At 37.6% G+C, this 115,343-nt stretch carries 126 protein-coding genes and 1 pseudogene; 42 read left to right on the top strand and 85 right to left on the bottom strand.

Annotated elements, in window-relative coordinates:
* Positions 1-171: 171 nt before the first annotated feature.
* Entirely contained in the window at positions 172-333 is a 162-nt protein-coding gene (locus BLP77_RS15810; protein WP_176752996.1) for a hypothetical protein, read from the top strand.
* Positions 334-764: 431 nt separating this feature from the next.
* Here the strand turns inward: BLP77_RS15810 and BLP77_RS07690 are convergent, their stop codons facing one another.
* Positions 765-950, bottom strand: coding sequence for a DUF3888 domain-containing protein (locus BLP77_RS07690; RefSeq protein ID WP_093856545.1), 186 nt, complete (start codon positions 948-950; stop codon positions 765-767).
* Positions 947-1,138, bottom strand: coding sequence for a hypothetical protein (locus BLP77_RS07685; RefSeq protein WP_093856544.1), 192 nt, complete (start codon positions 1,136-1,138; stop codon positions 947-949). The genes BLP77_RS07690 and BLP77_RS07685 overlap by 4 nt, the downstream gene beginning before the upstream one ends.
* A 112-nt stretch (positions 1,139-1,250) precedes the next feature.
* On the opposite strand from BLP77_RS07685, the gene BLP77_RS07680 reads away from it, so the two are divergent.
* Positions 1,251-1,643, top strand: a complete 393-nt coding sequence (locus BLP77_RS07680; RefSeq protein WP_093856543.1) for a GNAT family N-acetyltransferase — start codon at positions 1,251-1,253, stop codon at positions 1,641-1,643.
* 99 nt (positions 1,644-1,742) lie between these two features.
* Complete coding sequence (locus BLP77_RS07675) at positions 1,743-2,123, top strand: hypothetical protein (protein ID WP_093856542.1); 381 nt, start codon at positions 1,743-1,745, stop codon at positions 2,121-2,123.
* Between the two features lie 114 nt (positions 2,124-2,237).
* Here BLP77_RS07675 and BLP77_RS07670 read toward each other — a convergent pair whose 3' ends face one another.
* The 7 genes from BLP77_RS07670 to mntA all read right to left on the bottom strand — a co-directional run bounded on the left by BLP77_RS07670 (position 2,238) and on the right by mntA (position 11,508).
* Positions 2,238-5,309 carry an AAA family ATPase gene (locus tag BLP77_RS07670; RefSeq protein WP_425427838.1) on the bottom strand — a complete coding sequence of 1,024 codons (3,072 nt, stop codon included), beginning with the start codon at positions 5,307-5,309 and terminating at the stop codon, positions 2,238-2,240.
* A 38-nt stretch (positions 5,310-5,347) separates the two neighbouring features.
* Entirely contained in the window at positions 5,348-6,517 is a 1,170-nt protein-coding gene (locus BLP77_RS07665) for an exonuclease SbcCD subunit D (RefSeq protein WP_093856540.1), read from the bottom strand.
* A gap of 136 nt (positions 6,518-6,653) precedes the next feature.
* Positions 6,654-8,885: a TRAP transporter permease gene (locus BLP77_RS07660; RefSeq protein WP_093856539.1), complete on the bottom strand. Its 2,232-nt coding sequence runs from the start codon at positions 8,883-8,885 to the stop codon at positions 6,654-6,656.
* Between the two features lie 69 nt (positions 8,886-8,954).
* Positions 8,955-9,527, bottom strand: a complete 573-nt coding sequence (locus tag BLP77_RS07655; protein ID WP_093856538.1) for a DUF1850 domain-containing protein — start codon at positions 9,525-9,527, stop codon at positions 8,955-8,957.
* Positions 9,517-10,485, bottom strand: a complete 969-nt coding sequence (locus BLP77_RS07650) for a TAXI family TRAP transporter solute-binding subunit (protein ID WP_093856537.1) — start codon at positions 10,483-10,485, stop codon at positions 9,517-9,519. The genes BLP77_RS07655 and BLP77_RS07650 overlap by 11 nt, the downstream gene beginning before the upstream one ends.
* Before the next feature lie 224 nt (positions 10,486-10,709).
* Positions 10,710-11,114, bottom strand: coding sequence for a type VII toxin-antitoxin system HepT family RNase toxin (gene hepT, locus BLP77_RS07645; RefSeq protein WP_093856536.1), 405 nt, complete (start codon positions 11,112-11,114; stop codon positions 10,710-10,712).
* Entirely contained in the window at positions 11,104-11,508 is a 405-nt protein-coding gene (mntA, locus tag BLP77_RS07640) for a type VII toxin-antitoxin system MntA family adenylyltransferase antitoxin (RefSeq protein WP_093856535.1), read from the bottom strand. Before mntA ends, hepT begins: the two co-directional genes overlap by 11 nt.
* 306 nt (positions 11,509-11,814) lie before the next feature.
* Here mntA and abc-f point away from each other — a divergent pair, with 306 nt between their 5' ends.
* On the top strand, positions 11,815-13,422 hold the full coding sequence (gene abc-f / locus BLP77_RS07635) for a ribosomal protection-like ABC-F family protein (RefSeq protein ID WP_093856534.1): 1,608 nt from the start codon (positions 11,815-11,817) through the stop codon (positions 13,420-13,422).
* 169 nt (positions 13,423-13,591) lie between these two features.
* A complete protein-coding gene (locus BLP77_RS07630; protein ID WP_093856533.1) occupies positions 13,592-13,786 on the top strand; it encodes a hypothetical protein in 195 nt (64 codons plus the stop codon).
* 41 nt (positions 13,787-13,827) lie between these two features.
* Here BLP77_RS07630 and BLP77_RS07625 read toward each other — a convergent pair whose 3' ends face one another.
* A complete protein-coding gene (locus BLP77_RS07625) occupies positions 13,828-14,520 on the bottom strand; it encodes a hypothetical protein (protein WP_093856532.1) in 693 nt (230 codons plus the stop codon).
* Between the two features lie 122 nt (positions 14,521-14,642).
* Positions 14,643-16,490 carry a sensor domain-containing diguanylate cyclase gene (locus tag BLP77_RS07620; protein ID WP_176752995.1) on the bottom strand — a complete coding sequence of 616 codons (1,848 nt, stop codon included), beginning with the start codon at positions 16,488-16,490 and terminating at the stop codon, positions 14,643-14,645.
* Between the two features lie 144 nt (positions 16,491-16,634).
* Here BLP77_RS07620 and BLP77_RS07615 point away from each other — a divergent pair, with 144 nt between their 5' ends.
* Positions 16,635-17,234, top strand: a complete 600-nt coding sequence (locus BLP77_RS07615) for a restriction endonuclease (protein ID WP_245686827.1) — start codon at positions 16,635-16,637, stop codon at positions 17,232-17,234.
* Here BLP77_RS07615 and BLP77_RS15620 read toward each other — a convergent pair.
* From BLP77_RS15620 to BLP77_RS07595, 5 genes are all read right to left on the bottom strand, one after another.
* Positions 17,164-17,445 carry a type II toxin-antitoxin system RelE/ParE family toxin gene (locus tag BLP77_RS15620; RefSeq protein ID WP_176752994.1) on the bottom strand — a complete coding sequence of 94 codons (282 nt, stop codon included), beginning with the start codon at positions 17,443-17,445 and terminating at the stop codon, positions 17,164-17,166. The two genes, BLP77_RS07615 and BLP77_RS15620, sit on opposite strands and share 71 nt — an antisense overlap.
* Complete coding sequence (locus BLP77_RS07610) at positions 17,442-17,705, bottom strand: type II toxin-antitoxin system Phd/YefM family antitoxin (protein WP_093856529.1); 264 nt, start codon at positions 17,703-17,705, stop codon at positions 17,442-17,444. The genes BLP77_RS15620 and BLP77_RS07610 overlap by 4 nt, the downstream gene beginning before the upstream one ends.
* A gap of 123 nt (positions 17,706-17,828) precedes the next feature.
* Positions 17,829-18,206, bottom strand: a complete 378-nt coding sequence (locus BLP77_RS07605) for a hypothetical protein (protein WP_093856528.1) — start codon at positions 18,204-18,206, stop codon at positions 17,829-17,831.
* A 98-nt stretch (positions 18,207-18,304) separates the two neighbouring features.
* The gene (locus tag BLP77_RS07600) at positions 18,305-18,964 is read right to left on the bottom strand and encodes an SIMPL domain-containing protein (protein WP_176752993.1); all 660 of its coding nucleotides are present in this window, start codon (positions 18,962-18,964) and stop codon (positions 18,305-18,307) included.
* A 144-nt stretch (positions 18,965-19,108) separates the two neighbouring features.
* Positions 19,109-19,960 carry a hypothetical protein gene (locus BLP77_RS07595; RefSeq protein ID WP_147034611.1) on the bottom strand — a complete coding sequence of 284 codons (852 nt, stop codon included), beginning with the start codon at positions 19,958-19,960 and terminating at the stop codon, positions 19,109-19,111.
* A 317-nt stretch (positions 19,961-20,277) separates the two neighbouring features.
* On the opposite strand from BLP77_RS07595, the gene BLP77_RS07590 reads away from it, so the two are divergent.
* Entirely contained in the window at positions 20,278-20,748 is a 471-nt protein-coding gene (locus BLP77_RS07590; protein ID WP_093856525.1) for a GNAT family N-acetyltransferase, read from the top strand.
* Between the two features lie 26 nt (positions 20,749-20,774).
* Here the strand turns inward: BLP77_RS07590 and BLP77_RS07585 are convergent, their stop codons facing one another.
* A complete protein-coding gene (locus BLP77_RS07585) occupies positions 20,775-21,173 on the bottom strand; it encodes an HIT family protein (protein ID WP_093856524.1) in 399 nt (132 codons plus the stop codon).
* Between the two features lie 134 nt (positions 21,174-21,307).
* Here BLP77_RS07585 and BLP77_RS07580 point away from each other — a divergent pair, with 134 nt between their 5' ends.
* Positions 21,308-22,312 (top strand): 3-oxoacyl-[acyl-carrier-protein] synthase III C-terminal domain-containing protein, encoded by a 1,005-nt coding sequence (locus BLP77_RS07580; RefSeq protein ID WP_093856523.1) that lies wholly within the window; start codon positions 21,308-21,310, stop codon positions 22,310-22,312.
* Between the two features lie 80 nt (positions 22,313-22,392).
* On the opposite strand, the gene BLP77_RS07575 is transcribed toward BLP77_RS07580, so the two are convergent.
* The 3 genes from BLP77_RS07575 to BLP77_RS07565 all read right to left on the bottom strand — a co-directional run bounded on the left by BLP77_RS07575 (position 22,393) and on the right by BLP77_RS07565 (position 24,185).
* Complete coding sequence (locus tag BLP77_RS07575) at positions 22,393-22,755, bottom strand: hypothetical protein (RefSeq protein ID WP_093856522.1); 363 nt, start codon at positions 22,753-22,755, stop codon at positions 22,393-22,395.
* Positions 22,756-22,903: 148 nt separating this feature from the next.
* Positions 22,904-23,572 carry an HAD family hydrolase gene (locus BLP77_RS07570; protein WP_093856521.1) on the bottom strand — a complete coding sequence of 223 codons (669 nt, stop codon included), beginning with the start codon at positions 23,570-23,572 and terminating at the stop codon, positions 22,904-22,906.
* A gap of 124 nt (positions 23,573-23,696) precedes the next feature.
* Positions 23,697-24,185, bottom strand: a complete 489-nt coding sequence (locus tag BLP77_RS07565) for a hypothetical protein (protein WP_093856520.1) — start codon at positions 24,183-24,185, stop codon at positions 23,697-23,699.
* Positions 24,186-24,302: 117 nt separating this feature from the next.
* On the opposite strand from BLP77_RS07565, the gene BLP77_RS07560 reads away from it, so the two are divergent.
* Entirely contained in the window at positions 24,303-24,515 is a 213-nt protein-coding gene (locus BLP77_RS07560) for a hypothetical protein (RefSeq protein ID WP_093856519.1), read from the top strand.
* 114 nt (positions 24,516-24,629) lie between these two features.
* Here the strand turns inward: BLP77_RS07560 and BLP77_RS07555 are convergent, their stop codons facing one another.
* Together BLP77_RS07555 and BLP77_RS07550 are read right to left on the bottom strand one after the other, a co-directional pair.
* The gene (locus tag BLP77_RS07555) at positions 24,630-25,187 is read right to left on the bottom strand and encodes a DUF4352 domain-containing protein (RefSeq protein WP_093856518.1); all 558 of its coding nucleotides are present in this window, start codon (positions 25,185-25,187) and stop codon (positions 24,630-24,632) included.
* Between the two features lie 131 nt (positions 25,188-25,318).
* On the bottom strand, positions 25,319-25,618 hold the full coding sequence (locus BLP77_RS07550; RefSeq protein WP_093856517.1) for a hypothetical protein: 300 nt from the start codon (positions 25,616-25,618) through the stop codon (positions 25,319-25,321).
* Between the two features lie 538 nt (positions 25,619-26,156).
* On the opposite strand from BLP77_RS07550, the gene BLP77_RS07545 reads away from it, so the two are divergent.
* Positions 26,157-26,381: a hypothetical protein gene (locus tag BLP77_RS07545; RefSeq protein ID WP_093856516.1), complete on the top strand. Its 225-nt coding sequence runs from the start codon at positions 26,157-26,159 to the stop codon at positions 26,379-26,381.
* 29 nt (positions 26,382-26,410) lie between these two features.
* Here the strand turns inward: BLP77_RS07545 and BLP77_RS07540 are convergent, their stop codons facing one another.
* The gene (locus tag BLP77_RS07540) at positions 26,411-26,788 is read right to left on the bottom strand and encodes a hypothetical protein (RefSeq protein ID WP_143001410.1); all 378 of its coding nucleotides are present in this window, start codon (positions 26,786-26,788) and stop codon (positions 26,411-26,413) included.
* Between the two features lie 258 nt (positions 26,789-27,046).
* Between BLP77_RS07540 and BLP77_RS07535 the strand changes: the two genes are divergently transcribed.
* The gene (locus BLP77_RS07535) at positions 27,047-27,613 is read left to right on the top strand and encodes a hypothetical protein (RefSeq protein ID WP_093856514.1); all 567 of its coding nucleotides are present in this window, start codon (positions 27,047-27,049) and stop codon (positions 27,611-27,613) included.
* A gap of 403 nt (positions 27,614-28,016) precedes the next feature.
* Here the strand turns inward: BLP77_RS07535 and BLP77_RS07530 are convergent, their stop codons facing one another.
* Positions 28,017-28,529, bottom strand: a complete 513-nt coding sequence (locus BLP77_RS07530) for a GNAT family N-acetyltransferase (RefSeq protein ID WP_093856726.1) — start codon at positions 28,527-28,529, stop codon at positions 28,017-28,019.
* 141 nt (positions 28,530-28,670) lie between these two features.
* Here BLP77_RS07530 and BLP77_RS07525 point away from each other — a divergent pair, with 141 nt between their 5' ends.
* Complete coding sequence (locus BLP77_RS07525) at positions 28,671-28,979, top strand: TIGR04104 family putative zinc finger protein (RefSeq protein ID WP_093856513.1); 309 nt, start codon at positions 28,671-28,673, stop codon at positions 28,977-28,979.
* Positions 28,980-29,220: 241 nt separating this feature from the next.
* On the opposite strand, the gene BLP77_RS07520 is transcribed toward BLP77_RS07525, so the two are convergent.
* The gene (locus tag BLP77_RS07520; protein ID WP_093856512.1) at positions 29,221-29,430 is read right to left on the bottom strand and encodes a hypothetical protein; all 210 of its coding nucleotides are present in this window, start codon (positions 29,428-29,430) and stop codon (positions 29,221-29,223) included.
* A 73-nt stretch (positions 29,431-29,503) separates the two neighbouring features.
* Entirely contained in the window at positions 29,504-29,899 is a 396-nt protein-coding gene (locus BLP77_RS07515; protein ID WP_093856511.1) for a VOC family protein, read from the bottom strand.
* Positions 29,900-30,034: 135 nt separating this feature from the next.
* Here BLP77_RS07515 and BLP77_RS07510 point away from each other — a divergent pair, with 135 nt between their 5' ends.
* Positions 30,035-30,760, top strand: coding sequence for an EcsC family protein (locus tag BLP77_RS07510; RefSeq protein WP_093856510.1), 726 nt, complete (start codon positions 30,035-30,037; stop codon positions 30,758-30,760).
* Between the two features lie 26 nt (positions 30,761-30,786).
* Here the strand turns inward: BLP77_RS07510 and BLP77_RS07505 are convergent, their stop codons facing one another.
* The gene (locus tag BLP77_RS07505; protein WP_093856509.1) at positions 30,787-31,764 is read right to left on the bottom strand and encodes a hypothetical protein; all 978 of its coding nucleotides are present in this window, start codon (positions 31,762-31,764) and stop codon (positions 30,787-30,789) included.
* A 12-nt stretch (positions 31,765-31,776) separates the two neighbouring features.
* Positions 31,777-32,496 (bottom strand): RNA polymerase sigma factor, encoded by a 720-nt coding sequence (locus tag BLP77_RS07500; RefSeq protein WP_093856508.1) that lies wholly within the window; start codon positions 32,494-32,496, stop codon positions 31,777-31,779.
* Between the two features lie 141 nt (positions 32,497-32,637).
* On the opposite strand from BLP77_RS07500, the gene BLP77_RS07495 reads away from it, so the two are divergent.
* Together BLP77_RS07495 and BLP77_RS07490 are read left to right on the top strand one after the other, a co-directional pair.
* On the top strand, positions 32,638-33,102 hold the full coding sequence (locus tag BLP77_RS07495) for a DUF2269 family protein (RefSeq protein WP_093856507.1): 465 nt from the start codon (positions 32,638-32,640) through the stop codon (positions 33,100-33,102).
* A 112-nt stretch (positions 33,103-33,214) separates the two neighbouring features.
* Complete coding sequence (locus BLP77_RS07490) at positions 33,215-34,537, top strand: YjiH family protein (protein WP_245686826.1); 1,323 nt, start codon at positions 33,215-33,217, stop codon at positions 34,535-34,537.
* On the opposite strand, the gene BLP77_RS07485 is transcribed toward BLP77_RS07490, so the two are convergent.
* From BLP77_RS07485 to BLP77_RS07450, 9 genes and pseudogenes are all read right to left on the bottom strand, one after another.
* Positions 34,506-34,790, bottom strand: coding sequence for a hypothetical protein (locus BLP77_RS07485; protein WP_093856505.1), 285 nt, complete (start codon positions 34,788-34,790; stop codon positions 34,506-34,508). The two genes, BLP77_RS07490 and BLP77_RS07485, sit on opposite strands and share 32 nt — an antisense overlap.
* Positions 34,791-34,881: 91 nt before the next feature.
* Positions 34,882-36,246, bottom strand: a complete 1,365-nt coding sequence (locus BLP77_RS07480; protein WP_245686825.1) for an MDR family MFS transporter — start codon at positions 36,244-36,246, stop codon at positions 34,882-34,884.
* A 339-nt stretch (positions 36,247-36,585) separates the two neighbouring features.
* Positions 36,586-37,566 (bottom strand): C45 family autoproteolytic acyltransferase/hydrolase, encoded by a 981-nt coding sequence (locus BLP77_RS07475; RefSeq protein ID WP_093856503.1) that lies wholly within the window; start codon positions 37,564-37,566, stop codon positions 36,586-36,588.
* 52 nt (positions 37,567-37,618) lie between these two features.
* Positions 37,619-38,448 (bottom strand): annotated as a pseudogene (locus BLP77_RS07470) (VanW family protein).
* 732 nt (positions 38,449-39,180) lie between these two features.
* Positions 39,181-39,504 carry a nucleoside deaminase gene (locus BLP77_RS07465; RefSeq protein ID WP_245686824.1) on the bottom strand — a complete coding sequence of 108 codons (324 nt, stop codon included), beginning with the start codon at positions 39,502-39,504 and terminating at the stop codon, positions 39,181-39,183.
* 148 nt (positions 39,505-39,652) lie between these two features.
* On the bottom strand, positions 39,653-39,925 hold the full coding sequence (locus BLP77_RS07460; protein ID WP_093856502.1) for a GNAT family N-acetyltransferase: 273 nt from the start codon (positions 39,923-39,925) through the stop codon (positions 39,653-39,655).
* 31 nt (positions 39,926-39,956) lie between these two features.
* Positions 39,957-40,106, bottom strand: a complete 150-nt coding sequence (locus BLP77_RS15805) for a hypothetical protein (RefSeq protein WP_176752992.1) — start codon at positions 40,104-40,106, stop codon at positions 39,957-39,959.
* A 91-nt stretch (positions 40,107-40,197) separates the two neighbouring features.
* Positions 40,198-40,791 (bottom strand): hypothetical protein, encoded by a 594-nt coding sequence (locus BLP77_RS07455; RefSeq protein ID WP_093856501.1) that lies wholly within the window; start codon positions 40,789-40,791, stop codon positions 40,198-40,200.
* A gap of 23 nt (positions 40,792-40,814) precedes the next feature.
* Complete coding sequence (locus BLP77_RS07450) at positions 40,815-41,669, bottom strand: hypothetical protein (RefSeq protein WP_093856500.1); 855 nt, start codon at positions 41,667-41,669, stop codon at positions 40,815-40,817.
* Positions 41,670-42,143: 474 nt separating this feature from the next.
* Between BLP77_RS07450 and BLP77_RS07445 the strand changes: the two genes are divergently transcribed.
* Positions 42,144-42,623 (top strand): hypothetical protein, encoded by a 480-nt coding sequence (locus tag BLP77_RS07445; RefSeq protein ID WP_093856499.1) that lies wholly within the window; start codon positions 42,144-42,146, stop codon positions 42,621-42,623.
* A 167-nt stretch (positions 42,624-42,790) separates the two neighbouring features.
* Here the strand turns inward: BLP77_RS07445 and BLP77_RS07440 are convergent, their stop codons facing one another.
* The 6 genes from BLP77_RS07440 to BLP77_RS07415 are packed head-to-tail and all read right to left on the bottom strand — an operon-like array spanning position 42,791 to position 47,373.
* Entirely contained in the window at positions 42,791-43,027 is a 237-nt protein-coding gene (locus BLP77_RS07440; RefSeq protein ID WP_093856498.1) for a hypothetical protein, read from the bottom strand.
* Between the two features lie 20 nt (positions 43,028-43,047).
* A complete protein-coding gene (locus BLP77_RS07435) occupies positions 43,048-43,437 on the bottom strand; it encodes a DUF4181 domain-containing protein (protein WP_093856497.1) in 390 nt (129 codons plus the stop codon).
* 11 nt (positions 43,438-43,448) lie between these two features.
* On the bottom strand, positions 43,449-44,306 hold the full coding sequence (locus BLP77_RS07430; RefSeq protein ID WP_093856496.1) for an aminoglycoside 6-adenylyltransferase: 858 nt from the start codon (positions 44,304-44,306) through the stop codon (positions 43,449-43,451).
* Complete coding sequence (locus tag BLP77_RS07425) at positions 44,296-45,861, bottom strand: YndJ family protein (RefSeq protein WP_176752991.1); 1,566 nt, start codon at positions 45,859-45,861, stop codon at positions 44,296-44,298. Before BLP77_RS07425 ends, BLP77_RS07430 begins: the two co-directional genes overlap by 11 nt.
* Positions 45,845-46,447, bottom strand: a complete 603-nt coding sequence (locus tag BLP77_RS07420; protein WP_093856494.1) for a DUF4166 domain-containing protein — start codon at positions 46,445-46,447, stop codon at positions 45,845-45,847. Before BLP77_RS07420 ends, BLP77_RS07425 begins: the two co-directional genes overlap by 17 nt.
* Positions 46,448-46,467: 20 nt before the next feature.
* Entirely contained in the window at positions 46,468-47,373 is a 906-nt protein-coding gene (locus BLP77_RS07415) for a DoxX-like family protein (protein WP_093856493.1), read from the bottom strand.
* A 102-nt stretch (positions 47,374-47,475) separates the two neighbouring features.
* On the opposite strand from BLP77_RS07415, the gene BLP77_RS07410 reads away from it, so the two are divergent.
* Entirely contained in the window at positions 47,476-48,492 is a 1,017-nt protein-coding gene (locus tag BLP77_RS07410) for a DUF2804 domain-containing protein (RefSeq protein WP_093856492.1), read from the top strand.
* Here the strand turns inward: BLP77_RS07410 and BLP77_RS07405 are convergent.
* The 4 genes from BLP77_RS07405 to BLP77_RS07390 form a co-directional block, all read right to left on the bottom strand.
* Positions 48,477-48,953, bottom strand: a complete 477-nt coding sequence (locus tag BLP77_RS07405) for a hypothetical protein (RefSeq protein WP_093856491.1) — start codon at positions 48,951-48,953, stop codon at positions 48,477-48,479. The two genes, BLP77_RS07410 and BLP77_RS07405, sit on opposite strands and share 16 nt — an antisense overlap.
* 27 nt (positions 48,954-48,980) lie before the next feature.
* On the bottom strand, positions 48,981-49,604 hold the full coding sequence (locus BLP77_RS07400; protein ID WP_093856490.1) for a hypothetical protein: 624 nt from the start codon (positions 49,602-49,604) through the stop codon (positions 48,981-48,983).
* Positions 49,586-50,431, bottom strand: coding sequence for a hypothetical protein (locus BLP77_RS07395; RefSeq protein ID WP_093856489.1), 846 nt, complete (start codon positions 50,429-50,431; stop codon positions 49,586-49,588). The genes BLP77_RS07400 and BLP77_RS07395 overlap by 19 nt, the downstream gene beginning before the upstream one ends.
* A gap of 224 nt (positions 50,432-50,655) precedes the next feature.
* Complete coding sequence (locus BLP77_RS07390; RefSeq protein WP_093856488.1) at positions 50,656-51,066, bottom strand: VOC family protein; 411 nt, start codon at positions 51,064-51,066, stop codon at positions 50,656-50,658.
* 245 nt (positions 51,067-51,311) lie between these two features.
* Here BLP77_RS07390 and BLP77_RS07385 point away from each other — a divergent pair, with 245 nt between their 5' ends.
* Positions 51,312-51,584, top strand: a complete 273-nt coding sequence (locus BLP77_RS07385) for a hypothetical protein (RefSeq protein WP_093856487.1) — start codon at positions 51,312-51,314, stop codon at positions 51,582-51,584.
* A gap of 432 nt (positions 51,585-52,016) precedes the next feature.
* Here the strand turns inward: BLP77_RS07385 and BLP77_RS07380 are convergent, their stop codons facing one another.
* On the bottom strand, positions 52,017-52,868 hold the full coding sequence (locus BLP77_RS07380; protein ID WP_093856486.1) for a GNAT family N-acetyltransferase: 852 nt from the start codon (positions 52,866-52,868) through the stop codon (positions 52,017-52,019).
* Between the two features lie 102 nt (positions 52,869-52,970).
* Positions 52,971-53,645 (bottom strand): phosphatase PAP2 family protein, encoded by a 675-nt coding sequence (locus tag BLP77_RS07375; protein ID WP_093856485.1) that lies wholly within the window; start codon positions 53,643-53,645, stop codon positions 52,971-52,973.
* A gap of 130 nt (positions 53,646-53,775) precedes the next feature.
* On the opposite strand from BLP77_RS07375, the gene BLP77_RS07370 reads away from it, so the two are divergent.
* The 3 genes from BLP77_RS07370 to BLP77_RS07360 are packed head-to-tail and all read left to right on the top strand — an operon-like array spanning position 53,776 to position 57,231.
* Complete coding sequence (locus BLP77_RS07370; RefSeq protein ID WP_093856484.1) at positions 53,776-54,762, top strand: TAXI family TRAP transporter solute-binding subunit; 987 nt, start codon at positions 53,776-53,778, stop codon at positions 54,760-54,762.
* Positions 54,752-55,216 carry a DUF1850 domain-containing protein gene (locus tag BLP77_RS07365; protein WP_093856483.1) on the top strand — a complete coding sequence of 155 codons (465 nt, stop codon included), beginning with the start codon at positions 54,752-54,754 and terminating at the stop codon, positions 55,214-55,216. The genes BLP77_RS07370 and BLP77_RS07365 overlap by 11 nt, the downstream gene beginning before the upstream one ends.
* Complete coding sequence (locus tag BLP77_RS07360) at positions 55,213-57,231, top strand: TRAP transporter permease (protein WP_093856482.1); 2,019 nt, start codon at positions 55,213-55,215, stop codon at positions 57,229-57,231. The genes BLP77_RS07365 and BLP77_RS07360 overlap by 4 nt, the downstream gene beginning before the upstream one ends.
* A 28-nt stretch (positions 57,232-57,259) precedes the next feature.
* Here the strand turns inward: BLP77_RS07360 and fosB are convergent, their stop codons facing one another.
* Positions 57,260-57,682: a metallothiol transferase FosB gene (gene fosB / locus BLP77_RS07355; protein ID WP_093856481.1), complete on the bottom strand. Its 423-nt coding sequence runs from the start codon at positions 57,680-57,682 to the stop codon at positions 57,260-57,262.
* Positions 57,679-58,959: a helix-turn-helix domain-containing protein gene (locus tag BLP77_RS07350; protein ID WP_093856480.1), complete on the bottom strand. Its 1,281-nt coding sequence runs from the start codon at positions 58,957-58,959 to the stop codon at positions 57,679-57,681. Before BLP77_RS07350 ends, fosB begins: the two co-directional genes overlap by 4 nt.
* Before the next feature lie 189 nt (positions 58,960-59,148).
* Here BLP77_RS07350 and BLP77_RS07345 point away from each other — a divergent pair, with 189 nt between their 5' ends.
* Complete coding sequence (locus BLP77_RS07345; RefSeq protein WP_176752990.1) at positions 59,149-60,363, top strand: MFS transporter; 1,215 nt, start codon at positions 59,149-59,151, stop codon at positions 60,361-60,363.
* A gap of 113 nt (positions 60,364-60,476) precedes the next feature.
* Here the strand turns inward: BLP77_RS07345 and BLP77_RS07340 are convergent, their stop codons facing one another.
* Positions 60,477-60,836 (bottom strand): hypothetical protein, encoded by a 360-nt coding sequence (locus BLP77_RS07340; protein WP_093856478.1) that lies wholly within the window; start codon positions 60,834-60,836, stop codon positions 60,477-60,479.
* A gap of 113 nt (positions 60,837-60,949) precedes the next feature.
* On the opposite strand from BLP77_RS07340, the gene BLP77_RS07335 reads away from it, so the two are divergent.
* Positions 60,950-62,092 (top strand): conserved virulence factor C family protein, encoded by a 1,143-nt coding sequence (locus BLP77_RS07335; RefSeq protein WP_093856477.1) that lies wholly within the window; start codon positions 60,950-60,952, stop codon positions 62,090-62,092.
* Positions 62,093-62,140: 48 nt separating this feature from the next.
* On the opposite strand, the gene BLP77_RS07330 is transcribed toward BLP77_RS07335, so the two are convergent.
* From BLP77_RS07330 to BLP77_RS07305, 7 genes are all read right to left on the bottom strand, one after another.
* Entirely contained in the window at positions 62,141-62,980 is an 840-nt protein-coding gene (locus tag BLP77_RS07330) for a DUF2785 domain-containing protein (RefSeq protein ID WP_093856476.1), read from the bottom strand.
* On the bottom strand, positions 62,973-63,539 hold the full coding sequence (locus BLP77_RS07325) for a tetratricopeptide repeat protein (protein WP_143001409.1): 567 nt from the start codon (positions 63,537-63,539) through the stop codon (positions 62,973-62,975). Before BLP77_RS07325 ends, BLP77_RS07330 begins: the two co-directional genes overlap by 8 nt.
* Before the next feature lie 16 nt (positions 63,540-63,555).
* Positions 63,556-63,984, bottom strand: coding sequence for a damage-inducible protein DinB (locus tag BLP77_RS07320; protein ID WP_093856474.1), 429 nt, complete (start codon positions 63,982-63,984; stop codon positions 63,556-63,558).
* Positions 63,981-64,127 (bottom strand): hypothetical protein, encoded by a 147-nt coding sequence (locus BLP77_RS15800; protein WP_176752989.1) that lies wholly within the window; start codon positions 64,125-64,127, stop codon positions 63,981-63,983. The genes BLP77_RS07320 and BLP77_RS15800 overlap by 4 nt, the downstream gene beginning before the upstream one ends.
* An 80-nt stretch (positions 64,128-64,207) precedes the next feature.
* A complete protein-coding gene (locus tag BLP77_RS07315) occupies positions 64,208-64,987 on the bottom strand; it encodes an IucA/IucC family C-terminal-domain containing protein (protein ID WP_093856473.1) in 780 nt (259 codons plus the stop codon).
* Positions 64,988-65,022: 35 nt separating this feature from the next.
* A complete protein-coding gene (locus BLP77_RS07310; RefSeq protein WP_093856472.1) occupies positions 65,023-66,072 on the bottom strand; it encodes a FecCD family ABC transporter permease in 1,050 nt (349 codons plus the stop codon).
* Positions 66,065-67,063: a FecCD family ABC transporter permease gene (locus BLP77_RS07305; RefSeq protein ID WP_093856471.1), complete on the bottom strand. Its 999-nt coding sequence runs from the start codon at positions 67,061-67,063 to the stop codon at positions 66,065-66,067. The genes BLP77_RS07310 and BLP77_RS07305 overlap by 8 nt, the downstream gene beginning before the upstream one ends.
* Before the next feature lie 194 nt (positions 67,064-67,257).
* On the opposite strand from BLP77_RS07305, the gene BLP77_RS07300 reads away from it, so the two are divergent.
* Positions 67,258-68,250 carry an ABC transporter substrate-binding protein gene (locus BLP77_RS07300; RefSeq protein WP_093856470.1) on the top strand — a complete coding sequence of 331 codons (993 nt, stop codon included), beginning with the start codon at positions 67,258-67,260 and terminating at the stop codon, positions 68,248-68,250.
* Between the two features lie 114 nt (positions 68,251-68,364).
* Here BLP77_RS07300 and BLP77_RS07295 read toward each other — a convergent pair whose 3' ends face one another.
* From BLP77_RS07295 to BLP77_RS07265, 7 genes are all read right to left on the bottom strand, one after another.
* On the bottom strand, positions 68,365-69,840 hold the full coding sequence (locus tag BLP77_RS07295) for a Na+/H+ antiporter NhaC family protein (protein WP_093856469.1): 1,476 nt from the start codon (positions 69,838-69,840) through the stop codon (positions 68,365-68,367).
* 94 nt (positions 69,841-69,934) lie between these two features.
* Positions 69,935-70,948 carry a TDT family transporter gene (locus tag BLP77_RS07290; protein WP_093856468.1) on the bottom strand — a complete coding sequence of 338 codons (1,014 nt, stop codon included), beginning with the start codon at positions 70,946-70,948 and terminating at the stop codon, positions 69,935-69,937.
* A gap of 139 nt (positions 70,949-71,087) precedes the next feature.
* Positions 71,088-72,500 carry a glycoside hydrolase family 18 protein gene (locus tag BLP77_RS07285; RefSeq protein ID WP_093856467.1) on the bottom strand — a complete coding sequence of 471 codons (1,413 nt, stop codon included), beginning with the start codon at positions 72,498-72,500 and terminating at the stop codon, positions 71,088-71,090.
* A gap of 64 nt (positions 72,501-72,564) precedes the next feature.
* Entirely contained in the window at positions 72,565-73,254 is a 690-nt protein-coding gene (locus BLP77_RS07280) for a hypothetical protein (protein WP_093856466.1), read from the bottom strand.
* Positions 73,245-73,985: a hypothetical protein gene (locus BLP77_RS07275; RefSeq protein ID WP_093856465.1), complete on the bottom strand. Its 741-nt coding sequence runs from the start codon at positions 73,983-73,985 to the stop codon at positions 73,245-73,247. The genes BLP77_RS07280 and BLP77_RS07275 overlap by 10 nt, the downstream gene beginning before the upstream one ends.
* Complete coding sequence (locus BLP77_RS07270; RefSeq protein WP_093856464.1) at positions 73,966-74,868, bottom strand: ATP-binding cassette domain-containing protein; 903 nt, start codon at positions 74,866-74,868, stop codon at positions 73,966-73,968. Before BLP77_RS07270 ends, BLP77_RS07275 begins: the two co-directional genes overlap by 20 nt.
* Positions 74,868-75,248 (bottom strand): GntR family transcriptional regulator, encoded by a 381-nt coding sequence (locus BLP77_RS07265; protein ID WP_093856463.1) that lies wholly within the window; start codon positions 75,246-75,248, stop codon positions 74,868-74,870. Before BLP77_RS07265 ends, BLP77_RS07270 begins: the two co-directional genes overlap by 1 nt.
* Positions 75,249-75,443: 195 nt before the next feature.
* Here BLP77_RS07265 and BLP77_RS07260 point away from each other — a divergent pair, with 195 nt between their 5' ends.
* Entirely contained in the window at positions 75,444-75,884 is a 441-nt protein-coding gene (locus BLP77_RS07260) for a FixH family protein (RefSeq protein ID WP_176752988.1), read from the top strand.
* Between the two features lie 39 nt (positions 75,885-75,923).
* Here BLP77_RS07260 and BLP77_RS07255 read toward each other — a convergent pair whose 3' ends face one another.
* Positions 75,924-76,376 (bottom strand): chemotaxis protein CheW, encoded by a 453-nt coding sequence (locus BLP77_RS07255; RefSeq protein WP_093856461.1) that lies wholly within the window; start codon positions 76,374-76,376, stop codon positions 75,924-75,926.
* Between the two features lie 137 nt (positions 76,377-76,513).
* Between BLP77_RS07255 and BLP77_RS07250 the strand changes: the two genes are divergently transcribed.
* The gene (locus tag BLP77_RS07250; protein ID WP_093856460.1) at positions 76,514-76,954 is read left to right on the top strand and encodes a YaiI/YqxD family protein; all 441 of its coding nucleotides are present in this window, start codon (positions 76,514-76,516) and stop codon (positions 76,952-76,954) included.
* On the opposite strand, the gene BLP77_RS07245 is transcribed toward BLP77_RS07250, so the two are convergent.
* The gene (locus BLP77_RS07245; protein WP_093856459.1) at positions 76,951-77,271 is read right to left on the bottom strand and encodes a hypothetical protein; all 321 of its coding nucleotides are present in this window, start codon (positions 77,269-77,271) and stop codon (positions 76,951-76,953) included. The genes BLP77_RS07250 and BLP77_RS07245 overlap by 4 nt on opposite strands.
* Before the next feature lie 295 nt (positions 77,272-77,566).
* On the opposite strand from BLP77_RS07245, the gene BLP77_RS07240 reads away from it, so the two are divergent.
* Both BLP77_RS07240 and BLP77_RS07235 read left to right on the top strand, forming a co-directional pair.
* On the top strand, positions 77,567-78,685 hold the full coding sequence (locus BLP77_RS07240; RefSeq protein WP_245686823.1) for a S8 family peptidase: 1,119 nt from the start codon (positions 77,567-77,569) through the stop codon (positions 78,683-78,685).
* A gap of 374 nt (positions 78,686-79,059) precedes the next feature.
* On the top strand, positions 79,060-88,149 hold the full coding sequence (locus tag BLP77_RS07235; protein WP_093856458.1) for a carboxypeptidase regulatory-like domain-containing protein: 9,090 nt from the start codon (positions 79,060-79,062) through the stop codon (positions 88,147-88,149).
* A gap of 192 nt (positions 88,150-88,341) precedes the next feature.
* On the opposite strand, the gene BLP77_RS07225 is transcribed toward BLP77_RS07235, so the two are convergent.
* Positions 88,342-89,382, bottom strand: a complete 1,041-nt coding sequence (locus tag BLP77_RS07225; RefSeq protein ID WP_307723649.1) for a DmpA family aminopeptidase — start codon at positions 89,380-89,382, stop codon at positions 88,342-88,344.
* An 86-nt stretch (positions 89,383-89,468) separates the two neighbouring features.
* On the opposite strand from BLP77_RS07225, the gene BLP77_RS07220 reads away from it, so the two are divergent.
* Positions 89,469-89,978, top strand: coding sequence for a DinB family protein (locus BLP77_RS07220; RefSeq protein WP_093856455.1), 510 nt, complete (start codon positions 89,469-89,471; stop codon positions 89,976-89,978).
* Positions 89,979-90,023: 45 nt separating this feature from the next.
* On the opposite strand, the gene BLP77_RS07215 is transcribed toward BLP77_RS07220, so the two are convergent.
* On the bottom strand, positions 90,024-90,662 hold the full coding sequence (locus BLP77_RS07215; RefSeq protein ID WP_093856454.1) for a CBS domain-containing protein: 639 nt from the start codon (positions 90,660-90,662) through the stop codon (positions 90,024-90,026).
* 105 nt (positions 90,663-90,767) lie between these two features.
* Here BLP77_RS07215 and BLP77_RS07210 point away from each other — a divergent pair, with 105 nt between their 5' ends.
* Positions 90,768-91,094, top strand: coding sequence for a CHY zinc finger protein (locus BLP77_RS07210; RefSeq protein WP_093856453.1), 327 nt, complete (start codon positions 90,768-90,770; stop codon positions 91,092-91,094).
* A 49-nt stretch (positions 91,095-91,143) separates the two neighbouring features.
* Here the strand turns inward: BLP77_RS07210 and BLP77_RS07205 are convergent, their stop codons facing one another.
* Genes BLP77_RS07205 through BLP77_RS07195 form a run of 3 tightly spaced genes read right to left on the bottom strand, consistent with a single transcriptional unit; the run spans position 91,144 to position 94,273 of the window.
* The gene (locus BLP77_RS07205) at positions 91,144-92,745 is read right to left on the bottom strand and encodes an ABC transporter permease (RefSeq protein WP_093856452.1); all 1,602 of its coding nucleotides are present in this window, start codon (positions 92,743-92,745) and stop codon (positions 91,144-91,146) included.
* Entirely contained in the window at positions 92,745-93,641 is an 897-nt protein-coding gene (locus BLP77_RS07200; RefSeq protein WP_093856451.1) for an ABC transporter ATP-binding protein, read from the bottom strand. The genes BLP77_RS07205 and BLP77_RS07200 overlap by 1 nt, the downstream gene beginning before the upstream one ends.
* Before the next feature lie 14 nt (positions 93,642-93,655).
* The gene (locus BLP77_RS07195; RefSeq protein ID WP_093856450.1) at positions 93,656-94,273 is read right to left on the bottom strand and encodes a TetR/AcrR family transcriptional regulator; all 618 of its coding nucleotides are present in this window, start codon (positions 94,271-94,273) and stop codon (positions 93,656-93,658) included.
* A gap of 161 nt (positions 94,274-94,434) precedes the next feature.
* Between BLP77_RS07195 and BLP77_RS07190 the strand changes: the two genes are divergently transcribed.
* The 5 genes from BLP77_RS07190 to BLP77_RS07170 all read left to right on the top strand — a co-directional run bounded on the left by BLP77_RS07190 (position 94,435) and on the right by BLP77_RS07170 (position 98,170).
* Positions 94,435-95,370, top strand: a complete 936-nt coding sequence (locus BLP77_RS07190; protein WP_093856449.1) for a hypothetical protein — start codon at positions 94,435-94,437, stop codon at positions 95,368-95,370.
* Positions 95,371-95,481: 111 nt separating this feature from the next.
* Positions 95,482-96,054: a DUF2087 domain-containing protein gene (locus BLP77_RS07185; RefSeq protein WP_093856448.1), complete on the top strand. Its 573-nt coding sequence runs from the start codon at positions 95,482-95,484 to the stop codon at positions 96,052-96,054.
* 18 nt (positions 96,055-96,072) lie between these two features.
* Positions 96,073-96,279, top strand: coding sequence for a hypothetical protein (locus tag BLP77_RS07180; RefSeq protein ID WP_093856447.1), 207 nt, complete (start codon positions 96,073-96,075; stop codon positions 96,277-96,279).
* Complete coding sequence (locus BLP77_RS07175; RefSeq protein WP_093856446.1) at positions 96,260-96,580, top strand: YbjQ family protein; 321 nt, start codon at positions 96,260-96,262, stop codon at positions 96,578-96,580. The genes BLP77_RS07180 and BLP77_RS07175 overlap by 20 nt, the downstream gene beginning before the upstream one ends.
* 111 nt (positions 96,581-96,691) lie before the next feature.
* Positions 96,692-98,170, top strand: coding sequence for a spore germination protein (locus tag BLP77_RS07170; protein ID WP_093856445.1), 1,479 nt, complete (start codon positions 96,692-96,694; stop codon positions 98,168-98,170).
* Positions 98,171-98,195: 25 nt separating this feature from the next.
* Here BLP77_RS07170 and BLP77_RS07165 read toward each other — a convergent pair whose 3' ends face one another.
* Complete coding sequence (locus tag BLP77_RS07165; protein ID WP_093856444.1) at positions 98,196-98,948, bottom strand: DeoR/GlpR family DNA-binding transcription regulator; 753 nt, start codon at positions 98,946-98,948, stop codon at positions 98,196-98,198.
* A 416-nt stretch (positions 98,949-99,364) separates the two neighbouring features.
* On the opposite strand from BLP77_RS07165, the gene BLP77_RS07160 reads away from it, so the two are divergent.
* A complete protein-coding gene (locus BLP77_RS07160; RefSeq protein WP_093856724.1) occupies positions 99,365-100,453 on the top strand; it encodes a PfkB family carbohydrate kinase in 1,089 nt (362 codons plus the stop codon).
* Position 100,454: 1 nt separating this feature from the next.
* The gene (locus BLP77_RS07155; RefSeq protein ID WP_093856443.1) at positions 100,455-101,363 is read left to right on the top strand and encodes a pseudouridine-5'-phosphate glycosidase; all 909 of its coding nucleotides are present in this window, start codon (positions 100,455-100,457) and stop codon (positions 101,361-101,363) included.
* A gap of 92 nt (positions 101,364-101,455) precedes the next feature.
* Here the strand turns inward: BLP77_RS07155 and BLP77_RS07150 are convergent, their stop codons facing one another.
* The gene (locus BLP77_RS07150) at positions 101,456-101,836 is read right to left on the bottom strand and encodes a carbonic anhydrase (RefSeq protein ID WP_093856442.1); all 381 of its coding nucleotides are present in this window, start codon (positions 101,834-101,836) and stop codon (positions 101,456-101,458) included.
* 71 nt (positions 101,837-101,907) lie between these two features.
* Entirely contained in the window at positions 101,908-102,420 is a 513-nt protein-coding gene (locus BLP77_RS07145) for an RDD family protein (RefSeq protein ID WP_093856441.1), read from the bottom strand.
* Positions 102,421-102,632: 212 nt separating this feature from the next.
* On the opposite strand from BLP77_RS07145, the gene BLP77_RS07140 reads away from it, so the two are divergent.
* The gene (locus BLP77_RS07140; RefSeq protein ID WP_093856440.1) at positions 102,633-104,357 is read left to right on the top strand and encodes an ABC transporter ATP-binding protein; all 1,725 of its coding nucleotides are present in this window, start codon (positions 102,633-102,635) and stop codon (positions 104,355-104,357) included.
* A 29-nt stretch (positions 104,358-104,386) separates the two neighbouring features.
* Here the strand turns inward: BLP77_RS07140 and BLP77_RS07135 are convergent, their stop codons facing one another.
* The 3 genes from BLP77_RS07135 to BLP77_RS07125 form a co-directional block, all read right to left on the bottom strand.
* Positions 104,387-104,881, bottom strand: a complete 495-nt coding sequence (locus BLP77_RS07135; protein ID WP_093856439.1) for a hypothetical protein — start codon at positions 104,879-104,881, stop codon at positions 104,387-104,389.
* A gap of 55 nt (positions 104,882-104,936) precedes the next feature.
* Complete coding sequence (locus tag BLP77_RS07130) at positions 104,937-106,286, bottom strand: hydroxysqualene dehydroxylase (protein ID WP_093856438.1); 1,350 nt, start codon at positions 106,284-106,286, stop codon at positions 104,937-104,939.
* Between the two features lie 307 nt (positions 106,287-106,593).
* A complete protein-coding gene (locus BLP77_RS07125; protein WP_093856437.1) occupies positions 106,594-107,109 on the bottom strand; it encodes a DUF3231 family protein in 516 nt (171 codons plus the stop codon).
* 232 nt (positions 107,110-107,341) lie between these two features.
* On the opposite strand from BLP77_RS07125, the gene BLP77_RS07120 reads away from it, so the two are divergent.
* A complete protein-coding gene (locus BLP77_RS07120) occupies positions 107,342-107,848 on the top strand; it encodes a GNAT family N-acetyltransferase (RefSeq protein WP_093856436.1) in 507 nt (168 codons plus the stop codon).
* Between the two features lie 17 nt (positions 107,849-107,865).
* A complete protein-coding gene (locus BLP77_RS07115; protein ID WP_093856435.1) occupies positions 107,866-108,972 on the top strand; it encodes a mechanosensitive ion channel family protein in 1,107 nt (368 codons plus the stop codon).
* Between the two features lie 32 nt (positions 108,973-109,004).
* Here the strand turns inward: BLP77_RS07115 and BLP77_RS07110 are convergent, their stop codons facing one another.
* From BLP77_RS07110 to BLP77_RS07085, 6 genes are all read right to left on the bottom strand, one after another.
* The gene (locus BLP77_RS07110) at positions 109,005-109,349 is read right to left on the bottom strand and encodes a DUF3888 domain-containing protein (protein WP_093856434.1); all 345 of its coding nucleotides are present in this window, start codon (positions 109,347-109,349) and stop codon (positions 109,005-109,007) included.
* Between the two features lie 93 nt (positions 109,350-109,442).
* Positions 109,443-109,703, bottom strand: a complete 261-nt coding sequence (locus tag BLP77_RS07105; protein ID WP_093856433.1) for a hypothetical protein — start codon at positions 109,701-109,703, stop codon at positions 109,443-109,445.
* Between the two features lie 330 nt (positions 109,704-110,033).
* On the bottom strand, positions 110,034-110,486 hold the full coding sequence (locus BLP77_RS07100; RefSeq protein ID WP_093856432.1) for a DinB family protein: 453 nt from the start codon (positions 110,484-110,486) through the stop codon (positions 110,034-110,036).
* A 39-nt stretch (positions 110,487-110,525) separates the two neighbouring features.
* Complete coding sequence (locus tag BLP77_RS07095) at positions 110,526-111,116, bottom strand: hypothetical protein (RefSeq protein ID WP_093856431.1); 591 nt, start codon at positions 111,114-111,116, stop codon at positions 110,526-110,528.
* A gap of 14 nt (positions 111,117-111,130) precedes the next feature.
* On the bottom strand, positions 111,131-112,567 hold the full coding sequence (locus BLP77_RS07090) for a sodium:solute symporter family protein (RefSeq protein WP_093856430.1): 1,437 nt from the start codon (positions 112,565-112,567) through the stop codon (positions 111,131-111,133).
* A gap of 24 nt (positions 112,568-112,591) precedes the next feature.
* Positions 112,592-112,801 carry a hypothetical protein gene (locus BLP77_RS07085; protein WP_093856429.1) on the bottom strand — a complete coding sequence of 70 codons (210 nt, stop codon included), beginning with the start codon at positions 112,799-112,801 and terminating at the stop codon, positions 112,592-112,594.
* A gap of 190 nt (positions 112,802-112,991) precedes the next feature.
* On the opposite strand from BLP77_RS07085, the gene BLP77_RS07080 reads away from it, so the two are divergent.
* Both BLP77_RS07080 and BLP77_RS07075 read left to right on the top strand, forming a co-directional pair.
* Positions 112,992-114,983, top strand: a complete 1,992-nt coding sequence (locus BLP77_RS07080) for an LTA synthase family protein (RefSeq protein ID WP_093856428.1) — start codon at positions 112,992-112,994, stop codon at positions 114,981-114,983.
* A 70-nt stretch (positions 114,984-115,053) separates the two neighbouring features.
* A partial coding sequence (locus BLP77_RS07075; RefSeq protein WP_143001408.1) for a helix-turn-helix domain-containing protein occupies positions 115,054-115,343 on the top strand: 290 nt, incomplete at its 3' end.

Below are 115,343 nucleotides of genomic sequence, written 5' to 3'. Positions count from 1 at the left end.
TGAAGGGTGAGTCCACTCACCCTTCTTTATTTTGCCTTATCCAGCCATCTCCACAAAAGTCGTAATCAAAAATCAGACTCAAGCATGAGCCAGAATCAATCTTCATACGGTTTTTAAAAACCCCGCCACAACGTAAACTAAGAGTGGAATAAAACAAGTGGGGGTAATCTCATGTATGATTTATATGATTCTAATCGTTTGAGATTAGAAGAAGTAAGAAAAGAATGTCTAGAGCAACAACAAAACATGAAAAGCTTTAAACCGAGTAATCATAGTTTAATTCACATCTTTCGTCATGTGTTAAACATAAAGCATCAAGGAAAACTTGCCTAATGAAAGAGTATTGGCCTCCCCCGATACTCTTTCTGTGAATGAATTGTGAACTAATCGTTAAACAAATAGAAATCAGACTTTAGACGGAGGCCAGACATCAGGAAGGGTTATATAATGACTTTTGGCTTTGAGTAAAAATTCGCCAAGGTATGAGGCGAAGTTAAGTTAATTGCAGGTAGTTTTTAACCTACCATGCAAAAAAGCTTAGGAGGGATTTTAAATGTTTGATTACAGCACAACAACACGAATCAAAGATTTACGCGACCAATATATTAAACAACAAAAATTCAACAAGAAACAAAAATAAACATAACTCACTTTTAAACATGAACTAAACGCACGGAAGGTTGAAGAATCCCTTCACCTTTCGTTTAATATAAATTGTCATAATATTTTAATTACTCACTCGCAATCTTGCGGGTGTTTTTTAATCAGGAACTTTTTCTATTTATAAATTCTAATATTTTCTCTTTATTTGGAGATGGTGTATGTTTATAATTTATGAGCTGTACGTCATCTTTTCGGACAAATTTAAGCTCGTCCGTCCCAATCGTGTTATGAGCGCCAACAAACGAATCGATTTCAATGATGATGACAAATGAACGATGATTGGTCATTCGTAAATCTCCTGATGAAATTGAACCCCATCGATTCCTTCTGTCTCGTAATAGGCTTGAACAGCATGATCAATATGATGCCACATTAATGACAGAATGGTTTTCTCATAATCTGATTGATTATCTGCTACCACAGAATTTGCATTCATAGAAATGAGTATCATTAAGATAAAAATTATTCGTTTCATGATTTTCACCCTTTTATAATATCTTCACCCAATGAACAATTAGTTATGAAAAGGAAAACCTTCATATCCTGTAGAAAAAGGTAAATAAACACATTTATATAAGGAGAATAAAATGAAACACAAAATCATAATTAATAGGCCTATATCTAATCACGAAGTACCTGAATTAAGAGAATTAGTCGGTTGGGGCGGTCGTCCACAGGATTACCCAGCCTTATTTGAACGCTGTAACTTTTGGGCAGGTGCCAGGAACGAAAACAATAAATTAATCGCCTTTGGTTATGTTTGTGGGATGGTACTCGAACATGGCTATATGGAAGATATTATTGTTCATCCAGACTACCAAGGCCAAGGTATCGGAAGTGCATTGGTAACTGAATTATTAAATGAAGCCGAACGATTTGGATTAGAAATTGTCACCGTAACCTTTGAACGTGAGAATACTAATTTTTATAAACGAAATGGTTTTACACGAAGTTCTGGTGGAGTATGGCAAAGAAGATAATGGTTCGAGAAAAATTTTCACTCGAGAATGATCAGTGGACAGATTTTTTAATCTATTATAGAAATCGTGATTGAGTTATGATTTTCGGGAGGAATTTAGATGAAAACATTTTTACCATTAATCATACTATTATCTTTTTTAGGGGGCTGTAATATTGATGACAACAACAATAATAGTCAAAAACCCATTACCAACCCTATTCCCGAAGATTATTTAAATAACAATGGTGCAGATATATTTTTTCTCGATGGATATGTTTTTTCCTATGCATCGGACGTTAGTTGGGTCCTGAAACTAAACTATACTTTAGGTGAGGAAATAGGTGAAATCACAAATCAAACGGAACAGGCTAGTGAATTTGAAGATGGCTCGGCTAATGTATTACCCGTCGGCACGAAAATATATGACACAGATACACAGGCATATATTGCGATTGTTAATGGTAAAAAGATTCCCTACCTAAAAATGATGGAAGGTTAAAGGAGCGATATTTTCTTATTCTAATTCTATAATTCTGAAAAAAATAAGAAAGTCCCAGTCATCACTGTTATTTTCCTAAACGAAAGGATTGGACCTCTGTCCAACCCCCACCAATTATTTCACCACAAACTCTGTTTGACTGTATCCATCACGTGATTTTTTAACCTCAAGCACCGCTGGTATAGTTGACTTCAATTCCTGAACGTGTGATATGACGCCAATCATTCGACCAGATTGTTGTAAATCAATCAATGTATCGACCGCTTTATTTAACGATTCATCATCCAGTGAACCAAAGCCTTCATCAATAAACATCGTCTCAATTGAAACTCCACCCTGGAAGCTTTGGATGACGTCTGACATACCTAAAGCCAAACACAATGATGCGTTAAATTTCTCACCACCAGACAATGTTTTAACATCGCGATCCTGTCCTGTGTAAACGTCATACACATCGAGTCCAAGACCGCTTTGACGTCCGCGTGCTTCCTGACGGTCACTCCGCTTCAAATAAAATTGCCCGTTCGACAACCGTTTCAGTCGCATATTTGCTGCGACGACAATCTGATCTAAGTATTCAATCTGCAAATAACGTTCAAACGAAATCTTCCGTCCATTTTGACCACGAACAACATCATACAAATCCGTTATTCGATTCAATGCTTTCTCCTGTTCATCGACCTGCTCGCTCGATTCAACGATTCGATTTTTCAGGTCGACGACATCCTTTTGATGCTGAACGGTTGCGTTATAGGATTGCAGGACTGATTCATATTGATTTTGCAATTCTTTCATTTCATCTTCGTATGCCTCTAGATTTGCCTTTTCCTTATCTGTTAATTGTTCATTAAGCTCCTTTATTCGCGCATTTACAGTAGCTACGTTCTGTTTAAATAATTCAATCTCATCCTTCAATTGTTTGCGCTCTTCTTCCGTACGTTTCGCCTTCCGATATTCATCTTCATTGGAAAAGGCACCCTCAGTCAGTGCTTGTTGGAAAACTTGTTCAGCCTTCTCGAGCTTCTCATTCGTCTCTTTTAAAGCAATATCACAATTTTGCTTCTGGGTGCTTGCTTTCACCTCTGACTCACGTGCCATGTTAAGCTGTTCTTGTGCTTTCTCCCATGCTTTTTCTAATGCTATTTTATGATCCTCAGCCTCTTTAATCTTTTGATCCAATCCTGTTAACTCACGAACGTCCTTTGGAACTGATTCTAATAAACCTTCATAAGTCAACTTTGCTTTTTCGTAGGCTATATTTTGTTGATCAAATTGTTTTCGTAGCGACTCTTTATTGGCTTCTACTTGATTGACTGCCTTAGCCAAATGATCAGCACGCTCACGCATGGTTTTTAACTGGTTCGATTTCTGTTCAAGCTGATCAACCTCATACCCCACTTCTTGTCCTTCTTTTTTAATTAAATCAAACGTTTGTTTAATATTTTCAAGCGGGATATCATATTCATTTAATATCTCTTCTACTTCTTTAATACGATTAGCATTCGCATTATATTCAGCGACCTGATCCGTATAATCCTTATACTTCTGATCATAAACTGCTTTGGCTTGGTCTAACTCTTCTTTGGAAGGTGTGTCCACTGCAATCTCTGCCTTGTTAGGATGATTGATACTACCACAGACTGGACAAGGCTCACCTTCATGCAAGTGCTCCGCTAAAATTCCAGCCTGTCCATGAATCCAAGCCTTCTCTTTCATTTCAAAATCAGTTTTAATTTGTTGGTAAGTTTTCTTTTCAGCCTTTAATTGATCGCTAAGATTATCCCGTTCACCGAGCAGTTGGATATACCGATTGATTTGACGCCACTTTTCACGTAGTTCATTACGCTTTTCTATCTTGGCATTCAAGTTTTCAACCGCTTCAGTATCCAATCGAATTTGTTGGTCTAACTGCTCTTTTTCCTGTTGTTTTTTTACTAATTGACGTTCTACAGCTTGATACTGTGATTGCAACTGCTTTAGTTCATTTTCGGCCTGTTCAACTTCTATTCTTTTACCACTTAATTCCTCTACCTTGGGACGCATATCCTTTAGACTATTTAATTGATTTAGTAAAACTTCACGTTCACCCTTACGTCCCTCTTCAGCTTTAAAATCATTCTCGGCCTTCTCTAATGCTTCACGCGCCTTCTTTTGATTGACTTCTGCCTCAGCCTTGGCTCGTCTTTTTTGTTCAACATCCTGGCGCAGGCCCTTCACATGTGATTCCTGTACTTCGATTTGACTCGCTCGCTCACTTTTTTCTAGTAAAACTTGCTGTTCATTGATCGAATGCTCCTGGCTTTGAAGCTCGGAATGCTTTTTCTCATTTTGTGCAAGCTCATCAAATTTTTCATTAAGGGATTTGGCTTTCTGTAGCTTATCCTGCATAGCCTGTACTTGTTTAGATGCTCTCCCTTTCTCCTTATGCATCACATCTACCTGTTCAAGGTAATACTTAGACTCTGCTTCAAGTCCCTCAACTATTTGATTCATATTAAAGTGCTCATGTGATAGAACCTTGAATAATTGCGACTCTTCTCGTTCTGGGAGTTTGGAGCGTATTTCAGAAACATGATGATCACGTAATTGTCTTACACGTGCAAATTCATCCTCCGCTTCCTTCCGTTTTTCCTTTAGCTGTTCAGTAATCGCTTGATAAGGATAGGTTTGGAAAATACGACGCAAAATTTCTTCTTTATTTTCTGTTTTTGAGGTCAAGAGCTTACGAAATTCTCCTTGTGGTAGCATCACAATTTGAGAAAATTGGTCCTTCGTTAAGCCCACCAATTCCTCGACTCGTTGATTAATTTCGGAAACCATTTGGCGATCCACACATGGAACCTCTCCTGTATCCCTGACCTCAAAAAATTCATACTTTTCACCTGTAGCAGTCTTATTACCCGGCTTTACATGTCCAAGCTGTCGTAGAATGCGATAAGTTTTACCATGTAATTCAAACACTATTTCCACACTTGTATGTACTTGATCGTCCGCAAAGTCACTGCGTAGCATTTTGTAATCCTGCCGGTCCTCACCGCTCGCATAACCGTACAAGGCAAAACAGATACCATCAAAAATCGTTGTTTTACCAGCTCCCGTTTTGCCCGAAATCACAAATAAACGATAATCTTCAAGCTCTGTAAAATTAACCACTTCTCGATCTTTATAGGGGCCAAAAGCGGTCATCGTTAATTTAATAGGTTTCACTTGTCACACTCCCTTCCCTATTTATGCGTTACCGTTTCTCGTTTTTGTTGTAACTCATCATTAAGAACCTCTTTAAAAATGTCTTCTGTCTCTTCAGACACCGCTTCACCTTTTACTTCTTCATAAAAAGCACGGAATAATTCGAGGTCACTCATTTTATGTCGTTCTACTTTTTCACTTGAACCCGTCACCTCATTAGCACTTACAAGGTTCTTCCGTTCAACATGCATCGCATTAGGATAAATAGAACGAATTTTTTCCATTGGATATAAGACAGGTGTCTCATCAAGCAAACGGACAAACACATAATCCTCACTCGTTTCGTGATTCAATAGCTCGTCCATCGTTGCTTCAACCGTCCTTATATCTCGACGCGGGGACAATTCCCGTTTTGCAACTGTAACGTCACCATCTGCATCCATTTCAACGACAAGATAGCCTTTTTTATGATGCTCTTCCGAAATGGAATACTTTAATGGTGAGCCTGAGTAGCGAACTGTCTCTTGACCAACATGATGGGCCTGGTGCAGATGGCCAAGTGCCGTATAATTAAATTGTTCAAAATGCTTGGCATCGACATGCTCCGCTCCACCAATCGATAACGGCCGTTCCGATTCGCTCGTATTTTCCCGCGGTTCACCTAATGGCGTCACAAACTGGTGCCCGACAAAAACATGACGTGCATCTGAATCCATTTTCTCTGAAATTTTTTCTACAATACGTTCAGTCGCGTCATTAAGATTTCGTATCTCGTCATCTTCAAATAACTGCCGAACCACACTTGGATCCACATAAGGAACTAAGTGAAAATGTACTTCACCATATTTATCAGACAACACAACAGGCTCTAATGCAGATGTCAATTGACCAACAATATGTAACCCGTTATCCTGCATAATCTTCGACCCAAAATTCAACCGTCCCGGACTATCATGATTACCCGCTATTGCCACAACGGGTATTCCTATATCTATAACAATTTCTCGTAAAACATCATCTAATAGATTAACCGCATCAGTTGGAGGTACGGCTCGGTCATATAAATCACCAGCAATAACGACAACATCCGGTTGCTCTTGTCGTATTGCTTCTAAAAACTGTTCAAGTACATGTGCCTGTTCCCCTGTCATATAAACACCTTGCACTAATTTCCCTAAATGCCAATCCGCTGTGTGGAAAATTTTCAACAGTCTTCATTCCTTTCTATTAATCTTATTATTATTTTAACATGTGATTGTCCGCTTCCATATGTGTAAATTCTCCCGTCAGATAAAGGTTGTTTTCTTATACAAAAGGCCCCGAGCTTATACTCGAGGCCTTTCCTTAGCTTGCTTTAGCTGTAACTTCCTTGTTCTGTTTTTTGCTTTTGTAATATTGAAACCCGAATAGACCTGCAGCGATTACGACTGCTCCAATATCGGTCCAAACATTGTTCTGAATAAACATAAGCGCCACAACTAATGCGATCATACGCTCGATCCAATGATACTTCGTTATTAACCAATTCTGGATAAATGATGCGAAGGCAACCATACCAATTGTAGCTGTAATAATTGCCAATGTCACCTCAATCCAACCAGCATCTGTGATTAACAAAATCGTTGGATTCATCGTAAAGACGAATGGAAGTAACAACGCTGCTGTATCGAATTTAAAACCTTGAACCCCCGTTCGTACCGGTCCAGCATTCGCAATACCTGCTGTCGCATAAGCTGGTAAGTTAATCGGTGGCGTATCATCTGCAAGAACGCCGTAATAAAGGACGAATAAGTGTGCCACAATGACAGGCACATCCATGTCTACTAAAACAGGTGCAACAATGGCTGCTAATACAACATAAGTTGCAGTTGTAGGTAAACCAAGACCTAATAATAAACAAGCAAACACGGTTAATATTAATGCAAAATAAAGCTCTGTATTTTCCGTTGTCATAAAGCTTGGCACGAGTGCTGCTAGGTCAGATGAGAAACCAACAACGATCCGTGTGAATTTAGTCGATAAACCTGAAGTTGTAATAACGCCAATTAAGATCCCTGCCGTCGCACAGGCTACGACAATTGATAATGAGTTACGAGCCGCAAGCTCAAAACCTGATAATAATTCACGTGCTCCATAGCGCACTGGTGCCGCGTCAACTTTAAACTTCTTCTGTCCTAGTGCAAAGACTAGAGCTACAATAATTCCTATTAACACCATCGTTGCAATTTCGCCTTTCCAACGAATCGTCTCAGAACTGAAAAAGCTAATATTAAAGACGTCATTAAGGTTATAAAGGCCTATATTGACGTATTGAATTATAAACTGAATACTATAGGCCAAGCCAAGTAAAATCGCTGCAAATACGAACGCTCGACCCACACTTTCTTTAAATCGATGCGCAAATAACGCAATCACTAACAAAATCGTAATCGAGAAGAACGCTGAATTATTTACGGATACACGCTCGATGACTAAGAAATAAAGCAAAACAAAAATCGGAATCAATAAATAACCTTGCTGCATCAGTAAGCGACGACCTTTTACAAGTTCGCTTCGGTCCATACCTTTGATTCCATTTTTGGATGCTTCGAAATGCACCATAAACAAAATACCAACATAACATAAAATCGCTGGAATAATCGCACTTTGAATAATTTCATAGTACGGTATACTCGTTAGCTCAACCATGATAAAGGCTGCTGCACCCATAATCGGCGGTAAAAACTGACCGCTTGATGACGCTGCAACCTCAACACCACCCGCTACATGCGGTTTAAAGCCAACTTTTTTCATTAATGGGATGGTAAACGTACCAGTTGTAACCGCATTAGCCGTTGAACTACCGGAGATACTACCCATCATTCCACTTGCCATAACACTCGCTTTCGCAGGTCCACCTTTAAACCGTCCGAATGCACGTAATGCAAGGTCGATAAACATTTTCCCAGCACCCGTTGATTCTAATACTGCACCGAACAAAATAAAGATAAACACGAACTGAGCCGATGCATAAATAGGCGTCCCGAATATACCGTTATTACGGTAAGTGATTTCATAAATAAAACGTTCAAAGTCGCCACGTGTGTGGTGGAATTGCCCAGGCATAAATTCACCTAGGAAGAAATAAGCGATAAAAATAAAGGCAATCACCACTAACGGATACCCAACAACACGCCTCGTTGCTTCAAGTACTAGAATAATTAAGGATAACCCGATAAAAATCTCGTATCCTGTTGGGTCACCTGACATAATGGAAGAAGCATCCTGCCTCTGAATAATAAACATCCCAACATAAAACGCATAAGCTGCTAAAGCGATATCATAGATTGGGATATTAGTTTGTCCCATCCTCTTTTTTATAGGAAAGATCATGAATATTAATACTAGAGCTAGCGTTAAGTGAAAAATTAAGAAGGTCTTAGAACCAATACCAGGTAAACCAAAGCCGGCGACATAAAAATGAAATGCCGACATAAATACGGCAACTATGATGACAGCTACGGCCCATAGACCACTTAATTCACGGTCACTACCTTCAAGCTCATTAATCATCTTTTGCTGTTGCTTTTCGTCCATGTCAAACCCCTTTCGTCCATAGTAAATTTTCTAGTCTTATATATTTATAAGCGTTTTCAAACATATTAACTAGAATAAAAGTTTTATTCGGTCCCATATGTTCATATCCTGAACTTCTATCAATATTTGTGTATCAGAATATGGAGGTTCTGATAGTGTCACCTCTTGGTCTTTAAAGTGGAAAGCATGAGGATATAAATGAGAAGGTTGCATCTTTAGTTCCCCACCGAATACAGGTCGATTTAGATTTTGAATAATAAAATATCCATCTTCCATTTTAACATCGCCTTTATATTCATACGGTAAGCCAGCCCCAAATGATTTAGTCCAGCTTTCCATCGTTAAAATAACCCAGTCTTCGTCAATCTTGAATTTTTCTTCAACCGGAGACCTCTCAACAGAATGAATGTAGCGGTGGGAAAACCAATCACCACGATGCACTTCTTCTTGCCATAAAATATCCCCATTATGTAAATCCTCAATGACTAATTTTTTACCCGTAGTATTCATGAATAATAAAACAACAGTTGTTACGACCATGATGATCATCACTAACGTTATAATGAATTTTTTGTTAAAAAAGGCATTGCTTTTTAGCAATGCCCTTTGGTTTTGCTGTTCAGTTGATGGATTACTGCTCATTCAGGTATTTCTCTGCTCCTGGATGAAGGTCGATGGACATACCATCTTGTGCCGTATCAACTGTTAACTGTTTACCACGCTCGTGAGCTTCTTCAATATCACCTTTGTTTTCAAAAATTGCTTTGACCATTTCGTATACTTGATCTTCTGGTAGATCATCACGCGCGATTAACATTGCTTGAACTGCTACAGTTGTAGCTGTGCTGTCAAAGCTTTCATAAGCATCAGCACTTATTTCTTCCTTAGCATAGTAAGGGTATTCATCCATTAACGCCTGAATCATATCGTCTGAAATACTTACTAGACTAATATCAGTTGTTGCACTTAACTCTTGGATGCTCGCAGTTGGCGTACCAGAAGTTACGAATGCAGCGTCAATGTTACCATCTTGTAGGTTTGTAGATGCATCACCGAAGCCCATGTGTTCTGCACTGATATCATCAAACGTAATATCATGTACACCTAAGATTTGTTCAGCGTTTGCTTCAGTACCAGAACCTACATCTCCAACAGCTACACGTTTACCTACTAAATCATCAACTGTCTCAATACCACTGTCTACAGTCGTTACAATTTGAATCGTTTCAGGATAGATCGTAAATATACCACTGTAACCATCTTTTACCTCTTCAAACATTTTCGTACCTTCTTGTGCATAGAAAGCGGTATCATTTTGAACTAAAGCCATTTCAGCTTCGCCAGCAGAAACTTCGTTAATGTTTACAACCGAAGCACCACTACTAATACCATCTACTGATACACCATCAACATTAGATGAGACTACATCAGCCATTGCAACACCTAGCGGGAAGTATGTACCAGCTTCACCACCCGTTAGAAGTGTAACGTTTTCAACCCAGCCATCTCCGCCGGATTCTCCTCCGTCATCCTCGCCACAAGCGGCTAGGAATAGACCAAGTGTAAGAAAAAGTACTAGTAATAGACTAAACTTTTTCACAAAAATTCCCCCTTGTAATTTTAATTTTATGATTATCTATCATATCATAAATCTCACAAAATTGTCATCTTTTATTCTAGCTAATAACATAATATTGTAATATATGTAAAGACAATCTAATACTTAAATCTGCCTCAAAAATTTTTATCTAGCTTGACTAATAGGGCTAGAGTTTTAATGAATATATTAACCGAGTATGGCAGACCATACTCGGTTTTGTTCTTTTAATACTTTAAGATTTGTTGTTTAAATTTTTTCAAATCAACTAAATGATTCTCAATAACTTTTTCTAAAACATCTAAATTCAACTTTTGGTAATCATGGACAGCGATATTCCGAAAACCAACCATAGCTTTTAAACTGCTCGTAACAAGTTCATCTATAACACCATACTCATTCAATAGATCGAATGCTTCTCGACTTTTCTGAGGTAAACCTAGTTTTAATTCGGCTGAAACATGCATAGCTAAATCTATAGCAGCTTCACAGGCTCGCTGTATATTTAGTATAATTGAATCCTGCTTGGTATAGTTTTCTAAATTAGCAGAATTATCTTCATACTCTTCATTAATTCTTATTATACAGCGCTCAATAATAGTTAATTTGTTTAAGATCACATCATTCTCCATAGATTGTCCCACTTTCTTTAATTCGGTCAATGATAACCTGTCTCTCCTCATTTAATTTGGCATAGAAACTATAGGCATACATATGATGTTCCTGCCTAAGTGTTTCGTTAGCACAGTAAATGACCTCGCCGGTATGAAATATCTGTGCCTTCATAACTGTTGATACATCTTTTAGATCAATTAAATCTACTTCAAAGCCTATGATATCAGCCAACTCCTGCGCCACGATAAACCGTTCATACGACGAAAAATCCTTATATGAAAAAAAGGCTAAATCCACGTCGCTTGATTCATGAACATCACCCTTTGCCTGGGAGCCAAACAAAATGATGTAGACCGGTTCAACTTTTTCTAATAAATAATCAACTATTTTCCCTTTTATGTTACCATCCATTTAACCACACCCTTTAAAGGCATTCGTTTTTACTATTCTAACTTATATGACCATTTTCCTCCATCATCCAATACTATGAAGAAGCTCAAAGACCTCATTGACATATCTTATCAACTTTAATAAACTAATGAACAAATCAATCGGAAAGAAGTGAACTGTAGGCTAATGAAGTAATACTCTTATTCTATTCATCAGATAAAGATCATGTCGTAAACCCTTTAATTAAAGGGCTTACTTATCATGCCTTTATCTTCGTGTAGGATAGGAGTATTTTTTGCCCTCCTATCCCTTTGTCTTAAAACAAGGATGGAGGGTTATTTTTATGCTCCTATCTGTTATAAATTTAATGGGAGTGATAAGATACTTTGCCGTATATCAAATGTTTTATGCGAAATAGCCGACCGTAAATTGTTTGAAATAGATGATTTATCGATACATGAATATGACCGGATTGGACTGATTGGAAAAAATGGATCAGGAAAATCAACGTTATTAAAATTGATTGCTGGTGGACTCAATCCGACTAAAGGTCAAATTGAGAAATATGGAACTGCGGCTTACCTACCGCAACTCAAACCAAAACAAGGAATGATGAGTGGCGGCGAAATTACACAAGAGTGGATTCGCCGGATCTTTTCACTAGAAAGAGATTTCTTTTTACTTGACGAACCCACAACACACCTTGATCAATACCATATCGAAAAACTTGAGGACGAATTAAAACAATTCAGCAAACCGTTACTAATCGTGTCTCATGATCGCGCTTTTCTAGATGAACTCTGTACAAAGATTTGGGAAATTGACGAGGAGACCATTATAGAATACACCGGCAACTACTCAGATTTTGAAGCGCAAAAACAAGAAAAACTTCAGCACCATAAAAAGGAATACGAGAAATATGTACAAAAGAAAAAACAGCTTGAAAATGCTTTAAGACTGAAAGAACAAAAAGCAAATCGTGCTATAAAGAAACCTAAAAAAACCTCGAACTCTGAAGCCAAAATCACTGGTGCTAAGCCCTATTTTGCGAAAAAACAAAAGAAACTCAACCAAGGAGTTAAGGACATTCAGTCTCGTATTGATCAACTTGATAAAGTCGAAAAGATTAAACAGCCCACACCGATTAAAATGGAGTTAGCTTCACCAATCGAAGCATCAAATAAACCGCTAATTCGGTGTGAACAACTCCTAGGGAAAGTAGGCTCCAAAAATCTATGGAAACCTGTATCGTTTAATATTGAAAATGGTGAAAAAATCGCTATTTTAGGTCCGAATGGAAGTGGTAAAACAACGCTAATTCAAGAACTCATCCATAATGATGAGCATGTTAATCGCTCACCACAAGTCAAAATAGGCTATTTCAGCCAACAATTAGAACAACTTGATGTTAAGAAAACGATTTTAAAGAACGTGCAAGACACATCCTCTCAAGATGAAACGCTAATTCGAACCGTCCTAGCTCGTTTAGGCTTTTTCCGGGAAGACGTCTTTAAGGACGTATCTGTTTTAAGCGGAGGCGAACGCGTTAAAGTTTCATTAGCTAAAATTTTTGTTAGCGATGTTAACCTTCTTATATTGGATGAACCGACAAACTTTTTAGATATAGAGTCCATAAAAGCATTAGAACTCTTGCTAAGCGAGTATCCCGGTACAGTGTTGTTCGTATCACATGATCGTCGCTTTGTTGAAAATATAGCAGAAAAGCTCATCATATTACAAGATCATATATTGCATATTTTTAAAGGAACGGAACATGAATTCTTGGAAAGCCAAAATCAAACGGATCAAGATGAAGAACGTCTTGTCATTGAAACGCAAATTACTGAAGTCCTAAGCCGATTGAGTATAGATCCTAGCCCAGAACTTGAAGAAGAGTATGAAAGCCTTCTAGAACGAAAAAGGGAATTAGATTAAGATAGTCTAAAGAGGAACTTGGAACACCCCCAAGTTCCTCTTTTTTATGATAATCAAAGTTCAAGCATCATCATTTAGAAGATATTTTTAGTCAAAAGTCCTCATAATATCTTACTTATAACTGAATACGTTTTAATAAGGACTAGCATAACTAGAAAGGAGAGACAAAATGGAAAATAGATTACTTTACGGTTTCATTGCAGCCTTTGCTTTTATGTTTGTACCCGTTCGCTCTGAACTTTTCGAAGGATTAGCACATTTTATTGACACCCTTCTATACTTTGTAGGACTTATTTCTGCCATCATCTTCGGCGCCATACTCATTTGGAATGCTTTTAGAAATTTGAGAAGTGCTACAAAATAAGCGAAGACCCCTTACGCCATTGTAAGGGGTCTCACGCTCTATTATTCAACTTTCTCCCATTTTAAATCAAGACTATCAATTGTTTGCTTGAATTTGTTATCATCTAGTATGAGATATTCATTAATAAAATTTGCGTCCAATCGAAAACGATATCTTTCCCGATTGTGAGTATCTCCTTTATTCGTTTCAACATCAATCCAATAATCATGAGGAAATACATTGCTGTGCTTTTTTAATTTCATATTAGCAGATGTTTCAAATATATGGTTGATTGTTTCTTTATCTTCTATCGTGACAACTTTTTCATCTCTAACTCCATCTGTATAATCACTAATTCCTATACTCACAATCGTTTCATCTTCGTCTAGCATATCATCCATAACCTCTTCAAAGGTGACAAACGTATCTTGAGCGACATTGATCGAAAGAGGTATTAAGACAATAATCGTCGCAATGAGAAGTACAACCGCAATTTTCTTTCCTACAAACTCTATACCTAAACGAATCAAAAGTGAAAAAATAACAATAAACATGAAGGCCGAAAAACCATGGGTCGTTTCTAAATAATCTCCGAAGCCAACAATCGTATGAACGAGCAAAAATATATAAAATATGGTGATTGCATACACGGGTGCCTCCCAAAAATTACGCTTATAAGTACAAGCTACACCCAAGACCACCACTATAAATGGAATAAGTAATTTGGACAAATTCGCTGCTTCTAACGAAAGCATAGTAATTCAGCCTCTCCCCAAAATTTCTATATCCATTTTATCATATTTAACACTTAATTTTTGCCCATATTTTAATTTTCAGAATCCAAAATTTTCATCAAAAAAATTAAAAGCACCAAGTCCTAGCCTGGTATTCCCTCCACATCATCAGGATAAACACAAACTCGATTCCTTCCTAATTCTTTCGCTCTATACAAAGCTTCATCTGCTTGTTTAACTAATAAATTACCCAGCGTACTCACCTGCTCTTCATACGTCACACCGATACTGACGGTCAACTCTTCCGATGTGATACCTGGAACTTTTAATCTGAGAATACTCTCCCTTAAATCTTCCGCTGATACAAGAACCTGATTCCGATCTAAGTCTCTGACAATTGCAACGAACTCCTCGCCACCATAACGGGCTACAAATCCACCAATATTAATAAAATGCTGATTCAATCGTTCCGCTAATATTTTTAGACATGCATCGCCCATTTGATGACCATATCGATCATTAATATTTTTAAACAAGTCTAAATCGATCAATAAGACTGCAATGGACTCACCGTTTTCTTTAGCCTCAGATATGTCCTTTTCAAAAACGTTAATATAAGAACGTCGGTTTGGAATTTGTGTCAGTTCATCAAGATAAGATATCTTTTGCAAAAATCGATTCTTTTCTAATAATTCTTTTTGTGACTTTTCTAATGCCTTCGTTCTCTCATTAATCTTTTCTTCTAACTGCTGATTTAACCGTTTTAACTCCTCTGATGAATCCTTGAAGCTTTCTATAACATGTCCATGCTGAATGGCTAAAATGATCGTTTGAATAAATAAGAATATCAAAAATCCAATAGACAAGATAGGCTCCGTATTAACCCATTCATTATAATAAAAAGCATCATTCAAACCCGTTAATAACAGAACTATCATACCCATTAAATTAATGAAAGCGTGTCGTTCCCGAGCCCGATAAGCTTTAATAATCACATAGAAGATATAAATAACCCCAAACAATACAGTAGCTTGCAAAACGGTTAAATACTCCGTAAAGACATAGCTTGGTGTAAAGAGGATAAAACTTGACCCTATGATCACGCCGATAAAATAGATTCTTGTATAAATAAAATTTGCTTGCTTCGGATACATATAAGAAATCGCAAACGAAAAAAGTGGTGCGATCCAGATAAATGACAAGTATTCCAATCGCATTGCCCATTGCCATGGGAAATGGGGTAACCAATCAAAGAAAAATTTTTCACCATCGAGTGATAAACGAACCATTAATGCCAAAACAACTAATAAAAAAAATAAATGATATCGATCTCGTCCTTGCTTAAAGTATAAATATATGTAGTAAATCCATAAGACTAATAAACTCCCAAAAACAACTAAGGCTAAGCTTTGATTCATAATCCGTTGATGTCCAATTTGTTCATGGTAACCAAATAATATTTCAGACCAAATGCCGCCTGTCCGATGATAAAAATTGGATACTTGAACGGTTAATGTCACCTTCTGTTCTTCAGTGTAAAAATCTATGACATGTGAATCTTTACCAGGTTTGGTTGTTTCACGACTACCTGAAACCGTTCCTTCTTCTACCAAAAGTTCATCATTAACCCAGACTTTATAAGCGAGGTTAAGATTTGGTATGTAAAACGATTGGAGCTGATCCAATTCTTGTTTAGGTAACGTGATGCTTGTCTGGTAAGTCCCATATTCAAATTCAGTAAAAGAATGGGGTACTTCTACGACTCGTACATCATAACCTTCCTGATTTACTTCTTGTGGTGATAACAATGCATTAGGATAAAATAGCCACTCACCATTCAGGGTTATAACATCCTGATCTGAACTTACCTCATCAGTTAGATTAAACTCACCGTTACGGCCTTCAATGGTATGATCTTGACTATTCACATACCAAAACAAACCAAACGAAACAAAAATACCTAGAAGAACAAACCACTTTGTCTGCTTCATTTTCAGCACTTCCTTCAAGTCGTCAAAAAAATTCATCCATAGTACTATTTTACCAAAGGAGATCTAAAATTCTAACATTTAATTTAAATTTTTAAAGTATGTTATTCATTTTTTAGGGCCACATTGGGTAATGAGGTGATTTTAATGATATTTCTAGTTATTTTACAGCTTATTTTAATCGGTGTGCTCATGTGGTTTTTACGAAAAGAACAACGCGAGAAGGAAGGACTAGTTGCTAGAAAAATTGAAAGAGGTGAAGATCTAAAAAAGACGATGGCCATGGGACTTACATACCGTTTCAACTTTCCACGTCATAAAAATGAAGACGATGAAATAGAATTTGAGAATGCTTCAACCCTTTTTATCAAACAAACTCCTTTTGAATTCGAAGACTTTGTTGGAAACATTATCAAGAAAAAGTTTAACGGTCACGTTTACACATCCGCTAAAAGTCATGATTATGGGGTTGATTTTGAGCACCATATTGATGGTGATATCTATCTGGGACAGGTTAAAGTATATAAGCACGATGTTGGCTTTGAACCCGTTGCCTTAATCCATTCGAATATGATTAAAAATGAGGCCAAGGGGGGATATGTAATTACGACAGGCTCCTTTACCGACGCTGCTCAAAAATACGCCCAAGACTTAAATATCCAACTTATTGATGGCATTACACTTGTCGACTATTGGTTAGAAGGAATGGAATCGACTGTCTATGAGCCAAGCGGTGAATTTGCATAAAAACAGGTGCTCTTTTATTCGCAAGTAATTCAATTTGGGAATACAATGCATGCTGTTTAGGCACCTGATCCAATTCAAAAATGGATTCTGAAATTTTTGTAATCAAATGTTTAGCAGTAGAAGGCTCTAGTAACTTATTTGCAATATAATCAGCAATTTCTTTTAAATCAGCTTCTGCAGGTTCCGTAATGACCAAATGATAATCCTTCACTCCGATAGCCCTTTCTGAATTACTGATACGGTATCACGAAATGGTTTTACTTTATTTTCTTTTACTGCCTCCATCCCTTGATCAAGAAGCTTATACAACTCAAACTTTCCAACAAGCCGTTCATAAGTTTCAATACTCATTACCGCTAAATCACCTTCACCATTCTTGGTAATGTATACCGGTTCGGAATAATTGTGGCAAAATGCGGATATTTCATTATACTTATTTCTAAGATCTGAGCTAGGTCTAATCTCTAGCATGATATTCACCTCTCTTAAATAATAACTTTATTTTATCAAAATACCAAAACAACAGAGCTGTATGTCCTAATTGATTGCAATCCCCTCTTAAATTACCTCTTCTTTTTTATCGCACCTGTTTTTTTATTCTATAGCTAACTTGATATCTACTTCATACATTTCGCTGGCATTACTATCCCAATACCGCCCTTTTACATTTAATCTCACTGTTTCCTTAAAATAGCCAAATTGAAATAACGTCGCTTCATTATGTTTAAACAATAATCGATAATCTGGGGCAGCAAAATCCATATCAGCGGTCGATCCAGTTCGAGCACTATCCAGTTGATTGACTAATTTCTCAATAAACTCTTTGTCTTGGATGGTCGAGACCAGTTCACCACTGTCCCATTGATACACTTCGATTTGCGTCACCTCTTCAGAAAGATTAAGGTTATCATTTTGGCAAGCAACAAGCATAGCCATCATAAGTAATAAAGTACAGACTTTTTTGGTAGACATAAATAACCTCCTCTAACCATACTGACGTGTCACAATGAATAAAGTTTCTCAATAAGTTACCTAATAAAAACCCATCAACCTTAGCTGATGGGATGCGCTCACTTCTCATACTGGAATTTTGCCTCAATTCGGACCTGTATTTCTAACTGACCTGGTTCAATCGGTGTTTCACCCGTGGCTTCAGTTTGTGCAAACGTCCGATAAATAATCGGGGGAGCTTCAATTTGTTCACTAATTTTAATGGGTGTTAGATCAAGATTTGCATTTATAGCAGAAGCTAATGTTTCAGCTTTTAAAGTAGCATCTCTTAACGCTCGTCTCAACCCCTCACGATAATACTGGTCAAGCTCCGCCACAGAGAAGTTTATGTTCATGATTTGATTAGCACCACTTGCAACCGCAGCGTCAATGATACTTCCAACCTGACTAATATCAGAGATTATAATTCGAAGGAAATGCATTACTTCATAACCGTGAAACTGCTGTTCACCATCGACATATTCATACACCGGTCGTACCGTGTATTCAATGGTTGGGATATTTTCCATCGGGATCCCGTACATCATAATAACCGATATAACTTGTTGAATGATTTCCGCATTTTCCTGCTGCACAAGCATTAACTCTTGGCCTTGCCTTACAACTCCCAAACTAACTTCCGCTATATTAGGTTCTGTTGTCACTATCCCCTCTCCAACGACCGTCAATACACGCTTGTTAGTTTTACCATTTTCCCCATAATTTGCTGGATAATTCAATAACCCAACCACCTTTCATGAAATATGATAGCTACTTTATTTCATGTAAAATAGGTTAGGTATATGACTCATTTAGACTATTTTATTTCTAAAAATTAAAAAGCCGCTCTGCTCCCCCCTTTAAAAACAGAACGACTTTAAAACCTATTGATTCAGGATATAAGACTCATCATAGCCTGTGTTTACATTTATCGCTTTTTTCGCATGTTTGTAATCAATGACGATATATGGTTCACCATTATGCTCCAATTCTTCGACTAATTCACCTTCAAAGCGTTCAAGAGTTTCCCCATTCATGTAAGCATGCTTAAGATCTTCAAAGGTTAGATTCAAAGGCTCCTGAAAATCAACGACATCATAGCCAGAAAACTTCCACTGGTTATTTTCCTTTAAATAATATACTTCGTATTGAATCGTTTCATTGAACGCCTCATCACCAAGTTGAATAAAGCTAAATGTGAATCGATTAGGGCTTGCTTCTTTTAAATCGAAACGCGTATTTAGACTACTAGGTTGTAAAACAGCAAAAAAATGATTGTAAATGAAAAATTCCTCAAAGTAGTAGCCAGCCCATTCATCTATTGCGTGACTTGAAATCGTCTCCTCTAAATACGTTTTAGTGACTTCCACGGCTTCGTGATACTCCACCGTATCTTCAACTATACCTACCCAATCCTGCTCCTGTTGAAGTTGTTGCATGATATCAATAGATCGTGCTAAATTCTCTTCAACAATCACACGTGCTTCATCGACCGTTAGAGCCAATTCTTCCTCACTGTCTTCTTCTGGTTCAGGATTAGTTTCATCCTCACTAACATCGTCCAAATTTTCTTCTTTCTCTGAACCGTTTGACTCATTTTCAGTATCTTGTTCATTTGTCGGTTCCTCTTCTGGTTCTTCAACCTGTTCGTCTTCTGTATTCGTTAGTTCATCTGGCTCATCGGGTTTCTCTTCTTGACATCCAACTATGAGAGCCATTGACAACAATAACAACATTAGATACCTCATCCAACTTCCCCCAATCGTTCATGTTGTCTATATACAATACCCTTATTTTATGTAAAACAAATACGAAAGTCTATAACATTAGCAAAATTAGGTAAAAATCAATCTAAGGTCCTTAAGCAAGAACTCCTACTATATATTATACGGTAGAAATTGGATAAGAATGGACGTTAAAAATGAAATATTTTCGAATTTATAAGATATATATGCCTATGCCAAATTTCACTGATGATATAATGGGTGAAAAATATTAAATCATTCACGACCTACTTAGATTAATTACAACTAAAAGATTAGAGGAATCACTTATGATTAAAAATATAACCTTGGAAAAAGTTAAGATTAATAATCGGAAAAACTATATGAATTATTTACTTATGGCTGATGAAAGCGAAGAGATTATAAATGAGTATATAAATAAGGGTGATCTATACACGGTTCATTATGAGGAAAATTTAGCTGGAGTCGTATTATTTATTTTCCACTCATCTTCAACTGTCGAACTAAAGAATATCGCACTTGATTCTGAATTTAGAGGTAAAGGAATCGGAAAAAATGTTATTAAACAATCGTTTGATTTATACAAAAGAATGTCTTATGAAAAAATGATTGTAGGTACAGCTAACTCTAGTATTGATAATATTGCTTTTTATCAAAAGGTTGGTTTTAGATTGACTAGCATCAAACGAGACTTTTTTAAGCAATACCCTGAACCTATATATGAGAATGGAATCAGAGCAGTTGATATGATCATATTTGAAAAGATAATAAAGGACTAAAGCAAACACTAGCCTTAGTCCCTTATCTAAGCCCTCACATTATCTTTACTTTTTAGAAAATAACGGATACCTTTACCTGCCATAGGCTCGTCATCGTACCTCGGAATAACATGCAAATGAGCATGGAAAATGGATTGTCCAGCAACATACTCACAATTCCAACCAAGATTATATCCATGTGGCCGATGCTTTTCATCTATATAAGTTTTTACCTCTTGAAGCAAGGAATAAGTTGCATTCCATTCCGCCTCCGTTAAATCAAATGCCGCTTCTCGATGTTTTCGTGGCACAATCAAGCCAGACCCTTCAAGCTGTGTCCCTTTGACTTGAAATTGATCAAGCTGTAAAAATAAGCAATGTTCATTACTTAAGGTAATCGTTTGATTCTCCACAAGCTCGGTATGACAAAACATACAATTATTCATTGAAATCCCTCCCTCTCCAATATTAATAATTCCATATTAAACGACAAATTCCTACAAAAATTGCAAAGAAACCATACTTTGCCGATATAAAGACCGTACACACAATAAACATCATAGAAATAGGAGTGGTTTATATGCAGAATTTAAACGTAGTCATGAAAGGTATAGGTAATTATCATCCTGAAAATGTGGTTCACAATGATTATTACATTGAACATTTTCAAAAACGAGGGGAAGATGTAACATCATTACTTGAGCACTTCGGTCGAGAAAATAGATATATAATCGATAACGAAGAGGAAAACTCATTAACGATGGCTGTGGAATCGTCCACCAATGCTTTAACAAAAGCCAATATCAAAGCAGACGAGTTAGACATGATTGTTTTTGTAACAGAAACTCCGGAATATACAGTTCCAAGTAATGCTCTATTATTAAATCAGCGCTTGGGTGCCCAAAATGCACATATTGTATATGATTATAATTCTAATTGTATCGGGCTTATAACGGCTATTGATAATATAGTACGTTATATGAAATCAAACAATAAAGTCAATAAAGCTTTAGTCGTTGCTTCATTATTCAGTTCTCATATGGTAAGTGAGGAAAATATATTCACTTATCCAAGCATGGCTGATGGAAGCACTGCCGTTGTACTTGAGAAAATTGAGGAAAATGAGTCTAGAGGGTTTTTAGATGCTCATTATTATACAGATACTACACTATGGGATAAACTCTTATATCCGGCAGTCGGTAATTCAAATATTGAAAAAGACGGTATTTCAAAGGCTGATAAACGTTTATCCTTTTTACCACACAGTGTAGACTTTTTTGCCGATGAATGGAAAAAACTGATAGAAGGCCTGCTAAATGAATATGAACTAAAAAATAATGACATTGATAAATACCTTTTCTCCCAATTAAATAACGCTCAGGTATTAAACACAGCCGAGAAATTAAATATTCCGGAAAATAAAATTCCTTTAGTATCCAAACGATTTGGTTATACAGGACCATCTAGCCCTTTCTTGGCACTTCATGAAACATTAAAAAACGAACAACTATCTAAGGGGAATTATTTAGTATTTTGTTCAGTATCTGCTGGGATAAGTATGGCAGCCTCATTATATAAACTTTAAAGAAAACCCACCGAGAATCCAAGGGTACGGGTTCACATTATAAGAAAGCAACGGAATATCAATCCGTTGCTTTTTTAAAACTATCTAACAGCTTCAACTTCATCTGCTGTATCTACAACTGTAATTTGTCCCCAAAATCCACTTTCTTCACCAGCTCTTTTTAACTGCATCATACCTGTAGCTGAATCCATTTTGACTAAGAAAATTCGATTAAACCCTTGTGAAGCATACATCTCTAGACGTTCTTTTAAAACAGGGACCATATCTTGTGCAGAAACACTTAATTCTTTGCAATCTAGAACTAAATCATACTCACTCGGAGTAATACTCTCATATTTACTTAGATATTCATCTAAAAATTGTTTGGCCTCTTCATCTTTAAAAAATCCACCAACTTTTACAAAAAATAATTTTTCGTTGTCTTTTACGTCGATTTTATACATGTCTACTACCTCCAAAGTTGTATTATAATTATTACCCATATAGAATAATACACGAATTTTGTCGAAATATCATGAAAAAAGTATGACATTTTTGGTAAATTTATAATTTATAGAGGAATATATACCTATATTAATGTTCTAAAAACCACTAATTCCCAAAAACCGGCCAACCTTTTTCTTGAGCTAACTTTTCCATATTTTCATTTGGATTAACGACTACCGGGTGATCAACCATATCCAGGAGAGGACTGTCTGTTTCACTATCCGCATAGGCCCACAACGTGACGGCTTCAATACTTAGATCACGACTATGTAACCATTCAAGGACGGCACCTGCCTTTCGCTCACCGTTTACAATCTCACCCATGAGTCCAGCAGCGATATTATACTCATCATACTTTAACTCCGTACCAATAATATCAGCATCTGTTAGGTCAATCACCTCTGTGAAGGCGACTAAAAACGGCTTAAGAGCACCAGATAAAATTACGATCTGATCGCCATTAGCCTGGTGCTGCTTAATCTTTTCAACGAGAGGACGATTAACTTTTCCTAAATCACTACGAGCAAGTGCATCAAAAAACGTTTTAAGCTCGTCCTTTGATTTACCCTTCATCGACATGACAAATGCGTGGAAAAACGTATGTTTCGCAGCTTCTTTCCCTTCCTTCACCAACCTTGCTAAAGCTTTAAACGTTCCACCAATTACGGTTAACCACTGTTTCAGACTATACTCCTTCTTTGCTACATCAAACATCGCTTTAAACGAATTTCCTTGATACAATGTCCCATCAAAATCGACCGTTACAACTCTCACATTAACACCTCTTCGTATCATGCTCAGATTTTAGTCACTATTTTAGCATAAAATGGGATAATTGCATTTAAAACCCTAAAACACACAAATAGTCACCTTACAATCAGGTGACTATCCATATTCATTATTCTTCAAATGACAAGTTAACAGGTTCATCTTGTAAGGATTGCTCTAAATCAATATGGGTCGTAGGTGTATTGAAATCAACTTCTTCAAATTTCAGTCCATCAACCCACACTATACCCGTTCCATTTAGGGCTACACTTTTCTTAGCAGGCTTTTTCTCATTCTTTAGACTAAACACTGTATAGGTATCATCCATACTCACAACCATCGCAAACTTCACATCACTGTCAAAGACATAACCTTCCTTAGTTTTCATAGCTGGAAATATTTCATCCCTATGAATATAGGTGTCATAACGTTTGTTCCCTTTTTTTGGATAGGCTAAAAACAAGTAACCTTTCTCATTTAACAACTTTTGACCAACAATTTTCTTCGTTAAATCAACCATTTCATCCAACGTTGTGACAAATGCGATAATGGCATCATGTCCCTTATAGAGCTCATTCGGATATTCTTTAAAAACTTCATAGTCTTTTGGTTCGTTCAACACAACTAGGTTATTAAACTAACTAAGTTTAAGCTTTTGTATAATAGACATTCAAAGCTCCTCCTGATTCTTTTGTTATAATGATACAGGAAAAGAACTCGTTTTGGAGGAAATGGGATGAAATATATATTAACCGATTTACAATATCGAATTGTTACCTCGATATTTTTGGGTGGACTCGCTGGATTTGTTCTTGGAACACTCTTCACTCTTGTGACTTTGAACAATTATTTAATCTTTACAACACTATTCGGAATTATTGTTGGACTGTTAATTTGTATCATCATAGAAATTAATAAGATTCATGATAAACATAGTGAAGGCGAATGATTGTGGAATACACAACTTTGTTTGCTAGGTTATAGAAAACGACAGAATGACAAACACCTTAAAAATACATAAAGACCCTAAGAGAATAGTAACTCTTAGGGTCTTCATAATTATTTATTGAACTTCACTAGCTTGGAATTGCCATATAGCTTGTCCGCTTGTGAAAGGATCTTCGAAAATAAATTCATATGAATCGGCTTGTTCAGCGTCAAAAGCAATTTCTCCTTTAACACTACGTCCTGCACCTAATTCAGTATCGAGATTACCTTTTGTATCTATTAATGACTGATCCTGTTCATAACCATCACTCGTCATTAAGCTCATATTCATCATAGTAGAGATTGATGTACTTTCATCACTAGTATTCTCAATTTCTAATTCTACTGCAATGAATTTGTCATTTTCTGGTTGGAAGAGGTCATCTTTAACCTCTCTAACACCTAATAATGTAATTTTAAGGTCATCGAATTGAACGGTGTCGCCAACAGTGAAGGTTTGATTTGTTTCTTCTTCTGTTTCTTCACTCTCTTCTTGGCTATCGCTCTCTTCACCTTGTGTTTGTTCCTGTTGATCGTTACCTTCTTCTTCAGCAGGCTCGACACTTGATTCTCCACATGCAGCTAAAAAGATAGCTAGTGATACTATAGATAAAAGCATGATAATTTTTTTCATCGTGAAATTCCTCCCTTTTTTCTTGATGTCTGTTTATTTCATGCACGAAGAATAATATATCATTAACAAGTATAAAAAGGGAAGTGAAATATTATTGGTAATTTATGCAAGTACCTTGATGATTCAAAAAACTAAAATTCTCGTTTTAACACGCGAATCAAATAAGGTGCTCTAACCAATACAAACAAACTCATTTCTTGTCCTTTTGACTTATAAGCCTTATTAATACTAATCAAACGTTTATTTAACAAGACTTCTAAATCTGTTTTCTTCCCTTTATAAATCGTTACATTCTCTTTATTAGAATCTCTAATGAGTTGCCAAAGTAATTGTTTATTTATTCGATTTAACTTTCGCATCGTTCGGTAAGTTTCACGTTCATGTTCAGGAATCCTTTTCAATATTTGTGCTTCTAATTCTTTTTTATACATAAAAAACCCCTCATTTCATCAACGCCATGCACTGATAAAGTAACAATATAATCAATTTGAATAATAATTCACGGAAATATGTTTTGTATGCAAATAATTGGGGTATATACAATAGTGATGGCGCTTTTTTCCATATATTATTGAAAAAGGGGGGAATGGGCTGGTGGGGCAGTGCATTAAACTCTCAAGAGATGAGATGTATAAAAGATTGGTAAAAGAATTTAGAACAAAATTAAAACGAGAATTAACCGAACAGGAAAGATCCTTCCTTTCATCTATGGCAGAGCAATCACAAAATAAATGAGTTATAATTTTACATCATCAGATAGCCATTAACATAAACATAAATTGTCAATTCACACTCGTAGTGTGTTGTTTTACCCCATTTTCAATTATACTCAAGCGCCATCGCCTTAGCACCTCTACAAATAAATAGTAGGGTGCTTTTATTATAAAGCATTTCGCCTGTAAAAGACGAATAATTTTTACATATGATAATACAATAACAGTACACAATTTTACGCAAAGGGGTTGAGAGATGCTAGGTCAAAAGCCGGTTTGGGTAAATATTGATGTGCCGACACAGCGTTTTACGTTACATCGGGAGTGCATGCACACGAATCGAATGTGCGAGACACCGTATAAGGGAATCGGAAAGCTAAAACGGGATGGTGGATGGATTCGGTTTCGGAACATTGATGTTGCAGTGAAACGTCAAGAAGAAGATTATAATCAATTTGAACTAGTCATACATTGCAAGTAGGGGAAACGCGGCTTAGGGGAGCCGCGTTTTTACGTGTGTTGATTTGTCTTATACTTGTATGGGATTTTAATATCTGTGCTTGAGTTTTGAATTAGATGATCTTTTAATAATTTTCTCATCATGTACGGAGCTTTCGGTAGAATTAGGACCTGGATTTTTCCATCATCAATGGTTTTAATTTGAACCACTGATCCTTTTTCTAGTAATGATTGAACTGATCGGTTTTGTAGGGTGTCTGAGCGATATTGCTGATCTGAATAACGCAATAAGTTCAATAATGTAACTCGCTCACTGGTGGTTAAATTGCCCAAAGCATTATAAAAGATCGACAGCTCCATTTGAGCAACTTTCTCCTTTTGCATTATCAAATTTCTTAAGTTCAACGATGGGATTTTAACTTTTTTCATGGTTTTTCCCTCACTTAAGGTATTTTGCTCGGGAAGGTTCATGGGGAAGGCCTTCCTAACGGCTTAATCAATTACATCTTTCCTAGATTAATTGATTGTTGAGCGACAAGTATTTCCAAATTTTATAATACGACATATTTTCCTAAATCCCTTCTAATTTTTCAATAATTTAGATAAATTTTGAAATTTTTATAAAGTATGGTGGGTAGAGTTGATGTAATTGGTATAATTGTTGTAGTTCATCTTAGGAGGAATCATATGTTTAATTATGGGGAAATCTTTTTACAGAGAACTGGTGGCGGGAAATACTCTATATTGGTAAATAAAGAAGTAGTTGGTTGTGTTCGCAAAATACAAGATGCTCCGCTTCATTTACAGAACATTTTATACTTACTTTTTAATTATTCTATTGGACGAGCTATGGATGTTGAACTTGTCGATGAACACGATCAAGTGCTTGGCTATATACGAAAACAGTCTGGTATCCGTGCGAAGGATTTTCATTTATTCTCTGAGAATAAAAAGTATTTGGCTTCAATCCAGTATTCTTTTGGTGTTAATAAAACAAGTTTGAAAGCTGTTCGTCCAAATGGTGAGATTGTGTTAGAAACAACCGAATCAGGGACTGCCTTAGATTTTCAAGTGATGGATTGCGAAATAGATCGACCTGTCGCTTCCATTCGTAAACGATCTTTGGTTTATAAATCGGTAAAAGAAAATATGTTAAATCATGATGGTTATTATATTACTCTCATAGATGATGACGTTAAATCTTTTATGTTAATCGGCATTGGCCTTGTGATGGATTTTTACTTAAATCGGTAGCTTAAATCGTTTCGCTTATCAAGGATATAGTGTCCATATGTAGATTCAACGCAATATGAGAAGTCTATCTATACAACATTATAGTTTGTTTACACTGCACAACGCACCACCCTCTATCTGAAGCTTTTAACCTTTCACCGCTTGGATAATAAGAAAATGTGGATTTTTCGTAAGGTGTTCGTAACTTCTCATGGACTTCTCCTGCATTTTTTCAATGGGTCTTGGTTCGACCACTTTTTTTATAGAAAAATACTCCGAAGTCACATTTATAATTTCTTGTAAAGGTCTCCTATAGAAAACTACCTCCACTTCTCCAGAACCTTTCTTGTTCCACTGATCCGTTAGAAGTTCTTTTTGAAAATAGTCTGGTCTTTTACATTTTCGTAGATTCTACATCAAAAAACTATGATTCAATAGGATTATTCGGACCAGGTAGTTCTAACTGATAAAATGCTAGATCTAGCCATTGGTTAAATTTATAACCTGAGTTTTTAATTGTACCTGCGTGTTCGAAGCCTAACTTTTCATGTAGCTTAATACTTCCAGTATTGGCAGCATCTATCATACCAATCATCATTTTATACTTATTTTCTCTAGCAATCTTGATGATTTCTTTTAATAAAGTAGAGCCGACGCCTTTTCTGCTACTATGGTCTTTGACATAAACGGAATGCTCGACGGTGTATTTATATGCAGGACGTTCCCGAAATGGCCCATATGTAGCAAAGCCAATTATCTTACCCTGATCTTCATAAACAATTAAAGGTTGTCCGGCTTTTTTCTTTTGTTCAAACCACTGTTTACGGTTTTCGTAGCTATAAGGTTCGTAATCGTAAACAGCTGTGGTGTTTACGATTGCATCATTGTAGATTTCTAAAATTGCTCTAATATCTTCCTCTTTTGCAGTTCTAATCATGGTGTGATGTCCTTTCAACATTTTCTAAAGTTTTCCTAATTTTATCATAGATCATCAAATTAGAAAAAATGTAGACAAAATGCGTTATAATAAGGATAATTGTATGTGTTCGATTTAAAATTTGTCCAAGGGTGGGGTCTCATGTCGATGCCAAAATGTGAAAATTGTCACACGGAATGGTCATGGAAGGATACACAAAAAGCCATGTTAGGATTTAAGCAGGGATTATCGTGTCCGCATTGTGGAGAAACACAATTCCAAACAAAAGATTCGATGTGGCGGACATCAATGGTGGGTCTACTACCTTTGTTTATAGGTTTAGTTGGATCTAGTTTGTTGGATTTATCTTTATTACCTTCCTTGGTTTTGATTGTTTTATTAAGTTTCCTATATTTAAGTATTATACCGTTTTTCCTAGAATTAACGAGCGAAGAAGTTCATATGTGGTAATTAAGCCAACTCATTTATTCAAAATGATAACCATGATATTAGTCATTACAGGCTACGAGGCCGCGATAATAAATAAGTTGAGGGGCAATAACTTATGTCTATAATAATTGCTTTAATCATTGTAACGATTATAAGTGCATTATTTGTATTAATAATCACAGATAAAGGGTAAAGCGGGGTTTTTTCAAGTTTTTTAAACATGTTAAAGGAAAATCATGATTGGGTTATATTTTTTATAAAGTTACCCAAAATACCCTATCATTTCTAAAACACCTGTTACAAGAATGGTAACGCCTGCACCCATCCCTGTAAATGCTAAGGAAGCCCTCCATTCTCTTTGTTCCATCCAAACGAGTAAAGCTATAAGTATGGAGAACACGATTCCAGTTATGATTGCAGCCATTGGTGTCGTGGGTGTGATCCAGTCATACCAGTTTGTAGCTATTAGCATATTTAAGCCCCTCCGAGTTCTTAATTATCCAAATTGGTTAAATCACAAAAAACTATAATCATCATGATCTACTTTATACCGATTCACCTAATATCTCCTTAATCCGTTCCTTTTCTTCCACTTTATCCAAGTATTCAAAGAATCCTAGCCCGTTCCCCCATGGATCAACAAAAGTTGCCCATTTTACAGGTACTTCTTCTCTTGAGTTAAACTCAAAATGATTAACACCAAAATCATTGACCATTCTATCTCTAGCTGCTTCAATATCTGTTACACCTAATCGAAGTGGGCCACTTCCTTTTGCAGGTGTTCCTTCAGCCAATTGTAGCCAACTGCCCGGGATTATTTCCCACTCGGCAATACCATCGTGAGGAACAAAGTCCGGTTCACGTTGGAAGAACCCTTCATAAAACTTCCGCCCTTCCTTAAAATCGGATACTCTAAACTGAATTGTTAACTCAAAAACCATAACATTTCCTCCTTCGAATTGTTACCTACTAAATATGTTCTACAAAAAGGTACAAATTTCCTTTTATTGAAATTTAATAAATCATGATATGCATATGCTAAAATATAATAGGATAACAATATAAGGGTGAAGAAAATGAATGAATATAATATGTTGGTCATAGATGAAATACGGGATTGGCGAAAGAAAATACTCAAAAAATCAGGCCTCGTTAAAGGTTTAACTAAAAAAGCGCAAAATAAAGTGAATAGTATGATTCCGGAAAAAGCTCATCGTGTGATTACCGAAGGAATTAAGGGCATGGTGAAAGCAACATTAACAGGCTCTAACATCACGACCAAAAAACATCAATATAATGATTTGACTTTATATGAACGGGATAAGCTTTTGAATGAAAAGCTATCAAACTACAAAAAAACAGCAGCCGCTGAGGGTGCTGGTACCGGTGCTGGTGGGATTTTCCTCGGCCTCGCAGATTTTCCGTTACTTTTGTCGGTCAAAATGAAGTTCCTCTTTGATGTAGCGGCTGTTTATGGATACGACACAAATCAATATGAGGAGCGCTTATTCATATTACACGTCTTCCAGCTAGCTTTCTCTAATGATGAAAAACGCCGCGAAACGTTCAACATTATCGAAAATTGGGAAGAACATAAGGATACACTTGTTGACATGGATTGGCATGTTTTTCAACAGGAGTATCGAGACTATATCGATTTTGTCAAAATGCTACAATTAATTCCAGGATTCGGGGCAGTCATAGGGGCTTATGCGAATTATAATCTTCTCGATCAACTAGGTGAAACAGCTATGAATGCTTATCGTATGCGTTTATTAAAAGAGGCTCCTAAAGACTACTGAAGAAAAAGAGGCGCACGTAGCACCTTCTAAGATAATACCTCTTTCATTTTTTCTAACCCTTCAGTAGCTTGAGTTTCATATTTTTTTGCTTGCTTCAACTGTTCAATCGCAAACTGAGCATTCTTAGGATTATTGGGATCTCCTCCATGTGGAAATGGAAAGAGATAAACAAGCTCCCCTAAGTGATCGGCCACTTTTTGATACTCCTGAGCTACCTGACCAGCGAGACTTTTCACAACATCATGATCAAGCCATTCCTCTTCAATTTTTCTAAAAAACTGAGCCGCAAACTTTCTTGCATCATAAACTACCACGGCATTGTATGCATTGCCAAAGTCACTGACTTCTCCTTTTTCAAACGCTTGAATCCATGCATCATAACCTACTAAACCATTTTGATATGGTGGCGTCTCGTTAGCATGTTCGTTCTGATAGGCATGGTCTATTGCAAGCTCTAATGCCCCTTTTAACATGGTCTTCTGATCGACCTCAAATGGTTCATCTAATGTCATGACAAAAAGTTCATTAACTTGACCACGACCTAATTTTTCATAAGCCAACGGACCATCACCATTTGGATCCTTACCCATTAGTTCACGCTTTTCATCATCGTAACCGTATATATTCCCAAACTCCGGAATAAACAAATCCCAAGTAATTACTGGAACACCTTTATCGATACTTGTTTGCACTAAAGACAGGGCTTCCTTCAATTCATTTGGTGTCGGAGGTGTGTGATGATCCGTACGAACAGATTGACAAGTAAAACCAATATTCTTAAGACCCTTACTAAAAAAACTCCCCCAATCATATCCCGTTGGTCCGGCAACATCTACATCCGCGGCATTAATATTAATGCGAAAGGCGTGACCGGTATAGCCCATCACTTCTACTAATGTTAAATCATCTTTTAGAAATCGTGTAGAATTGTAGATCGATGTTCCTGCCGAAGACCAACTTGATAGAAAAGCCTCACAGCTACTAATTGTTTTTGATTCTCGCATTGAATCGCTCCTTTAAATTAATTTTGACTGATCCAAAATACGCTTTGACGGTAATCCTTTTTTTCCACGAACTTCAACGTAATTCTTAATTTCAATCCGAATCCTCTCACGCTTTAGCTTTTGGCGTGACCTTGAAATGACGTTATACACATTACTCACCTTTGTCTGAAAAAGTTCAGCGATTTCTTTTGGTGATAATTGCTCAAAAAAGAATTGTTCAAAAATCGTTCGCTCTCGATCAGTTAAACATCGAAGTAATTCCATTAAACCTTGAATCGTCTCTTTTCGTATCAGTTGCTCAACGGGATTATCAGTCGGTCTGTTTTCGATTGATTGGTTTAACTGAAAAAGAATATGATCAATATTATGCCAATCGATATCTTCATTTTGTGTAAACGAACTAAACATTTGTTCTTTAGCATATGGACCTCCTCGCCTTAGCTTCATATGGCCTTGATTTTGTACAATGCGATGGAACCATCCGATAAACTTCTCTGCATCTATTAAGGTTGAAATTTTTAAAAAGGCCTGTAGTAAGGCTTCTTGTACAATATCTTCCGCTAAATATGAGTCATAGGTCATCTTTTTCGCCCATCCATAAGCCTTAGCACGATGACGACTGACCAGTTCACCAAAAGCCTCTGGATCACCTTGTTTAGCTCGGGAAATGAGTTCATCATCATGTATCATATCATCTATTAACGTTTCATTAGCTCGATCGTCGAGCAACATTTGAACACCCCCTATCCTTACCGTTCTAATATACTGATGCCATTAATAGTAGAAATCTATCATGATTGTTGTCATTTTTTTAATTTATTTTAACTATATTTTAATGAGAAGGTTTGTCAACTCTCGGAAAGGTGGAGTGAGTTGTTTCAATTTATAATTGTTTTGCATGTGTTAACAGCGATTATCGGTATTGGTCCGACATTTTTTGGGCATGTGTTATTAAGAAAAGAACAAAGTGTGGCAGAGCTTCGAACATCACTTGGTACGGTGAAAAAGCTTGAGGTTTTCTCTAAGATAGGTGGCATCCTAGCAGTTATAACCGGGTTCATATTGTATGTAATGGGTGACTACGGGGAATTTTCACAGCTATGGTTATTAGGATCACTCATCTTATACATCATCATACTTACCATCGTAATGGGCTTAGTTGGACCTAAATTAAAAAAGCTTCGCAGTTATTTGGCCGATCCCAATACGGCCAGGCTAGATGCTCTTCCATCAAAATACCGTCAATCATTTACCATGATCAATCACTGTTACTGGATTACATCAACATTAATTTTGTTAATCTTTATTCTTATGATTGTAAAACCATCTGGGCTTTAAAATCAAAAAACTATCGTTTTATTAAAGAGACTCTTTATTGAATGGACAATTCATGTTATTGTATAAATATTGATTTTTCGTAAATAAGTATACAAAAAAGAAGGGGATTACGTTGTCAAAATTTAAATTTATAGTTTTATCTTTAATCGGGTTATTCTTATTTGTTACACCGGTCCCATATCAAGACTCATCAAGCGTACCGGTTGCTATTTTAGCTGAAGAATTATTGAATCTATTAGATGATTCAATATACATCATTGCGCTAATATTAGTAACGATTTCGGCACTTATGTCTATTGTTGCAAAATTAATGCCTAACCGCTTTCCTGATAATTCATTTATCGGTTCAGTATTTAACGTATCTGGATTTTGGTTAACCGTCCGCATTGTCGGGATGTTCTTTATCATTTTTACTTATTTTGAAATTATATGGGAAGGATTCTATTCAATGGACACGGGTGGTACGATTCTTATTGATCTCATGCCATCCTTAGTTGCCGTATTCTTTTTTGCATCCTTCTTTTTACCACTCTTATTAAACTATGGTTTACTAGAATTCATTGGTGCTTTATTCACTAAAATCATGCGCCCAGTATTTACATTACCTGGACGTTCAACTGTTGATAACCTAGCATCATGGTTAGGTGACGGAACGATTGGTGTTCTTTTAACAAGTCGACAGTACGAAGATGGTTATTATACCAAACGTGAGGCTGCCGTTATTGGAACAACATTCTCGGTTGTTTCGATTACGTTTACGATTGTCGTCGTTCAACAGGTTGGTTTAATGCATATGTTCTTGCCAATCTATTTAACCATTCTTGCAGCTGGTCTTGTCGCAGCGATTATTATGCCACGCATTCCACCTTTATCACGTATTCCAGATACGTACTATACTGAGAAAAATGAAGGTGTCGATGAAAGTATTCCAAGTGGATACAATGCCTTTACTTGGGGATATAAACAAGCGATTAATCGTGCAGAAAAATCACCTGGTATCCGATCCTTCTTTAAGGAAGGTACGAAAAACGTCATGGACATGTGGTTCGGTGTTTTACCCATTGTTATGGCTATTGGTACGTTAGGTTTAATCGTTGCAACTTACACGCCATTATTCACATGGCTAGGTGCACCGTTCGTGCCTATTTTGGAACTTTTACAGATACCTGAAGCTGCAGCTGCTGCTGAAACGATCTTAGTCGGATTTACCGATATGTTCTTACCTGCACTCCTAATAGGTGATGTTGCCAGCGAAATGACACGCTTTATTATCGCGGCATTAAGTGTTACCCAGTTGATTTATTTATCAGAGGTAGGGGGCGTCATCCTCGCTTCGAAAGTACCCGTTAATTTCACAAAATTAGTCGTAATTTTCCTATTACGGACGTTGATTACACTACCTGTTATAATCTTATTTGCACACTTTCTATTTTAAGTAAAACTCTTGGGATCAGTTCCCAAGAGTTTTTTTGTAGGAATTTGTTTAAATCCCCAATGTCAGGTGCTGAATCCCCAATCTGATAGCTTGAGTGCCCTATCCCCCTGGTTGAATCCCCTATTTTTGTTGTTTTTTCCCCATTGAATGCTATTTTCCACCCAATAACGTGTGTTAATTCCCCAATCACAATAGCTGATTCCCCAATCAAAGCATGGAGTCCCCAAAAAACAATATGAATACCCAATACCATACACTGAGTAACCTATATATTTATTAACCAAATATAACGACTGTATTAAAAACCCCCTCAGATCAATTCTGTGGGGGAGAACCGCTTTCAATTAATATTTAACTGGTTCTTGAGTTGGTCGTGAATTTCTTATAAAGAATGCCATAATCCATCCTACAATTGCCAAAATAGCAGCAACAATGAACGATACGTTTACACCATGGAGTTGTCCTTGGACACTTCCATCAAGCGCTTGACTTGTCATGACTGAAACAAGTAATGCCGTTCCAACAGCACCTGACATTTGGCGCATGGTGTTATTCATAGCTGTTCCATGTGGCATGAGTTTATTCGGTAATTGGTTTAAACCTGCTGTTGTAACAGGCATCATTACCATAGCAATACCAAACATACGAGCAGCATTGACCACTGCAAGGTAAGTGAAGCTCGTATTAGGTGTTAAATTCGTGAACATAAATGTCGTTACAACCACTAATAAAAGTCCTATTATAGATAAATAGCGTGCACCAAATTTATCAAACAAGCGACCTGTTATAGGGTTCATAAGCCCCATCAACGCAGCACCTGGAAGAAGCATTAGCCCTGACTGTAGTGGTGAAAAACCAAGCATATCTTGCATCATAATTGGAAGGATAACAGCCCCACCAATCATAGACATAAACGCCACCATACCAATAGCCGTTGTAAGGGTAAATATTTTATACTTGAAAATTCTAAACTCGAGAATTGGTGTTTCAAGTTTAAGTTGACGTCGTATAAACCAAGTTAATGTTATTGCTCCAATAACTAAAGATACCATTACATTTGTACTAAAGAAGCCTGTTTGTGGGTTACCTGCAATACTAAATCCGTACAATAATCCTCCAAAACCTAAAGTAGACAAAATGATTGAGCGAGGATCCATTTTTGGGAATGTACGCTCTGTAACGTTTTTTAATATAAAATAGGCGACAATTATATCAATAATCGCGATTGGTAACACGACATAAAATACGCTTCGCCATACAAAATGCTCGACTAGGTAACCTGATAAAGTTGGTCCTATCGCTGGTGCAAAGGCAATCACTAGCCCGAATAGCCCCATAGCAGAACCTCGTTTATTTATAGGGTAAACTAAGAACATGATAGTCTGCATTAGTGGTAACATGATCCCGGCACCGGCAGCCTGGAGTATCCTTCCCCCCATTAAAAGTGAAAATGTAGGGGCGATTGCACATAGAACTGTACCGATTGCAAAGGAACCCATCGCTGTTAAAAATAGTCCCCTAGTGGTAAACCTTTCAATTAAAAAGGCAGTAACTGGTATCATAATTCCATTTACTAGCATAAATATGGATTGTAGCCACTGTGCAGCAGCATAATTTATCTCAAGAGACTCCGCAATGGCTGGAAGTGCTGTCCCTAGAAGCGTCTGGTTAAGTATAGCGACAAAAGCTCCTGAAATTAGCACGGCCATAAGAGGTCCTCTTTTTATATTTGCTCCTCGTTGTTCATAATCTTTTGCCATGTATAATTTTCCTTCCTTCTTTTTGAGTCACTAACATATAATCATAACAAACTTTATTTCGTTTTGCGAAGGATTTTTTTAAAAATGATTATAAAATTATTATGAGCCAATTATGATGACATATGAAAAAGCTCTGGCATTAGCCAGAACTTTTTTCAATTTAATTATTACTTTTTAAACAACTCTGTAGTTAATTTGTGCGCCTAGCTTTTCTTCGTACCATGTTGATGACATCTCTACATTAGTCCCTACTCTAATTAATTTTTCTTTCATATATTAACCTTCTTCCTATGATTTGTTGGTCACTTCAAAGCCGCATTCCTTCATACGAATGTCATGTGTTTTCCCTGTTGCTGTTAGCCTGATTTGATTATGTTTAGGCAAGTATGTGACCGTATGAAGTGTACCGAAAAATTCTTCATAATAAGTATAAAACAGCGGTGATTCTGGATTGCTAAAAAGTTGATGTAATTCTTCTGGAGGGGTCGCTTCATCATAATCTGCGAGTGCTTTTAGTCGGTCTGTTGAAGTTTTAGTAAACTCGCGGTTATATGAGTCCATAGTATCAGTTTCAAACATATTCACACACGTCAAATAAGATTCCCCACGTCTGACTTGATGACCATCGGGCGTCGCTTCAAATACAGCAAAATTCCCTGAACGGTCTAATAATGAATAGTTATAGCTTGCCGCATGCGGCAGTTTTTCTAATGTTTCAATAGCTTCTTCAACGTTTTGGCAAGCCTCTAATACGATTCGTACTATGGTCGAGCATAGAAAACCTTTTGTGTACGGTTCGTTATTGACAAAATGTAGTCCAACAACTAGTCCGTGATGGTTCATTCCGTCTAAACGACCTAATATGAGTTGTGAGTTCCCAGTTATCCAACTATTATCTAGTTCTTGAACGATAAACACGCCATCATAGATAGCTGGACTGAAGTCATAATTACGCACATAATATTCCTCCGTCATAAAACTCGTACAACCCATTTCAAGCTTTGGCGTATCGTAGCCGGCAAAATATTTCAATGCTTCTTCTTCTGTAATCCCCATACCATCTTTGATACCTTTTAGTTCATCTAATAACTGCGGACAGTATTGATTGAGGACTTGTTTAATTTCACCCGGATCTTGGTTTAATGGGTCTATCGCGTTAAATTCCTCAAGCATTTTTTGAAAATCTTTGGAGCTGCAAAAGTACTGTCCTAGAATCTTTCCATTTTCATAATAATCACCAGATACATCTAAAAATTCAATTGGTTTCATTCATCCTATCCCCTTCCGTTCTTTTAATACGGTACATAGCATCGAAAAATATTCATTCTTTTGAATCTACCACTTTTTCATCGTATCCCAACATGGGGTTATACATCATAATCGCATGATTTTCTGTGATGAATTCATCATCAATTTGTTCACCTTCAAGGTTAAATACTTTTCGATTGATTTGATTGTGCCGAACATAACCACCCCAAAATTCTTGAGTAATACGGTGATCTTTTTCATAAACCTCGTAAGTGTGGATTTTTGGCACTTCAGCTCGCCACTCACCAACTAGATGTGTATCGGTTAAATAGGTCAGCAGTTGATAGCTGTGATTAGTTTCATTTTTTATTTGTAAGTCAAGATAGTTATAAGCACATGTCGCGCCACTTCCAAACGGTTGTTTTCGATTTGAATCAGGGAAAAATCGTAACTATGTCGATACCGTTCCGTAACGGTTAAAGGTGTATGTAGGGTTATCCAATAAATCAAATTCGACAGTTGACAAAGTCCGCCTCCAATTCCAGTCGTGACTTTCCCATAGTGAAGTACCATTCCTTCGACATAGCCTTTTCTTTTGGTAGTAGGCCCAAGTAGCTTCCAATAAGAAAAGGTTTCTCCGGGATGGATTGTAATTTTATTTAATTTTTGGGTCGCGATCTCGAGGTTTTTTATTTTGTTATGCTGTAACCACATATCAACATCCTTAAGCTCTCTTAATAATAGAGATGAATGTTTATGAATGTGGTGTGGGAGCTTCTCTTCTTTAGCATTCGCAAAGGTTTCATCCCCAAAATACCAAATTAAGTAACGTTTTAACCGGTAATACTTTTTACCAGCGTAAATTCTGAGTGGTCCTCTTGGTTTTGGTTTTAATATATTCATGCAATCTACCTTTCTCAGAAAGTATCAAAATAACCGATTGTAACTAAAAACCAAAAAAATAATGTGAAGCCAACAGTTTGAGCAAGGATTACAATGTGCTCCTTCTAATCTGGTTAGATTGATATTGAGTTGTATTAACTGAATTGTACTGAGCAAAAGAGAAACAATGGCAACTATCATATTGAATTTTTTCTTGTTTCGTTCTTTGTCCAGATCTAAACTGAAATAAGGACTTTTTTCTTTTATGTTGAATTTCTTGCGGGTAAATAAATCTACAAGGTATGCAAATGAAATGTAATTCAGACAAAGAAGCAAAGTTTAGATAGCATGATAATCTCCCTGGTAAAATAACTTATATCAATTTTACCAATAATATTAATATTATGAATAATTTATAGGACAAAAAATTACCGGACATGCCGGTAATTTTATTTATCTTGAACTTACGTTTTCTTGGGGATTTCCCGCGATCGCAGTAATGTGGTGTTCCCCATTAGTCTTTTTATCTGTCATAAGGAAAGCTCCCTTCAAATTATCTTGAATCAAGATAATTATAATGCGACTTTTCATATCCTATCAAATATCCATGTTTTTATGGGGAAATTTCATGTATTTACGTGGAAAATATTAAATTTATGGGGAATTTAATTTTTTTATGGGGAAATTATCAGAAATATGGGGAATCGACACATTATGACAAAATTAAAAACGCAGGTAAAAACCTGCGTCAGATTATGATTGATTAATCCACATTTCATAAGGGTGTTCGTCAACATCACTTGGCGTTACATGCTTAATTTCTATTGTTTGCTGGTCTGTCGGCTTCTTTAACTGTTCTAATATATGAGTTGAAGAAAGCCCGTATGGTTCACCATCCTCATACGAATAAGCAAAGTAAATTTTGTCGACATTAGCTGAATGCATAGCTGCCATGCACATCGGACATGGCTGACCACTAGCATACATTTCTGTCCCTTCTAAAAAAGGGGGTTGTAGTTTTTCATTGGCACGGCGTACTGCGAGTAGTTCTGCATGAGCGGTAATGTCATGCGTCACATACGTTTCATTAACACCTGTTGCAATGACTTCACCATCTTTTAACTAATACCGCTCCAAATGGACGTCCACCTGATTTGACATTTTCTTGTGCTAGTTGAATGGCTTGTTTTAGGAACTTTTACTGATACATCAAACTGTCCCCTTTCTACCCGATATAAACATCATTGTATTCATCGGTTCGCCCTAACTTTTTCTTGGCGTATTCGCAAGTTGCTGTAATTTTCAAGTCATTTCCCCGCGCATAATCCACGACAGACTGAACAAGCTTTCCTGCTACACCTTCACCACGCAGTTTTTCCGAAACCTCAGTGTGATCAATTTCAATCGTGTTTGCTCCCTTATCCACAAATGTAATTTCTGCATCTTTATTTCCTGGTTTACCGACATAAAAACCTTTGTCATCTTGTTTGATTTCCATTAAAAGCACTCCTTTGTTTGAATTACGATTTTTACAGTATGCCATTTTGAACCCATGCCATCCCCATCTCTTCAATATATTCGTTTCGGTCTAAGTAATTAAAAATGGCATATGTAACTACACTCATAATCACGATAATGATAATGATCGTTAAGACCAGTTTTTTACCGTCAAACTTCATTTACCATAACTCCTTTTAGATTTCCTTTTATCCATTTTAACAAAAAAGGTGTATTGATTAGTATCATTAGCTAAAGTTAGGAGCATGTTTTTCATTCTTTCCCACAATCGACACAGCGAATATCCGAATCATTTTCTCCATAGACTCGAATTTCTTTCTTTTCTCCACATTGTTCACAAGTAGAAAACTCAATCTGAGGAATCTCTCCATTTTCTACTTTAGGAACCCATTGACTCTCATAGATCTTCTTACTCATGCCGTAATCAATTAAAACTAGTTCACCGCGTTCGTCGATTCCATAATTACTGCTATCCTTGAGATCAAATGCATCGTATACCTCATCTAAAAGCTTAATGGTAGCTTCATAGTTTCTTGGAATAGACCAGTTTCCAGACCGCTTTTGGATATCAAAGGATTGATTATGATGCATTGGAACCTCTCGATAATATTTCTGTAAACAGATATTCTTATCCACATATTCAATCGGCGCAAGCAATCTAGCAAATTCAGTACCAATCAAATCATTATAAATTTCGTATTCACGCCTAGATTGATGATACCCCAATGAATTTAAATGTACCTTAATGACACGGTCGTTCATGCGATAAACCTTTCTTGTCGATCCGATTCCTATAAAGTTTTTCTTTATGCAAATAGTTCTCCAATTATCAATTAACGACTTCATATGTTTTCTCCCATGTCTGGCTATTAGTTAAAAAATGGTGTTGTTTCTATAAAAATAGCCAGAATTATTATAATTATAGCGAGATGTATTAATGAAACTAAATATTCCTTTGTCTTAGAAAGGAATATAATATTGAGTAAAATTTCAAAAGTAAGTGTGATAATGAACATCGCCATTATTAAATTGCCATTATCTCTAATTTCTCCTTGAATAGTTAAGTAAAACAATACAACATTTAAAACTATATTAGCTCCTTGTTCCAACCATTTATACGCTTTAGGAAGATCCTGGCGTTTAGGTTTTTCTATCCCGAGCCACTTTCTAACAGCTTTGTCTATTAAATAAGAAGTTCCCACCAATAAAATTAGGATTAATATGAGTATAAAAAATGAATGGTCACGATTTTTTAAAATACCCTCTTCATCCGTAACCGTCAGATTCGTTATGTATTCTGATACCAATACCTCATCATTTATCGATATAAGGCTTGCTTTTACAGATTGATTATCTTGAATCGATTGTTTAAGTCTGTCTTCATTTACCTGCTGATCAAACTCAACCCTTTCACCTATGATATCACTTGAGTCTGGTTTGAGATCATATATCGTACCCTTTTCCGAAAGAGCTGATCCTTCACCAAAGACAAACTCGTTTTGACCAAGTTGTTTGGACAACCAGTCATCTTCTATATCGATTTTGACATAATAATCAATTTCCTGTTCAGTATGATTATCTATTGAAATACTAAAACCTAATAGTTTTACATGCGAAGATGTATATAGCTCACTATCATTAGTAATGACAACTTCATCTTCCTGTTGACTACAACCAACGAATAAAATGCTTAATAATACGATGAGGGAAAATTTATGTTTCATAGTCTCTCCTTCTTGATAAATAGTTCAACCTAAGTCTACCATATTCTGTATTTCTTGAGAACAATAGAAAAAGCCTGACAAATATCAGGCTTCTATCCTTTCAATCCTGGATTCACATTATTTGGGATTGGACAACTATAGTGATGTTTTCCAGCAACTTGACGATCTTCACCTTCGCTTTCAAATCTCCATTAATACGTTGACCTTACATTGATTAATAATTAAGTAAGCGAATTTATCACTTTTTATCATTGATTGTTATTTCTTCACATTCTTAATTATGTACTGTCACTTTATTCTTTTAACTTCTTATAAGTATGTCTTTTAAGAAGTTATTACGAATAAAATTTCGGATTTACAATAATTTTATTTTAATGGTAAAACTCCCCATTTTTGAAAAATAGATATTTGAAGGAATTCATGATATGAAAGTTGTATATATTAAATTGAAAAATAAAATAGGAGCGGATTTTTTTGAATAAAAAAGTAACTATAAGTTTAATTGTGGTTGGCATGGTATTGATATTATTTTACTTGTTTTCTACAAATATGAATAATAAGGAATCGACACTTAAGCAAGCCATAGAAAATATAGAAGAAATAGATAATAAAGAAAGTCAAATCAATCAGATTGAATTGCAAAAAATAAGAAATAATTCTAAATTCACTTTAACTATAAAAAGCGAAGAAGATATAAATGAAATTATTAATAAATTTGAGAACATTCAACTAATAGAATACCATGGTAATACAGAGTCCATTGATTTTGTCAATGAATTCAAAATAGATCTTCAATATAAAGGAAATCTTAATACTGATTTTTATGTCTTAAAGAATTATATACTATTACGCGATCCAAGATTACATCAAGATTATAAAATAGTAAATTCTAATACTCTCTATAATTTTTTAAGTAATCAAGTGTATGAATGGAAAAATGTTAATGATCAATAAGGGGTTACTATGATTTTGTTCATTTAAATAGAACTATAAAATAAATTAAAAAGGACATTTTGCGACCTAAAACCTACAACCCCAAATCTGACTGATCAATGTGCCGATTTGAGACACCGCTTACCATGTATAAAGAGCCTTAACGATCCAAGCATATCGTTAAGGCTTTAGGACTTATCCTTTTTAAACATATAACGAAACAAACCAAATCCTGTTCCGCTATCTTTACTTTTATGGTAGTCTATAAAAATACCTATTAGTAAATAAACCAAAATACATCCTATCGTAAGCTTGCTAGAAATATTAAAATACGTTTCATAACTCATTGTAAAAATGAGTCCGTAAAGTACCAACCCAACATTTGACCAAGCGACAATATGAATCATACTTTTTAAGAACGGCATTCTTTGACCTCCTAAAAAACTTACAACAACCCGAAAAAGTCTGTCGTAAATAATATAACAAGAAAAGCAACATATACAATGATATTCGAAATTGAAATAATGTAACGTCGTGACTCGCGATCATATTTCAATTCCATCACCATATCGACAATTGAACTGGCGATTGGATATAACATAATTAAAGTTATTGGGATAAAAATGATGATCTGTCCGAGTATGTATAAGGTAAAAATAATTAGTAAAGCGATTCCAAACGTAAAAATAAATTGCTTATAACGCTGCTTGTGTTGATCGTTGATATAACGTTTTTCGCGAATCGGTATGTTTAATAGTTTTGTTAAACCAAATTCAACGGCGAATGCTGCTATGAACAAAACGCCAATGATAATGACGATGTCGATAAAATTCATATAGTCAACTCCTAGATTTCGTTATTCCGTATTCGTTTCAAATAATTTCGAACATATTGTTCCTCTTTTTCATTATAATGGTAGTCAAGCATTTCTGCATTATGTTTTGCTACATCGTGGAATAAGTCAGCCATTAAATAAAGGGTTTGCCAGATTTGTTCGATATCCACGGTTGGATAAGTTTCTAGCAATCGCTGCCACGTCGTTTTATCAAGATAATGACGGAGCTCCTTGCTAAATTTCCCCATACTAATTTTAAAATCATGCTCAATTCCGACTTTCCAATCTAGCATTTGTATAAGGGCCGCACGCACGGGACCGTCTAGCATACCTTTAGCATATAAAACTTCCTCACGCCACAGTCCTTTTGCAACATAAAGTGAAACCCACCAATATTCATTACAACATGATAAAAATTCCGCTTCTGTTGGCTTTTTAACGTGATAATCCCGGTCGTTTGGCGGGTCGATTTTCGGTAACTGATCATCTTTATCTAGTAATATCTTAGTTAAGCTTTCTTGTTTTTCCATAATATCAGAGACGTTTTGACTAGGAACAAGCGTCAAGTCAATCCGATTCCCATCCTCAAACTGCATCAAATAAGCAAAAGCTTCACGCGGTTCATCCTTTGGCCACGCTGATGCATCTGGCATTTGCATGATGATTCGCTCACCAAATCGGTCGACCCAGCTGTGACCCGCTGTAAACGATGACACATCCGTTACGGCATAGACAATATCGTAGTCTTGAAAAATATCTTTCTTCGCGTTTGGATTTGTCCGCGAACCATTCATCCAAACAGCTCGAATACGGTCATCTTCCCTCGCCGTTCCTAAAATCAAATCCATCATCTCTTTTTCAGAGCGCATAGTATGACTCCTTTTTAATCTCATAATCGATTTGTAAGAAAGGTAACCCGAAAATCCTCATACGGTGCGTTGCCTTAAGCTCGCCCATTTCAATCTCTTCTACCTCAAACCGCTCATGAATGGGAAGTTTCATAAAAGATTGGCGAAACGCTAAGTAAATTCCAACCTCCTCACTTGATAAAACTAGTTTTTCGCCCTGTTTGCTTAGATCCAGAATACCGATCATAGATGAACCTGGCAGAGGCAAAGCAATATTCATGTATGTTTTTCCATTCGCTTGATGCTCAGAATATAAAGCAACGAATGTGGTGTCATCGTTAATTTGTCTTAGCCACGCCCGGACCTTTTTCCGTTGGTCCAACTCACTCTTAATCGGTAAAACATCCCCCGTCATCTCAACGGTTTCACTAGATAACGGAAGATTGATTTGTTGCGTTTTACGACTGAATAATCGATAAACAGCGGCAAACGGTTTGAACCATGGTTTCCATTGGACTCGTGCAAATAAGCGATAGGCCGTCGTGTTCTCGTAAAAATCCACAATGGATGGTGCTAGTTCTAAATCATAAACGCTCATGTCATCGACTAGCCCTTTGACCGACTCTTGTTCATCTATTTTACCGTTTAAAAATAATTCACCGACCTTCCAGCTTGCGCGAAGTGGACTAACCGGAAAATCTGGTGTTTTGACGTTTGTCAGTGGCACGAAAACGGTTGAGACGATCACACCAGTTCCTGCAAAAACGACAGCATTAATCAATCCATGGAACTGGAGCATAAAATCAATCGTTATCACGTACATTCCTGACCAATTTCCAAAGGCGTATATTAGAGAAAATAATATCGTCACACCTAGTGCTAGAAATGAGATCCGGAGAAGCCATTTTTGCCAAGAACTTTGAAATGGTGCTTTAAAGCTTAGAACGATAAACCCATAAATGCCTATGATGTAAATGATAACCGACACAAGCTCAAGAAACGTCGAAAACGTAATTCCGAGCGCCACAAAAACAGGAGCTATGATAATGGCACAGGCCAAAAGATGATACCCTTTAGGTTTATAGATTCGCCCAAGAATCCCTGCAAAAACTAGGAACATAAAGGCAGCATAATGAAAATGTATACCCGTTAACCACGTGATGATTGGACTGAAGCCGGTATCAATGCCCGCTTCTGAAGCCCAAAACCACATTCCGCCAATCGCTAAGAACATCATGGCCATATCAATCAAAATTTCCTCCATATATATGAAGCCTCTATTGAGAAATCGTTTTATACCATGGAAAGCAACTACAATCGTGAAAGCGAAATAAATGGTTGCGAGTAATAAGTCCCCTGACGTTTGTGAAGTCAATTGCAAGACAATTACCGAAAGAAAAGCAGGAATAGCAAACCAGACGATGGAATTATTTTTAATAAATGAACCGAGAACAAGCGGTACATAAACAAGCTGAGCGACAGTTAATAGTAGATAATACCACTCATGCGGCGTAAAGATAGCGATCATCACTAAGATAAAAATGTTAATGAGTCCTGATTTATGTAAGTTCGTCACTTGTAAACGCCCCTTCATAAGCAAAAAGTTGACCGATAATCGAATTGCGAACTCTAACCGAAATTTCGAATTGTTTTGTCCTATCATTAAATTGTTCGGTTACGGTTGCCTGACCTTGAAACCATTTTGGAAGCGGAACTTCGATTTTCCCCAATACTAGGTGTTGTTTACTCGATTTAATAGTAAGAGCGCCATCGACTACCTCGAAAACAAGATCAGAATATAGCAATGGTGGTTCTCCGAGATAGTCCTCGATGACTTGTCGCCTCGAATCTAAGCTCATTAACGCATTGAAATATCTTGTTTGATTAGAAAAAAGGAACGCTCGCTCCCAGTGAATTTGATGGCCTTGCTCACGAGGCGTATTCACTATCGTAAATGGGATCTCCTCTCCCTGTTCAGGGAAAAGTAGTTTGCGACGAATACCGAGCTTCATGATAGGCAGAAGTATTCGTGGACCACCCTTAATTGTTTTCATCACACCCCGTGCTTTAAATGTCTGCTCCCCCATCATCTCATAACGTTTTTGCAGCATCGGATGTAGATTATAAAATTGTTTCCCAAGTACTTTTTTGTAAATGGACATGATGTGCTCCTTAAACTTTATTAATGTCGTTTTCGTTTACAATGTCTAGCTGTTGGAACATCCTTGCTAACCATCAATCCAACGGCAGATAAAATGACTAAAGCCAAGTTAAATGTCAGCGGATTAAATGGATGTGTTAAATTATCCAGTTCAGCCATAATCGCCGCTAGCGCCAATAATGGAAAAGCAATCAACTGAAGGACAAACAAGTGCCGTTTTTGACGATAAAATAGCCAAAGTAGTCCAAATAAAATCTCTAAAGAACCGATGACAGTGTTCAGCCAGATAGCCTGACTGTCCGTTAATGAAAGTGCCCCAGTCGTCATCGATATTTCCACCGGGTGCATAAACAATAGCTTCGGCACTAGCCCGTGATAGATCCAGACGAAAGAAAACAAGAGAGCAATCAGCCACGTACTGAAAAAACGTATATACTGATGTGCGGGGGCTTCTCCTTTTTCTAACCAGCGCCTGACGACATCAAAACTTAAGGCCGTTCCCCAACCCATCATCGGGCGAAACACCTTGTCAACCAGACATCCAAACAATCCCCAACGCGTATCATAATCATATTGTGTTAGAAATTGAATCGTTCCATCTGATTGCGGGTTATATTTCCAATAGCCACGTCCTTCTTCAATCAGTGAAATTTTTTGATCAGTACCAAAGTGGAGAGACGATGTTTTCGATCCATCCTTCGCACCATGAGTACCGACACTTTCACCCCAACCTTCCACAGCAATCCCAAAGCCGATATTCGTTTTATAATGAAACCGTTGTGGTTCGTCTTCTTCTTTTGGTAAATAAGTAATAGAAGAAAATCGCAAATCCCATTGTTCATGCTGATTCGGCGTTTGCGTTGCATCCCAAAGCTTATCCATTTCTGCACGAATAGGAATTTCCACGTAAATCGGATTTTTAACCATAAGCTAACCCCCAAATATCTCTTTCTTCAATTATATCAAAAAAGGATTCTCACCTGCTTGTCTCGTATATGTTTGATAGGAGAAAAAGGAGGAGCCTTCTATATGAAAGGGACAGAAATTACACGGGCCTTTAAACTGTGTGATGAGCGTGGAAAATTGAATCGCGAAAGCGTGGGATGGTCACGCCATCCGATGATTTATTGTAATTTGCGAGGAAGTTTTCTTAGGAAAAAGAAATGGAATTATTGGTGTGTCACATCACATGACGCCTTATTCTCGATTACCGTATCGCACTTAGATTATGCGGCGGTCGTATTTGCGTATGTGCTTGATTTAAGGTCCCATCGATTTGTTGAAGAGTCCATTATGATACCTCTAGGTAGAAGCATTCATATGCCAGATAATGTGCAAGAAACGATTACATTGGAAACACGCGGTGTCTGTGTTGACATCAAGGAAAACAAAGCAACAACGGATATTCAACTTTACTGGCCAAAATTTCATAAAGAGGAACCCCTTGAAGCCCAATTAACCGTTGAACGCATGCCTCACCAAGAATCACTAAACGTGGTAATTCCATGGAGTGATGAACGCTTTCAATATACATCTAAACAGGTTGCCTTACCGGCAGAGGGATTCGTCAATTGGTCTGAAGGTACTTACCAATTCGAACCAACGAGTGCATTTGCTACTCTGGACTTCGGACGCGGCAAATGGCCCTATCGTTCAAACTGGAATTGGGGAGCCGCTTCAGGGATGACTGATGGATATCGAGTTGGTTTAAATTTTGGCGGACAATGGACGGAAGGCACTGGCCAAACAGAAAACGGATTCATTATCAACGGCCGATTAAATAAAATTCACGATGAAATAGATTGGATCTATGACAAAAACAACTATTTAAAGCCTTGGATCATCCACTCGCCCAATGATAAACAAGTTAAGCTAATGTTTGAGCCCATTTTCGAACGCGTTTCTAAAACGAATGTAGGCCTGATTAAATCGAACGTCCACCAATTGATTGGGTATTATAATGGTACGATAGAAGCTAATGATGGTCGGTCGATTCAAATCAATCAATTGTTTGGTTGGGCAGAGGATCATCAGGCGAGATGGTGATAATCCTTCTCGCCTCTTTTCTTATACTTGTAGTTAACCTCTGAATATCGTTTTTTACCTTCATATCGCGCAACGGGGGTTATTATTAAACTAAAAGCAAAGGTTATTATTAAAATAATTTGGGTAACCTCAAGAAGTTGAAGCAATATATCAAACAGATTACCACCTTCAACTATTAATTTTTGTAAGACCCAACCCCCGATTGCGATTAAAGTAAATTTAAACCATTCACGTAAAAAGTGATAAATGAACCCCTTATCACGTAATTTCGGCCACTTCCGATGAAAACGCCGATCGAAGTAATCATTATGGGTTAGACGAATGATACCAAAAATACTCATCAACACAATGATTGCTATATATAAAAAAGAATTAGCTAACTCAATATATAACGGTAGAAATAAAGCTGCTATTGATACCAGTATCAAAAGGACTAAACGTTTTTTATGATGTCCTAGCATAAAATCATCCTAACTAATAGCGTTCTACTATTCATTAAACCTTTCAAACTTTACCCATTCCTTAAATTCATTTAGTTTTTTACTAGATGGTAATTCATTTATAATTTTTATCCAGAGATCTGTTATCTCATCATAAACATATTTAACATATTCATCACGATTTGGCTGTATTTCTAAGATAATACTCAATTCATTCTCAAGTATTTTGGCTATACTGACAACTTCAGATACATTATCATTTTCCAACGCCTCTGACATCCCGTATAGTCTGTCACCTATTATGAAGTTATAAAAATCTCGTTGATTATAAAAATCAAATGCACGTAATCGACTGTCCTTATCAAAATACTCTTGTACATAGTTATTCATGAGAAAATTCATATTCTCGATTCCTTCTAGGTTGCGTTGTGCAGCTTTAATATGACCATCAAATGCATCATTATGGTTAGGTTTTTCTATTATTAAACTCATTTCTCTTTTAATAGACTTAATATTATCATTTATTTTCATTACATTATATTTATACGTACGTTTGTTTAATTCCATGTAATCATTGGCCTTAACGTAAAAATAGATATTCAAAATAACTGATATGATTAATAGAATAATTAACAATCGAATACTATAGATTTTTAATTTTTCTTTTCGCAACTATTTTTCTCCTCTCTATACATTACCAATGACTCTATCACTTCAAAGTTTAGCTCCATAAATACATACATTGCATTTTCATCAGTCGTGTCAAACTCACCTTCTAAATTTTGAATACCTACTTTCTTAGCAAAACTCCCTTGTTTCAATACCAATTGGGGTAATAAATATAAATGTGTTTCATCACTTACCCCACACCATCCCAATTCAAGTGTTTCATTATCGCAATTATGTAAAAAAGAATAGGCTACTATTCTGTCTTCTTCATCCAAGGCTATAAAACTTCCATTCATGTTAACGTCACTAGCAAAAATTAATCCTTCCCATTCTGAATGCGATCGTTTTGCAACAGGGTTATCAATGTGTACTTTTTCGTAATTGGATTTGACTAGTTTAACGAGATCACTTTTTAATAAACCAATTTTATGTAATGGAATGACCTTCTTATTAATTTGTTGATCAATCATGGAAGTTCCTATGTTAAACCTAGCAATATATGTTTTTCTAACTCTAACAAAATCCAATGCTTCGAAAAAGTTAATAGCCCTTTTATCAGATTCATCAACTAATGATTGTAATGGCTTATCTGCATCAACTTTAGAGAACAAATAATTTTCAGTATCATAAGGTGCATTTGGATCGACGACTAACTTAACATAAGTACAATAGGGGTGAAATTCATTTTCCCACGTTATTATTGCACCAACCAATTCCTTATTGTTATAAGCCGGTTGACAGTCTATTAGTGATGAGCTATTTAATAAAGCTCTTATCTCATCTTCTTCCTGATAATTTTTTATTAATGAATCCAATTCAGTTTTATCCATAATATATCGACCTATCCTTTATTTTTCGCATTATTGTATCATAGAAAAGCCATTCATCGATGGTGTGATTTGTTGGCTATAAGTCTGGATTTTTCACTTCAACTTCTGGATTTCTCGCTCTCGGATCAGGATTTTCCATTATCGAGTCTGGATTCTTCGCTTTTAAGTCTCGATTCTCTACTTTAGAGTCTGGAAAAAACCTCCCACTCGGGGAGGTCACCTTACTATTCTTTCATCGTCATAAACTGCCACTCAATGCCAAATTTATCTTTAACTTTACCATAAGCCGGACTGAAAAACGTCTCTTGTAATGGCATGGTCTCTTCGCCTTCACTTTCACGTATTTTTCTAAACATATCGCTTGTTTCATCTTGGTCGTTAGTAACGAGTGCAACCGAAATATGCGTACCTACTTCAATCGGATGATCAGGGTCAGCGTCCGAAAGCATGATATCATTATCAGCAATCTTTAAATTAGCGTGCAATAATAAAGATTCATCACCCTCAGATGAATCGGGTAAATCAGCAAATGTTTTAAACTCTTTAACTTCGGCTCCAAAAACATCTTCATAAAACCGAACAGCTTCAATACCTTGTCCATTGAATAAGAAATACGGATTCATGCCTACAATCATCGAATCACCTCTATACAATTTTTCTTAGTTATAGTATGTACAGTCAGTAAAATCTTACAAGGGGGTCACTTAACTCGATTAATCCCCATTTAATGGGGCATTCTTTCTGCTTGCGAGCGAATTCCTCCGACTGCCGAGCGAATTATCATCTGTGCCGAGCTATAAGCATTCAATCTAGTCGTTTTTAACATGTTATAAATTTTAAAACGTATAATATAATAACATGTCTTAGGAGTTGATGGCGTTTGGGATTCACACATCATTTGGTCATTTTCTTCGTAATCGCCGTTACGACGTTAGTTCTCCGTTTTATGCAACTGAAAATGATGATTCGAGTGGATTTATACATATTTGTGTTCGGTCCACTGCTAGCGTTTTCATTAATATTTGTATTTTTTGCGATGATCAACTTCATGCGTGATATTTTCTGGGATATCGGTCCGATTATGTTTATGTACGCTGTCACTGGCGTTGCGTTCGGATATGCTTGGTCACGTTATTTAAACGGAAGAATATAAAAAAGACCTATCCAAACCGGACAGGCCTTAAGTTTTAACCTTCTTCAAATAATCCTCACTCACTTCCTTGTGACTCCCAATCATTTGATTTGGAAGCTCGCTGACTTCAAAAAACTTCAGGTCCACCGATTCTTCACGAGAGCTTTTTACCCATTGAGGAGTGATGACTCCCCATTAATGAGAGGTTTTTGCCCAATGAGGCGCGCTGAACCCCCATTGACGAGATGTTTTTACCCAATGTGGGGCGATGATTCCCCATTGACGAAAGTTCTTTGCCCAATGAGGGGTGATGAATCCCCATTGACGAAAGTTCTTTGCCCAATGAGGGGCGATGATTCCCCATTGACGAAAGTTCTTTGCCCAATGAGGGGTGATGATTCCCCATTGTCGTTTGGGGCATGCCTTTGATAAGTGTTAAAAACAAAGTCAGCCCTAAACAGAGCTGACTCCTTTCATATTTTCTTCATATTTATAATAATCTTGTTGCTGGAACGTCTTGAACCCTACAGCTTCATATAAATGAAGTCCTCGTACGTCCTCAGTTCCCACTTCAACAAAAATCGTATGCCCGAGCTCAGCTTCTTGCCCGACGGCTTGGATAAGTGCTGATAACCCAATACCCTGCCTGCGGTAATCAGGATCAACCGTAAATCCAAATATATAACTTTCAATTCCTTCCGACTTTATACGAAGCTTTCCGACTTTTTCTCCATCTTCATTTTCAATCATATAAATACGATGACCAGGGTCATTATACAAGGTCTTATTCAATAACCTCGCTTCTTCTTTTTCTAAATTAAAACCCTTTTGATCTAATTCCAGTATGGTTCCGTAATCTGCCTCGACGGCCGGTACTAACTTAACCTGTACGCTAGGCTCTGGGAGATCCTGTTTTTGCCAACGCATTTGATATTCAGAATAAGCGTATGTGGCACCCATTTTCGTTAACGTTTTTTTAGCACAATCTGATTCGGGAGGTGAATTGATATATAGCGTTTGACTTTTACGATTTTGAAGTTCATTTAATACCCGTTGGAAAAGTTCACTAAAAATGCCCTTCTGTCTATGGTCAGGGTGAACCATTCCACACATTTCATATGCGCCACCAACATAATAAAGTGCTAAAAAACCTAATAATTGGTCGCCTTCATAATAGAAAAAGTCGTTGTTTGTGGAAACACGAGATCGGAGGAAGTACCAATTCAATTTCAGTTCAATTCGATCTGTTTGCTCAACAATCATTTGAAGCCGTTCAATATCTTTTAGTTGCCCTTCTGTTAACAAACGCTTTCCCCCTAACTGGAGATTTTATTCTTCCCGGTTAGAATATCTTTTTAACTTTTCTAAGTCAATATATTTGCAACTGATTTATTTAGAAAAAAATTATTATTTTTTTCGCCATAACGTATATTCTAAAATGAGAACGCATGACACAAGCCAGCCTAAGCCTAGCAAGTGACCAGCTATTACATCTGATGCATAATGGACGCCTAAATAAACACGACTAAACCCTATTAGCAAAATCAATATAGAGAGCAGTACTCCAAACAACCACTTAACTGACAGTTGAAGATGGCTACGAATCGTTAAATAAACAATAAATCCATAAAACACCATCGAACCGGTCGAATGACCACTCGGAAAGCTAAACCCCGTTCCATCATAGTGTTCCAATATATTTGGACGTTTCCTTTCAAACAAGACTTTTAAGGTTTTGGTCAAAATACCAATCCCAATAATCGCAACTAAGAAATAAACAATCCTCCATTTCCTACTTCTATAAAAGAAGAATAAAAACGTGCTTAACATGATGGAACACACGGTTATAAACCTGACAGACCCTAGCTCCGTAATGAATGTAAAGACTGAATCTAACGTGCCAGTTGAAACCGCATTTACATATTGCCTTACTTCCCGGTCAAAAAAGAATTTTTCTTCTTCTAATAGGTGATCAGCAAATTCTACAAATATATAAACAGATGATATTATGATTAGGAATAAAATTATTATATAAATATAGGATTTATTTGAAATAAAATTCATTATTTTTTGAATATTCATATTCCACTCACTCCGTATATACTATTATACCCCACTATTAATGGTTTTAAATTTTTAATATAGATATTTTGATAATTACTATGGTATAATAATTTTTGTAAAAATTTTAGACAATCAAGGAGGAACAAATATGAACAAGAAATTTCTAAGCGCTTTCACATTTATTGCATTGTTAGCTCTTTTACTTACCGCTTGTAGTGGTGGAGATGAAAACAATGAGTCAGGCGGTGAAGGTGGTAGTGATGAAGGTTTAGACACTGACATTGCGACAATCGCAACTGGTGGTTCATCAGGACCTTATAATATCATTGCGACAACTCTTAGTGAAATCTACACAGAGGAACTAAATGTTAACTCAAGAACCCAAACAACAGGTGCTTCTGTTGAAAACGTTAACTTATTAAAAGAAGAAAAAGTTGAAATGGCTTTTGTTATGAGTGATACATTAAGTCAAGCTGTAGAAGGCACTCAAAATTTCGATGAGCCGATTGAAAATATTCAACAAATCGCTACATTATATCCTAACTATGTACAGGTTGTAACAACTGAAGACACTGGCATCGAAACACTTAGCGACCTTGAAGGTAAACGTGTTGCAGTCGGTGACCAAAACTCAGGTGTTGAAGTAAATGCTCGTACTTTATTAGAAGGTCATGGTATTACTTATGATGATATTGAAGTCGATTACTTAGGTTATGCCGAGGCAGCAGACGGCCTTCGTTCAGGACAAATTGATGCAGCTTTCCTAACAAGTGGTCTACCAAACTCTTCTGTTTTAGAATTAGCAGAGTCCATTGACCTTAAAATTGTTACAATCGAAAAAGAAAAAGTTGAAGAAATTGCACAGGAAAAAGATTACTTTGTTTCAATGGAAATTCCAGCAGGGACTTATAATAACGAAGAGCCAGTCCAAACTGCTGCTATTATGAACGCTTTAGTCGTTCGTTCAGATCTTAGTGAAGATGATGTTTACAAATTAACTGAAACGCTCTTTAACAGCCTAGACCAATTAGTCAACTCACACCAAGCAGCGTCTGATATTTCATTAGATAGCGCTCAAAAGGGTATGGTAGCACCAATTCACCCAGGAGCAGAACGTTATTACAATGAACAGTAAATGGTTGAGGAGGGGCGCAATTTTATTGGTGCTCCTCTTTTTTCTTTTTTTCCATTTCCCAGTTATCCAAATCCAAACTGACCAGCATACTTACTTCCTTAACGATGATTCATTTACTCTTTCTTGGACACATTCCGTAGAAAAAGAAAAATGGTATGAAAAATATAAAAATCAAAATGGGGAATTAATATTAACAGAGACTTATTTTAAAACATTTGGTGCTGGTGTACCTGCTGAGGGAAAGGATACAGAAGTTGAAGATGGGTTCGTACGTATGGAAATCAACCGTCAAATGGATGAATTGAATGTGGTTGTTTCGGAAAACGTACAAACGACCATTGAAACAAGTTCCAAAGACATTCCGTTATATCAAATGGTCGAACCTTATAGTGAGGTCAACATCACGACGCGGAATATTCATCTCTGGAACATTTTTGGAGGGGAATTCTTATGAGTAAAGATCAAAACGATGTTTCGATAGATGTTAAGGGCAACAACGCACAAGATGTGAATAAAGAAGTACTTGAAAAATATGACCGCGAATCCAAGGTTAGAGATTTCGGGAGTAAAAAACTATTTGCCTGGATCGTCTTTGGAATTGCTGTTATTTATTCTGCCTATCATTTATGGATTCAGTTTAATCCAATTCCAGCCTTACAGCAGCGTTCCGTTCACGTGGCGATTGGGCTAGCTTTAATATTCCTAATTTATCCGACTTTCTCTAAACAAGATCGAACGAAAATTCCAGTATATGATTGGATTCTCTTTGCACTTAGTTTCTACACAGCGATTTATTTAATCTCGGAATACACTGAGATTGTAACTGAGCGCGGTGGAATTCCGAATACAATGGATATTGTGGTTGGAATTTTGGCCGTACTCCTCGTACTAGAAGCAGCAAGACGTGTAACAGGAATCATTTTACCAATTGTTGCATTAGTTTTCTTATCTTATCCATTTTTCAGTCATATGGATTTTCTACCTATGCGACTCACGACACGCGATTTTGATTTAGGGGATATCTTTGGACAGTTATATTTGAAAACAGAGGGGCTTTATTCTACAGCTATTGGTGCTTCTGTTAACTTTATTTTCTTATTCATTCTATTCGGAGCCTTTTTAACAAAATCAGGATTAGGACAATTCTTTAATGATATCGCGATGGCTTTAGCTGGACATCGACAAGGTGGACCAGCCAAAGTTGCCGTGGTTTCCAGTGGATTTATGGGTAGTATTAATGGGGCTGCGGTGGCTAACGTTGTTAGTACTGGGTCCTTTACGATTCCATTAATGAAAAAAATCGGCTATAACAAAAACTTTTCTGGTGCAGTTGAAGCTAGTGCCTCAGTTGGAGGTCAGGTATTACCACCGATAATGGGTGCGAGTGCCTTTATTATGGCTGAAACAACCGGGATAAATTACGGTATTATAGCCCTGGCAGCTTTAATCCCTGCTGTATTGTATTATTTAGCCGTTATTATGCAGGTCCATTATCGAGCAGGTAAACGAAACCTAAAGGGAATTCCGAAGGCCGATTTACCACGTATTAAGGAAGTTATGAAAGAACGTGGACACTTACTTATTCCAATTGTTGGTTTAGTTGTGATGTTATTTCAGAATTTACCGGTTGGAATTGCAGCATTCTGGACAATCGTCCTAACCATTGTTGTGGCATCGTTTAGAAAAACGACCAGAATGTCAATCAGGGATATTTTTGATGCCATGGCACTTGGTGCTCGTCAGTCACTAACCGTGATGATTGCCTGTGCTGTTGTTGGGATTATTATCGGGGTTGTTAGCTTAACAAGCTTTGGTACGGTTATGACTTCTTCAATCCAGAGCTTAGGTGCAGGTTCATTATTCTTAACTCTGTTCTTTACAATGCTAGCATCCATGTTACTTGGTATGGGATTACCATCAATCCCTGCATACATCATCACAGCTACAATGGCTGCACCAGCGTTAGCTGAATTTGGTATTCCTGTATTAATTGCACATATGTTTGTGTTCTACTTTGGTATTTTTGCTAACGTCACACCACCTGTCGCTTTGGCAGCTTTTGCTGGAGCCGGTGTTTCTGGAGGAAATCCGATGAATACAGGATTCCAAGCCTTGAAGCTGTCGTTAGCAGGTTTTATCATTCCGTACCTATTTGTGTACGAACCTTCATTATTAATGATAGATATTGAAGGCCTATCCACAAACGCAACTGAATTTCCATTTCCACCAGTGACGGATATTATTCTCAACATTGGTACTGCGATCATTGGTATAGTTGCATTAAGTTCAGCATTAGAAGGATTCTTTAAAACATTTATGAACCCTATCCTTCGAGCCATCTTACTTGGAGGAGCCCTATTATCGGTTATACCAGGTCTTAATACAGACTTAATAGGGTTAGCGATCATCTTAATCATTTTGACAATCAACGTGATCAAACATAGAAAACAAAAAGCTCAAGTAGCTTAAAAAATCACGCGCCGCGGCGCGTGATTTTTTAATCATAAAATGTCATATGCTTTTTTGATTCGCGATAATAGTCCATTCGATCTTCTAATGTTCCTGTGTGAAATTCAAACTTATGACCATCAGGATCTGTAAAATAGACCGAACGTTTATCGCGTTCATCTCGTTCACGCCCAGGTAAAATGTTAACCCCCAATTGTTTCAACTTCTCAACAGCATTATCAAATTCGTCATCATCTATGGAAAAAGCAATATGCGTATACGACTCATAAATCTCTTGACGAGGAATACCCTTTTCCTCATTTAAAGCAAGCCATAAACCATTTAAATCAAAATAAGCTGTCGTACGACCTTTAACCAATAATTTAGCTTCAAAAACGTCCTGATAAAACTTAACCGATTGTTCTAAATCTGATACTGAAAATAACAAATGATTAATACCTTTTAGGTTCATACTAATTGTTGCACCTCTTTCAACACTTCACGCGCAAATTGATAGTACTGCGTATGAGGATATGTTTTTAAACTTTCAACAGCCTTTTCTGCTTCTGTCATAGCTTTGTTGGTATCCCCTAACTGGTGATAGCAATATGCGCGATAAGAATAAGTAATATCACGCAATGAACGGTCCATAGGGTGATCTTTTACAAACATCGAACGTAATTGATCATGGAAAAGTGGGAGTGCCTGATTTGGCTGTTTTAGTTTTGTATAACAGCGTGCCTTTTGGTCATTAATGTGTTCTTGATATCCCTTAAGTAGTTCAGGACTGAGATTGAATTGGCTATTTATTTGACCCTCTAATTGCTCACAGGTTTCAAGTGATAACGTTGGGTTATTTTCAAAAAACTCCTGGTAATGAGCTTGAATGAGCATTTTTTCTGTATACATATTATTATTTTCCGTTAATTCAATAAATTTCTCTATTTGTTCTAGATGTTCTCGAGCCTCGTTATTTCTTCCTTCATTATAATGTAATAACACGGCCGTGTTATGTAAGTTATAAAAGTAATCAAATACCAATGTTTCCTTAGAATATTTAATAGCCTCATCAATGATTTGTAGGGCCTTTTTACTATTACCAAGACCAGATTCAGCATCTGATTGCATACTTTTTAAGTGAATGTTATTCCTTATTAACTCCCGACTGTCCTCATATGACTCCATCTTATCTAACAAGCTTTCAATGAGTTCTAATGTTTTTTGATAATGGGCTTGAGAATACTCCACTCTAATTAAAAATAGCTCAATCTTAATAGCATTCTCATCCATCTGTAACAATTCATAGATTTCCTTTGCTTTGATAGCTGGATCATGCCAGTCGCCATAAATCACCCACTTCTCAGCATAAGGTTCCATTTCGTAGTAGAAAAATAAAACCTTAGCATACCATTCGTATATTCGGGCGGACTCATAGTTATGAGACAATTTAGGTAGGACTTGCTTAATCCGTTTAATCACCTTTTGGAAGGCAGCCTCGCCATAAACGTATAGTTCTTGTAGCTCATATAATACATCCCTTAAATTTTTACGGTTCATTTCACCCATTAACTCCGCTGCATCCACATCTAATTTCTTAGCAATATGCTGTAGCGTTTCGACGGTTGGTTTTGTTTTACCGTTTTCAATTAAACTGACCATAGCTGCAGACAAGTGATTTCCCGCTAATTGCGTCAAGGTTAATCCTTTTCCCTTACGCAACTTTCTAACATGCTCACCTATATGGTCCATACAACCCCTCTTTTCTTAACAAACCTTATCTTTATTTTAACTTATTTAAAATTTTTTTAAATATATTTACCCTACAAAATACGCCATAATATGATTTTCAATGATTTATTAACCAAACAACTGTTGACTTAATTTTAAATATATTTAAAATATTAATTAAATATATTTAAATAAATGATGGAGGATTTCATGATTAAACGTAATATGAGATTAATTGTGAGTAATCAATTCTTTACAACACTCGCTGATAGCATGTTTGATATAGCGATATTATGGTATGTTTATCAATTAACCAACTCGGCGTTTTTCGCAGCAACAGTTATGGCGATTACGACGTTAACTAATGTTTTAGTAGCGCCGGTTATTGGTGTTTTTCTTGATCGCAAAGAACCAAAAACTTCCATGCAAATTGGCTACGCCTTTATGTTTTTAATTGGGATCATGTTGGCAAGTGGATATTTTATTCAATTAGATAGTTTAATTTTTCTAATATATGTATCGATTATCTTACAACATGTATGTATGATTTTCGTGGGTCCGGCAGAAAACAAGCTTCTTCCTCGGATCGTTGGTGAGAATAGAATTGTTAAAGTAAATGGTTACATTACATCCACAAGTCAAACGAGTAAATTGATCGGGCAATCAATTAGCGGCTTTGTGATTGGACTAATTGGATTCATTGGTGTCATGCTTACTCATTCCTTCTTCTATTTGTTAGCTAGCATATTATTGATATTTGTAATCAATATATCACTGGAACAATCAGTTGAAGAGAAAAAGACAAGGCCAAGCTTTTTAAAAGAATTAAAATCAGGTTTACATGTACTTAAAAATAATAAACCCGTCTTTAAAATGGTCCTCCTTGCTACAGCATTAAATGTGACAACAATCGCTGGATCACTATTAGTTGTATTAGTCACTAATCAGTATGGGGCGACCGCTATTCAATTTGGTTTGTTAAATGCATCAGGTGCCGTCATTGGAATTATAATGGGTTTACTTGCTAGTAAGATTATTAATCTTACTAGACCATTTATCATAATGACGATTGATTTCATCATAGCTGGTTTAGCATTTATTGGTATGGGAATGACGGACAATTATTATATAGGTTTATTATTTTTCATTCTCATGATTGGATCTGGAACCATTGAGGGAATCATGTATAGTTCCATTCTCATCATTCTTGTCCAAGATGAGTTCAGAGGAAGGGTTGCAACTATTACCGTTGCTCTAGCTTCATTTTTAATCCCACCATTAACGATGCTAGGTGGATATATGGCAGATGTATATCAAGTTTCATACTTATTTTTATTCGCAGGGGCATGGATGGCTTTATGGGCTCTTGTTCCCATACTAGACCGCGATATTCGGTCAATCAATAAGTTACAGGGTGAAGGATAATACTTTGAGTTAAAGAAACACCGAATAATGAAGGAAATGCCAGTTATAAAAGCCTATAAGTTCCAGCTCTTTCCACCCAAGATCAGGCATAAGATCATTAAGTGGCGAGAGGTTCAAAAAACCCTCTCATATAAAGACGAAATCAAAAAACTAAACCCTTCAAAACCAGCAAATGCAAAGCTAAATAAAAGTAAAACTAACGACAAATTTAAGTTAAACTCCTGATCCTTCTTCCAATATTTTATAGCAAATATCGCATAACCGAAACCAATTAAAAAAATAATCGTCCAAGCGATCGAACCTTCTTTAGCTGAGAACATTAGGTATAATAAATATATAAATAACAGTCCTAGAGCCGGGCTATTTTTAAGCCAGACATCTTTGGATACATTTTTTAACGCTTCAAATCGGTCCACGGTGTAATCCCTAGCCTGTTCGACATAATCCTTTATTCTAACGGTGAAATCACTCATGATCCGCTCCTCCTTAAGGGCACTTTACTCTATCATTACCCAATTTTATGTAAAAAATAGCCCCATCATGCTAGATTTGTTAAACTTTAAGTAGAGCTAAGGAGGTCATTAACATGAAAATTGTTTCGATAGAACCAACACCAAGTCCTTATTCCATGAAAATAAACGTGGATGAATCACTCAAAGATGGTCAAACCGAAGAATATAAAATAGATGATGACTTAAGTGATGCACCTAATTATGTCAAAGAACTATTTGCTATTAACGGTGTCAAAGAGCTCTACCGCGTCATTGATTTTATGGCGTTAGAGCGAAACCCGAAAGTCCCTTGGGAAGACATTTTGCCAAAGGTTAAAGAAGTATTAGGATCCACTGAGGATGAAAGCCCTAGCAAAAGTACTAACGATCAGTCTACCGAAGATAACTTTGGTGAGATTAAGGTTTTCATTCAGAAATTCCGTAACATTCCCATGCAGGTTAAGACAGAGGAACAAGAGGAAGAGAAACGCTTTGGACTGGCAGGACGCTTCATGGATGCAGTTATGGAAGCTTCAAAAGATGCTGACTTGTTAGCTGAACGAGAATGGGTGGAGCAAAGTCCTCGCTATGGTGATGCCAATGACATTGGACAAGATGTAGTTGATGAAATTGAAGCGACCTATGACCAGGATAGATTAGATGCACTCATCAAACTAGCCATAAAAGGTAGAGCCCATGATGTAGAAGCCTACCCTCAAGAGAAGCTGACAATCGAAAAATTAGAAGCAGAAGATTGGAAAGATCGCTATGCTGCACTTGATCGAATGCCAGACCCAACCGTCGAAGATTTACCTGCGCTTGATAAAGCCTTAGACGACTCCAAAATGTCTGTTCGACGACTCGCAACAGCCTATCTCGGAGAAATCGAGGATAAACAAGTCCTGCCTTACATTTATAAGGCTATGAAAGATAAAACTGTCACAGTCCGCCGAACGGCTGGAGACTGCCTATCTGATCTTGGATTTACAGAAGCCATTCCCGAAATGATTAAGGCTTTACAGGACAAAAGCCGGATTGTCCGTTGGCGAGCGGCGATGTTTTTATATGAATATGGTGATGACACTGCCCTTCCAGCTTTAGAAGACGCTTTAGAAGACCCTGAATTCGAAGTGCGCATGCAAGCGAAAATGGCACTATCCCGCATCCAAGGCGGCGAAGAAGCAAAAGGATCCATCTGGAAGCAGATGACTGAGATGACGAAGAAGAAAAATAAGTGATGAAATCCTCTCGCTTTTTGGCGAGAGGTTTTATATTAATAACCACAATTATTCAAGATAAGGCTTCATTAAATCTTTATTCGATTGATGAAGCGCATTAACAAGATTAGAATAAGTTTCTATTTCCATGACATTAAAATATAGACTTCTTAAAAAAGCCTTATAATTCATCCTGGAATGAAAATAAGATTGTTGCCCTGTAAGAAAATCGTTAACTAACTCCCCAGCAACATGCTTTATAGACCGTATCATTGTTTGTGTATTTAAACCGCTTGATAAAAGATTCATAACAGTTATCGTCATACGTTCATCCTCATCAGCCGAAAATAACCTTTTGTCAAAACTCATTTTCCAATTAATAGCTATAAAAATTTTCTCCAAATATACTTCAGGTAGGTTCGGTTGTTTTGCCAGCTCAGCGAGTGTATCTGCTACATGAGCAATACTGTGCGCCCAACCTTTACCTTCAACGTAACCACGAATATCCTTTTCTAGCTGTAAGTATTCTAGAAGACGATCGGCAACTTTAATCAATTTCTTCAGATCCAGGAATTGATTTTCAGCATTTTTATGTAAAATGACCGCTATTAACAAACTAGAAAAGGATCGTTTAAATACAGCATCACTTTCACCAATTCCTATTCGATCATACAAAAAATCTTCTCCCATACAAGTTTCCAAAATTTGAATTAGTTCATCATCACTAAAGAGATCGTCTAGTACAAGTTGAACAAATTGTGTATAAATGAGGCCATCCCTTAATTCAGAGTCAGTAGAACCAAGATGGGTTAACATAGCCTTTGTTAATAAATGAAGCTTATCTCTATTTAAATGGTTACGAGATTCCTTTAATTTTAATAATCTACTCTTTAAATCCTGTTCATTCATGCCCCTCACCTAAATTCATCAAATAATCAATTGCCTTTTCAGTAGAATCTATTAAATCTTGATCGCCATTATCTTTTCTAATCGCCAAGGCTCCTTGAAACGCCTCCATCGCTTCCGATATTCTTCCCATTTCCATTAAGCACTTTCCTTTATGTTGGAAGGCAAAATCAAGATAACCGGGTTCAAATTCATAACAATTAAGAAGAGCTTTCTCAAAAAGTTTCAATGCCTTATCGTGTTCGTCTTGATATTTATAGGCTTCACCAAGACGAATGAGTGTGATAATCTCTTCAATTGAATCCGGTGATGCCAATTCAAGCACTCGATATAAATAATGAATGGCATGGTCAGGCTCTTCTTTTACGCGGTATAAATTTCCGAGCGTACCGTATAGGAAGAATTGCTCTCTTTCAACATTAGTCTGATCTAGTAATCCCTCAGCTTTATTGATGATCTCCTGTAGAACTTCTTTATCATTCGCCTTTTCTCGTAAATAGTCTTGTTCATCAAAATAAATAATTTTTTGTAGCCATTTTAGTTGCTCACGTAGTTCGTTCAAAGTTGCATCTCCCCTGCTAAAAATTCCAGCCCCGTTTCCAAAGTTCTGGGATATCTAAGCCTGAATTTTTTAATGCTATATGATATTGCCCTTGGTGAATCCCCTCATGTTGTATGGCAGCCCCAACGACCTCTTCTAATTTTAATAGTTCATCACCCATTTGAATTTGTTTTGCATGTGACTGCTCAACCGTGATGGCTAGGTCTTCGGTACTTCTTTTAAGTTCTAGAAGTAAACCTCTATTTTCCGGTAAGCTACCTGGAAATTCAATTATTCCTGTTTGGATACCATTGGCGTATATATCACGGACGCGAATCATATGGATAAAGAGCTTTCTTAAGGTACCTAAATCCGTTACCAAAGAAGTATCCCAATATTTCTCTGGTATAGTGACCGCAAGCTCATTAGTCATGTTTGCAGCGTATCGAAAGGCATCGGCATTCATGTAGAAATCTCCATACTTTTTGTGATTCCTTCATGAAGACTATCTTCAAACTCCTCTGGATGGTCCCATCCCTCTTTATCCTTACAACCTAAGTAATCGTGGTGGATGATGTCTATGATGTCTCGAAAAATACTTTCGTACATCATATCTCTCCCTTCTTTTACCACCTATCTTACCACAAAAAATCCTCTGCAATTGAACAGAGGATAAATGTTATGAGTATTTAGTTTTTCACCGTCTCAAACGGTAATGGTTTAGCCACATCTTCTGATGATTTCGGGCAAGTTGAACAACATTTGCGATCTGAATTCGCACCATAATAGAAGCAGCAGGTACGACGGATTCGTGTGCCATCGTCTTTTACACGGCGCCCCCAATAAAAGTTGGTCAGCTGGTTACAGTTATCCGCAAATACGTCCGCTGAAAGCCCACGTATCAAGAAGCTGTAATCATCACCCACTTGATTTGCAACGTCCCTGAAACGATCTTCCTTTAACTTTTTCTCATATAACCAATAAACATAGATAGCGATATTTTCCCATAGGTTAGGCTTCGGTACTCGTGATACATTCGATACAGCTTGAACGAGCTGATCCATTTTTTGAAACAAATCTTCTGTTATAGCTTGTCGTACATCTTCACGCTCCGAAGTAACTATTGATTCCACATGAAAATCCTTCAAATACAAATTAGGAAGCCATTTGTCTCCAACTGTATTCGGTACAATACCGGCACGTTTAAAATCCATGTCTAATTTCATGTCATGGACCGTCATGAGATACAACGTTGGCAAAACGATATTAAATCCAAGTCTCTTCATAAGCTGAGATCCGGCAACAAAAATACTTTCCGTGTTAAACTCGGATTTAATGTCCTGTAAGTATTTAAGTAGAAAGTCTTTGTCCAACAATTGATCTAAAGTTACCGAAACGTGTTTAGCATAATCAACCATTCTGAAATTGTCTTTTAAATAAATTTTCTCTGATTTCAACAATTGTGCCATGCTGATACACCCTTTGTTGTTTATTGGTTATACATTTATTTACGTGTTTTAAATAACAGATAAATAAAATATGGTGCACCGATAAGAGAGGTAAATACCCCCGCAGGAATTTCTAATGGTGCAAATGCTGTTCGTGCTATTAAATCAGCGACAAGTACAATTACTCCACCAATTAACGCTGAAGTTGGTAAGAGCGCCGCGTAGGTTGAGCCTACCAGTCGACGGGCAATATGCGGTGCCATTAATCCAACAAATCCTATTCCACCGGCAAAGGCGACAGAACCACCTGCTAGTGCCGTAGCTAAAACTAATAGGATTAGTCGATCTCGCTGAACACGGGCACCAGCGTTTGTCACAAGATCATCACCTAGTTCTTGCATGTTAAGTTTTGTGGTATAGAAAAATAAAATAACTACAAGTCCTAATATCCAAGGCGTAATCGTAGCAACCTCTGACCAGTTGGTCCCATTCACGCTACCAGTTAGCCAAATATTAGCGCGAGCTGCTGTGTAAATCGGTCCAAACGTCATGATCATCGTCGTTACCGCCTCAACAGCAGCAGATAACCCAACGCCAATTAGAACTAATTTGACCGGTTGTATTCCATTTCGATTCATGGCTAAAAGGTACACGAAAATACCCATCAAAATAGCACCAATGAGGGATGCGAGTGGTAGCCATTGAATACTAACTGATAATGAATTACTTCGGTCACTAAAAATAACGAGAAAGCCGACTGTTGATAAGGCTGATCCAGCTGTAATCCCAATAATATCCGGTGAGGCAAGTGGGTTTCGAATAATACCCTGCAAAATGGCACCTGACATCGCCAATCCTGCCCCAGCTAAAACAGCTAATAGGATTCTCGGCATTCGGAATTGATTGACCACTAAGTCATGCATGTCCTCACCATAACCAAAGATGGCTTTTACTACATCAAAGGGCCATATTTTCATCTGACCTATCCCTAGACTCGCAATGATTAATGCAACCATCACAAAGATTAGGGACAAAATAACCGTTGTTGCTTTTTTATTGACTAAAAATTGTAGCTTACCTATTTTAAGTTTGACGTAGTTATTCATTTATGCCCCTCCTCGCAATATAAATGAAGAAAGGAGCACCAATAAATGCAGTCATCACACCGATTGGAACCTCTGCTGGCATAATAATATACCGTGCACCGATATCAGCTGAAATTAATAGTATGGCGCCGAGTAAACCACTATAAGGGATTAACCAGCGATAATCATAGCCGATGAACCAACGGGCGACGTGCGGTATAATCAGGCCAACAAATCCAATTGGCCCAGAGATGGCAACAGCTCCACCAGCTAAAAGGACAACCACCATAGCTCCCAACACTTTGACGAGCCATGTTTTTTGCCCTAAGCCTACCGCCACGTCTTCTCCCATCGTTAGTACATTCATTTTCTTACCGATAAATAGTGACACGACCCAGCCTATTAGTAAGTATGGTAATACACCTATTAATAGGTCTAAATCACGACCTTGGACAGCACCCGCTAGCCAAAAGAGCACTTGGTCTAGTGCACGCTCGTCTAATGTTAAAATCCCTTGTGTCATCGATGAAAATAAAGCAGCGATGGCGGCGCCGGCTAGTGTTAGCTTAACGGGGGTTAGTCCATTTGTCCCGACAGAGCCTAAGGCATAAACGGTAACCGCTGCAAGTGCGGCGCCTAAGAATGCCAGCCATGTAAATCCTGTTATCGATGTCACGCCAAAAAAACTAACGCCTAACACAACGAAAAAGCTTGCCCCGGCATTAACACCAAAAATACTAGGAGATGCCAAAGGGTTTTTCGTCAGTCCTTGCATAATCGCACCTGCGATAGCCAAACTAGAGCCGACAGCAGCAGCGATTAAAGCTCTTGGTATTCTAGCTGTTTGTATAATGATATGCTCATTGGATTGATCGTAATGCGTAAATGAATCAATTACCATTTGAGTCGTAATTTTTGTTAATCCTAAAACGATACTTGCCCACATTAATAGTAGAACAATTAAAATTCCGATGATTATTCCGATTACTCGAGTTGATGTTTTCGTTAACATTTTAAGTTACCTTTCAACGTGATTGTCTCACTGCTTTAAGTCTAATCTAATTGATAATCATTGTCAATGAACATGATAATCGTTTTCAATTAAATGAAGGATTAGTATTGACTTTATGATTGAGAACTATTATCATTTAGTTGTGATTGAAAATCATTCTCAATAAATTAATTTACATACAGGAGGAGAACATAATGTTTAAAAAAGGGTATTGGAAAATAGGTTTATTACTATTGGCTCTTGTGTTCTTATTAGCAGCTTGTGGTTCTGACGATACGGATGACAATGCAGACGGTCAAATTGATCAAAGCCAGGAGCAAGACCAAGAAAACAGTGAATCATATACAGTCGAACATGCGATGGGAGAAACACCTATTGAGGGTACGCCAGAACGCATCGTTGTCTTAACAAACCATGGCACAGAAGCACTACTCTCACTTGGTATTACACCTGTGGGTGCTGTGCAGTCATGGACAGGAGATCCTTGGTACGACCATATCTCTGATCAAATGGAAGGTGTAGAGGTAGTTGGAACCGAAAGTAACATTAACTTAGAAGCGATTGCAGCTTTAGATCCTGATTTAATTTTAGCTAATAAAATGCGTCAAGAAGAGTACAGTGAACAATTAAGCGAGATTGCTCCAACTGTTTTTGAAGAAACACTTCGCGGGGATTGGAAAATAAACTTTGAACTGATTGCCGAAGCTTTTAATAAACAAGAAGAAGGGCAACAAGTTCTAGACGACTATCAAAAGCGCGTAGAAGAACTTCGTGCCAACCTTGAAGAAGCAGGTAAGTTAGATACAAAAGTCTCAATGGTTCGTTTTATGCCATCCGATGTTCGTATTTATCATAAAGACTCCTTCTCAGGGATTATTTTAGATGAGATTGGATTAGCTCGCCCTGAATCTCAGGATGTCGATGATTTCGCTGCTAAAGGTGTTACGAAAGAACGAATTGAGGAAATGGATGGCGATGTCATCTTCTATTTCACCTATCAACCTGAAGGCGAAGACGGTGAATCAGTTGAAAGTGAATGGGTTAACGATCCGTTATGGAATAACCTAAGCGCTGTTCAAGAAGGAAAAGCTTATGAAGTTAGTGACACAATCTGGAATACTGCAGGTGGAGTATTAGCTGCTAACCTCATGCTAGATGATCTAGAGGAAATGCTATTATCTGAATAATTGATAAGCATTTAAAAGTTACCCCCTTAATAACTCGCGTTAATTGACGCGAGTTATTTATATTTTTTTACAGACAAAAAAGGTTGACTCACCAAATGAGCCAACCTTTTTTATTTACCCTTTATAATCTTGTGGTTTTACTTCTTCTCCTTTTTTACCTGTATAACGTAATCCCCATCCAGTTAAGGCTGCAATAAGCATTACAATCATTAGCCCCCAACCTTGGAATACAAATGGAACTACTTCAATTGGATTAACACCAGGGATTCCGTAATTATCGATGACCCCATTAATAGTTGTATAAGCTAATAGTACACCACCACTCCACGGGAAGATATATCCTAGCGATGAACTTACGGTATCAAGGAAGTTCGCACGACGATAAGGGTGGAGATTCATGTTTTTACCAATCTTGCTAACGAAAGGAGCTGCTGCAATTTCTGCCGCTGTATTAATGGTAATGAACGTATTCAAGAATGCGACAATCGCATAGATCGATAGTTCTGCTCGCCTAGCTACACCATTAATGATGCGAATAAAGAAGTTCATAATTTTTTCCATTGTACCAGCCAGCTCTAGTAAATGAGACGCCGATAAAATGAAAAGAATTAAGATGGCCATATTGAAATATCCACTTAAACCACCCATTAAGGCACCCTCAACGACAGCACTCCCATCGTCTGCTTGATAAATATGAATAATATCTGTTAACGGAAGCCCTAAAATCGGGAACATAATAACTGACGCCACAATACCCCAAGTTAGAGATGTTAATAGGTGGTGACCACTTAGAGCTAGAATGAGTACTATGGCGAACGGAATGAGGAATATCAATCCTCCTGGAGATACCTCCGCCTTTAATTCAGCAAGTGCGGCTGTATCCCCCAATCCGTCACCGCCACCAAAAATGACAAATAAGATTAATGCAGGAATAGCTGCTGCAATCGAATACTTAAAACGTGAGCGAACAACGCCTGGAACATCTGCCTCCTGAGTTGTCGCAGATACGATTGTTGTATCGGAAACCGGTGCTAAATTATCCCCAAACACCGCACCAGAAAGAATGGCTGCTAATAAGATAACTGGATCAGCACCTAATACAACACCCGCTGGATATACTAAAATACCGAACGCCGCAACTGTACCGTAACCCGTACCAACAGCACTTGAGAATAACGACGCTAGAATAAACGTTAAACCAACAAACATGCCGCCTTCAAATCCGGTTTGGAAACCAAACCAAATTAAACCATCAACTAGTCCACCGGCTTGTAATGATGTCGCAAACATGCCAGCCCAGAACCATGCAATAATCGCGACGACCCCTATTGGTTGCGCCATACCATCAAATAATCCTTGGGCATAGTCAGCCCATTTTGATTTAGATAGTAAAAGTCCAAGTGATAAACCGATGACGATCCCAAGAATTAATGCTGGTTCAGAAACTAAATTGGCCACACTTAAAGCTATCGCCCAAATGATGAAAAAGACAAGTGGAACAGTCGCTATGATAGGTCCACCCCGAAATTCTAGTTTTTCGACTTTTTTCGAGGCCGATGCTTCTTTTAATTCCTCGTTTTGATTCCCCATAATTTGTCCTCCTCTCTTAATTTACTAAATAGTATACAGAAAGTCGGACAAATATACAAAATTATTTGAAAAAATAAAAAACTGACAATACTTATCATGTTTCAAGTGTTTTTGGCAAATTTATCTTACTCTGGATAAAAATTATAAGCTCAACAATAATTGAGAAAAGGACGACCCAAGCCCATATTGGTAATAATGTAATTTGTAACTGGGCAATCGCATTCGGTATTTCATACGCCTCGCTTGTCACCAACGCATTTGTAAAGGCAAAAAACATGCCAAATGTAAAGTTCCGTGACCATTGAGTAATATCATATGTCCACACACCTTTTTTAAAGCCGAATTCATGTACTCGTTTATAAGCTCGAATGATTTCGATGATTTCAACTACAACAAGTAATGAAAATACAATGATCCAAAACGTTATGAGAAATACCGAAGAATATAAATGTGCCGTCACCATGGCTAAACCAGTTATGGATAGTGCCCCATGGATGATACAATTCGTATTTTTCCAATCAGTTGTCAACTTCCATTTCACTGATAAATAACGCTTAAATAGGAGGTATATTCCCGCAACATAAAATATAATACCTAAAATCACAAAGACCTGAAACAAGCTATCAGGAAAATGGCTAAATAAATTTTTCATCAAAATGACGATCGATTGAGTCCCCACGGTTGAAAGAAGAATGACACCATGGATGTACTTCGTCGGTTTCTTTATTAAACGGCCAAAACTTTTGATCATCGTTATTAAAAAGATTAACCAAAGTGTAAAGTTAATGATCGCCATCACTTGTAGAGCAGGTAATAAATTAGGGAAATATTTTAATAACACATTACATAAGACCGAAACGCCTGCTATCCAAGTCCCCATCGTAAAAGACAACACGGGGTTGTTTATAAACGGCACAAAAAAATCCTTTTGGAAAAATTGTATCGAAAGCCTTGAATAAATGATAATCCATGCCATGAATAACAATATAGCCAAGGTCTTACCTAAGTACAAATCCATTATAGGGAAAGCTTGTATTCCACCATAAAGAAAAATCCCGTTGGCCATAATAATCGCACCAGAGGCGGGATCAATTCGTTTTTTTATCATGTTGTACACCTCACTCACTAATATACAATTTTACCAACCCCCGTAGGTTTATGACAAATGGTTGGGTTGAAGTGAGGGTAGCTGTGGACCAAAAAGTAAAATCCCGGATTGCCTAATAGCGAACCGGGATTTTACCTCATCATATCTTCCGTATTCTAAATTCATTTTGAAGCACCAGCCAATTTTGCTTCAGCGGGATACCTAACGCCCAATAGCTAGCCCCCCGCAACCCATAATCCTTAATCGTTTTATATTTGGCTCTCATGCTGCGGGCATCCTCAAACCATACTTCATGACGCTGTCCCGTTTCATCTGTATATTGAAAATACGGTGACTGATGCTGTGTATGGTATTGTATATTGGCACCGTATCGGTTTGCGAGATCTAAAGCTTCATCAAGACTAACCGTTTCCGCAAAAGTCCCCTGCTCCCACGGAATATCCCAATCACGGCCATATAGTGGAATACCCATCAGAATCTTATTCCGTGGTATGACTTGAACGGCATAATCAAGCACCTCACGCACTTCATCAATTGGAGCAATAGCCCACGGTTCACCACCAGCCCAACCCCATTCATATGTCATCAACACGACAAAATCAACTATTTCGCCATGAGCTGGATAATCGTGGGCTTCATATAACAAACCAGTCTGCTCACCAGAATCCTTAGGAGCTAATGCTGTTGTCGTCAATAAACCTTCAGGACGTAATCGATTGACGACTCGACGTAGAAAATTATTATAATTTTCTCGGTCTTCAGGGTAAACGTACTCAAAATCAAAATTAACCCCTACATAACCTTTCTGACGCATAATGTTAAGTAAATTATTGATAAACGTTTCTTGAATGTCTGGATTTCGTAATAATGTAGCCATTAAATCAGAATCAAAATCTTGGTTCACGAAATTAGTCATGACCAATATGGGGGTTGTATTTGTTGCATATGCCGCTTCAAGGACAGGCTGTTCATTTAATGTCGTAATCGTCCCATCTTCTCGGAAAGTATAAGTAAATGGCATTAAATAAGTCAAATGACGACCAACATCTAGTACGTCCCCTCTACCGGATTCATCCACATCCGTTGCATAAGCATTTACTTCGGTAAATGGTTTAGCAGCCATAGGTACCCTTATTTTTTGACCAGGTTGGATTAAGGATGGATTACTAATAGCATTTGACTGAACTAACTCTGAGACCGTTGTTTGATACTGATTAGCAATTATCCAAAGCGTTTCGCCACTCGATACAGTATGAATGCGGTATGGCATCACCAACATATCCCCAACAAATATCAAGCTTGGGTTAACGATATTATTATACGCGGCAAGCTCATTTAAAGGTACATTATAGCGCTGGGCGATTTCCCATAAAGCATCACCTGGTTGAATCACATATTCCGTTTCAGGGTTAGGGACGACTAACGCCTGACCTACAACTAGGACGTCCTCATCTTCTAGACCGTTCGCCAATGCAATTTGGTTAATATCCGACCCATAACGTCTAGCAATCTGCCAAAGCGTGTCCCCACTTCTAACGACATGAATATTCATTGATTTTTTCCTCCTTCTTTAAACCTATATCTATCTTATTCATGTCGTGTTTGTCCTATGGTCTCTATCCACCAATCAATTCATTTCTAGTAACTTCAACATCGCTTGGAACCTCAATATATAAAAATTGATGGAAGCCATCACTCCCTTTAATGTAGGGGATATCAAATAGAGATATTCCCTCTAATTGTCTTAGTGGAAATTCCTTGGCTAAAACTTTTACTTGCATATATTCTCCTGGCTTATTAATCCTTAGTACCTTTTCTCGCTCTGGTCCTCCAGTCAATTCAACATAAAGTTCTGGTAGTTGGTCTAATAGCTCATGATCATAATTCATCATATATTGAGTCACTCTAATCTCATCATAATCATCATTCCGTTCGACGACTTGACTTCCAAATGGGTAGCCTACATTTCCAGTTATCACAATAGGGTTCTTCGTTGCCTTAAATGTCCACTGGTTCACCGTTCTAACCGAATCATCATCATAATCTTCATTTTGTATGGCTTCATTATATTCCTCTCGCAATTCAACCACCTGACCTTGATCTACCTCTTGAACTAAATCTTCACCCTGTACAACAACAAAATATACGGTGGTTGCTATAATTAAAACCGCCACATAACCCACTACTATCGCATTACGTTTAGATGAAAATTTAAAAATGGAAGTCGTTTTGGATACGAATCCTATAATGATAAACAATATAATCAGCAACAATATAATAGGTAATAGACTACTGACTAATTCCATAATTTAGCCTCCAATCCACGCGACACTAGCATACCTAGCATATATATCGGAACACTTGTTAACATCACTTTTAGCATAAATAAAAATATGTTCGATTCATTTCCATAAAACAGTGCGATATCAGCAATTAACTTATTCTCTTGGTAAAGAAGAAAAGCAAACCCTAAAACTATCACAACGATTTTCATGACTTTATTAATCATGGTAAAGTGTCCGATCACATAGCCAATCGATCCAATTAACATATAATAAAAATAACTCATCACAATCGCTAAAATGATATCCCAGAACGTATAATCTATATAAACAACTGCTTCATCAAGCCCATACATCCATATATTCACTAATTTAATTAAAAATCCAGACAAAATGGCCGTAACAGCAGCGAGCAAATATAAGGCCCCTAAAAACATAGCATTTGCCAGGTGTCGACTCCACTGATTAGTGATAAATATTTGATCGGCTAAGCGGTTTTGACTGTTATCAACCGATAATGACATAAAAAACGCCCATAACATCGTAAAAAAGAAGACAATGTCTCCAGATAAATAGTTTATATTGACATCCATTCCACCTAATCGCGTACTCGCATTACCAACCCCTAATACCGAAAAGAACATCGCTATAATCTGAACAACGATTAATGCCTGAAAGGCACTTTTATAGCTTAACCATTTATAGCAAAACTGCTTTTTCGCAACGCTCCATAGACTAGGATTGTTTAAAGACATCGTCTATGCCCCCTTTTGTTTCACTAGTTAAATGCATCGACAGGTCTGCTGCATCGACTTTTGTGACTTGAATACCAGATTCTTTTAGATCAGCTTTTGCATCTTGTGAAAATTGATCACGTACAACGACATATGACTGGGTTGAACCAACATTTTTTCGATAAAATACATCCTCTTCCCTTACATGTGCCTCAATATGTTCTTTAGACCCCGTAAGCCCAACCGCAAACGCTTTGAAATCCTCCATCGATTCATGTATTAAGCATTCACCATTTTTTATTAAAATAATATCCTCCAACAAACCCTCTAATTCATTTAATAAATGACTCGATAAGATAATCGTTCTCGGATGGTTAATATATTCTTTCAGTAATGCGCGGTAAAAGTCCTGACGAACGGAATAATCCATTCCTGTTGTCGGTTCATCAAATACCGTTAATGGACACCTTGCCGAGAGACCAAATATCATATTAAACGTACTTCGCTTACCTTTAGACAATTGGTCGTGAAAAACACCCTTATTCAGCCCAAAATATATCATTAAACGTTCAGCTAACTCTCCATCCCAATTGTCATAAAAAAGACCTGCCATTTTAATAATTTCATGTAGCTTCATCTCAGCTGGAAACACCATTTCATCATCAACAAAAATGGTATTCGCTGACACTTTTAAATTGTTAAATGGATTCTCACCAAAAACTTGAATGCGCCCATATTCTGGCGTTCCGTGTCCAACAATCATTTTTAGTAACGTTGTTTTCCCCGCACCGTTACGTCCGATTAATCCTGTTAGACGATTTTCCATAAACGTTGCATTAAAACCATTTAACGCTTTCGTTCGTTTAAATGATTTTGATACGTTTTGACACGTTATGATTCCCATCAACGATCCTTCCTTTCTTTTCGGACTTGTTGAACGATCTCCATGAGCTCATCATGATCGACTTTCAGGTATTCAGCTTCTTGGACAAGCTCACGTATCATTTGTTTCAAGTTTTCATTTTTACGTTTTAATAAAATTTTGCCTTTAGCATCTGGATTTACGAACATACCTAACCCACGCTTCTTATACAAAATATCATTGTTGACTAACATATTAAGCCCCTTGGCAGCAGTTGCTGGATTAATGTTAAACATTTCGGCCAGTTGATATTGAGAATACATTTTTTCATCTGTCGAAATGTGATCATTTAGTATTTCTGTCTCAAGCCATTCCGCAATCTGCACATAGATGGGCTTAGTACTGTCATGATTCAGAACCAAACTATCACCCACTCTCTGCGGTTTAGTGCATTAGTATTGTAATGCACTAGTTTAATTATAGTTGAGTATGACGATCTGTCAATACATCAAGATATATTCATGAATTATTCAGTGGATGTTCACAATTTGAAAGTCGCGTTATAATTCGCTATGTTAATGTTAAACATGAATATGTTAATTAAGGAGAATGAACCCATGAAACGGTTTTTGTTTTTGTTAATCATAGGGGCTTTAACAGTTTTAGTCGCATGTGGGGATCAAAGTGAATCACAACCTGAAGAAAACATGGAACATGATAACCATGGTAACCATGAAGAAGAGACAGATGACTCGCTCATACCATTGAAGGTCGACGTTTTAGTTGAAGATGAGGTTCAGCTCGGTGAAGTCACCCTTCAAGCCAGAGTCACCCATGACGGTGAACCTGTATCTGAGGCTGATGAGGTCAACTTTGAGGTGTGGGAGGTTGATCATGAAGACGACAGTAAAACGGTCGAAGCCAGTTATACAGAAGATGGCATTTATGAAGCAACTTTCACCTTTGAGGAAACAGGATCGTATGAAATGTATGCTCACGTCACAGCCAAAGCACAGCATACTATGCCTAAAAAAGCTATCGAAGTCGTTGAGGAGTAAATAAATACCCCAACTTCAGCCCTCTGAAGTTGGGGTGTCTTACGCTTCCACAGCTTCTCTTACTTCTTCTATTTGCTCAACATCTAACACTTTTTTCAAATGGACTAAAATGAGTAATCGATCATCATGCTTGGCTACACCCGTTATGTATTCCTTCTTGACTCCACCGACCATTTGTGGAGGCTGTTCAACGGAATTTGGATCGATGTCGATCACTTCTTTAGCCTCATCTACTAATAATCCAATACGTAAGCCTTCAACTTGAACAATTAAAATACGTGCCTCAGATGTATGCTCAGTTTGTCCAACATCTAATAAGTGACGTAAATCAACGACAGTCGTAACTTCACCGCGAAGCTCGACAATCCCTTTAATATAATTAGGGGCCTGAGGAACTTTCGTAAATTCAGTTACTTTTTCAATTGATTGTACTTGATCAATCGGGACACCAAAATGTTCATCACGCATTCTAAAGACAACATTCTTTTCCATAAACGACACCACCTTATATGATATGGAACTTTTTACTTATGCCATATAGTCTTAAAGTATTATAAAAATCGTAACCTAACACTTAATTGAAGTCAATACTTGGATAGCATGCTACAATTTTATAAGAGGTGATGAAGATGAAAATTTATGTTGATGCGGATGCTTGTCCGGTTAAAGATATCATCATTGAAGAAGCTGGCAAGCGTGATTTTATAGTTGTCTTAGTGAAAAGCTATGCCCATTACTCCAATAAAATAGAAGAACCCCATGTGGAGACGATTTATGTCGATTCGGAGCATGAAGCGGCCGATTATAAATTGATGCAAATCGTTCATCCCGGCGATGTCGTTGTGACCCAAGATTATGGACTAGCCTCCCTTTTAATGGCTAAACAATGCACCATCCTGCACCATAAAGGGTTTATATATACCCCGGATAAAATGGACACCCTTTTACATTCACGCTATGCAAGTGCCATGGAACGTAAAAGCGGAAAACGCACTAAGGGGCCAAAAGCGATGACAGAAACCGACCGTGAGAAATTTAGAGTACGTTTCGTAAAAGCAATCGACAACTAATACAATCTAACTGCTGTATACATATACCAGCTCGTTAATCCAATTAGAGCCACAGCCATTAAGATGGTATAAGTCCGCGTTTGAAAAAACGAAAAATACGACTGACCGATCTGCCAGCCTATAATGTATATCGGAAATGATATGATAAGCGCTAAGAACGTAAGCCCAATTAAAAATAACGTCACCTCAATCCATCCGTCAATATTATGTCCACTTTGATTCACGAGCCCTACGATTGCGAGTGAGATATAGATTGGATATAAATTAACAATCGTTACCCCGATAAAGTATAAAAGCATTAAATAGTTATCTTTCATCCTTTTCACCCATTTCCAACCCATTTTCCTTCATTTATAATCCCCAATTTTACACTTTTAATTGAATTTAATCCACAATATTCCAAATCTATCATTCTGAACATTCATGAAAAACAAATGATTCTCGTCACGTCGACAAAATCTCCTGACTTAAATCCTATTTACTACTATTTTTTAATAGTGGTAATATTTTAGCAATTATTGATTTGGAGATGCCTTTTAGTCATACACCACGAATAGAGCCATATATTTGACACTGTCGTGTGTTTTAAAAAATTTTGAAAGGAGAAATGTCGTGAAAAAATTATTTGTATTTGTTAGTGTGCTCGTTTTATTACTGATGCCACTGCAAACTGGTTTTGCTGATGAAGCTAAAACCGAGCTCAGCAAGGAGTATTTAGTTCAATTTGATGGCCCAGCGAAAAAAGGGGTCCTACAATCATTTGGTGTTGAGGATCAAGATATCCTACACACATATGATGCTTTACCTGTTTACCACTTAGAGTTAACGGATAAACAGGCAAAAGGATTACAAAATCATCCTCAAATTAAATACGTTGAGGAAAATGCCGAAGCAAAGGCAATTGCGCAAGACGTTCCTTGGGGTATCCCACATGTTGAGGGAACGCAATCACAAAATGATGGCTATGATGGATCAGGTGTTAAAGTAGCCATTTTAGACACAGGAATCGACCGCACACACGACGATTTAGATGTTGATGGTGGATATTCTGTCTTTGGTGATTCACCATACAACGATGGAAATGGCCACGGTACGCACGTAGCAGGTACCGTAGCAGCTTTAGACAACAATACTGGCGTTTTAGGAGTCGCTCCAGATGCTTCATTATACGCTGTAAAAGTGTTAGATGCTAATGGTAGCGGTTCATATGCAGGGATTGCAGAAGGTATTGAATGGGCGATCCAAAACGATATGGATATAATCAACATGAGCTTAGGTGGCTCTCAAAGCTCATCTATTCTAAAACAATTCTCTGATTTAGCTTATGATAGCGGTATTTTAGTTGTAGCTGCAGCTGGTAATAGCGGTAACTATTGGGGCTGGGGTGACACAGTTGGTTATCCAGCTAAATATGATTCCGTAATTGCCGTCGCCGCTGTTGATCAAAACAACAACCGCGCCTCATTCTCAAGTCATGGTCCAGCTGTTGAGATAGCCGCTCCTGGTGTAAGCGTATTAAGTACAGTTCCAGGAAACGGCTATGACTCGTTTAATGGTACGTCAATGGCATCACCACACGTTGCTGGTGTAGCTGCACAGGTTTGGGAGGCAAAACCACGCTTATCTAACGCACAATTACGCTCACTACTAAACCAATCAGCACAGTATTTAGGCAACTCAAACTACTATGGTAATGGTTTAGTTCAATCTTATGATGCAATAAGCTACTAATCAATGAAATTACTTCAGGTGGGTGGGGCCCTCCCCCTCCTGCCTGATTAATCATTAAGGTAACTATTGAATGAACCAGCCCTTACTGCCAATGTAATAAAGACATTAGCAGGTCATGCCTCTTTTTCTTACTCAACTATGAAAGCTCAAAATAGGTACCACCAGTCACCACGCTTTAGTTATAGAGACCCAGCTTATCTCTTGACTTTTTACCTCTCCTACATCGACATTTTTCTCCACTTTCTATTAAAACTAACCGCCTACTTTATTGTAAAAAAGGCAGTCCGAAAGCCTTATTTCACCCTGTTTTGAAGGAAAAAGCTGTTATATCACTGAAATTAATTAGCAATCTAAAAATAAATGGAGGGTGGATATTGAGTAAGTATATAAAACTCTATCAAAAACTCCTACCTATCATGATGGTCTTACTCATGATTTTTTCTACATTTATTAATTCCGGCTTGCCCGTTCAAGCTGATGAACATAATGTAGAACAGAGTGAATTGGAGTTAGAAAAGGAACGAGAACAGCAATATTTAAATGAATCGGAATCAGAACCACAACCAGATTCAGAACCTACTGAAGAGTTATTCTCTTTACTATCAGGACTTGGTTATGAGCCCCAATTAACCGAGCCTACCACGCCAAGACAAACAAATGCCCCACCTAAGATTGACAAAAACATTTCCCAGCAACTACAAGAAAATGAACAAGTCGATGTCATTATTCATTTAGAGGACGAAGAAAACTTTAATGCTCTTTATCAAGAAGCGAAAGGTAAATCGAAAGCTGAACGCTCAAAGCTTGTTATGGATAGATTACAAGCAAAGGCAAATGCCTCACAACAAGGCATTAAACAAGCTCTAACTTCACTTGAGGAACAAGGGCATGCACAAATTAAAAAAGAGCTATGGATTAATAATAGTATAGTAGCTTCTATTAACCAAAATGCCCTTGAAGCTATTGAGGCACGTGACGATGTCAAACGCGTTCAATTGGATGAAATTATAAAAGTCCCGGAAGTCACCGTTGAAAGCGCCCCGCAATTACCGGAATGGGGGCTTGAGAAAATCAATGCTCCACAGGTTTGGGGTGAATATGGTGTTAATGGCGAAGGGATCGTTGTCGGTATTATGGATACTGGGGTCGATGCCACCCATGAAGCTTTAAAACATAATTACCGTGGACGCGATGGCAGTCATGAGTACTCCTGGATTGATCTTTCAGGTGAAGGCTATGAGACACCTACGGATGGAAATGGACATGGGACACATGTTGCCGGAACATCCGTCGGTGGAGGTGAAGGTGAACCGATTGGTGTTGCACCTGGAGCCGAATGGATTGCTGCTAAGATTTTTAATGATGGCGGTTCAACGACGACGTCAGCCATCCATGAAGCGTTTCAATGGTTTATCGCACCTGGTGGTGATCCCTCCAAGGCACCACATGTCGTCAATAACTCTTGGGGGAATTCAAACACCTACAATCTAGAATTCTATGAAGATGTACAGGCCTGGGTTTCCGCTGGCATCTTTCCATTATTTGCGGCTGGAAATGACGGCCCTGGTAGTCAAACAATCGGGTCTCCGGGTAGTTTCATAGAATCATTTGCTATAGGTGCTACTGATCGTTTTGACCAAATTGCATCCTTCTCAAGCCGTGGACCCGTTTATTGGGAAAATGAAAACGGTGAAATGGTCAGTCATATTAAACCAGATATATCAGCACCAGGTCATGAAATCTATTCGGCCTGGCCAACTCAACTAAGTGAAGGCCCGTACCATACAATTAGTGGGACCTCCATGGCTACACCGCACGTCGCAGGGGCAATTGCCTTACTTTTAAGTGCTAATCCAGACTTATCTATTGATCAAGTAGCAGATTTACTTGAAAACACAGCTCGAGTAGAAGATCACATGGGTGAACTGCCTAATACATTATATGGCTCAGGCATCGTTAATATCTATCAAGCTGTAACAGAAGCAGCTTATGCAGGTGAATTACAAGGGAGTTTAACCAATGAACATGGTGAACCAATTTCTGGCGACATCATATTACCAGAACAAGATTTAACGATTAGCGTGGATGAAACAGGGCAGTTCTCTTATGCGATTCGTGAAGGCACACATGATGCCATCATACAATCCTTTGGCTATGAAAGCTTTGAAACGACCATTACGATTCAAAAGGATCAAACGACCGAAGTAAGCTGGCAATTGGACCCTGCTGAAAGTTATAACGTTACGGGTCAAGTCACTTTCGCTGAATCAGGAGAGGGGGTTCCATATGCCTTTATTCGAGTGAAAGATACCCCACTTCAAACCGTACGAACTGATATGAATGGTCAATTTGAAATTAGCCAATTACCTGTTGGAAGTTACGAGCTACAAGTAACTGGTGAAGGGATTCATGGTATCACACAAACGATTGACGTTAATAGTGATTTAACCTTAAATCTTCAAGTTGAAGAGAATCCTGAACAACTTGATCAGGATTGGAATACGAACAACCAAAACTATCAGCGTAATGCCATTTCACCCAATAGTATTGACGTCGAACAGTTAGATCACCAATGGTCTTATTTAACAGATTCGAAAGGACAAATTTTATTTTCAACACCGGCAACGACAGACAATAAAGTCATTTTAACGACAGATAGAGGCTGGATCGTTGCCCTCAACTTACAAACAGGTGAAGAAATTTGGAGTCTTCGATTTGGTGATACGAATCGTTCCAATCCAACGATTGAAAACGGTACTGTTTATGTATCAGGAGGGTCGGATCAACATATCTATGCACTTGATTTAGATTCAGGGCGAACGATTTGGAGTCAAAATATTGGGCAGCCAGCTATATATGAATCACCAATTGTTCATAATGGACAAGTTTTTATTGCATCTAGCTTAGCAGATAATGCTTCATTATTTGCATTAAATGCTGAAGACGGAACCGTTAATTGGTCGATTAGCTTGGGCTCTTCATCGTTTTTCGGACCAGCATTAGGTGATGGTTACCTTTATGTTGGCACTTACGATAATAAAACGTTAAGGGCTATTAACCCAGATGATGGTTCCGAGATATGGAGCTATCAACCAGAGGAGAACGAAGGATTCGCATCGCCCCCTGTCTATCAATCGGGGGTTGTATATGCCTTATCGACTAATATGGATAATGGCGCAGGCTCCTTACACGCCATAGACGGTGCAACCGGAGAGCTTCTATGGAAAAACAATGAGTTAAGTGATGCACAAGCTGCCTCACCAATCGTCTTTGGTGATTTAGTCATTGTAAGTTCATCCACTCAACCTGTTATAAAAGCTATTGATATGAATTCGGGTGAAGAGGTATGGAGTCAAGATGCTGTTGGTACAACCTTAAATAACGGATCCATTTCAAGTAATGGTTTACTATTCATATCAAATACCAATGGATTATTCTTTACCATTGACGTTTATACAGGTGAAATTTTGAATGAGGAAACACTACCAGATTACAGCAGTTCTACGCCACTAATATTACCTGGAACTGTGCTTGTTCCGCATTTATCAGGCGTTGAAAGCTTCGTCTCACCTGGGTCCATTTCCGGTACTATTGTAGATAAATCAGGCAACCCACTAGAAGCGACAGTAACTGTTACCGAAACAGGTGAATTTGTAGAAGCACAGGAAGACGGAACCTTTACACTGCACCATGCACCAGGTGACTATCAAATTAAAGTCTCGCTTTATGGACATCAACAAGCAATGTCAGATGTTTCGTTTGTATCAGGCTATGACATTTCACAAAATTTCACATTGCCAGAGGCTGAAACAGGCTCCTTGGCGCTTACTGTCTATGACAATCGATCAAGTGAGCCAATTGAAGGCGTAGAAATTAATTTAGAAAATACGCCAATAAGCGGTACAACGAATGCCAATGGTCAATTACAGGAATCAAGTGTTTATGAAGGAACTTATGACCTTACACTACAGCTTAACGGCTATCAATCACTAACTGAATCAATCACCATCGAGAAAGGAACAGATAATCAGTTTGAATTTAACTTACAGCCTATAGGTATTGCTGTATTGAACGATTATGAGTCTGAAATAACGGAATTACTAAACCTAAATGGTTACTCCGCGGAAGAACGCGATTGGGATATTATTGATGACATCGGACGCTATGAAATCGTCTATTTAAACGGCGCATATACAACTGATGGATGGAAACCTGATGAAGAGACGTTTAATGAACTCGTGAATGCAGCAAATGCCGCAGATGTTAGCTTGGTTTTTGCTGATACATGGGGTAGTAGTTATGGGTCGATTCATCATTTAACTGATTATTTCCAAGACCCTGAGGAGTTAGAACATGCCTATTCAGCTGGTACGATAAACTTACGCGTCGATGAGAACCATCCAATATTTGACGGATACGAAGTCGGGGATTACCTAACACTTATGGGTGGTAATAGTGACTTTGCCTGGTTCAACCAATATTCGGGTCGGGACCTTGCAAGTATAGGCTCAACGGATTTAGGGTTTGTCGGTACAGGTGTCGCCTATAAGCCAGTTAGCGAAAATAGTGCCCATTTATTACTGTCTGCACACTCTGCTTCCCCTTGGACGTCACCTTTCCAAGGATGGCTGCAGGATTCGCAAAATATTTTCTTAAACAGCATTGATTATTTACTAACGACAAATTTTGGAAAAGTTACAGGGTCCGTATCGAATGAAAGTGGCGAGACATTAGATGCATCGGTTGAAGTTGTTGAAACCGGTTATACCTTTGAATACCAAGGTGAGATGGAATTTTTCCATGATGAAGGCACATATACGCTAAAAGTACGAGCAGCAGGCTATGAAACCGAAACACTCGAAATTGAAGTTGAAAACGGGACACCTGTCGAGTTAGATCTAACACTTCAATCTTCTGAAGGTGGGTCAATAGCCGGTATTATACGTGACACGTTAACAGAACAGCCACTAGGCAGTGCCACAGTAAAACTAAAACAAAATGATGACGTGATTTCAGAATTAACAACGGATGTAAATGGCCGTTACGAATTACAGGATTTAAACGACGGTCAATACCAATTAGAAGTCACGAAAGAAGGCTATATTTTAGAAACGATCAATTTTGAAATAACTGCCTCTCCAATTGAACGGGATATCGCACTCACATCAACACCAAATATAGCTGTTCTAAGTGACTATTATTCAAGTGACAGTAGTTTTGCGAGTGTATTTGAAGATATAGGGGTCGAGGTTGAAGAACTGTCTTCATCCGAGGTTATCGAACGTTTAGGTGAATTTGATGTCCTATTTATAAACGGTTTAGGGTACAGCTTAAACGGTCAATTAGATGAAATCTTTGCAGCAGCAGATGAATCAGAAACGAGTTTAGTATTTGGTGAAACGCTTTATTCATCATCTCCAATTAATGAATTAATCGAATATCGCGGCGATCCAGAAAACCGTTATACAGCAGATCATGGATCAAGCGCTGGCTACGTTGTGACTGAAGATCACCGTATTTTTGGAGATTATAGTGAAGGAGATTTCATCGAGATTCTCTTACCATCCAATAGTCAAATTGGCTATTTTGATGGCTACAGCGGTTACTCATTAGCTGATATGAAACACAAAGATGTGTCAGATGCCTATGGTAATGGTTTAGTCTATAAACCTCGTACAGAAAACAGCTTAGAAATGCTACTAGGCGGATACAGTTTTAATTTCAGACATCATAAAGACCATTACACAGAAGAAGGAAGACAATTACTCATCGATACGATTGTTTGGGCAGCACACGCTGACTTCCCAACCATTTCGGGAACGATAACAGATCAAGAAGGTCAACCGATTGATGCAACAGTACAAGTCGTTAATGAAAACTTTAACGCCGAAACTGATGAGAATGGACAATTCTCCATTGCGCTTTTAGAAGGCGATTATGAAATTGAAGTTCAATCATTTGGCTATGAAACGATGACCTTGCCTGTTTCAGCCGTTAAAAATGGTGAGCCACTTGATATCCAAATGGAGGTTGGTGAAGAAGCCGCTTCTATTCAAGGGGTCGTTGAGAACGAACGAGATGGGCAAGCGATCTCTGAAGTTGATATTCAAGTTAATGGTCAGCCTAGAAGTACGACAACCAATACACAAGGTGCTTTTTCGATTGACCGTTTAGAGCCCGGTGAATATACGTTAACCTTCGCAAAAGATGGTTATGTCATGAAAGAAGCTTTCATCGAGTTAAGTGCAGGACAAAGCCTTGAATTACCAGTTCAAATGAAACCATCACCAACAGTCGGTATCATAGTCGACAATAATTCTAATGATGCTACGTTAGCCAACTATCTAGAAGGTCGAGGCTACCATACAACTGAACTGTTCTACACCGATTTAGACCGGTTGAGTGAATTAGACATCGTGATCGCTAACTCTGATTACGATCGTGATCAGGAACCGACGGAAGAAGAATTTAATGCATTTATAAACACCATCGATGAACAAAAACTTTCCGTTATTTGGACAGGTCATGTTAACGGTCGTGGCGGTATTCGATTCTTGCATCAGTTTGAGAATAACCCTTACGTTGAACTTGAAGACCGCCAAGACAACGTCATGATTCAGGCGACAGAAAGCCACCCAATTACTGAAGGTGTAAACTTAGATGAATCTTATCCGTTAGAAAACCGTTCGAACTACTATTATGCTTTTGATGAATATGATGGTCAGACTGTTACAACACTGGAGCATCCTGAAGACGGATATATCGGCGACATGGTCGCTTATAAAGGAAGGACAACTGAGTCGGTTGAAGTTTTATTAGCGAATACAACATTTGGGTACTACTTTAACCCTGATGTCCCTGAATACTTTGACCCGATTCGCGAACGTTTAATCAACAATTCGATTCTTTGGGCCTTAGACAATCGCGAGGCACTAGCCGCTGATGTTCACGGTACTTTAAACAACGACCTTGAGAGTGTTATTCAAGGAAACGTTACCGTATTAGAGACGGGTAAAACGGTTGAAACGAATAACGCTGGTGAATTCTATTTAGGTCTACAAGAAGGAACTTATACGTTACAAATAGAAGCCTTTGGACATCAGACTCAAGAATTCGCACTAACCGTAGAAAATGGTGAGGTTTATAACGAAACCTTTACACTGCAATCAAATGAAATTGGTACGATTACGGGATCAGTGATGGATGGTCAAACTGAGAAACCGATTGCCGGTGCGACCATTCAAGTAATGGGTACACCGCTAACGGTTGAAACGGATGCTAATGGACAGTATGAATTAACAGCACCAGCGGGCGTGTATAACCTTCGGGCGATGGCACCTGGGTATACAACCCAAACACAATCGGATGTTCAGGTGAATCAAAATGAGGTCACTGATGTTTCATTCTTAATGCAAACATCTGAAAAAATCGCGGTCATTACACAATCCTATAATCAGGATCGATTCGAAAGCATTATGAGTGAATATGGCTATGCGGTTGATTATATTGACTATACAGAACTAGAAGGATTTATTGATCAAATTGGCGATTACGCCTTAGTCATTTACAATAATTCTTCGTACTCAACGACCGATGAAATCTTTACTTCTTTTGTTCATGCAGCAGATGAAAATCAGGTGAGTATCATTTTTGCATCGCAATACGGCGGTGGAACAATCGGTGATTTAAGTGATGTTTTCAATGATCCAGCAGACGTCGAATATAGCTTTGTTCCGAGTCATATTAACATTAAAACGCTAACCAATCACCCACTATTTGCCGGAATTGACAGCGAGGAATTCCGTATAATCGATGACGGTGATAATAATCAGCAGTACGCTGTCTATTCAGGATATAGCGGAACAACTATTGGTTCCATATCACACGATGATGAAGGCGTTCTTGGAGAAGGGATCGGTTATGATTTCCGAACTGCCAACAGCGTTCATTTACTATTATCAGGATTCCAAGTTGGTAGCTACTCGGATCCAGATGAAAATTGGACAGAAGATGCCAAAGTCTTTTACAATAATGCGATTAATTGGGCGATGCACGCTAGTTTAGGTGAGATCCGAGGATCCGTTACGAACGAAGACGGTGAACCAGTCGCCAATGCACAAGTATCAATCCCAGCATTAAACATGGAAACAAGAACAGATGCACAGGGTGAATATCGCATAGGAATTGGTACTGGCACTTATGAAGTCCACGTTTCAGCTAGAGGTTATCACGAAGCTGTTGACACAGTGACTGTCCAGGAACAAGGTGATTCAGCAGAATTGAACTTTGCTTTAGAAGCCATCGAAGGATCATCAATCAATGGACAAGTAATGGATGCAGAGACAGGTGACGCTATACAGGATGCTGATGTTTCACTCATTTATGAAAATGAAGTAGAACCGATTGAAACTATTCAGACTGATGAAAACGGTCAATTCCAATTCGGTCAGTTGTTACCTGATAACTATGTTGTACAAGTAAAAGCTGATGGATATATTCAAGGAAGTGAAAACGTAACCTTAGGCGATGAACCAGTCAGCGTTAACCTTGAGCTAAATGGTATTAAAGTCGCCGTCGTAGGTGATCAGGAACAACAAATCGAAACGTTACTAAACGAGAATCAGATTTATGCGGAAGGCCGTGACTGGGATGTTGTCAACGATGTGACGAATTATGAACTAGTCATTATCAACGCAAATGACGGTACGAAAGAAGATTTAGAAGCCCTAATTCAAGCAACTGATGAACATGGCATTAGCTTAGTTTTCTTAGGCACTTGGGGTGTTGACGATGGTTCAATTCCTACATTGAATGAAACACTTGGATACCCTGAGCTTGACCAACAAGGCTACAATGAAGGCGAAGTGGTCATGCATACGAATAATTCTAGTCACCCTATTTTTGCAGGGTTACCAGAAAGCTTTGTTGTTCATAGCGAGAAGAGCCCTTATGCTACATTCAAGGGTTATCCAGGTCCAACGTTAAGTGAACTCTCTGTTGATGAAGAAAATAAAGGAACAGCTGTTTCATACGAATATCGCAGCGCAACATCCATTCATTTACTTTTATCATCATTTGCCGTCAACAACATCATCAGCCCGAACTATGGATGGACTGAAGAAGGAAAAACATTGTTTACGCAAGCCATTGAATACGCTATGAACGCTCAACAAGAACCACCTAGCATTCCAGAATGGGATGAAACTCAGAAAAAGACTAAAGAAAACTTGGTTACACTAACAGGCCAAGCGGATCCACATACAACCGTTCACATTTACGAGACAAAAGGAAATGAAGAAACACAAATCGGCACGACGCAAACCAATGCTAACGGAGAATTTTCCGTTGAGCTCGAAATCGACAACGGAAACCACTTCCTACACCTAGAAGCTGAAAACCTCGCTGGAACATCCGACCCCAGTGAACAAATGCAACTCATTGTGACCGGTAAACCAAATAAATAGAATTTTTATACTTCACCCCCTCTCGTATCTTAGTGAGAGGGGGTGTTATTTAAACTAATGATTGATTCTATCGGTGTTTGTTTTACTTCTATAGGTGTTTTTAGGGATTCTATCGGTGTATTTTCCGATTCTATCGGTGTAACTTTCAATTCTATCGGTGTATTTTCCGATTCTATCGGTGTATTCACATCTTTATGATAAAAACTCACTCAATGAATAAAGCTTATGACCACCTCGCCCTACCGTTGTTTGAGCGGTAACCATGGAATTAAGAATCGCTTCTTCCGTTGCATCGGCTACGGCTAAAAATGCTTTGTCAATATCATCCTCATGAATAGCTTGTATAGAAGGCAGCTTGTTTGGCTTTTGATGCATGATCTTATTTGCTGTGGAAAAACCAATCACAATATCTCCACTCCCATTTCCTAAAAAAGAACCCGTACGACTAATACCTACACTTGTACGTTTAATGATTCGATTTAACTGCCGCTCCGTTACGGGAAGATCTGTTGCAACGATCACCATAATAGAACCTCGATCAGGCTCCTGTTGTACATCCTTTAATTTTAATTGAATGTCTTTCCCTTTACTTTCACCGTTCAAACGAAATTCAGGTAGCATCCCGAAATTTGATAACACAAGCACGCCAAATGTATATCTTCCATAGTTAAAATCTATTATCCGAGATGACGACCCAATACCACCTTTTAATCCAAAACACTTCATACCTGTTCCTGCACCATTGGCTCCTTCTTCAAAATCTTTCGAAGTATGATTCATGGCTTCATAGGCATGTGCTTTCGTAACCGCTATGGATCGAATATCGTTAAGCACATAGTCATTACACTCACCGACGACAGGATTTACCGTTCCCAACGTTTTGCCGATATCAGGATTTTCTGCTAATGTCCATTCAATAATAGCTTCTGAACACGTTCCGATATTTAACGTATTGGTTAGCAATATGGGCGTCTCAATTGTTCCAAGCTCATCGATTTGTACTGTTCCAACAGTTTTACCAAAACCATTGATCACATATGTTGCACCCATCACCTTTTCTTGAAAAAGATTACCTTGATGTGGCAAAATCGCAGTTACACCTGTATGTACATTCCCTTCATGAATAGTTGAATGCCCTACTGTCACCCCCTCAACATCGGTTATTTTATTTAATGGTCCAACCCGCTGAGTTCCAATCGTTATACCATAATCACGAATACGTTTTTGCAACATCATCCCCTCCTTTTGCTCTTATTTTAGCAAAAAACTCATTGTAATTATAGAACGTTTGTTCCATAATAAAGATGGAGGTTGTTAATGTGAGTTATAATATTGAAAAACTTGATCCATATGCATATCAAATTGGACATTTAGTATCAATGATGAATTATGTAAGAGTAACAACATTAGAAGCTGTTGAAAACTTATCAATCGAGCAATTAGATTATTTACCTCATGGACAAGCTAATTCAATCGGAGCCCTTTTGTACCATATTGCAGCTGTAGAATTCGGATTTCAAATCGAGATATTTGAAGGACGACAACCCAGTGAAAAAGAGATTTCCGATTGGGGTGCTGCTTATGACCTTGGAGATTTAGGCAGAAAAGTAATCCGCGAGTATCCACTTGATTTTTACATAAAAAAATTAAACACAGTAAGAGAGCGAACTCTAAGAGAACTAAGCCAAAAAGATGACTCTTGGCTATATGAAGAACGATTATGGGATAATCAACCATCTAACAACTACTTTATATGGTTTCATGTATTTGAAGATGAAATTAATCATAGAGGGCAAATTCGCATCATTAGAAAAATGATTGATCAATAATTATACAAAAGCCGTTTCACCTTTATGGCAAAACGGCTTTCATTTTTATTGATAACTCTGTGGGTTTTGCTGATTTTGTTGTTGCTGTTGCGCTTGTTGTGCTTGCTGTTGCGCCTGCTGAGCTTGTTGTTGGGCTTGTTGCGCCTGCTGTTGAGCTTGCTGCCCCATTTGCGCTTGACCTTGTTGGGCTTGTTGACCCATTTGTGCGCCTTGTTGAGCCTGTCCCATTTGAGTTTTACCCATTTGACCCGCTTGTGGCTGGTTGTGCGTCGGGAACGATATGTTTGTTAAGGCCTGACCCGCTTCATTTTGGAATATGTTTTGTTGGGCTAGGTCACCAAGAGAGAGCATACCTGTTAATTGGCCATTTTCGGTTACTGGTAGGCGGCGGATTTGTTTATTTGCCATTAATTGAGCCGCTTGATGCACATCCATGGTTGCATCGGCTGTTGTGAGCTGTTCACTCATGCATTCACCAACCGTTGCATTGCCATCTTTTCCACTAGCCGTTGCACGCGTTGTAATATCGCGGTCTGTAATAATACCACGAAGCGCTCCGTTTTCAACAACAGGAACTGCGCCGATATCGTTTTGAATCATTAAATCGGCTGCCTCTTTTAACGATTGTTGCGGCGTTACAGAAACAACATTCGAACTCATTAAGTTTTTAATTGAGTTTTGCATAAATATCACTCCTTTTACTTTATAGACTTTTCAGTTCATGTGATTTTATGCAAGGGAAAGCGTTTATTGTATAATAAATAACAAATCATATGAGAGGGGTCACTTATGTTCATAAACGGCATTCAAGTTAAAGGACAAGTCATCGACGAACAGACACGCTGTTCACATTATCATACCCAACATGACATTATTGCGATCAAGTTTAAGTGCTGCAATACATACCATCCATGCTATAAGTGCCATCAAGAAACTGGCCACGCAATTGAACGTTGGAAGCCTGCTGAGTTTAACGAAGAGGCTATTTTATGCGGCGCCTGTAAGACGGAATTAACCATAAATGAATATCTGCATTCACCCCATCAATGTCCAAATTGTCATGCATCGTTTAATCCAGGTTGTGAACTACATCATCATTTGTATTTTGCATTATAAAACCCGTTCAGTTTTTATAAACCAAACGGGTTTTCCAATCACCTGACTATTATCCTTTAATATCACGTCTTCGATAAAAATACAGCCCTAAAACCATTAATCCAATGGCAACCAACGTTATTACAAACGTGCTAACTATACTAAAATCATCAATCGGTACACTTGTAATATGTTCATACGGTGATAGGTTTTTCACCCAATCTGGAAACTTTAAAATGCCACCAAAATAGATGATCACGAATGTAAAACCTAAATATAACCAGGCTAATCCGTTGAATCGACCTAAACCTACAAATACTAAAGCTAAGCCGAGGAGTACCCAGGAAGCTGGTAAATAGACGATAATCGCATTAAATAAATCAGAAAAGCTTACAGATTCTTCAATAACATTAGCTCCTGCGATACTCAATCCCAGTGCTCCTGAAACAAACATGATCAAACTTGTTATGAGCGCAACTAATAAATAATGGCCGAGAAACTTTGGACGTGATATAGCTGTGGCTAATACATGCTCTATTCGATTCTGCTTCTCCTCTTTCTTCACTTTAAACACTGACATCATAACGGGAATCGTACTAAAAATCGCCATAATAGCCGCAATCATCGTGACAAACTGTAACGTCATCGACCCAACACCCGGCTGTTGCATCACCTCTTTCATCAATTCAATTTCTGCAAAATATGCCTCTGTATCACCTAAAACAGAACCATACGTAGCACCAAAAATGAATAATACAACTGCCCAAGATATTATCGATGTTTTTTGCAAACGTAATGTCAATCCAATATGATGTTGTGAAAACCTTGACGCATGGCGCTTGCCGCCTTTTGTTGGTATAAAGCCTGCACCTAAATCCCTGATTGCATTTAAATACAATGCAACACCAGCTATTACAATAGCGACCACAAGTGTCATCACGATTGGCCACCAATAATCATTAACATAAACTTGGGATTCTAATACCCATCCAAAAGGTGAAAACCATGAAAGCGTCTCATTCGTAACATCACCTACGGCACGCACTAAATACGAAACGCCGAGTATTAAAAACGACAATCCGATAACCCCTTTTGAGGTTTCGGTTAATTGAGCACATAAGGCTGTAACTGCAGCAAAAAATATACCTGTCACACCTAATGCCGCTCCATATAATAAGGATCCATTTAAATCCATACTTTCAATACCTAAAGCATATAATCCAACGCCCGTTATGAGTGCAAGGGCGATATTGGTTAACGTCATCATCCATAACGTCGCTCCGATATTGGCTAAACGGCCCGTCGGTAAAGACCGAATTAATTCCACGCGCCCTTCTTCCTCATCTGAACGGGTATGGCGTACGACTAATAATATACTCATAATTCCAACAATAAGTAGTGTCATCGCCAGCATTTGGTGGGCCATCATGGCACCTACTGTATAATGATCAAGCCCATAGCCCTTACCAATTAACGCTGTAATAGCTGGATTTTCCATCGTTGCAGCAATTTCCTGTCGCTCGTCTTGTGACGAATAAAGATCATCAAATGCAACAACTGTTATTAATGAAATCAACACAAAACTAAATATCCACGCTAGAATACGCACCCGGTCTCGTCTCAGAATTAAGCGAGACAGCTTGCCAATTTGAAGAAATAGCTGACTCCCCATTACTTGACACCTCCAGCTTCTCCTTCATAATGACGCATAAAGAGATCTTCTAATGTTGGCGGTGCACTTTCAAGTTTTACTACACCAGATTGACTTACATGTTGAATCACTTGATCTAAATGTTCAGTATCAACTTGGAGTTGATAAGTATTCCCATCTTGTTGTACATCGTGAATACCTGGGAGACCTTGTAGCGTAAGCTCTGTTTTTGTTTCAATTAATAGATTAGTTCGTGTTAAATGACGCAAATCTTGTAGTGTCCCAGATTCAATAATTTCACCTTGACGAATAATGCCAACTGTATCGCACAGCCTTTCAACTTCAGATAAAATATGGCTAGATAGAATCACACTTTTTCCCTGTTCCTTAGCCTCCATAACACACTCTTGGAAAACACGTTCCATTAAAGGATCAAGCCCTGAAGTTGGTTCATCTAATATATACAAATCGGCATCCGCGGCAAAGGCTGAGACAAGTGCTACTTTTTGACGATTTCCTTTTGAATATGTTCCGCACTTTTTAGTTGGATCGAGTTGAAACCGGTCAATAAGGTTCTCCTTACGTTTTTTGTCTATTTCTGCACCACGCATCTTAGTGAAAAAATCAATGACTTCACCACCCGTTAAACTCGACCATAAGTTAACATCACCAGGAACATAAGCTAAACGTTTATGAATGTCGACTGCATCTCGCCAAACATCCTTTCCAAAAATCGATGCTCTCCCTGATGATGCTTTTAAAATCCCTAATAAGATACGAATGGTCGTTGATTTACCGGCACCATTGGGACCAATAAATCCATAGACTTCCCCTTCCTTCACTTCCATGTTCACACCATTAAGTGCTTGCACTTTCCCAAACTGCTTAGTAAGACCTTCCGCATGTAAAACAACCATGTTTCACATCCCCCTTATTTATAAAAACCTATTTTTAACACTTCCAAGTATTCCAAAAACTCATCCATATAGTATTCAAAATCTAAATGATTAAAATTGACGCCTTTTAATCGATTGATAAGATCATTTTGATATCCATTAATCGCCCATTGAATGAGCTTAAATGCCTTATTAACATCTATATCGTCTCGAAACTTAGAAAAATCAATATTCTGATATAACTTCGCCATACCTTCGTCTTGCAATTTTTCGATTCGTCCCTTTAAATCATCTGTCAGCACAAAATCTTCATTGATAAACACACTACTCATAAAGTTAAAGAAATGATAATTCTTAGAATAGACTCTCATCTCAAATTCCGCTATTTGGCGCATCCGTTCAAAAACATCCGTTTCCGATATGTCAATGTGTTTTATATATTGGTCTTCAATAACATCTAAACTGTTTTTAACGAGATACAAATACAGCTTCCTTTTATTTTCAAAATAGTAATAGAGCATCCCCTTTCCGACTCCAGCTTGATATACAATACGATTGGTAGATGCTTTTTCATAACCATGTTCAGCAAATTCTTCCAAAGCTGCTTCTACGATTTTCTTTTTCTTACCTTCCTTTATATCTTCAAAGGGCATTGTATAGGTATTTCACTCCCTTTTTGACCAATGCGGTCAAATTCATTATAAGCCTTTTGGACCATTCTAATCAACAACACAATTTTTTCAAATATTTACTATATATCCATTAACAAATATGATATGATTTATTAGGTAAATGATTTAAAGGGGGAAAAGTAATGTTTAAAAAAATCACCATGAGCATGATGTTATTAACAGCCCTATTGTTAGCAGCATGTTCAGAATCTCAAAGCGATAAGCAAGTCGTTGTGGATGCTTTTGAAACGATGATGGAAGCTGAAAGCTATGATGCGACTTCAACACTAGATGTTAATGTTGAAGCCGATGTTCAAGATCCATTCATCGAGCCATATATTCAGATGGTTAACGACATGGAATTAAGTATGGACCAGCGTATGAACCAGGACAAACAGGAAGTTGTTATTCACTTCCAAGGTCAAATGAGTCCTATGACATTTAATGTTGACATTCCATTCCTACAAGACATGAATGAAAATAAAATGTATGTCAAAACCGATAGTTTAATTGAAAACTTCGGGATGTTCTTAGGTTTACCTGAGGAAGCAAAAGGAAAACTAATCGAAATTGACATGGCGGAGTTAGAAGGTCAAGAGGCTCCGGAGGTAGATTATGATGAATTAACTCAACAAGTACAAACCATCATGAGTGATTTCCTAAATGACAAGAGTGAAGATGACTTCAGAAAAGAAGACGATACTTACATTGTGTCGTTTAATAAAGAGGATTTAACAACTCTTGTAACAGAGATGGCTTCAGAGCTTGACGATACGATTACAGATGAAGATATTCAAATGGCTCAAGAAGAAATGACAACAGCATTAGAGCAAGTTGATTTCAACACATTTGAAGTACACACAACTTTAGATGGTGACAACATTAAAAGTCAAAAAGTTGTTTTAGACTTAGGCATTGATGCTGAAGGAACTCAAGTACAGCTCGACTTAGAGGCTGATACAACTTATAACAGCATGAACGAAGATGTTGAATTTGAAATCGACCCTGAAAACAGCGACATTATTGATATGCAAGAATTTGACCAACTTATGATGGAAGCTTTACAACAACCACAATAAATGGTATCAGAACCGGGCAAAACCCGGTTCTTTTTTTATACCCTTGAATCCTAAATCTAATTAGATTATAATCTAATTAGATGTTTATCAAAAAGGGGGGGGTGAAATGCTTTGCAGCTTGATCGACTTGTGAATTTTCATAAAACTGTCGGAGACAAAACACGACTGCGAATTATTGGTTTATTAAAAGAAGGACCACTTCACGGACAAGCGATAGCCGGTAAATTAGGGCTGACACCACCAACTATTTCACATCATTTAACCAAGCTTAAAGAAATTAACATTGTCTATCAACGTCGCCATAAAAATACGATTTATTACAACTTAAACGAGAAGCATCTAGCCTTTTTAGCTGAAAGTATTATAAAATTGGGAGATGAAGATATGAATGAAGCGTTTAAAGTCAGTGAAGAAGAAAAGCATAACATTCTAAAAAACTTCTTAGATTCAGATGGGAAGCTCAAAACACTTCCTTCCCAACTTAAAAAGCGACTTATTATACTAGAGCATATTCTTAAAGGGTTTGAAATAGGTCGAACTTACTCCGAGCTAGAAATCAATCAGCACATTAAAAAGTTCCATGATGATTTTGCTACCATTCGTCGTGAATTTATTAACAATCACTTCATGACACGCAATCGAGGCTATTACGAATTAAACCCACGAGAGTTATGGAGAATATAAAAGATTGGATGAATCCCTATGTATCAAAAAACTAAATATATTTTGATCATCTTAACTGTGGTAAGCCAAATTAGTGCAATTATTTCAATTTTCTTTGATATCATATTAGCAATTTTTCTAGCAATCATCTATGCCATCTCATTAATCATTTTAATAGGGTTATTTATTTCTGAAAGACGTCAAGAAAAGAAGGAGGAGATTAGTTATGATGATCTTGACTACTGAAACGGCCCCAGGCTATGAAGTTAAAGAACTCGTTGGCTATGTCAAAGGGAGTACCATTCGGGCTAAACATATCGGGCGTGACATTACAGCAGCGTTAAAAGGCCTTGTCGGTGGAGAGATTGGAAGCTATAGTGACATGATGAATGAAGCAAGGAAATTGGCAATTCATCGTATGGTACAAGATGCTGAATCCAAAGGAGCAAATGCAATCATTGCGATGCGCATGCATACCTCAACCGTCATGGGTGGCGCCGCAGAAATCATTGCTTACGGAACAGCTGTGAAAATTGAAAAGCAATAATACTTGCAGTCTGGTGAAAACCAGGCTGTTTTTCATGATCTTCTTACATAATCTACTTCTGAACAGGGATAATAAACCAATAGATGTTCTTTTGTGAAGGAAGTGGATAACGTGGGAAAAGAAGGAACACAGGTACCCATTGATCGAAACTTTAATAAAAATATCGAATACTTGAAAAAAGAATTACGTGTGGACAAAAACTTTGACCTTATACACCATAAAATGGAACATGGTGGACTTAAGATAGGTCATTTCTATATCGACGCTTTTGCTAGTGACAAACCTATGATCGACACCTTAAAGAGTTTTAAATTCTTAGACGACGAAGAATTTCGTAAGGATCCCGTTGAGGCACTAACACAAACAATTATTCCTCATCAGGAAATTGATACATCAGAAGATCTCGAGGAAGTTATTGCCCAGATCCTTGCTGGTCAATCAGCCTTTATCATTGAAGGGGTTACACAAGCTGTCCTTGTTGATACTAGGACATATCCCGCCAGATCACCTCAAGAACCAGATCTTGAAAGAGTCGTCCGGGGTCCTCGTGATGGTTTTGTCGAAACCATTGTGTTTAACACAGCTTTAATTAGACGTCATGTTAGAGATCGTTCATTAATTTTTGAATATTTACAGGTTGGACAACGCTCTAAAAAGGATATTAGCCTGACGTATCTTGACAGTGTCGTCGATCCGGAACTCATTAGAAGGCTTAAAGAAGAAATAGAAAAAATCGATATTGACGATTTATCGATGGGTGAAAAAACGCTCGAAGAATACATTTTCGGACGCTCTATGAATCCTTACCCCTTAGTGCGTTATACTGAGCGAGGAGATACAGCAGGCGTTCACCTGATGGAAGGGCACATTCTCATAATTGTCGATGGTTCACCGAGTGTCATGATATGTCCGTCGACATTCTGGCACCACTTACAACATGCCGAAGAATACCGTCAGAAACCGGTCGTTGGCGCCTTTTTACGTTGGGTGCGCTTTGTCGCTGTCTTTTCGGGATTATTTTTACTGCCACTTTGGTATCTATTAGCGAGTAATCCTGAGCTCCTACCGAATCAAATAAGTTTCCTCGGGCTTAAGGAAGAAGGGAATGTCCCGTTATTTCTTCAGTTTTTAATTGCTGAAATTGGTGTGGAAATGTTAAGGATGGCAGCCATCCACACCCCGAATGCACTTGCGACAGCATTAGGGTTAATTGCAGCGTTAATGATTGGTGAAATCGCCATTGATGTTGGCTTATTTTCATCAGAGGTTATTTTATACTTGGCTATTGCCGTTATCGGTAACTATGCGACACCGAGTTATGAATTATCATTATCCAACCGTTTAACACGTTTGTTTTTGCTCATTGTAACAGCAACATTTGGCGTATATGGTTTTGTATTAGGATTTGTTGCTTGGCTATTATTACTAGTATCAACCAAAGCCCTGAACACACCTTACTTATGGCCATTCATACCGTTTAACGCTAAAGCCTTTTTTGTGAGTATTGTCAGGTCACCAATGCCACTTCAAAAAAGTCGACCAAGTGTATTAAACACATTGGACGACTCCCGACAAGAAGGCGAATCCTAACCTAAGTACGGTTAGGATTCCTTTATTATGGCACGACTAACACTTCTACTTCGAAATCTTTAACTTTATCATGTGGCGTTTCATGATCAGTAATAATTAAATCCAATTCAGATAAAGGACACATATGACTGAACATATCAGTCCCAAATTTCTCATGGTCCACGATGCCAATAACTTTTTTTGAACGGTTTATTATAGTTTGATGAATAACTGAAACTTCAGGGGTCGCCGTGCTTAAACCATTGAAAGTAATATTACCAGCTGTTGCAAAGCTAACATCAACAGAAAATTGCCCAGCAAACTGATTAGCCAGTGCATCTGTTATGTTTCCGGAACTTTTAACAAGACCGCCAATTAAATAAGTTGTCACGTTATCCATACCACGAAGATGATATGCAATTTCAACACTGTTTGTTAAAACGGAAAAATGAATGTGAGTCGGTAAATATTTTAGCAAAACAAAATGAATCGCCGCTCCACCAATAAATACTGTTTGATCTTCTTCAATATACTTAACTGCTTCTCTGGCAATCGCATTTTGCTCCTCACTTCCTTCACCATACCTATTAGCTGGTGGCTGTGGCATTTCTCTAACTCGTTTGATAGGAATTGCCCCACCATGAGTGCGCTGTAATAAACCGTCCTCTTCCATAATCGATAGATCTCGCCGTATCGAGTCTACGGATACGTTAAACTGTTTTGCTAAATCCTTAGCCAAAACCCGCCCCTGATCTCGTATTTTCTCTAAAATTTTAGTACGCCTTTCTTCAGAAAACAATTAATTCTCCTCCCTTTTAATAACTCTCCTGTTAAAATTGATCGCAATAACCATTCGAAATAGCCATTGATGATAAGAAATATTACAAATGAAATCCATTTGTGTACACCTCTATCCTTGTTTATTCATATTATTTCATGTTTGTTAATGATTTTCAAGCATTAATTTCATTTTTATTCCGTTTTTTACGAAAAAATAAGCGACACCTAACCTTAGTGCTGTTTTGTTCCTGTTTTATAATTTGCATTCTAACATCATCCAAATAACTTCGCCTATCATTATTTTTCAATTGCCAAGGCAGCCGTTATAAGTTCACCCGATATTCGACATCCTAAACATAATAACCGTTTCACTTTACAAACATATGTTTATAATTTAAACTTTTGTTAGAAGATGCAGGAAAGGAGGACATCATTCTGAATAGAGAAAAGCAAATACTTGATTACATTAAACAAAATCCTTATATCTCACAGCAAGAGCTTGCTGAAAAGGTTGGTGTTTCAAGGCCAGCTGTTGCAAATTATATAAAGAAATTAATACAAAACGGTGAAATAAAAGGAAGAGCCTATATATTGAATGATCGGAAAAATATAACGTGTATAGGAGGAGCCAATATTGATCGAAAAGCGCGGTCCAAGGAACCTATACAGCTAGGGTCCTCCAACCCTGTTAAGACTGAAGAATCATTGGGTGGAGTTGCACGAAATGTAGCAGAAAATCTAGTTCGTTTAGGCTGTGACACTAGTGTAGTAACCTTTGTTGGACAAGATAAAGAAGGTGATTGGATTTTAAATTCGTCCCAAAAGCTTGGCATGGACATTAGTCATTCAGTAACCATTCCTAACCATAGAACAGGTACTTACACAGCACTAATTGATGAAACCGGAGAAATGGTCGTATCAATGGCTGATATGGACATTTACGATCAAGTCACTTCAAACTTACTTGAAAATAGCTGGAATCACATCGCTTCGTCAAAGGCAATTTTTATGGACACAAATATTCATGCAACGAGTTTACAATTCATTATAGAAAAATGCCATTCTGCACAAATCCCGTTATATGTAGATCCAGTTTCTTCGATTAAGGCTCAAAAACTTCCTAATGATTTATCTGGGATAGACACGTTAATGCCCAACCAAGAAGAAGCTGAACTATTATCTGGGGTAAAAATTAACGATAACAATGACTGTATTGAAGCTTCAAAAAAAATAAGAGAACGTGGTGTCAATAACGTTATTATCACACTCGGCGGGGAAGGCATTTATTATTCCTCTAAGCATAAAAGCAACTGGCTTAAACCTCCTCAGACAAACGTAGTTGATGTCACAGGAGCTGGAGATGCCTTTGCAGCTAGTCTGATTTATGGAATGGAACAAGGTCAATCACTTGAGGAAGCCAGTAAATTTGGGTTAGCAGGGGCTTCTTTAACCTTACAAGTAAAATCATCCGTTTCACCATTCATTAATGATAAAGAATTACAAAACATGACAAAGGAGTTTTAACATGAAGGAATTTTTAACTTACACAGATGAAGTCAAACATGCATTGGACAACAACCTCCCAGTTGTCGCTTTAGAAACAACCATCGTTTCACACGGTATGCCTTATCCGCAAAATGTTGAAACAGCTAAAAGATGTGAGCAAATTATCCGAGATCAAGGTGCTGTCCCTGCCACGATTGGCATCATGAATGGAAAAATTAAAATTGGTCTAAACGACGAGGAGCTTGAAGTCTTTGCGACGAATCAAGATGTACAAAAGGTCAGCCGACGTGATTTTCCATATATATTATCTACCGGAAAAATTGGAGCCACTACGGTTGCTGCTACGATGATTGCAGCTGAATTAGCTGGTATAAAAGTCTTTGCAACAGGTGGTATTGGTGGTGTCCACCGCGATGGGGAAGTGTCTTGGGATGTATCCGCAGATTTAATGGAACTTTCCCAAACCAATGTCGCAGTCGTATGTGCTGGAGCGAAGTCTATATTAGACATAGGACGCACCTTGGAATATTTAGAAACACACGGGGTACCCGTTGTAGGCTATCAGTGCCAAACGTTCCCTTCCTTTTACACAAGAGAAAGTGAATACGAGGTCGACTTTCGTCTCGAAACACCAAACGAAACAGCAAACATGATTGATACAAAATGGAAACTCGGTTTAGATGGTGGATTGGTTATTGCGAACCCTGTCCCCGAAGAAGCTGCAATGAATTATGAAACAATCGAAGCGGTCATACAACAAGCGCTTAGTGAAGCTAAAGAACAGCACATTTCCGGTAAAGCTGTCACACCTTTTGTTTTAGACCGGGTTAAAAGTCTAACAGATGGAAAAAGCTTAGAGACAAACATCCAATTAGTTTATCATAATGCAGAAGTAGCTGGCAAAATAGCAGCTTCTTTAAAACATTAAGATCAATTATTTTGGGGTTTTCCCGTATTTAATTTAGGGATTTAAAAATTTATAATATAAAAAAGTCATGGCGAGACCGATCACCATGACTTTTAATCTATTTGTTCGATTTCCCAATTTTCATTAACATATAATCCAATGATATTCATCTTATAGCCCCAAGTTTTAACCTTCTTAATTGATTGTTTAATTTGAGCCACCTTCTCCTCTTTATCGATTGGATTACCGGCACAATCATGATGACCAACGATTGCCAAAACACCTGAGCCATGTTTGTAATATGAGATTCCGACCTTTTCAACCAATGATCCGATTTGTTCGTCTTCACCTTGTAATATAATTTTATTCGGACCGGCTTCTGTAATCATATCAACATATTCAGCTTTATACTTATCCTTCAACCATTTAATAACGGGCTCTTGAACACGCCCGTCCATACAGTTAATAGCTGTAACGAAAGTTTTGTCTGTCATCAAACATTCCCCCTAAAATCTTTAACTATTGTTACATACCCTTAAACGGAATTAAATAACCTCATTATCGATTATTTTTTTATAACTTCCGTTTTCGTCAGAAGATCATATAGTGATTGTTTATGTTTAGTAAATATCGCTGTTAATAAATATATAAAAATTAACCCATACGTCAAGAACATTACGAGGTAAACATATATTGTCCAATCCTGCTCTGGAACATATACAAATCGGTAGACGAGAAAATGAGAAAGTTCCCATGGTAGGAATTTTAGTGACGTTCTTATGATTGACCTTTTAATGGATAAAGGTGCACCATGTTGATTGACAACTTGAATCCCTAAAAGCCTCTTACCAACTGTCTGCTTCCCTAATGATGAATCAAAAATTATAAAGTATAAGGAAACAGGGAGTGTCAGGATTAAAAAGCTAAATATTTGTGACTTAATGAAGGAATCAGATATTAATGATTGTGGATTGGGAAATAGAAACACGCCTATCGTCAACAAAAAAATTAAATACAAGGCTATTAAAATATAATCAACACCAAACGCCTTTAAACGTATAAAAAACGAAGCATTCACTAGTTTACGCTCCTATCCTATTATTTTTTTATCCAAGTTATCCGCTATGTAGAATATCTTAAATGTTATTTTTTTCTTTTAGTTAACTATACCACGTCAGCACCTCAAGCGCCCCATAATTTTAATTGTTGTGTATCTGAATAATTTTGTGACTCAAAATCATTTAGAAATGTTATAATATTGTAGATTTTTATTCGACAAGGAGCATGAACATGATCAGAAAATTTTTTTCATACTACAAACCACATAAACGTCTATTCATGATTGATTTTTTTAGTGCTATTATAGTTGCGGCTCTCGAGCTCGTCTTTCCTATTGCGGTTCAGCGATTTGTCGATGACTTACTTAAGAGTGGTAATTGGGATCTTATTGTGACGGTCAGTATATTACTACTAGCCGTTTATCTATTAAGTACTTTTCTGCAGTATGTTGTCAGTTATTTAGGACATAAGCTTGGCATTAATATCGAGACGGATATGCGAGAGGAGCTATTTACGCACGTACAACGTCAATCATTTGGATTTTTTGATAATACGAAAACTGGCCATATTATGAGTCGGATCACCAATGATTTATTCGATATTGGTGAGCTTGCCCACCATGGACCTGAGGATGCATTTATTGCCGTCATGACCTTCACGGGCGCCTTTTGGATTATGTTTTTCATCAATCCGACGCTTGCGTTAATTGCACTCATCATGGTTCCGCTTCTTATTGCATTAGTGACTTATTGTAATATCGCGATGAACCGTGCGTGGCGTAATATGTATGGAAAAATTGCTGATGTCAACGCGCGTGTTGAAGATGCCGTGTCTGGCGTTCGGGTTGTTCAATCTTTTACTAACGAAGAGTTTGAAATCAATCGTTTTCAAAAAGATAATGGTTTATTTCGCAAAGCCAAGCTTGTAGCCTACAGGGTTATGGCTTGGACGCATTCAAGCATCTATATGATGACACGTTTACTAACCTTATTGGTACTGGTCGTCGGTTCGTATCTTACAATTAATGGGGACTTAACGCATGGTGAACTCATTAGCTTTGTGTTATATACCAATGTATTAATCAAGCCGATTGATAAAATTAGTGCCTTACTCGAGCTGTATCCAAAAGGGATGGCTGGGTTTAAACGATTTCAGGATCTAATCGAAGAGCAGCCCGATATTCAAGACAAACCAGATGCTCAACCTGTAAATGAATTAAAAGGTCATGTACAATTCCAAGATGTTGATTTCTCATATGACCGCTACAAATCTGTTTTAAAACATATCAACTTTGAAGTGGAACCTGGAGAAACAGTAGCTTTTGTCGGGCCATCAGGAGCTGGGAAAACAACTATTTGTTCATTAATCCCCCGTTTTTACGATGTGGACAAAGGTTCTATAATGATTGATAAAATGGATGTAAGTGACATGACAAAACATTCACTGCGTTCACAAATTGGGATTGTACAACAGGATGTGTTTTTGTTTACAGGAACCGTTCGTGAAAATATTGCTTACGGCAAGAAGGACGCAACAGAGGCAGAAATACGAGATGCGGCCAAAAGAGCACACCTTGATGAGGTCATCGCTAGTCTACCACAGGGCTATGATACACAAATCGGTGAACGTGGGTTGAAGCTTTCAGGAGGGCAAAAGCAACGTCTCGCAATTGCACGAGTGTTTTTGAAAAACCCACCTATTTTAATATTAGATGAAGCCACATCGGCGCTAGATACTCAGACAGAAAGAATCATACAAAAGTCATTAAATGATTTAGCTGAAAATCGGACAACTCTAGTCATTGCCCATCGATTGGCGACGATTAGAGACGCTGATCGTGTAATTGTAGTGACGAATGAAGGTATCGTCGAACAAGGCACCTATGACGAGCTTATAGAAGCTGATGGCGTTTTTGCTAAATTACACAAGATTCAGTTTAGTTTAAACGGATCATGACATTAAAAAGCACAGGATTTCCTGTGCTTTTAACTTATCCATAACATTTTAGAACCGACTACCTTCCACTCATCATTTTGATGGTCAACAATAACTTCGAGCCCAATCGCTCCTAAACCTGACCGGTATTTTGATGCTTCAAATATAAACTTAGAATTACTTTCTTGATCAATACTGTCAAAGCTTAACAAGACTCCATCTAACATCATGGTTTCTTCATCAAAGTGTCCCTGTTCTTTTAATTCATCCATAGTCGCAACCTTGATCTCAACATCATAGGCTTCTTCAAAATGCTTGACAATATCGTCGCGTTCAGTTTGATTTAATTCTTCTAAATGGCTCATATCAATTGCGATAAATTCCTTTTGATCATTTAATGCTTCATCTTCTTCCATTAATTTTTCCAATGCGGCAATATAAGCACCACTATGATTCGTTTCTCCATCACTTCCTTGAGCCGTTGTCCCACAAGATGTTAATAAAAGTAAAATCGCGATCCAAATGAATATGTTTTTTAATTTCATCAAACCACCGCCCATAGATTTCTTATTCATTTAGACGATGATTTTAAATAAAAGGTTACGTTGATGAATCATTTAATTCACCTTCTATAATTTTAGCAGCTGTTTTACCAGACATCACCGCTCCTTCCATCGTGGGGAAGTGTGAATGCTTTGTATAATCACCTGCCAAAGCTAAACCCTTAATCGGTGTATCCTGTTCAGGACGCATCCAATCGTATCCCGGTTCCAGTGTATAAAAATTATCAGGATGAAAAACAACACGGTAGTCCCTAATATGATTTTCTAATTCTAATCCTAATTTTTTAGCGTCCTTTAATACAATTTCTAGAATGTCCTTTGGTTCTAAATCAATATACTGATCTGGTGGGGATACTGTAATAGATAATCGTCCTGAGGCCTTTTTAAAGGTTGTCCGTGATTGCTCTGAGAAACTCGAAAGGACTGACCCTGCTCCAAAAGTTGTTCGATCGTACGGTAAGGCTGGTTCATCCAAATCAATTTGAACAGAAATAGCGGGCATCGTTGGTAATTTAATTAATTGATTAACAAAGGGGTGCTCCATATTTGATTGTTTTAAAATTCTTTTAGCAGCCCCAAGACCTGTTGCCAGTACGGTATATTTTGCGCGTATATCCTTTTCACGGGAAGCCACACCCTTCACTTCACTATTTTCATAAATTAACCGCATTACTTCAGTTCCTGTCACCAAATCAACGCCTTGTTCGCGAATGAGCTTGGCCAAAGGTTCAATCATTACCTCATTCATCCCATCTAAATATGCGCCTAAACGCATCTTGTAAAAACGTGACGCAACCGGCGCTAACATACCAAAAAATACATAGGCCGAAAACCGTTCAGGTGGAAGAAAGAAAATACCAGATGTGAAAGGTATCACGACCATATGAAACGCATTGTCTGTGACATGATGTTTTTTCGCATACTCGTAAACACTTAAGCGATCCAAATAGTCAGGGCGTTTCATGTAATCTAATAGCCCATTCGCAAAAAATGGCCCCAAAGATAACATATCCTTCACAGGCATTGTGCGAGGATTCCCAAAGATCCCATTCATAACTTTAATCGGACCTCGAAATGGTGCGACACCAAATGTCGTTACCTCATCTTTTAATGGGGACCTTACATCAATTCGTTCTTCCCATTTAACAACCTTGTCGATATCAATTCCCGCTTTTTTTAATAAAGCTGGTAAATGTTTATAATATCCCAAGACACGGTGAAACCCTGAATCTATATGCATCCCATCATCATACCAAGAAGAGGTTCTCCCGCCTAAATGCTCCTCCGCTTCAATTAACAGCGTTTTATAGCCTTTTTCGGAAAGTTCAACAGAGCAAGTTATCCCCGCCAATCCTGAACCTATAATTAAGACATCATATTGACTCATGAATGGTCCTCCATGTTTTATGTATCGATTACAAAAGGGTATACTGATTGCCCCATATGCTTGGCTGATTCCCCAATATTGAGGTTTTAGTCCCCAATGACTCGTGCTAATTCCCCAACACCACTTATTGAGTGCCCTATTTTGATCGATTATTGCCCAATGAAATATATGTTTTCCCCCATACAGCACTCTGAATGCTCAATGCGTGGTCTAAACCACCTTTTATTCGGAATACTAATTTCTCTTTAGCATGAATTATTCTCCATAAGTAAAGATGAGACTGCCCTTATCGGACAGCCTCAACTAACTATGACTCTTGGTTCGGAACTTTCGTGTGCATTGGTGGTACGACTAACCAACCTTTTTCTTTGTTTAGTCGTAACGCTTTTGCAGCGACCTGAGCTTTATTCATATGGTATTGACCAAATAACATGGCCAAATCCTCTCGTGTGCATTGACTAATTATCGTACTACACGTGACTAGACCTTCACCAAGCATCAAGGAAGCCGTAGCGCTAATTTCGGGATCACTTAATTTAGCACCCGCAGGAATGTCCTCAAGATCTGCATAAGGTTTTTCAGGTGGCGCTGGTGGGACACCAACTCCGTTATCTTTTAAAACCTCTTCAAGCTCTTCGATTTCCTTTTTAGATGCCTGAGTCATTTCCTCTAATAGTTTTTTTAAATCACGGTCACCTGTATGGTTGCTAAATGTTTGTAGTTTGGCATAATCTCCTTTAACCACAAGCAAATACGACCACATACTATACACTTCGCCATAATGTAAAGGTTGTTTTTTAGGGTTTCCTGACAATATACCCATTCACTATCTCTCCTTTAAAATGATTATAACCATATTGTGTCAACACAGAAATAAATTATTCCATTTAAAATTAATTGGTTTTTTATTCTGTTTTCTCACTTTAGTCTCTTCCACGTAAGTACTAAAGGTTGTTTCATGGTATGGTTCAATAAGTTATACCTCCTTCAAAGTTCACCCTTACCAATCTCTTGCTAATCTGATAAGATAAATAAAAATAAGGGGGCGAATCAAGATGAATGTTAGGGAAGCGGTAGCTGCTGATTACAAAGGGATTGCCAAGGTGCATGTCGATAGCTGGAGAACGACGTATCAAGGAATTGTACCTGATCAATATTTAAATCAGTTATCCTATGCGCAACGGGAAGAAGTATGGAAGAATAATCTCGCAAATGGTAAGGTATGGGTAGCGGAAGATTCAAATGGCCAAATTGTTGGATTTGCGAATGGTGGCCCAGAACGCTCTGGAGATTACCCTGATTATCAAGGGGAAATCTATGCCATTTATATATTGGAAGAGTATCATGGTAACGGGTTAGGTAAGCAGCTTGTCAAACAGGTTGTCAATGAATTAAAACAGCAAGATATGTCAACCATGCTCGTCCTAGTGCTTAAGGATAATCCAGCCTCTCAGTTTTACCAAGCTCTCGGAGCGGAACTGATTGATACACTTGAGATTGAGATTGCTAGTAAAAAGCTATATGAAGATGTTTATGCGTGGAATCAATTACCACAGCTATAAAGAAGGAGACAGAATACATGAATGTTAATTGGAGATTGTGGGAGTATATCAGCGTTGACAATTGGATTGACATAGGAATTTCGGTTGGTATCATACTCCTTTTCCTTTTGTTTAGTAAAATCTTCACCAAATATATATTCTTTTTCTTAGTAAAACTTTTTAATAAGGAAAAAACCGAACTATTTAAACAAATTTTAGAGGCCTACGAAAAACCGCTTCGTTGGTTATTTATCATTATCGGTATTTACATTGCGGTTGACTATTTTCCTTACTTCGAACAGGATCATTCATTGTTCGAACATCTAATTAAATCGTCCATTATCATATTAATTGCTTGGGGACTTTATAACCTATCCTCAACCTCTTCTATCCTTTTTATGAAATTAAATGATGGAGTCGGTCTAGAGGTTGACCAAATTATAATTCCATTCGTATCTAGAGGTCTACGATTTGTCATAATCGCCATTACGATAAGTGTAATTTTAATAGAATTTGATTATGATGTGACCGGGTTTATAGCGGGTCTTGGTCTTGGTGGTCTTGCTTTTGCTTTAGCTGCCCAAGATGCCCTAAAGAACCTTTTTGGTGGTGTTGTCATTATAGCGGAAAAACCATTTACGCTAGGGGATTGGATTAAAACATCAAGTGTTGAAGGTACCGTAGAAGATATTAATTTCAGAAGCACGATCGTTCGTACTTTTGCACAGGCATTGGTGACTGTTCCTAACTCAACACTAGCTAATGAAGCGATTACGAATTGGAGTAAAATGGGTAAACGGCGCATTACCTTCAACTTAGGTGTTGAGTACAAAACACCTAAGCATAAGCTTGAGAAAGTGGTTAAACGTATTGAGGAATTACTCCGAAATCATGATGAGATTCATCAAGAAACCATTTTTGTAAATTTTGATGAGTATAACAATAGTAGTCTAGACATCTTATTATATTTTTTCACTAAAACAACAGCTTGGGGTGAATACCTCGAAGTGAAGCAGGATATTAACTTTAAGATTATGGAAATACTTGAGGAAGAAAACGTATCCGTTGCTTTCCCATCACGTACTATCTATATGGATCAAGATCATCAAGAAGTGGTAGAGGTAAACGAAGAAACTCACGATTAAAATCGTGAGTTTCTTTTAGTAGTTTCCTCTTTTTAAGACGCGCTATCATGAACAAAATCAATAATCGTGACATCACCTCCACGTATATCGAGCCTGATAGTATCATATCCGTACGGTGGCTCTTGTGACTCTATATACGTCCTTACTTCAATCACAGCTTCAAAACAGCCTTCACAATCATCAATTCGCTTAATATCAACTAACTCATCTTGATCGTAGTCCCGAGGTTGTCCATAGTATTTTTCAACAGCTTTTTCAACATAGGGTTCAAGTAAACCCATTACCATATCCTCTTCAATATCTAATGATTCTGCTGTAACCTGTCCAGGTATGAACAACCCAAATAATATAATGAGACTCACACCTATCTTTTTCATAACAAAACACCCTCTCAAAGCTAAACATGGTCATCACATATTATGGAGAAAATCCTTCCAAATTATAACTACTTACAACCGCCGAATATAGGATTAAAATAACCTTCTAATGTCATCTAAATCTTGAAGGACTTGTTTTATCTCGTCTTGACCCAATCTCACAAGTATTTGGTCATTTAACGTGACAACTTGTCCGCCTTCTTCATCTATATGTGCTGAAAGATAATCATATAGATCTGATAAATCTTCCTCGCTAATGGCAGATTCCGTTGTTAAATGCTTAATACCTGTTAGGAGGAATTCCTGGCTAGATGAGTAAAATTCACCTGAAATAATATGGCCATCTACTTGCATGTTATCACCTCTATGGGTATAGTCTGCACCAACATTAAAGGTAATATAAAATTTTCTAGTTATGTGCAAAAATCGTATTGGAATTTATCCTTCTGATTCTGATTTAAAGATCAGTCTCGATTTTTTGCTTATGATTGTGGATTTGATGATGGCGAGTCTCGATTCTCTGCTATTGAGTCTGGATTTCCTACTTTCGATTCTGGATTTTTTACTTTAGAGTATGGATTCCTAACCTCCTCATAAGTTTTAATTATCTACGTTCCCTAATAAACGTTTAATGAACGTTCATAAAAACTAAAACGCAGGAATGCTAACATCCCTGCGTCCTTTCTATCTGAAAAACGGCACTTTTTCCACTCCAACCATTCGTGCATAAACGAACAGTTGACCTTTATGGTGAATTTCATGTTCATACATCGCTTTTAAATATTGATATTTCGTCCCTTGCATTTTCGGTAGCTCCGCTTTGTTTTGCTGTTGCAGTTCTTCATCTGTGGTCTCTTCAATGACCTTTTGCGTTTTTTTCGTTAACTCCTTAACAGCGTCACGAACGCCCTTCATTGTCTCAAACTCTGGCATATCAGGTGCCTCAAATTTCTCTGTTTTCACCATCTTGGCAAACATTTCTCCTGAGGTTGCGATGTGTAAGGCTAATGTTCCAAGTGACATGGCACCATCCCATGGTTTGTAATGAACATGTTCGTCATCGATTTGCTCCAAAAGCTCCTCAAGTATTCCGCGATGATTTAACCAGTCCTTAAGAAAATCGTGTACACTAGACATCCATGACACTCCTTTATAACTTCCTATCTGCTATATAGTTTACAATATATCCTGGCTATCATTCCAGCGTTTGCTCATGTGTTGTTCTAATTCACCTGTATTACCATTAATATAGAATGTATCATCGATTAAATCCGACTCAATCGTTACTTTCCAAATCGGTAAATAGCTTTCATAAATGTGTTCGACTTCGTGTTTAGGTTTTTTCAAAATATAAGCTCGGTTAATTTGTTTCTCCTGTACATCTTTAATGTATTTTTTAGATTCTGTTTGCGTTTTGATATTCTTTTTGACTAAATGGGCTGGATCAATTTCAATGGATTCTATAGATGGAACTTTGGAAAACACACCACGATAACCTGATACGGCATCCACAAAAATGATATTTGGTGTTTTTTTAGGCTGAAACGGAGGTCGATCAGCTACGACAAGAGATTCAGCTACCCAAAAGGGGTGATATAATAATTCTAGATTCACAGTATACTCCCTGACAAAACCTTCATTAACCTCTCGCATCATCCTTTTTTTCATCGGTAAACTTTTATACACATATCGATAGACATCCTGTTCCGATATGATTGATGAATTTCCGAGGCGCTTCACTTCCTTTACACTTAATAATTGTGGCATCATTTTTCACCCTTTTAATGAATATGTTGATGGTAGTAATCTACCCGGTCCTGAACTTCTTTCGAAGGTGGTTCTGTCATTAAACTAACGACAATCATAACGATTAACGATACTGGGGCCGCGATGATCGGTTCTGCATTCGTTGGGAGCACCTGTGATGAGATTAATATGACAAATAGTATCGCACCACTAAGCATCCCCATAAGCGCACCTGTTTTGTTGGCACGCTTCCACCATAACCCTAAAACGAGTGGGAAGCCAAAAGAGGACAACAGGAATCCACCGACCCAGCCGACCATAATCGCAATGAGACCAGGTGGTTCAATCGCAATGAGTATGCCGACAATACTCGCTACAATCATAACGATTAACCCAATACCTGTTACATAACGTTCACTGGCCTGTTTATTAATATTTTCTTTGTAAATATCATGAGCAATCCCTGCCGAAATGGCTAATAACATGGCATCTGCTGAAGACATAATTGCTGCCATTAAACCGGCTAACATAAGCCCACCGATAATCGCTGGTAAATAATGCTCCACCACCGAGACAAAAATCATATCACTATTATCTAAGGTCTCAACAATGCCTAAACTAGCTCCAGCACTCGTTACGACAAAACCAGCGAGAAATAGAGCTAAGTACAGTACCGTTCCCCACATTGCAGAACGTCTTGCTGTTTTCGCATCTCTTGAAGCAAAGTTACGCATCACAACTGATGGAGAAATAATGCCGAACCATAAAAAGGCAATAAACAACCCAAAATAACTCATCCAAGGCTGTGTAATATCACCGAATTGTGGATCAACGGCTAAGGCATCGCTGATTAAAGCGGATAAACCACTATGATCGACTAAAATAAACATCGCCAATACAACAATACCGACAAGCATTAAAGTACCCTGAATCAAATCCGTGTACGTAATCGCCCACATGCCGCCTAAAGCAGCATACAACGTAAAACCTATACCAAGGGCTATCACAGCTGTTTTATAATCAATACCAAGAACATGCGAACCAATTAAACCGGAAGCCGTTAACTGCGGGACCATATAAAAGGTCATACCAATCACAACGATAATGGCTGAGACAATTTGTACCGATGTTCCGAAACGCTGCTTAAAAAAGTCCGGCATCGTCTTGACACCAGAGCGACGAATTTGACCAGCAATTAAAAACATAACAAAAGGTAAAATAGCAATAACACCAAAAGCATACGTAAAGAAATATGGAACACCTAACGCAACTCCTGAACCAACTGCCCCCATTAATGAGCTTGAGCTGGCGACAGCAGCAAAGATTGCAAATGCCCCGACAAAGGTGTTAATGCTTTTTCCAGCTGTGAAGTAATCGCTCTCAGACCGACGTGCACGTCTATAAAAGTATATGCCAATGATGGTTATAACAATTAAGTAAATAAGTAAAATGATAGATTCGGTTACTTGCAATTTAATCTCCTCCTAACGTAATCGCTATTCTTCTTCCAGCTTTTCGATCCATAACACATAAATCACACCTAGCAAAAGCCAGATAAATAAACCAATAAACATCAGCCATCCAACAAGTGAAATTCCCTTAAAATACGTATCAACCGGCCACCAAACAAAGACGAGTGCGGCATACATGACCATGACAACCGTTAACATTAGACCCGGATCCTTTAATTTTGACCTAGTTGCCATCAGAATCACCTCTTTCATTTTGTTTAGTAAAGGTTAATCTATGAACTACTACATAACTATGACTTGTCTTAAAAAATCATTACAATTTCCATAAAATGTTTAGACAAATCCCCTTGATACAAGGGGCAAATGTGTTATTATATGAAAGATTGCCATCTGTAAATAATTTATTAAATAGGTGTGGTAAATCATGAATGTTATACAAAAATTTACGAGATTAATAGGTAAATTTTTCACTCATTATATAGATTTTATTTTATTCGTTATCATCGTGACGCTTAAGTTATTTTTATTCGCTAGCTTATCGGGGACCGATTTTGCTAAACAAGATTTCTCTGGGTATCTTTCTGAATTATTTAATTGGATATTTTCAGGTGACCCGGAAAGTTTAACAGAGCTTAGACAAGGCATCGTGATGGTGAGTATCGGGGCTGTTTTACTCGTTTCATTTTGGGTCTTAATGTTTCCGCGTAGAGCCCGTATCTTAACGTTTTTAAGTCTGGATCTTGTCTTATCCTTTATTATTTTCGCTGATATGGTCTATTTCAGATATTTTGAGGACCTGATTTCATCAGCTGTATTGCTGCAGGCTGGGCAGGTCGGGGCTTTAGGAGATAGTATTTCAAACCTATTCTCTGCTATTGATTGGTTATTCTTCGTCGATATTTTACTATTCATCCCAATTGTGATCTACATTTTTCGAAAAGTACCAGCAATTAAAACAACGAAAAAAAACTTTATAACTAGAATTATCACTACTTTTATGGCGTTTATAGTGGGATATACACTTGTATTCTTCCCAATTAACGTCTTTATCGATAAAGGTGGTAGTTATCTATTTAATAAGACGTTATCCAATATGAGAGTCTATGAAAAAACGGGATTACTCGGATTTCATGGGTTTGATATCTATAAATATATCAATCAAAACATTCTTGAAAACGATGGAATATCAGCTCAAGAAAAGGACGATATACAAGATTGGTTTGAAGAACGCCAAGAGTTAGCTCAACAGCCAACTGATTTAACAGGAATTGCAGAAGATAAAAACGTGATTGTGCTACAGTTAGAAGCTTTTGAAAATAATTTAATCAATCAAAAAATCGATGGCCAGGAAATAACACCAAACTTAAACAAACTAGTCGATCAAAGCTTATATTTTAATAACTTTTACCATCAAACAGCTGCTGGTCGTACGTCTGATGCTGAATTCCTGGTTAATACATCACTTTATCCGATGTATACCGGTTCAGCTTATATCTCATATTCAGGAAATTCCTATACAGCGTTACCGGAGTCATTGAAGGAGCAGGGTTATTCAACTTCTGTGTTCCACGCATACAAGAAGAGCTTCTGGAATCGATACTTAATGTATCCTTCATTAGGTGTTGATACTTTCTATAGTCTTGATACATTCGAGAAAGATGATCCTTTAGGCTGGTCGATTTCAGATAAAAGTATGCTACGGCAATCTGTGGAACAAATGAAGGATTTTGAACAACCATTTTATTCAATGTTAATAACGTTAACAAGTCACCATCCTTATGACATACCGGAAAGTTATAAGGAGCTTGAGATTGAAAGCATCGGTGACAAAACTTATCGTAATTATCTACAGTCGGCTCATTACGTCGATGAGGCCGTTGGAGAGTTTATCAATCTATTAAAAGAGGAAGGACTTTGGGAAGAATCAGTCGTCGTTATCTATGGTGACCATGATAGTGCATTATTAAAAGATGAAGGTGAAACAGCTGAATTCCTTGGTTACGAAGATGATCAATTAGGCTATCATCAAAATAAAGAAGAAGTACCATTACTCATTTACCTTCCGAATGAGTCTAAAACAGGTGTCTATGAACAAGTCGGCGGTCAAATCGATTTAGGACCAACGATACTAGATTTAGTTGGCATTCAGCCTGAGGAGCGTTACCAAATTGGTACCTCACTCTTTAACGAAGACGATAGACTCGTCGTATTTAGAAATGGTTCCTTTACGACAAATGAATTATTCTACGTTGCCTCCATTGACGGCGTATTCGAAAATGGAACTTGTTATGATACAGCAACGGGAGAGGAAACGTCATTAGAAGCTTGTCGTCCTGATTATGAAAAGGCAACCAAACAATTACAGATGTCTGATACAGTCTTAAGAGGCGATCTGATCAAAGAGTGGACTAAATAAAAAAATGAGTAGGCATGGTACTGCACCCCAAAAGTTAGAGTAAAAAATCTAACTTTTGGGGTGTTTTTATATGGCAAAATATAGTAAAGAGTTCAAAATGAAAATTGTAAAAGAATACTTGGAAGGTCCATTGGGTTCCACTTCGCTGGCTAAAAAATATGGTGTTCCCAATCAGGAGCAAGTAAGAAGGTGGGTGAATGCTTATAAGGTTTTGGGTGAGGAAGGTTTAATGAGAAAGCGTTCAAAAACAGTTTACCCTGTTCAATTTAAGCTAAATGTATTAAACTTTATGAAACAAACGGGCGCTTCTTATCAAGACACGGCCACGGCTTTTAAGATGAACCAACCCACTTTAATCAC

It is taken from the genome of Tenuibacillus multivorans (assembly GCF_900103915.1).
Classification (GTDB): Bacteria; Bacillota; Bacilli; order Bacillales; family Alkalibacillaceae; genus Tenuibacillus; species Tenuibacillus multivorans.
Note: the sequence above shows the minus strand (reverse complement) of the source record. Positions and strands in the feature narration are given on the sequence as shown.

Coding starts and splice junctions, on each gene's coding strand:
- BLP77_RS15810 (WP_176752996.1), top strand. CDS start 172: ATGTATGATTTATATGATTCTAATCGTTTGAGATTAGAAGAAGTAAGA.
- BLP77_RS07690 (WP_093856545.1), bottom strand. CDS start 950: ATGACCAATCATCGTTCATTTGTCATCATCATTGAAATCGATTCGTTT.
- BLP77_RS07685 (WP_093856544.1), bottom strand. CDS start 1,138: ATGAAACGAATAATTTTTATCTTAATGATACTCATTTCTATGAATGCA.
- BLP77_RS07680 (WP_093856543.1), top strand. CDS start 1,251: ATGAAACACAAAATCATAATTAATAGGCCTATATCTAATCACGAAGTA.
- BLP77_RS07675 (WP_093856542.1), top strand. CDS start 1,743: ATGAAAACATTTTTACCATTAATCATACTATTATCTTTTTTAGGGGGC.
- BLP77_RS07670 (WP_425427838.1), bottom strand. CDS start 5,309: ATGACCGCTTTTGGCCCCTATAAAGATCGAGAAGTGGTTAATTTTACA.
- BLP77_RS07660 (WP_093856539.1), bottom strand. CDS start 8,885: ATGGACGAAAAGCAACAGCAAAAGATGATTAATGAGCTTGAAGGTAGT.
- BLP77_RS07655 (WP_093856538.1), bottom strand. CDS start 9,527: ATGAGCAGTAATCCATCAACTGAACAGCAAAACCAAAGGGCATTGCTA.
- hepT (WP_093856536.1), bottom strand. CDS start 11,114: ATGGAGAATGATGTGATCTTAAACAAATTAACTATTATTGAGCGCTGT.
- mntA (WP_093856535.1), bottom strand. CDS start 11,508: ATGGATGGTAACATAAAAGGGAAAATAGTTGATTATTTATTAGAAAAA.
- abc-f (WP_093856534.1), top strand. CDS start 11,815: ATGGAGGGTTATTTTTATGCTCCTATCTGTTATAAATTTAATGGGAGT.
- BLP77_RS07630 (WP_093856533.1), top strand. CDS start 13,592: ATGGAAAATAGATTACTTTACGGTTTCATTGCAGCCTTTGCTTTTATG.
- BLP77_RS07625 (WP_093856532.1), bottom strand. CDS start 14,520: ATGCTTTCGTTAGAAGCAGCGAATTTGTCCAAATTACTTATTCCATTT.
- BLP77_RS07620 (WP_176752995.1), bottom strand. CDS start 16,490: ATGAAGCAGACAAAGTGGTTTGTTCTTCTAGGTATTTTTGTTTCGTTT.
- BLP77_RS07615 (WP_245686827.1), top strand. CDS start 16,635: ATGATATTTCTAGTTATTTTACAGCTTATTTTAATCGGTGTGCTCATG.
- BLP77_RS07610 (WP_093856529.1), bottom strand. CDS start 17,705: ATGCTAGAGATTAGACCTAGCTCAGATCTTAGAAATAAGTATAATGAA.
- BLP77_RS07605 (WP_093856528.1), bottom strand. CDS start 18,206: ATGTCTACCAAAAAAGTCTGTACTTTATTACTTATGATGGCTATGCTT.
- BLP77_RS07595 (WP_147034611.1), bottom strand. CDS start 19,960: ATGTTGTTATTGTTGTCAATGGCTCTCATAGTTGGATGTCAAGAAGAG.
- BLP77_RS07590 (WP_093856525.1), top strand. CDS start 20,278: ATGATTAAAAATATAACCTTGGAAAAAGTTAAGATTAATAATCGGAAA.
- BLP77_RS07585 (WP_093856524.1), bottom strand. CDS start 21,173: ATGAATAATTGTATGTTTTGTCATACCGAGCTTGTGGAGAATCAAACG.
- BLP77_RS07580 (WP_093856523.1), top strand. CDS start 21,308: ATGCAGAATTTAAACGTAGTCATGAAAGGTATAGGTAATTATCATCCT.
- BLP77_RS07575 (WP_093856522.1), bottom strand. CDS start 22,755: ATGTATAAAATCGACGTAAAAGACAACGAAAAATTATTTTTTGTAAAA.
- BLP77_RS07560 (WP_093856519.1), top strand. CDS start 24,303: ATGAAATATATATTAACCGATTTACAATATCGAATTGTTACCTCGATA.
- BLP77_RS07555 (WP_093856518.1), bottom strand. CDS start 25,187: ATGAAAAAAATTATCATGCTTTTATCTATAGTATCACTAGCTATCTTT.
- BLP77_RS07550 (WP_093856517.1), bottom strand. CDS start 25,618: ATGTATAAAAAAGAATTAGAAGCACAAATATTGAAAAGGATTCCTGAA.
- BLP77_RS07545 (WP_093856516.1), top strand. CDS start 26,157: ATGCTAGGTCAAAAGCCGGTTTGGGTAAATATTGATGTGCCGACACAG.
- BLP77_RS07540 (WP_143001410.1), bottom strand. CDS start 26,788: ATGAAAAAAGTTAAAATCCCATCGTTGAACTTAAGAAATTTGATAATG.
- BLP77_RS07535 (WP_093856514.1), top strand. CDS start 27,047: ATGTTTAATTATGGGGAAATCTTTTTACAGAGAACTGGTGGCGGGAAA.
- BLP77_RS07530 (WP_093856726.1), bottom strand. CDS start 28,529: ATGATTAGAACTGCAAAAGAGGAAGATATTAGAGCAATTTTAGAAATC.
- BLP77_RS07525 (WP_093856513.1), top strand. CDS start 28,671: ATGTCGATGCCAAAATGTGAAAATTGTCACACGGAATGGTCATGGAAG.
- BLP77_RS07520 (WP_093856512.1), bottom strand. CDS start 29,430: ATGCTAATAGCTACAAACTGGTATGACTGGATCACACCCACGACACCA.
- BLP77_RS07515 (WP_093856511.1), bottom strand. CDS start 29,899: ATGGTTTTTGAGTTAACAATTCAGTTTAGAGTATCCGATTTTAAGGAA.
- BLP77_RS07510 (WP_093856510.1), top strand. CDS start 30,035: ATGAATGAATATAATATGTTGGTCATAGATGAAATACGGGATTGGCGA.
- BLP77_RS07505 (WP_093856509.1), bottom strand. CDS start 31,764: ATGCGAGAATCAAAAACAATTAGTAGCTGTGAGGCTTTTCTATCAAGT.
- BLP77_RS07500 (WP_093856508.1), bottom strand. CDS start 32,496: ATGTTGCTCGACGATCGAGCTAATGAAACGTTAATAGATGATATGATA.
- BLP77_RS07485 (WP_093856505.1), bottom strand. CDS start 34,790: ATGGTATTGGGTATTCATATTGTTTTTTGGGGACTCCATGCTTTGATT.
- BLP77_RS07480 (WP_245686825.1), bottom strand. CDS start 36,246: ATGGCCGTGCTAATTTCAGGAGCTTTTGTCGCTATACTTAACCAGACG.
- BLP77_RS07475 (WP_093856503.1), bottom strand. CDS start 37,566: ATGAAACCAATTGAATTTTTAGATGTATCTGGTGATTATTATGAAAAT.
- BLP77_RS07460 (WP_093856502.1), bottom strand. CDS start 39,925: ATGGAAATCAAACAAGATGACAAAGGTTTTTATGTCGGTAAACCAGGA.
- BLP77_RS15805 (WP_176752992.1), bottom strand. CDS start 40,106: ATGAAGTTTGACGGTAAAAAACTGGTCTTAACGATCATTATCATTATC.
- BLP77_RS07455 (WP_093856501.1), bottom strand. CDS start 40,791: ATGAAGTCGTTAATTGATAATTGGAGAACTATTTGCATAAAGAAAAAC.
- BLP77_RS07450 (WP_093856500.1), bottom strand. CDS start 41,669: ATGAAACATAAATTTTCCCTCATCGTATTATTAAGCATTTTATTCGTT.
- BLP77_RS07440 (WP_093856498.1), bottom strand. CDS start 43,027: ATGCCGTTCTTAAAAAGTATGATTCATATTGTCGCTTGGTCAAATGTT.
- BLP77_RS07435 (WP_093856497.1), bottom strand. CDS start 43,437: ATGAATTTTATCGACATCGTCATTATCATTGGCGTTTTGTTCATAGCA.
- BLP77_RS07430 (WP_093856496.1), bottom strand. CDS start 44,306: ATGCGCTCTGAAAAAGAGATGATGGATTTGATTTTAGGAACGGCGAGG.
- BLP77_RS07420 (WP_093856494.1), bottom strand. CDS start 46,447: ATGTCCATTTACAAAAAAGTACTTGGGAAACAATTTTATAATCTACAT.
- BLP77_RS07415 (WP_093856493.1), bottom strand. CDS start 47,373: ATGGTTAAAAATCCGATTTACGTGGAAATTCCTATTCGTGCAGAAATG.
- BLP77_RS07410 (WP_093856492.1), top strand. CDS start 47,476: ATGAAAGGGACAGAAATTACACGGGCCTTTAAACTGTGTGATGAGCGT.
- BLP77_RS07405 (WP_093856491.1), bottom strand. CDS start 48,953: ATGCTAGGACATCATAAAAAACGTTTAGTCCTTTTGATACTGGTATCA.
- BLP77_RS07395 (WP_093856489.1), bottom strand. CDS start 50,431: ATGGATAAAACTGAATTGGATTCATTAATAAAAAATTATCAGGAAGAA.
- BLP77_RS07390 (WP_093856488.1), bottom strand. CDS start 51,066: ATGATTGTAGGCATGAATCCGTATTTCTTATTCAATGGACAAGGTATT.
- BLP77_RS07375 (WP_093856485.1), bottom strand. CDS start 53,645: ATGAATATTCAAAAAATAATGAATTTTATTTCAAATAAATCCTATATT.
- BLP77_RS07370 (WP_093856484.1), top strand. CDS start 53,776: ATGAACAAGAAATTTCTAAGCGCTTTCACATTTATTGCATTGTTAGCT.
- BLP77_RS07365 (WP_093856483.1), top strand. CDS start 54,752: ATGAACAGTAAATGGTTGAGGAGGGGCGCAATTTTATTGGTGCTCCTC.
- BLP77_RS07360 (WP_093856482.1), top strand. CDS start 55,213: ATGAGTAAAGATCAAAACGATGTTTCGATAGATGTTAAGGGCAACAAC.
- fosB (WP_093856481.1), bottom strand. CDS start 57,682: ATGAACCTAAAAGGTATTAATCATTTGTTATTTTCAGTATCAGATTTA.
- BLP77_RS07350 (WP_093856480.1), bottom strand. CDS start 58,959: ATGGACCATATAGGTGAGCATGTTAGAAAGTTGCGTAAGGGAAAAGGA.
- BLP77_RS07345 (WP_176752990.1), top strand. CDS start 59,149: ATGATTAAACGTAATATGAGATTAATTGTGAGTAATCAATTCTTTACA.
- BLP77_RS07340 (WP_093856478.1), bottom strand. CDS start 60,836: ATGAGTGATTTCACCGTTAGAATAAAGGATTATGTCGAACAGGCTAGG.
- BLP77_RS07335 (WP_093856477.1), top strand. CDS start 60,950: ATGAAAATTGTTTCGATAGAACCAACACCAAGTCCTTATTCCATGAAA.
- BLP77_RS07330 (WP_093856476.1), bottom strand. CDS start 62,980: ATGAATGAACAGGATTTAAAGAGTAGATTATTAAAATTAAAGGAATCT.
- BLP77_RS07320 (WP_093856474.1), bottom strand. CDS start 63,984: ATGAATGCCGATGCCTTTCGATACGCTGCAAACATGACTAATGAGCTT.
- BLP77_RS15800 (WP_176752989.1), bottom strand. CDS start 64,127: ATGTACGAAAGTATTTTTCGAGACATCATAGACATCATCCACCACGAT.
- BLP77_RS07315 (WP_093856473.1), bottom strand. CDS start 64,987: ATGGCACAATTGTTGAAATCAGAGAAAATTTATTTAAAAGACAATTTC.
- BLP77_RS07310 (WP_093856472.1), bottom strand. CDS start 66,072: ATGAATAACTACGTCAAACTTAAAATAGGTAAGCTACAATTTTTAGTC.
- BLP77_RS07305 (WP_093856471.1), bottom strand. CDS start 67,063: ATGTTAACGAAAACATCAACTCGAGTAATCGGAATAATCATCGGAATT.
- BLP77_RS07300 (WP_093856470.1), top strand. CDS start 67,258: ATGTTTAAAAAAGGGTATTGGAAAATAGGTTTATTACTATTGGCTCTT.
- BLP77_RS07295 (WP_093856469.1), bottom strand. CDS start 69,840: ATGGGGAATCAAAACGAGGAATTAAAAGAAGCATCGGCCTCGAAAAAA.
- BLP77_RS07290 (WP_093856468.1), bottom strand. CDS start 70,948: ATGATAAAAAAACGAATTGATCCCGCCTCTGGTGCGATTATTATGGCC.
- BLP77_RS07285 (WP_093856467.1), bottom strand. CDS start 72,500: ATGAATATTCATGTCGTTAGAAGTGGGGACACGCTTTGGCAGATTGCT.
- BLP77_RS07280 (WP_093856466.1), bottom strand. CDS start 73,254: ATGGAATTAGTCAGTAGTCTATTACCTATTATATTGTTGCTGATTATA.
- BLP77_RS07275 (WP_093856465.1), bottom strand. CDS start 73,985: ATGTCTTTAAACAATCCTAGTCTATGGAGCGTTGCGAAAAAGCAGTTT.
- BLP77_RS07270 (WP_093856464.1), bottom strand. CDS start 74,868: ATGGGAATCATAACGTGTCAAAACGTATCAAAATCATTTAAACGAACG.
- BLP77_RS07260 (WP_176752988.1), top strand. CDS start 75,444: ATGAAACGGTTTTTGTTTTTGTTAATCATAGGGGCTTTAACAGTTTTA.
- BLP77_RS07255 (WP_093856461.1), bottom strand. CDS start 76,376: ATGGAAAAGAATGTTGTCTTTAGAATGCGTGATGAACATTTTGGTGTC.
- BLP77_RS07250 (WP_093856460.1), top strand. CDS start 76,514: ATGAAAATTTATGTTGATGCGGATGCTTGTCCGGTTAAAGATATCATC.
- BLP77_RS07245 (WP_093856459.1), bottom strand. CDS start 77,271: ATGAAAGATAACTATTTAATGCTTTTATACTTTATCGGGGTAACGATT.
- BLP77_RS07225 (WP_307723649.1), bottom strand. CDS start 89,382: ATGTTGCAAAAACGTATTCGTGATTATGGTATAACGATTGGAACTCAG.
- BLP77_RS07215 (WP_093856454.1), bottom strand. CDS start 90,662: ATGCAAAACTCAATTAAAAACTTAATGAGTTCGAATGTTGTTTCTGTA.
- BLP77_RS07210 (WP_093856453.1), top strand. CDS start 90,768: ATGTTCATAAACGGCATTCAAGTTAAAGGACAAGTCATCGACGAACAG.
- BLP77_RS07205 (WP_093856452.1), bottom strand. CDS start 92,745: ATGGGGAGTCAGCTATTTCTTCAAATTGGCAAGCTGTCTCGCTTAATT.
- BLP77_RS07200 (WP_093856451.1), bottom strand. CDS start 93,641: ATGGTTGTTTTACATGCGGAAGGTCTTACTAAGCAGTTTGGGAAAGTG.
- BLP77_RS07195 (WP_093856450.1), bottom strand. CDS start 94,273: ATGCCCTTTGAAGATATAAAGGAAGGTAAGAAAAAGAAAATCGTAGAA.
- BLP77_RS07190 (WP_093856449.1), top strand. CDS start 94,435: ATGTTTAAAAAAATCACCATGAGCATGATGTTATTAACAGCCCTATTG.
- BLP77_RS07180 (WP_093856447.1), top strand. CDS start 96,073: ATGTATCAAAAAACTAAATATATTTTGATCATCTTAACTGTGGTAAGC.
- BLP77_RS07175 (WP_093856446.1), top strand. CDS start 96,260: ATGATGATCTTGACTACTGAAACGGCCCCAGGCTATGAAGTTAAAGAA.
- BLP77_RS07155 (WP_093856443.1), top strand. CDS start 100,455: ATGAAGGAATTTTTAACTTACACAGATGAAGTCAAACATGCATTGGAC.
- BLP77_RS07150 (WP_093856442.1), bottom strand. CDS start 101,836: ATGACAGACAAAACTTTCGTTACAGCTATTAACTGTATGGACGGGCGT.
- BLP77_RS07140 (WP_093856440.1), top strand. CDS start 102,633: ATGATCAGAAAATTTTTTTCATACTACAAACCACATAAACGTCTATTC.
- BLP77_RS07135 (WP_093856439.1), bottom strand. CDS start 104,881: ATGAAATTAAAAAACATATTCATTTGGATCGCGATTTTACTTTTATTA.
- BLP77_RS07130 (WP_093856438.1), bottom strand. CDS start 106,286: ATGAGTCAATATGATGTCTTAATTATAGGTTCAGGATTGGCGGGGATA.
- BLP77_RS07125 (WP_093856437.1), bottom strand. CDS start 107,109: ATGGGTATATTGTCAGGAAACCCTAAAAAACAACCTTTACATTATGGC.
- BLP77_RS07120 (WP_093856436.1), top strand. CDS start 107,342: ATGAATGTTAGGGAAGCGGTAGCTGCTGATTACAAAGGGATTGCCAAG.
- BLP77_RS07115 (WP_093856435.1), top strand. CDS start 107,866: ATGAATGTTAATTGGAGATTGTGGGAGTATATCAGCGTTGACAATTGG.
- BLP77_RS07110 (WP_093856434.1), bottom strand. CDS start 109,349: ATGAAAAAGATAGGTGTGAGTCTCATTATATTATTTGGGTTGTTCATA.
- BLP77_RS07105 (WP_093856433.1), bottom strand. CDS start 109,703: ATGCAAGTAGATGGCCATATTATTTCAGGTGAATTTTACTCATCTAGC.
- BLP77_RS07100 (WP_093856432.1), bottom strand. CDS start 110,486: ATGTCTAGTGTACACGATTTTCTTAAGGACTGGTTAAATCATCGCGGA.
- BLP77_RS07095 (WP_093856431.1), bottom strand. CDS start 111,116: ATGCCACAATTATTAAGTGTAAAGGAAGTGAAGCGCCTCGGAAATTCA.
- BLP77_RS07085 (WP_093856429.1), bottom strand. CDS start 112,801: ATGGCAACTAGGTCAAAATTAAAGGATCCGGGTCTAATGTTAACGGTT.
- BLP77_RS07080 (WP_093856428.1), top strand. CDS start 112,992: ATGAATGTTATACAAAAATTTACGAGATTAATAGGTAAATTTTTCACT.